Annotated in this window: 113 protein-coding genes, 1 tRNA gene and 2 pseudogenes (1 of these 116 running past the window's edge); 59 read left to right on the top strand and 57 right to left on the bottom strand. The window is 70.9% G+C overall.

Annotated features, from left to right (window positions below):
- From EOT10_RS35455 to mshD, 5 genes are all read right to left on the bottom strand, one after another.
- Positions 1 to 777: the 5' portion of an ABC transporter permease gene (locus EOT10_RS35455; protein ID WP_127832490.1), read on the bottom strand. 168 nt of this gene lie to the left of the window's left edge; the window shows 777 of its 945 coding nt (coding positions 1-777); the start codon lies at positions 775 to 777; its stop codon lies beyond the left edge, outside the window.
- Positions 774 to 1,778 (bottom strand): ABC-2 transporter permease, encoded by a 1,005-nt coding sequence (locus EOT10_RS35450; RefSeq protein WP_127832489.1) that lies wholly within the window; start codon positions 1,776 to 1,778, stop codon positions 774 to 776. The genes EOT10_RS35455 and EOT10_RS35450 overlap by 4 nt, the downstream gene beginning before the upstream one ends.
- The gene (locus EOT10_RS35445; protein ID WP_127832488.1) at positions 1,775 to 2,695 is read right to left on the bottom strand and encodes an ABC transporter ATP-binding protein; all 921 of its coding nucleotides are present in this window, start codon (positions 2,693 to 2,695) and stop codon (positions 1,775 to 1,777) included. Before EOT10_RS35445 ends, EOT10_RS35450 begins: the two co-directional genes overlap by 4 nt.
- Entirely contained in the window at positions 2,692 to 3,078 is a 387-nt protein-coding gene (locus tag EOT10_RS35440; RefSeq protein ID WP_127832524.1) for a GntR family transcriptional regulator, read from the bottom strand. The genes EOT10_RS35445 and EOT10_RS35440 overlap by 4 nt, the downstream gene beginning before the upstream one ends.
- 177 nt (positions 3,079 to 3,255) lie before the next feature.
- A complete protein-coding gene (mshD, locus tag EOT10_RS35435) occupies positions 3,256 to 4,188 on the bottom strand; it encodes a mycothiol synthase (RefSeq protein WP_127832487.1) in 933 nt (310 codons plus the stop codon).
- A gap of 210 nt (positions 4,189 to 4,398) precedes the next feature.
- Between mshD and EOT10_RS35430 the strand changes: the two genes are divergently transcribed.
- Positions 4,399 to 5,634 carry an LmeA family phospholipid-binding protein gene (locus EOT10_RS35430; RefSeq protein ID WP_127832486.1) on the top strand — a complete coding sequence of 412 codons (1,236 nt, stop codon included), beginning with the start codon at positions 4,399 to 4,401 and terminating at the stop codon, positions 5,632 to 5,634.
- A gap of 36 nt (positions 5,635 to 5,670) precedes the next feature.
- On the opposite strand, the gene EOT10_RS35425 is transcribed toward EOT10_RS35430, so the two are convergent.
- From EOT10_RS35425 to EOT10_RS35405, 5 genes are all read right to left on the bottom strand, one after another.
- Positions 5,671 to 7,095, bottom strand: a complete 1,425-nt coding sequence (locus EOT10_RS35425; RefSeq protein WP_127832485.1) for a HAMP domain-containing sensor histidine kinase — start codon at positions 7,093 to 7,095, stop codon at positions 5,671 to 5,673.
- Positions 7,092 to 7,832, bottom strand: coding sequence for a response regulator transcription factor (locus tag EOT10_RS35420; protein ID WP_127832484.1), 741 nt, complete (start codon positions 7,830 to 7,832; stop codon positions 7,092 to 7,094). Before EOT10_RS35420 ends, EOT10_RS35425 begins: the two co-directional genes overlap by 4 nt.
- A gap of 132 nt (positions 7,833 to 7,964) precedes the next feature.
- Positions 7,965 to 9,044 carry a S1C family serine protease gene (locus tag EOT10_RS35415; RefSeq protein WP_127832483.1) on the bottom strand — a complete coding sequence of 360 codons (1,080 nt, stop codon included), beginning with the start codon at positions 9,042 to 9,044 and terminating at the stop codon, positions 7,965 to 7,967.
- Between the two features lie 99 nt (positions 9,045 to 9,143).
- Entirely contained in the window at positions 9,144 to 10,166 is a 1,023-nt protein-coding gene (locus EOT10_RS35410; RefSeq protein ID WP_127832482.1) for a LacI family DNA-binding transcriptional regulator, read from the bottom strand.
- 23 nt (positions 10,167 to 10,189) lie between these two features.
- The gene (locus EOT10_RS35405) at positions 10,190 to 10,996 is read right to left on the bottom strand and encodes a response regulator transcription factor (RefSeq protein WP_127832481.1); all 807 of its coding nucleotides are present in this window, start codon (positions 10,994 to 10,996) and stop codon (positions 10,190 to 10,192) included.
- 270 nt (positions 10,997 to 11,266) lie between these two features.
- On the opposite strand from EOT10_RS35405, the gene EOT10_RS35400 reads away from it, so the two are divergent.
- The 10 genes from EOT10_RS35400 to EOT10_RS42305 all read left to right on the top strand — a co-directional run bounded on the left by EOT10_RS35400 (position 11,267) and on the right by EOT10_RS42305 (position 18,153).
- Entirely contained in the window at positions 11,267 to 12,100 is an 834-nt protein-coding gene (locus EOT10_RS35400; RefSeq protein WP_127832480.1) for an alpha/beta hydrolase, read from the top strand.
- A 23-nt stretch (positions 12,101 to 12,123) separates the two neighbouring features.
- The gene (locus EOT10_RS35395) at positions 12,124 to 12,378 is read left to right on the top strand and encodes a MoaD/ThiS family protein (RefSeq protein WP_127832479.1); all 255 of its coding nucleotides are present in this window, start codon (positions 12,124 to 12,126) and stop codon (positions 12,376 to 12,378) included.
- A gap of 5 nt (positions 12,379 to 12,383) precedes the next feature.
- Entirely contained in the window at positions 12,384 to 13,805 is a 1,422-nt protein-coding gene (locus tag EOT10_RS41505; protein WP_189492502.1) for a hypothetical protein, read from the top strand.
- Positions 13,806 to 13,932: 127 nt separating this feature from the next.
- Positions 13,933 to 14,685, top strand: coding sequence for an LmeA family phospholipid-binding protein (locus EOT10_RS35385; protein WP_127832478.1), 753 nt, complete (start codon positions 13,933 to 13,935; stop codon positions 14,683 to 14,685).
- 285 nt (positions 14,686 to 14,970) lie between these two features.
- A complete protein-coding gene (locus EOT10_RS43270; RefSeq protein ID WP_350203226.1) occupies positions 14,971 to 15,051 on the top strand; it encodes a putative leader peptide in 81 nt (26 codons plus the stop codon).
- Positions 15,052 to 15,197: 146 nt separating this feature from the next.
- Positions 15,198 to 16,043: a sulfurtransferase gene (locus EOT10_RS35380; RefSeq protein ID WP_127832477.1), complete on the top strand. Its 846-nt coding sequence runs from the start codon at positions 15,198 to 15,200 to the stop codon at positions 16,041 to 16,043.
- A gap of 42 nt (positions 16,044 to 16,085) precedes the next feature.
- On the top strand, positions 16,086 to 16,373 hold the full coding sequence (locus EOT10_RS35375) for a DUF1416 domain-containing protein (RefSeq protein ID WP_127832476.1): 288 nt from the start codon (positions 16,086 to 16,088) through the stop codon (positions 16,371 to 16,373).
- A 245-nt stretch (positions 16,374 to 16,618) separates the two neighbouring features.
- Positions 16,619 to 17,020: a hypothetical protein gene (locus EOT10_RS35370; protein WP_127832475.1), complete on the top strand. Its 402-nt coding sequence runs from the start codon at positions 16,619 to 16,621 to the stop codon at positions 17,018 to 17,020.
- A 199-nt stretch (positions 17,021 to 17,219) separates the two neighbouring features.
- Complete coding sequence (locus tag EOT10_RS35365; RefSeq protein ID WP_189492500.1) at positions 17,220 to 17,726, top strand: protease inhibitor I42 family protein; 507 nt, start codon at positions 17,220 to 17,222, stop codon at positions 17,724 to 17,726.
- Between the two features lie 211 nt (positions 17,727 to 17,937).
- Entirely contained in the window at positions 17,938 to 18,153 is a 216-nt protein-coding gene (locus EOT10_RS42305; protein ID WP_223281386.1) for a hypothetical protein, read from the top strand.
- Between the two features lie 86 nt (positions 18,154 to 18,239).
- Here EOT10_RS42305 and EOT10_RS35355 read toward each other — a convergent pair whose 3' ends face one another.
- Together EOT10_RS35355 and EOT10_RS35350 are read right to left on the bottom strand one after the other, a co-directional pair.
- Positions 18,240 to 18,506, bottom strand: a complete 267-nt coding sequence (locus EOT10_RS35355) for a DUF3099 domain-containing protein (RefSeq protein WP_127832473.1) — start codon at positions 18,504 to 18,506, stop codon at positions 18,240 to 18,242.
- Positions 18,507 to 18,548: 42 nt separating this feature from the next.
- A complete protein-coding gene (locus EOT10_RS35350) occupies positions 18,549 to 18,911 on the bottom strand; it encodes a DsrE family protein (RefSeq protein WP_127832472.1) in 363 nt (120 codons plus the stop codon).
- Between the two features lie 100 nt (positions 18,912 to 19,011).
- Here EOT10_RS35350 and EOT10_RS35345 point away from each other — a divergent pair, with 100 nt between their 5' ends.
- The 6 genes from EOT10_RS35345 to ygfZ all read left to right on the top strand — a co-directional run bounded on the left by EOT10_RS35345 (position 19,012) and on the right by ygfZ (position 23,722).
- The gene (locus EOT10_RS35345) at positions 19,012 to 19,815 is read left to right on the top strand and encodes a hypothetical protein (RefSeq protein ID WP_223281385.1); all 804 of its coding nucleotides are present in this window, start codon (positions 19,012 to 19,014) and stop codon (positions 19,813 to 19,815) included.
- A complete protein-coding gene (locus EOT10_RS35340; RefSeq protein ID WP_223281384.1) occupies positions 19,812 to 20,615 on the top strand; it encodes a hypothetical protein in 804 nt (267 codons plus the stop codon). Before EOT10_RS35345 ends, EOT10_RS35340 begins: the two co-directional genes overlap by 4 nt.
- Entirely contained in the window at positions 20,612 to 21,433 is an 822-nt protein-coding gene (locus EOT10_RS35335; RefSeq protein ID WP_127832471.1) for a hypothetical protein, read from the top strand. The genes EOT10_RS35340 and EOT10_RS35335 overlap by 4 nt, the downstream gene beginning before the upstream one ends.
- 247 nt (positions 21,434 to 21,680) lie before the next feature.
- Positions 21,681 to 22,253 (top strand): heme-binding beta-barrel domain-containing protein, encoded by a 573-nt coding sequence (locus EOT10_RS35325; protein ID WP_127832470.1) that lies wholly within the window; start codon positions 21,681 to 21,683, stop codon positions 22,251 to 22,253.
- 19 nt (positions 22,254 to 22,272) lie between these two features.
- Positions 22,273 to 22,722: a Fur family transcriptional regulator gene (locus EOT10_RS35320; protein ID WP_189492498.1), complete on the top strand. Its 450-nt coding sequence runs from the start codon at positions 22,273 to 22,275 to the stop codon at positions 22,720 to 22,722.
- 34 nt (positions 22,723 to 22,756) lie between these two features.
- Positions 22,757 to 23,722, top strand: a complete 966-nt coding sequence (gene ygfZ, locus EOT10_RS35315; RefSeq protein ID WP_127832469.1) for a CAF17-like 4Fe-4S cluster assembly/insertion protein YgfZ — start codon at positions 22,757 to 22,759, stop codon at positions 23,720 to 23,722.
- A gap of 12 nt (positions 23,723 to 23,734) precedes the next feature.
- Here ygfZ and dtd read toward each other — a convergent pair whose 3' ends face one another.
- A complete protein-coding gene (dtd, locus tag EOT10_RS35310; RefSeq protein ID WP_127832468.1) occupies positions 23,735 to 24,160 on the bottom strand; it encodes a D-aminoacyl-tRNA deacylase in 426 nt (141 codons plus the stop codon).
- 141 nt (positions 24,161 to 24,301) lie between these two features.
- Between dtd and EOT10_RS35305 the strand changes: the two genes are divergently transcribed.
- The 3 genes from EOT10_RS35305 to EOT10_RS35295 all read left to right on the top strand — a co-directional run bounded on the left by EOT10_RS35305 (position 24,302) and on the right by EOT10_RS35295 (position 27,544).
- On the top strand, positions 24,302 to 24,922 hold the full coding sequence (locus EOT10_RS35305) for an RsiG family protein (protein WP_189492495.1): 621 nt from the start codon (positions 24,302 to 24,304) through the stop codon (positions 24,920 to 24,922).
- An 87-nt stretch (positions 24,923 to 25,009) separates the two neighbouring features.
- Positions 25,010 to 25,972 (top strand): asparaginase, encoded by a 963-nt coding sequence (locus tag EOT10_RS35300; RefSeq protein WP_127832467.1) that lies wholly within the window; start codon positions 25,010 to 25,012, stop codon positions 25,970 to 25,972.
- A gap of 318 nt (positions 25,973 to 26,290) precedes the next feature.
- Positions 26,291 to 27,544 carry a GNAT family N-acetyltransferase gene (locus tag EOT10_RS35295; RefSeq protein ID WP_127832466.1) on the top strand — a complete coding sequence of 418 codons (1,254 nt, stop codon included), beginning with the start codon at positions 26,291 to 26,293 and terminating at the stop codon, positions 27,542 to 27,544.
- A gap of 74 nt (positions 27,545 to 27,618) precedes the next feature.
- Here EOT10_RS35295 and EOT10_RS35290 read toward each other — a convergent pair whose 3' ends face one another.
- Together EOT10_RS35290 and EOT10_RS35285 are read right to left on the bottom strand one after the other, a co-directional pair.
- Positions 27,619 to 27,804: a hypothetical protein gene (locus tag EOT10_RS35290; protein WP_127832465.1), complete on the bottom strand. Its 186-nt coding sequence runs from the start codon at positions 27,802 to 27,804 to the stop codon at positions 27,619 to 27,621.
- Between the two features lie 179 nt (positions 27,805 to 27,983).
- A complete protein-coding gene (locus tag EOT10_RS35285; RefSeq protein ID WP_127832464.1) occupies positions 27,984 to 28,172 on the bottom strand; it encodes a hypothetical protein in 189 nt (62 codons plus the stop codon).
- 126 nt (positions 28,173 to 28,298) lie between these two features.
- On the opposite strand from EOT10_RS35285, the gene EOT10_RS35280 reads away from it, so the two are divergent.
- From EOT10_RS35280 to EOT10_RS35260, 5 genes are all read left to right on the top strand, one after another.
- On the top strand, positions 28,299 to 29,177 hold the full coding sequence (locus tag EOT10_RS35280; protein WP_127832463.1) for a GntR family transcriptional regulator: 879 nt from the start codon (positions 28,299 to 28,301) through the stop codon (positions 29,175 to 29,177).
- The gene (locus EOT10_RS35275) at positions 29,177 to 29,917 is read left to right on the top strand and encodes an HAD family hydrolase (RefSeq protein ID WP_223281383.1); all 741 of its coding nucleotides are present in this window, start codon (positions 29,177 to 29,179) and stop codon (positions 29,915 to 29,917) included. Before EOT10_RS35280 ends, EOT10_RS35275 begins: the two co-directional genes overlap by 1 nt.
- A 105-nt stretch (positions 29,918 to 30,022) precedes the next feature.
- Positions 30,023 to 31,129: an aminoglycoside phosphotransferase family protein gene (locus EOT10_RS35270; RefSeq protein WP_223281382.1), complete on the top strand. Its 1,107-nt coding sequence runs from the start codon at positions 30,023 to 30,025 to the stop codon at positions 31,127 to 31,129.
- A 71-nt stretch (positions 31,130 to 31,200) separates the two neighbouring features.
- Positions 31,201 to 31,833: a TetR/AcrR family transcriptional regulator gene (locus EOT10_RS35265; RefSeq protein ID WP_127832461.1), complete on the top strand. Its 633-nt coding sequence runs from the start codon at positions 31,201 to 31,203 to the stop codon at positions 31,831 to 31,833.
- 131 nt (positions 31,834 to 31,964) lie between these two features.
- Positions 31,965 to 33,965, top strand: a complete 2,001-nt coding sequence (locus EOT10_RS35260; protein WP_127832518.1) for a HelD family protein — start codon at positions 31,965 to 31,967, stop codon at positions 33,963 to 33,965.
- 9 nt (positions 33,966 to 33,974) lie between these two features.
- Here EOT10_RS35260 and EOT10_RS35255 read toward each other — a convergent pair whose 3' ends face one another.
- The 4 genes from EOT10_RS35255 to EOT10_RS35240 all read right to left on the bottom strand — a co-directional run bounded on the left by EOT10_RS35255 (position 33,975) and on the right by EOT10_RS35240 (position 37,482).
- A complete protein-coding gene (locus tag EOT10_RS35255; protein ID WP_127832460.1) occupies positions 33,975 to 34,439 on the bottom strand; it encodes a TIGR03618 family F420-dependent PPOX class oxidoreductase in 465 nt (154 codons plus the stop codon).
- A gap of 62 nt (positions 34,440 to 34,501) precedes the next feature.
- Positions 34,502 to 35,971 (bottom strand): MFS transporter, encoded by a 1,470-nt coding sequence (locus EOT10_RS35250; RefSeq protein WP_127832459.1) that lies wholly within the window; start codon positions 35,969 to 35,971, stop codon positions 34,502 to 34,504.
- Between the two features lie 148 nt (positions 35,972 to 36,119).
- Positions 36,120 to 36,605 carry a MarR family winged helix-turn-helix transcriptional regulator gene (locus EOT10_RS35245; protein ID WP_127832458.1) on the bottom strand — a complete coding sequence of 162 codons (486 nt, stop codon included), beginning with the start codon at positions 36,603 to 36,605 and terminating at the stop codon, positions 36,120 to 36,122.
- Between the two features lie 88 nt (positions 36,606 to 36,693).
- Positions 36,694 to 37,482, bottom strand: coding sequence for an SDR family oxidoreductase (locus EOT10_RS35240; protein WP_127832457.1), 789 nt, complete (start codon positions 37,480 to 37,482; stop codon positions 36,694 to 36,696).
- Between the two features lie 198 nt (positions 37,483 to 37,680).
- On the opposite strand from EOT10_RS35240, the gene EOT10_RS35235 reads away from it, so the two are divergent.
- Entirely contained in the window at positions 37,681 to 38,097 is a 417-nt protein-coding gene (locus tag EOT10_RS35235) for a helix-turn-helix transcriptional regulator (protein ID WP_127832456.1), read from the top strand.
- 210 nt (positions 38,098 to 38,307) lie between these two features.
- Here EOT10_RS35235 and EOT10_RS35230 read toward each other — a convergent pair whose 3' ends face one another.
- From EOT10_RS35230 to EOT10_RS35210, 5 genes and pseudogenes are all read right to left on the bottom strand, one after another.
- Positions 38,308 to 39,288, bottom strand: coding sequence for a TniQ family protein (locus EOT10_RS35230; RefSeq protein ID WP_127832455.1), 981 nt, complete (start codon positions 39,286 to 39,288; stop codon positions 38,308 to 38,310).
- A gap of 3 nt (positions 39,289 to 39,291) precedes the next feature.
- Positions 39,292 to 40,345: pseudogene (locus EOT10_RS43265) on the bottom strand (AAA family ATPase).
- Positions 40,342 to 42,381, bottom strand: a complete 2,040-nt coding sequence (locus EOT10_RS35220) for a Mu transposase C-terminal domain-containing protein (RefSeq protein WP_223281378.1) — start codon at positions 42,379 to 42,381, stop codon at positions 40,342 to 40,344. Before EOT10_RS35220 ends, EOT10_RS43265 begins: the two are co-directional and overlap by 4 nt.
- Positions 42,378 to 43,130 carry a TnsA-like heteromeric transposase endonuclease subunit gene (locus EOT10_RS35215; RefSeq protein ID WP_223281377.1) on the bottom strand — a complete coding sequence of 251 codons (753 nt, stop codon included), beginning with the start codon at positions 43,128 to 43,130 and terminating at the stop codon, positions 42,378 to 42,380. The genes EOT10_RS35220 and EOT10_RS35215 overlap by 4 nt, the downstream gene beginning before the upstream one ends.
- An 82-nt stretch (positions 43,131 to 43,212) precedes the next feature.
- Positions 43,213 to 43,479: a hypothetical protein gene (locus EOT10_RS35210; RefSeq protein ID WP_127832453.1), complete on the bottom strand. Its 267-nt coding sequence runs from the start codon at positions 43,477 to 43,479 to the stop codon at positions 43,213 to 43,215.
- A 57-nt stretch (positions 43,480 to 43,536) separates the two neighbouring features.
- Between EOT10_RS35210 and EOT10_RS35205 the strand changes: the two genes are divergently transcribed.
- The gene (locus tag EOT10_RS35205; protein ID WP_127832452.1) at positions 43,537 to 44,130 is read left to right on the top strand and encodes a DUF4240 domain-containing protein; all 594 of its coding nucleotides are present in this window, start codon (positions 43,537 to 43,539) and stop codon (positions 44,128 to 44,130) included.
- Positions 44,131 to 44,148: 18 nt separating this feature from the next.
- On the opposite strand, the gene EOT10_RS35200 is transcribed toward EOT10_RS35205, so the two are convergent.
- The gene (locus EOT10_RS35200) at positions 44,149 to 44,562 is read right to left on the bottom strand and encodes a DUF5958 family protein (RefSeq protein WP_127832451.1); all 414 of its coding nucleotides are present in this window, start codon (positions 44,560 to 44,562) and stop codon (positions 44,149 to 44,151) included.
- Between the two features lie 40 nt (positions 44,563 to 44,602).
- Positions 44,603 to 45,388, bottom strand: a complete 786-nt coding sequence (locus EOT10_RS35195; protein ID WP_127832450.1) for an SMI1/KNR4 family protein — start codon at positions 45,386 to 45,388, stop codon at positions 44,603 to 44,605.
- A gap of 189 nt (positions 45,389 to 45,577) precedes the next feature.
- Between EOT10_RS35195 and EOT10_RS35190 the strand changes: the two genes are divergently transcribed.
- The 3 genes from EOT10_RS35190 to EOT10_RS35180 all read left to right on the top strand — a co-directional run bounded on the left by EOT10_RS35190 (position 45,578) and on the right by EOT10_RS35180 (position 47,126).
- Complete coding sequence (locus EOT10_RS35190; RefSeq protein WP_127832449.1) at positions 45,578 to 46,012, top strand: helix-turn-helix domain-containing protein; 435 nt, start codon at positions 45,578 to 45,580, stop codon at positions 46,010 to 46,012.
- 28 nt (positions 46,013 to 46,040) lie between these two features.
- Entirely contained in the window at positions 46,041 to 46,637 is a 597-nt protein-coding gene (locus EOT10_RS35185) for a hypothetical protein (RefSeq protein WP_127832448.1), read from the top strand.
- 147 nt (positions 46,638 to 46,784) lie between these two features.
- Positions 46,785 to 47,126 (top strand): DUF2516 family protein, encoded by a 342-nt coding sequence (locus EOT10_RS35180; RefSeq protein WP_127832516.1) that lies wholly within the window; start codon positions 46,785 to 46,787, stop codon positions 47,124 to 47,126.
- A 70-nt stretch (positions 47,127 to 47,196) separates the two neighbouring features.
- Here the strand turns inward: EOT10_RS35180 and EOT10_RS35175 are convergent, their stop codons facing one another.
- From EOT10_RS35175 to EOT10_RS35165, 3 genes are all read right to left on the bottom strand, one after another.
- Positions 47,197 to 48,495: a PP2C family protein-serine/threonine phosphatase gene (locus tag EOT10_RS35175; protein WP_127832447.1), complete on the bottom strand. Its 1,299-nt coding sequence runs from the start codon at positions 48,493 to 48,495 to the stop codon at positions 47,197 to 47,199.
- Positions 48,496 to 49,019: 524 nt separating this feature from the next.
- Entirely contained in the window at positions 49,020 to 50,078 is a 1,059-nt protein-coding gene (locus EOT10_RS35170; protein ID WP_127832446.1) for a C40 family peptidase, read from the bottom strand.
- A 236-nt stretch (positions 50,079 to 50,314) separates the two neighbouring features.
- Positions 50,315 to 51,109 carry a class I SAM-dependent methyltransferase gene (locus EOT10_RS35165; protein ID WP_127832445.1) on the bottom strand — a complete coding sequence of 265 codons (795 nt, stop codon included), beginning with the start codon at positions 51,107 to 51,109 and terminating at the stop codon, positions 50,315 to 50,317.
- A 162-nt stretch (positions 51,110 to 51,271) separates the two neighbouring features.
- On the opposite strand from EOT10_RS35165, the gene mshA reads away from it, so the two are divergent.
- The gene (gene mshA, locus EOT10_RS35160) at positions 51,272 to 52,621 is read left to right on the top strand and encodes a D-inositol-3-phosphate glycosyltransferase (RefSeq protein ID WP_127832444.1); all 1,350 of its coding nucleotides are present in this window, start codon (positions 51,272 to 51,274) and stop codon (positions 52,619 to 52,621) included.
- Positions 52,614 to 53,138: a type III secretion system chaperone family protein gene (locus EOT10_RS35155; RefSeq protein WP_127832443.1), complete on the top strand. Its 525-nt coding sequence runs from the start codon at positions 52,614 to 52,616 to the stop codon at positions 53,136 to 53,138. Before mshA ends, EOT10_RS35155 begins: the two co-directional genes overlap by 8 nt.
- On the opposite strand, the gene EOT10_RS35150 is transcribed toward EOT10_RS35155, so the two are convergent.
- Positions 53,135 to 54,430, bottom strand: a complete 1,296-nt coding sequence (locus tag EOT10_RS35150; RefSeq protein ID WP_127832442.1) for an MDR family MFS transporter — start codon at positions 54,428 to 54,430, stop codon at positions 53,135 to 53,137. The genes EOT10_RS35155 and EOT10_RS35150 overlap by 4 nt on opposite strands.
- Positions 54,431 to 54,676: 246 nt before the next feature.
- Here EOT10_RS35150 and EOT10_RS35145 point away from each other — a divergent pair, with 246 nt between their 5' ends.
- A complete protein-coding gene (locus tag EOT10_RS35145; RefSeq protein WP_127832441.1) occupies positions 54,677 to 55,438 on the top strand; it encodes a phosphoglyceromutase in 762 nt (253 codons plus the stop codon).
- A gap of 376 nt (positions 55,439 to 55,814) precedes the next feature.
- Complete coding sequence (ggt, locus tag EOT10_RS35140; RefSeq protein WP_127832440.1) at positions 55,815 to 57,668, top strand: gamma-glutamyltransferase; 1,854 nt, start codon at positions 55,815 to 55,817, stop codon at positions 57,666 to 57,668.
- 97 nt (positions 57,669 to 57,765) lie between these two features.
- Here the strand turns inward: ggt and EOT10_RS35135 are convergent.
- From EOT10_RS35135 to EOT10_RS35105, 9 genes and pseudogenes are all read right to left on the bottom strand, one after another.
- Positions 57,766 to 58,101 (bottom strand): annotated as a pseudogene (locus tag EOT10_RS35135) (ABC transporter permease); the annotation flags it as partial.
- 18 nt (positions 58,102 to 58,119) lie between these two features.
- On the bottom strand, positions 58,120 to 58,335 hold the full coding sequence (locus EOT10_RS35130; protein ID WP_127832439.1) for a hypothetical protein: 216 nt from the start codon (positions 58,333 to 58,335) through the stop codon (positions 58,120 to 58,122).
- A 206-nt stretch (positions 58,336 to 58,541) separates the two neighbouring features.
- Positions 58,542 to 59,801 (bottom strand): serine hydrolase domain-containing protein, encoded by a 1,260-nt coding sequence (locus EOT10_RS35125; protein ID WP_127832438.1) that lies wholly within the window; start codon positions 59,799 to 59,801, stop codon positions 58,542 to 58,544.
- Positions 59,802 to 59,976: 175 nt separating this feature from the next.
- Positions 59,977 to 60,327 carry a hypothetical protein gene (locus tag EOT10_RS35120; protein ID WP_127832437.1) on the bottom strand — a complete coding sequence of 117 codons (351 nt, stop codon included), beginning with the start codon at positions 60,325 to 60,327 and terminating at the stop codon, positions 59,977 to 59,979.
- 197 nt (positions 60,328 to 60,524) lie between these two features.
- Positions 60,525 to 61,037, bottom strand: coding sequence for a hypothetical protein (locus EOT10_RS42290; protein ID WP_223281376.1), 513 nt, complete (start codon positions 61,035 to 61,037; stop codon positions 60,525 to 60,527).
- A gap of 42 nt (positions 61,038 to 61,079) precedes the next feature.
- A complete protein-coding gene (locus EOT10_RS42285) occupies positions 61,080 to 61,589 on the bottom strand; it encodes a hypothetical protein (protein WP_223281375.1) in 510 nt (169 codons plus the stop codon).
- A gap of 8 nt (positions 61,590 to 61,597) precedes the next feature.
- The gene (locus EOT10_RS42280; protein WP_223281374.1) at positions 61,598 to 61,957 is read right to left on the bottom strand and encodes a hypothetical protein; all 360 of its coding nucleotides are present in this window, start codon (positions 61,955 to 61,957) and stop codon (positions 61,598 to 61,600) included.
- Between the two features lie 38 nt (positions 61,958 to 61,995).
- Positions 61,996 to 62,502, bottom strand: coding sequence for a hypothetical protein (locus tag EOT10_RS35110; protein WP_189492491.1), 507 nt, complete (start codon positions 62,500 to 62,502; stop codon positions 61,996 to 61,998).
- Between the two features lie 183 nt (positions 62,503 to 62,685).
- Positions 62,686 to 64,137, bottom strand: coding sequence for a purine-cytosine permease family protein (locus tag EOT10_RS35105; protein ID WP_127832436.1), 1,452 nt, complete (start codon positions 64,135 to 64,137; stop codon positions 62,686 to 62,688).
- A 249-nt stretch (positions 64,138 to 64,386) separates the two neighbouring features.
- Here EOT10_RS35105 and EOT10_RS35100 point away from each other — a divergent pair, with 249 nt between their 5' ends.
- Positions 64,387 to 65,295, top strand: coding sequence for a LysR family transcriptional regulator (locus tag EOT10_RS35100; RefSeq protein WP_127832435.1), 909 nt, complete (start codon positions 64,387 to 64,389; stop codon positions 65,293 to 65,295).
- A gap of 92 nt (positions 65,296 to 65,387) precedes the next feature.
- Here EOT10_RS35100 and EOT10_RS35095 read toward each other — a convergent pair whose 3' ends face one another.
- Entirely contained in the window at positions 65,388 to 66,002 is a 615-nt protein-coding gene (locus EOT10_RS35095; RefSeq protein ID WP_127832434.1) for a TetR/AcrR family transcriptional regulator, read from the bottom strand.
- Between the two features lie 316 nt (positions 66,003 to 66,318).
- Between EOT10_RS35095 and EOT10_RS35090 the strand changes: the two genes are divergently transcribed.
- The 5 genes from EOT10_RS35090 to EOT10_RS41500 all read left to right on the top strand — a co-directional run bounded on the left by EOT10_RS35090 (position 66,319) and on the right by EOT10_RS41500 (position 72,733).
- Positions 66,319 to 67,782, top strand: coding sequence for an aldehyde dehydrogenase (locus EOT10_RS35090; protein WP_127832433.1), 1,464 nt, complete (start codon positions 66,319 to 66,321; stop codon positions 67,780 to 67,782).
- The gene (locus EOT10_RS35085; RefSeq protein WP_127832432.1) at positions 67,779 to 69,131 is read left to right on the top strand and encodes an ArgE/DapE family deacylase; all 1,353 of its coding nucleotides are present in this window, start codon (positions 67,779 to 67,781) and stop codon (positions 69,129 to 69,131) included. Before EOT10_RS35090 ends, EOT10_RS35085 begins: the two co-directional genes overlap by 4 nt.
- A 118-nt stretch (positions 69,132 to 69,249) precedes the next feature.
- Positions 69,250 to 70,599, top strand: a complete 1,350-nt coding sequence (locus tag EOT10_RS35080; RefSeq protein WP_127832431.1) for an aminotransferase family protein — start codon at positions 69,250 to 69,252, stop codon at positions 70,597 to 70,599.
- 371 nt (positions 70,600 to 70,970) lie between these two features.
- A complete protein-coding gene (locus EOT10_RS35075; protein ID WP_223281373.1) occupies positions 70,971 to 72,509 on the top strand; it encodes an APC family permease in 1,539 nt (512 codons plus the stop codon).
- 62 nt (positions 72,510 to 72,571) lie between these two features.
- The gene (locus EOT10_RS41500) at positions 72,572 to 72,733 is read left to right on the top strand and encodes a hypothetical protein (RefSeq protein WP_189492488.1); all 162 of its coding nucleotides are present in this window, start codon (positions 72,572 to 72,574) and stop codon (positions 72,731 to 72,733) included.
- 86 nt (positions 72,734 to 72,819) lie between these two features.
- Here EOT10_RS41500 and phoU read toward each other — a convergent pair whose 3' ends face one another.
- Positions 72,820 to 73,503, bottom strand: a complete 684-nt coding sequence (gene phoU / locus EOT10_RS35070; protein WP_127832430.1) for a phosphate signaling complex protein PhoU — start codon at positions 73,501 to 73,503, stop codon at positions 72,820 to 72,822.
- A gap of 187 nt (positions 73,504 to 73,690) precedes the next feature.
- Here phoU and phoR point away from each other — a divergent pair, with 187 nt between their 5' ends.
- Both phoR and phoP read left to right on the top strand, forming a co-directional pair.
- Positions 73,691 to 74,968, top strand: coding sequence for a two-component system sensor histidine kinase PhoR (gene phoR / locus EOT10_RS35065; RefSeq protein WP_127832429.1), 1,278 nt, complete (start codon positions 73,691 to 73,693; stop codon positions 74,966 to 74,968).
- A 5-nt stretch (positions 74,969 to 74,973) separates the two neighbouring features.
- The gene (phoP, locus tag EOT10_RS35060) at positions 74,974 to 75,645 is read left to right on the top strand and encodes a two-component system response regulator PhoP (protein ID WP_468975769.1); all 672 of its coding nucleotides are present in this window, start codon (positions 74,974 to 74,976) and stop codon (positions 75,643 to 75,645) included.
- Positions 75,646 to 75,852: 207 nt separating this feature from the next.
- On the opposite strand, the gene EOT10_RS35055 is transcribed toward phoP, so the two are convergent.
- Positions 75,853 to 76,524, bottom strand: coding sequence for a copper chaperone PCu(A)C (locus EOT10_RS35055; protein ID WP_127832428.1), 672 nt, complete (start codon positions 76,522 to 76,524; stop codon positions 75,853 to 75,855).
- 652 nt (positions 76,525 to 77,176) lie between these two features.
- Here EOT10_RS35055 and EOT10_RS35045 point away from each other — a divergent pair.
- The 6 genes from EOT10_RS35045 (at position 77,177) to EOT10_RS35020 (ending at position 83,615) form a co-directional block, all read left to right on the top strand.
- Positions 77,177 to 77,659, top strand: a complete 483-nt coding sequence (locus EOT10_RS35045; protein ID WP_003953493.1) for a CarD family transcriptional regulator — start codon at positions 77,177 to 77,179, stop codon at positions 77,657 to 77,659.
- Positions 77,660 to 77,949: 290 nt separating this feature from the next.
- Positions 77,950 to 78,693, top strand: coding sequence for a 2-C-methyl-D-erythritol 4-phosphate cytidylyltransferase (gene ispD, locus EOT10_RS35040; protein WP_127832427.1), 744 nt, complete (start codon positions 77,950 to 77,952; stop codon positions 78,691 to 78,693).
- Entirely contained in the window at positions 78,683 to 79,183 is a 501-nt protein-coding gene (gene ispF / locus EOT10_RS35035) for a 2-C-methyl-D-erythritol 2,4-cyclodiphosphate synthase (protein WP_127832426.1), read from the top strand. Before ispD ends, ispF begins: the two co-directional genes overlap by 11 nt.
- A 215-nt stretch (positions 79,184 to 79,398) precedes the next feature.
- A complete protein-coding gene (gene cysS, locus EOT10_RS35030; RefSeq protein WP_127832425.1) occupies positions 79,399 to 80,799 on the top strand; it encodes a cysteine--tRNA ligase in 1,401 nt (466 codons plus the stop codon).
- 99 nt (positions 80,800 to 80,898) lie between these two features.
- Positions 80,899 to 81,843, top strand: coding sequence for a 23S rRNA (guanosine(2251)-2'-O)-methyltransferase RlmB (gene rlmB, locus EOT10_RS35025; protein WP_127832424.1), 945 nt, complete (start codon positions 80,899 to 80,901; stop codon positions 81,841 to 81,843).
- A gap of 92 nt (positions 81,844 to 81,935) precedes the next feature.
- Positions 81,936 to 83,615 (top strand): DoxX family protein, encoded by a 1,680-nt coding sequence (locus EOT10_RS35020; protein WP_127832513.1) that lies wholly within the window; start codon positions 81,936 to 81,938, stop codon positions 83,613 to 83,615.
- An 80-nt stretch (positions 83,616 to 83,695) separates the two neighbouring features.
- Here the strand turns inward: EOT10_RS35020 and EOT10_RS35015 are convergent, their stop codons facing one another.
- From EOT10_RS35015 to EOT10_RS35000, 4 genes are all read right to left on the bottom strand, one after another.
- The gene (locus EOT10_RS35015; RefSeq protein ID WP_127832423.1) at positions 83,696 to 84,460 is read right to left on the bottom strand and encodes a nucleotidyltransferase family protein; all 765 of its coding nucleotides are present in this window, start codon (positions 84,458 to 84,460) and stop codon (positions 83,696 to 83,698) included.
- 52 nt (positions 84,461 to 84,512) lie between these two features.
- Entirely contained in the window at positions 84,513 to 84,968 is a 456-nt protein-coding gene (locus tag EOT10_RS35010) for a hypothetical protein (protein ID WP_127832422.1), read from the bottom strand.
- A gap of 226 nt (positions 84,969 to 85,194) precedes the next feature.
- Entirely contained in the window at positions 85,195 to 86,334 is a 1,140-nt protein-coding gene (locus tag EOT10_RS35005; RefSeq protein ID WP_127832421.1) for an ABC transporter ATP-binding protein, read from the bottom strand.
- Positions 86,335 to 86,644: 310 nt separating this feature from the next.
- Positions 86,645 to 87,892, bottom strand: coding sequence for an RNA-guided endonuclease InsQ/TnpB family protein (locus EOT10_RS35000; RefSeq protein WP_223281372.1), 1,248 nt, complete (start codon positions 87,890 to 87,892; stop codon positions 86,645 to 86,647).
- A 132-nt stretch (positions 87,893 to 88,024) separates the two neighbouring features.
- Here EOT10_RS35000 and EOT10_RS34995 point away from each other — a divergent pair.
- Positions 88,025 to 88,102, top strand: a tRNA-Thr gene (locus tag EOT10_RS34995).
- 47 nt (positions 88,103 to 88,149) lie between these two features.
- Here EOT10_RS34995 and EOT10_RS34990 read toward each other — a convergent pair.
- The gene (locus tag EOT10_RS34990; RefSeq protein ID WP_127832420.1) at positions 88,150 to 89,571 is read right to left on the bottom strand and encodes an NAD(P)/FAD-dependent oxidoreductase; all 1,422 of its coding nucleotides are present in this window, start codon (positions 89,569 to 89,571) and stop codon (positions 88,150 to 88,152) included.
- 11 nt (positions 89,572 to 89,582) lie between these two features.
- The gene (locus EOT10_RS34985; RefSeq protein WP_317617383.1) at positions 89,583 to 90,263 is read right to left on the bottom strand and encodes a rhomboid-like protein; all 681 of its coding nucleotides are present in this window, start codon (positions 90,261 to 90,263) and stop codon (positions 89,583 to 89,585) included.
- A 114-nt stretch (positions 90,264 to 90,377) separates the two neighbouring features.
- Between EOT10_RS34985 and EOT10_RS34980 the strand changes: the two genes are divergently transcribed.
- Positions 90,378 to 90,851: a GNAT family N-acetyltransferase gene (locus tag EOT10_RS34980; RefSeq protein ID WP_127832419.1), complete on the top strand. Its 474-nt coding sequence runs from the start codon at positions 90,378 to 90,380 to the stop codon at positions 90,849 to 90,851.
- A gap of 41 nt (positions 90,852 to 90,892) precedes the next feature.
- A complete protein-coding gene (locus EOT10_RS34975; RefSeq protein WP_127832418.1) occupies positions 90,893 to 91,594 on the top strand; it encodes a pentapeptide repeat-containing protein in 702 nt (233 codons plus the stop codon).
- A 26-nt stretch (positions 91,595 to 91,620) separates the two neighbouring features.
- On the opposite strand, the gene EOT10_RS34970 is transcribed toward EOT10_RS34975, so the two are convergent.
- The 3 genes from EOT10_RS34970 to EOT10_RS34960 form a co-directional block, all read right to left on the bottom strand.
- On the bottom strand, positions 91,621 to 92,130 hold the full coding sequence (locus EOT10_RS34970) for a hypothetical protein (RefSeq protein WP_127832417.1): 510 nt from the start codon (positions 92,128 to 92,130) through the stop codon (positions 91,621 to 91,623).
- A 195-nt stretch (positions 92,131 to 92,325) separates the two neighbouring features.
- The gene (locus EOT10_RS34965; RefSeq protein WP_127832416.1) at positions 92,326 to 92,973 is read right to left on the bottom strand and encodes a response regulator; all 648 of its coding nucleotides are present in this window, start codon (positions 92,971 to 92,973) and stop codon (positions 92,326 to 92,328) included.
- Positions 92,970 to 94,121 (bottom strand): sensor histidine kinase, encoded by a 1,152-nt coding sequence (locus EOT10_RS34960; RefSeq protein ID WP_223281391.1) that lies wholly within the window; start codon positions 94,119 to 94,121, stop codon positions 92,970 to 92,972. The genes EOT10_RS34965 and EOT10_RS34960 overlap by 4 nt, the downstream gene beginning before the upstream one ends.
- A 470-nt stretch (positions 94,122 to 94,591) precedes the next feature.
- Between EOT10_RS34960 and EOT10_RS34955 the strand changes: the two genes are divergently transcribed.
- From EOT10_RS34955 to EOT10_RS34945, 3 genes are all read left to right on the top strand, one after another.
- Positions 94,592 to 95,143 (top strand): GlcG/HbpS family heme-binding protein, encoded by a 552-nt coding sequence (locus tag EOT10_RS34955; protein ID WP_127832414.1) that lies wholly within the window; start codon positions 94,592 to 94,594, stop codon positions 95,141 to 95,143.
- Between the two features lie 306 nt (positions 95,144 to 95,449).
- A complete protein-coding gene (locus EOT10_RS34950; protein ID WP_127832413.1) occupies positions 95,450 to 96,046 on the top strand; it encodes an ankyrin repeat domain-containing protein in 597 nt (198 codons plus the stop codon).
- Positions 96,047 to 96,120: 74 nt separating this feature from the next.
- The gene (locus EOT10_RS34945) at positions 96,121 to 97,500 is read left to right on the top strand and encodes a M1 family metallopeptidase (protein WP_127832412.1); all 1,380 of its coding nucleotides are present in this window, start codon (positions 96,121 to 96,123) and stop codon (positions 97,498 to 97,500) included.
- 37 nt (positions 97,501 to 97,537) lie between these two features.
- Here the strand turns inward: EOT10_RS34945 and EOT10_RS34940 are convergent, their stop codons facing one another.
- The gene (locus EOT10_RS34940) at positions 97,538 to 99,094 is read right to left on the bottom strand and encodes a M4 family metallopeptidase (protein ID WP_127832512.1); all 1,557 of its coding nucleotides are present in this window, start codon (positions 99,092 to 99,094) and stop codon (positions 97,538 to 97,540) included.
- A gap of 486 nt (positions 99,095 to 99,580) precedes the next feature.
- Positions 99,581 to 100,156: a TerD family protein gene (locus EOT10_RS34935; RefSeq protein ID WP_127832411.1), complete on the bottom strand. Its 576-nt coding sequence runs from the start codon at positions 100,154 to 100,156 to the stop codon at positions 99,581 to 99,583.
- Between the two features lie 192 nt (positions 100,157 to 100,348).
- Between EOT10_RS34935 and arfB the strand changes: the two genes are divergently transcribed.
- Positions 100,349 to 100,786, top strand: a complete 438-nt coding sequence (arfB, locus tag EOT10_RS34930) for an alternative ribosome rescue aminoacyl-tRNA hydrolase ArfB (protein ID WP_127832410.1) — start codon at positions 100,349 to 100,351, stop codon at positions 100,784 to 100,786.
- A gap of 124 nt (positions 100,787 to 100,910) precedes the next feature.
- Here arfB and EOT10_RS34925 read toward each other — a convergent pair whose 3' ends face one another.
- Entirely contained in the window at positions 100,911 to 101,402 is a 492-nt protein-coding gene (locus EOT10_RS34925) for a flavin reductase family protein (protein WP_189492505.1), read from the bottom strand.
- A 474-nt stretch (positions 101,403 to 101,876) separates the two neighbouring features.
- Between EOT10_RS34925 and cdgB the strand changes: the two genes are divergently transcribed.
- Together cdgB and EOT10_RS34915 are read left to right on the top strand one after the other, a co-directional pair.
- Complete coding sequence (gene cdgB / locus EOT10_RS34920; RefSeq protein ID WP_127832408.1) at positions 101,877 to 103,583, top strand: diguanylate cyclase CdgB; 1,707 nt, start codon at positions 101,877 to 101,879, stop codon at positions 103,581 to 103,583.
- A 100-nt stretch (positions 103,584 to 103,683) separates the two neighbouring features.
- The gene (locus tag EOT10_RS34915) at positions 103,684 to 104,667 is read left to right on the top strand and encodes a carbohydrate-binding protein (RefSeq protein ID WP_127832407.1); all 984 of its coding nucleotides are present in this window, start codon (positions 103,684 to 103,686) and stop codon (positions 104,665 to 104,667) included.
- Positions 104,668 to 104,837: 170 nt separating this feature from the next.
- On the opposite strand, the gene EOT10_RS34910 is transcribed toward EOT10_RS34915, so the two are convergent.
- The 3 genes from EOT10_RS34910 to EOT10_RS34900 all read right to left on the bottom strand — a co-directional run bounded on the left by EOT10_RS34910 (position 104,838) and on the right by EOT10_RS34900 (position 108,043).
- Entirely contained in the window at positions 104,838 to 105,770 is a 933-nt protein-coding gene (locus EOT10_RS34910; protein ID WP_127832406.1) for a 1-phosphofructokinase family hexose kinase, read from the bottom strand.
- Positions 105,771 to 105,854: 84 nt separating this feature from the next.
- Complete coding sequence (gene nagA, locus EOT10_RS34905; protein ID WP_127832405.1) at positions 105,855 to 107,000, bottom strand: N-acetylglucosamine-6-phosphate deacetylase; 1,146 nt, start codon at positions 106,998 to 107,000, stop codon at positions 105,855 to 105,857.
- Positions 107,000 to 108,043, bottom strand: a complete 1,044-nt coding sequence (locus EOT10_RS34900; protein WP_127832404.1) for an ROK family protein — start codon at positions 108,041 to 108,043, stop codon at positions 107,000 to 107,002. The genes nagA and EOT10_RS34900 overlap by 1 nt, the downstream gene beginning before the upstream one ends.
- Positions 108,044 to 108,301: 258 nt before the next feature.
- Between EOT10_RS34900 and EOT10_RS34895 the strand changes: the two genes are divergently transcribed.
- Together EOT10_RS34895 and EOT10_RS34890 are read left to right on the top strand one after the other, a co-directional pair.
- Positions 108,302 to 109,564: an extracellular solute-binding protein gene (locus EOT10_RS34895; RefSeq protein ID WP_488803556.1), complete on the top strand. Its 1,263-nt coding sequence runs from the start codon at positions 108,302 to 108,304 to the stop codon at positions 109,562 to 109,564.
- Positions 109,565 to 109,573: 9 nt separating this feature from the next.
- Entirely contained in the window at positions 109,574 to 109,801 is a 228-nt protein-coding gene (locus EOT10_RS34890) for a DUF3263 domain-containing protein (RefSeq protein WP_127832402.1), read from the top strand.
- Positions 109,802 to 109,946: the final 145 nt, after the last annotated feature.

Below are 109,946 nucleotides of genomic sequence, written 5' to 3'. Positions count from 1 at the left end.
GACACACAGGGGGTCGGAGACGCGGGCGCCGCTCCCGGTGACCGCTCCCTCGTCGAGGAGCAGGCCGGTGAAGCCACGGTAACCCTGGTGGATGTCGCCGGTGACGGTGGCGGTGGACCACAGGCGGCCGCGGATCGCGTCGAGCGCGGCGATCACGATGCCGGTGACGGCGAGCGAGACGCAGGCCGACGCGATCACGCGCCGGGCGATGAACGCCACGAGCGCGCCGAGCGCCAGACCGAGCAGGGGGAGCGCCACGGCGGTCGGGCCGAGGGCGCCGTAGACGCCGGTGGTGAACCACTGGTTGTCGGGGAGGCCGCTCGCCCCCGCGGCCACCAGGCGGCGCAGCGCCACGAGGATGCCTGTGCCGACGACGAGGAACGAGGCCGGCAGAGCGAGCTTCGCCGCCAGCCAGCGGGCCGGCGGGACGGACTGCGTCCAGGCGAGTGAGGCCGTGCCGCGCTCCAGCTCGCGCCCGAAGAGGACGCCGCCCGCGAAGACGGCGGCGATCGCGGGCACGATCGTGATCAGGCTGGTGGTGAGCGAGAGCAGGTAGGTGTACGTGCCCGCGCCCGGCCCGGTGGCGGTGCACGCGTTCATGACGCCCGCGACGCACTTGCCGGTGATGTGCCATCCGGAGCTGCCGGGCCCCCACAGCCACAGCAGCATCGTCGCGGTCACCGCGACGTACGCGGCCCACAGCCACAGGGCGAGCCGGTGCAGCCGCAGCACCGTCCGGGTCAGGCCGGTCGAGGGGGAGAGGACGGCGGCGCTCATGCGGTGGTCTCCTTCTTCGGCCGGCCGGTGCGCGGCTGGTACCGGCGCAGGACGAGGAACGCGGCGACCACGGCGAGCGCGGTCAGGCCGAGCAGGACGCCCGTCTCCGCGAGCTGGCGGGGCCAGTAGTCGGGAGAGGGGAGATAGGTGCGGGTGAAGCCGGTGATGTGGTGCCGGTCGAGGCACTTCTGGCTCAGGTAGCAGCCGGGGTCGGAGATCCGGGCGCCCGAGGACGTGATCGCCTTGCTGTACACGGGCAGTTCGGGCTGGAGACGCGAGAACGGCGAGTGCTGGAAGGGCCAGTTGTTCCCGCGCATCGCGCCGGCCAGGAACTGCACGGCACCGGCGGCAAGGATGGCGGGCAGCGTACGGCGCAGGACCAGGGCGGCGAGCACGCCGACGGCGAGACCGAACAGGGCGCTCGCGACGGTGGCCGGGCCGAGCGAGAAGGCGAACGAGCGGGGGCCGATGCCCGCGACCAGCAGATGGTTGTGCGCGTTCCACACCAGCCGGTACAGGACGACGAGCAGACCCGTACCGACGGCGACGAGCACCGCGGGAACGGCCAGCTTCGTGGTGAGCCAGCGGGCGGGGGACACCGACTGGGTCCAGGCCAACGTGACTGTCCCCCGCTCCAGTTCGCGCGCGATCAGGGGTCCGGCGGCGAACACGGCGATGGCGCACGAGGCGAGGCTGATCAGCGAGGACGGGCCGTAGAAGCGGGCGTCGAACGAGCCGCCGAAACCGAGAAACGAGAACCCGTCGTGGTACGAGTTCTCCTGCGCCCCGCTGTAGCCGAACGTGTCGAACGCCTTCTGTGCCGCGTCCGCGCCCGGCCCCCACAGCCACAGCAGCAGGCCCGCGGTGATGACGATGTAGGCGGTCCACACCCACAGTGCGGTGCGGTGCAGGCGCAGCACGGTCCAGACGAGTCCGTCGGGGCCGGGGAGGGTGCGCCGGGCGGTGGGGTGGTCCGTGGAGGGGTCGATGAGCGTCGTCATGCCGTCACCGCCGCGGCGGACGCGGTCGTGCCCGGGGTGATCAGGGCGGGGGCGCCGGGGTTGCGCAGATGGGCGAGGATCAGTTCCTCCAGGGACGGTTCCTGCGACTCCCAGGCGCTGTCGAGCGGCCCGTCGCGGCGGATCAGGGCGGTCAGGCCGCGCCCCGCGGCGCGGGACTCGACCACGGTGTGCGGGGCGAGGGCGTCGGCCGTGCCGCGCCCGGTGACCAGGCTGTGGGCGGCCGTCAGGTCGTCGATGCCACCGCCGAGCCGGATACGGCCGCCGCCCAGGAGCAGCAAGTGGTCGCAGGCGTCGGCCAGTTCGGCGACGATGTGCGACGACATGAGGACCGTCGTGCCGTGTTCGGCGGCGTCCGCCATCAGCGTGCCCATCAGCTCGTGACGGGCCAGCGGGTCGAGGTCGGCCATCGGCTCGTCGAGCAGCATCAGCTCGGGCCGCTTGCCGAGCGCGAGGGCGAGGGCGACGCGGGTGCGCTGCCCGCCGGACAGCGAGCGGACGCGGGTCTTGGGGGCGAGGTCGCCCTGCTCGACGATCCGGGAGGCGTACGCGGCGTCCCAGCGGCCCGGGTTCAGCTCGGCGCCCATGCGCAGGGTGTCCGCGATGGAGAGCTGCGGGTAGAGCGGCTTGTCCTGCGAGAGGTAGGCGACGCGGTCGCGGTTCTCGCCGGGGGCGGCGCCGAGGACGGTGACGCTTCCGGAGGTGGGCCGCAGGAGCCCGGCGGCGATGGCGAGGAGGGTGGACTTCCCGGCGCCGTTGGGCCCGACCAGGGCGCTGATCCGGCCGGCGGGCAGCCGGAACGAGCAGGCGTCGAGGGCGGCGTGGCCGTGCCGGCCGTACCGCTTGCCGAGCCCTGTGGCCTCGATGGCGACGGCCGGGGTGGTGCTGGTGGAACTCACTGGTCCCCCTTCGGGAAGTTTTCGTCCAGTACGGCGCCGAACAGGGCGGCGACGTCCTCGCGGTCGAGGCCGGCGGTGTGTGCGCGCCGGGCCCAGTCCGCGAGCTCGGCGCGCAGCGGGGAGTCGGCCGGGGCCGCGCCGAGCGTCCTGCGCACGAACGTGCCCAGACCTCTGCGGGCCTCGACCAGGCCTTCGCGCTCCAGCTCGCGGTACGCCTTGAGCACGGTGTTCGGGTTGATCGCGGTGGCTTCCACGACCTCGCGGGCCGTGGGCAGCTTGTCGCCGGGCTCCAGCAGACCGAGGCGCAGGGCCTGCTGGGTCTGCTGGACGATCTGGAGGTAGGTGGCGACGCCGCTGCGCCGGTCGATCCGGTACTCGACCACGTTCTCCAACACCACCCTTTCACTAATCAAGTAGTGAAAGGGTGGTGCAAAGGAGGGGCAGTGTCAAATGACCACTGCCCCTCGCGTGCGTGCGTGTGCGCTGACCTGCGCCTTTGTCGCCTACGTCGCCGTCACGTCTCCGCCTGCGTCGCCGTCACGTCTCCGCCTGCGTATCCGTCACGTCTCCGTGCGGTACATCAGGTCCGTCTCGTGCGTGACGAAGCCGAGCCGCTCGTAGACCGTGACCGCCGGCTTGTTGTCGGCGTCCACGTAGAGCATCGCCGTCGGCAGCCCCGACGCCGCCAGATGCCGCAGGCCCACCGCCGTGAGCGCCTTGCCGAGGCCGCCGCCCTGGCTGCCCGGCGCGACCCCGACGACGTACACCTCGCCGATCTGCTCCTCGGCGTGGACCTTGGTCCAGTGGAAGCCGACGACCTCGCCGTCGCTCTCCCGTACGGCGAGGAAGAAGCCGGCCGGGTCGAACCAGGGCTCCGCCTTGCGGTCGTCCAGGTCGCGCTGGGTCAGGGAGCCCTGTTCGGGGTGGTGCGCGAACGCCGCCGCGTTCACCGCGAGCCAGGCCGCGTCGTCCTCGCCTGGCACGAAGGTCCTGATCCGTACGCCCTCGGGGAGCACCGGCTCGGGCAGCGCCGGGCCCTCGCCCAACGGGCGCCGCATCTGCCGCAGTTCACGGAACAGGGTCAGGCCGAGGACCTGTGAGAGGTGCCGGGCCGCCGAGTGGCCGCCGTGCGCCCAGACCCGCAGCCGCTTGCCGGACGCGGCGAGCAGCGCCGAGCCGAGCGCCCGCCCGTGCCCGTGTCCGCGGTGCGCGGGGTCCACGACGAGCTCGGCCGCCGGCGCCTCGATCGGGTCGGTGTCCTCCAGCTGGCCGTACCCGACCAGTTCGCCGCCGACGGTCAGCAGGAAGTGGCGCACCCCTTCCCTGGGGCCGCCGCGCAGTTGCAGCCGGCCCTGCTCCGACACCGCCTGCTGCCCGTCGGTACGGGCGGCGTCCGAAAGGATCGTGGAGACGGCTTCCGCCTGGTCGGGCGTGAGGGCCGTGAGCGTTTCGATCTGGCGGTCTGGGGTGGCGGGCGCGGCATCGCTGGTCATGCCAAGAGGGTACGGCGACGGGCCGTGCCCGGTCCCGGGAAACCAGCCCGCCGGGCGGGCGACGCGGGGACGGTGACCAGCGCAACTACTTCCGCTGCTTCCACGCGACGGCCGAAGTGACCTATCGCACGGCCCAGTTGAGGACCGAAACCTGCCCTTACTGGGAGTAAGGTCCAGCGGTGAGGTCGGGACGTATGGTGAAATCACACGATGCGTTCCCCCCACCGCATAGCCACGCCCACCGACCCTTCTGATGAGTGGACGGAGGAATCCGTTCCCTCGCGCGCCGTGCCGCTCAATCCCTACGAGGAGCTGGGCGCCCTCGCGGACGATCCGCTCGACGAGTTCCCGCGCGAGACCGGCCCCGACGAGGCGGTGTGGGCGCCGCCCAACCACCGGCGCGGCAGCCGCCGCCGGAACCGGTTCGCCGGACTCCCGCTCGCCACGAAGGCCGTCGTCGGGATCCTCGTCCTCGCCGCGTTCCTCACCCTGGCCGACCGCTGGGCCCTCCTCTACGCCGAGCACCGCGCCGCCGGCCGGCTCAAGGACCAGCTGCACCTGACCGCCGCGCCCGAGGTCGACATCCAGGGCTTCCCGTTCCTCACCCAGCTAGCCGGCCGGCGCCTCGACGAGGTCAGGGTCACCGTCCCCGACGTCGCCGCGAGCCGCGTCTCGCTCGCCAAGGTCTCCGCGACCATCCGTGACGTACGCATCGAGGGCGAGGGCACCGACGTGCGCGGCGCCCGTATCGGTGACATGACCGGCGAGGTGCTGCTCTCCTTCGACGACCTGAACCGTGAACTCGGCGCCTCTCAGGTCACGTTCACCGGACAGGGCCGCGACCGGGTCCTCGCGCGCGGCACGCTGCCCGTCGCCGGACATGACCTGAGGCTGCGCGCCGCCGCGACGATCCGGCGCATCGGCGACACCGGCATCGCCACCGAGATCGGCGGCATGCGGCTCGACATCGGCGACCTCGCCACGTACCGGCCCGGCACGCGCCCGTCCGAAGGACTCCACCTCAGCCGCCGCTCCGTGGCGCGGCTCGCCACCGAGACCGCGAAGGCGAAGGCCCTGCTGTCGGTGCCGTCGCTCGTGCACCGGCTCGGCGTGCCCGACGCGGCCGTCCGTGAGGCGCTGCGCAGCGACACCCGGCTCAGCGAACTCACCGGGTCACCGCGCTTCGTGCACCGCCTGATGTCCCTGAACCTCGTCGACCTCGCGCTCGCGCACCCGGCGCTCCTGAAGAGGTTCGGCCTCGACCCGGCGCTCCTCCAGGGCCTCACCCGCCTCACCCGCCCCGCACTCGCCGACCGGCTCTCCCTCGCCTTCCGGCTGCCGAAACTGCCGGGGAACGCGGGCGACGTGCGGCTCAGCGACGTACGGGTGGAGAAGGACGGGATCCGCGTCGGACTCACCGGCCAGGGACTGGGCTTCGGAGGCTAGGGGCTTTCGGCTTCGGAAGGGGGTGTCGGACACCCCCTAGGCCCCTTCGGGTACCTCCGGCGGAGGTGTCGGCGCGCCCGGGAGCTGGACCGTCGCGACCGTGCCGCAGCCCTCCGCCGCTCCGAGCGCGACCGTGCCGCCGCAGCTCTCCACCGTGCGGGCCACGATCGACAGGCCGAGGCCCGAACCGGGCAGCGCCCGCGCGGTCTGCGAGCGCCAGAACCGGTCGAAGACGTACGGGAGTTCGTCGTCGGGGATGCCGGGCCCGTGGTCGCGCACGGTGAGGCGGCCGCGCATGAGGCCGACCTCGATGGTCCCTCCGGGCGGGCTGAACTTGACCGCGTTGTCGAGCAGGTTCATGATCGCCCGCTCCAGGGACGCGGGCTCGGCCCGCACGTACCAGGGCGCGAGGTCAGACGTGATCGTCAGCTCGGGCCCGCGCAGCCGGGCCCGCTCCAGGGCGGTGCGGACCGTGTCGTGCAGCGCGACGACCCTGACCGGCCCGTCACTGCCGGTGAGTCCCGTACGGGACAGCTCCTGGAGGTCCCCGATGAGCGCGGCCAGCTCGGTCATCTGTGCCTTGAGCGAGGCCATGAGCGCCTTGCGGTCGTCCGGGGGGATCGCGCGGCCCGTCTCCTCGCTGCGGGTGAGCAGCTCGATGTTGGTGCGCATGGAGGTGAGCGGCGTGCGCAGCTCGTGCCCCGCGTCGGCGATGAGCTGCTGTTGCAGCTCGCGGGAGGAGGCGAGCGAGGCGGTCATGGAGTTGAAGGAGGCGGAGAGGCGGGCGATCTCGTCGTCGCCCTCCACGGGGATGCGGACGGTGAGGTCTTCCGTACGGGCCACGTGCTCGACGGTGTCGGTGAGTTCGTCGACGGGGCGGAGCCCGGAGCGGGCCACCCAGAGGCCGGCCGCCCCGGCGCCGACGACGCCGATCCCGGCGACGAGGGCCAGGACGAGGCCGAGCTTGCTGAGCGTGTCGTCGACCTCGCTGAGCGGCCGGGCCACCGACACCGCGACGGGGTAGTCGTTCATCGGGTACGTGTAGACCCGGTACTTGGAGCCGTTGCCGGCGATCGCGTCATGGGTGGCGTCCGGAGCCTTGCCGTTGGCGACGCCGACGTCCATGGAGGTCACCCCGACGGACTGCTTGCCGTAGATGACGCAGCTGGCGCCGTTCCGGTCGACGATCTGGATGACCTGCTTGAAGAGCCCGGGGTCGTCCGGGTTCAGGACGACGCGGCTGCAGTTTCCGTCGGGGGTGATGAGGCGGGCGACGACGTCGGAGGGCAGCCGGGCCGTGCCCTTCAGGGCGTCGTCCAGCGAGTTGATCAGCGTGCTCTGCACGACGAACCAGCACACCGTCGCCGCGGTGGCCACCGCCACGGCCACCGCCGTGGTCACGAGCAGCGCGAGGCGCGACCGCAGGGGCAGCCCCCGCAGTCGCCGCACGAACCGGGTCACTCCCCACCGCCCCCGGCCCGCAGCACGTACCCCACCCCGCGCACCGTGTGCACGAGACGCGGCTCGCCGCCCGCCTCCGTCTTCCTGCGCAGATACATCACGTACACGTCCAGCGAGTTGCTGCTCGGTTCGAAGTCGAAGCCCCAGACCGACTTGAGGATCTGCTCGCGGGTGAGGACCTGGCGCGGGTGGGCGAGGAACATCTCCAGGAGCGTGAACTCGGTGCGGGTCAGCTCCACGGTGCGCTCGCCGCGCGTGACCTCGCGGGTCGCCAGGTCCATCCGCAGGTCCGCGAAGGACAGCACGTCGCCGGCCGCGTCGTCCGCCGGCCCCGCCGCCGAGGCGTACGCGCTGCGCCGCAGCAGCGCCCGTACGCGTGCGAACAGCTCGTCGAGCTCGAACGGCTTGACCAGGTAGTCGTCGGCGCCCGCGTCGAGCCCGGTCACGCGGTCGCCCACCGTGTCGCGCGCCGTGAGCATCAGGATCGGGGTCCGCGACCCGCCGGACCGCAGCCGGCGGGCGGCCGTCAGGCCGTCCATGCGCGGCATCTGGATGTCGAGGACGACCAGGTCGGGCCCGTACGCGGCCGCCTTGTCGAGCGCGTCCGCGCCGTCGACGGCGACCTCCGTGCCGTAGCCCTCGAAGGCGAGGCTGCGCCGGAGCGCCTCGCGGACGGCGGGTTCGTCGTCGACGATGAGAATGCGCTGGGGTTCGCGGTCGCCTTCGGCGGGGCTCATGTGCGGGCTTCCTCGGGGTGCGGGCGGGGGCGGACGGGGGCTCACGGGGGGCCGGTATCAGCCTCGCACGGTGACGTGGATCGGTGTGGCGTGGCGGGTGCGTGCGGCACGGCGGGCCGCCTCGGGAAGCGGTCAGCCGCCGGAGGGACCTCCGTTGCGCAGCGAGTGGAGGTCGGCCTTGACGGTGTTGACCGGGATGGCGAAGCCGAGGCCCACACTGCCCGCGCTCGACGAGCCGGATCCGCTGTCCGATCCGGACGAGTACATCGCCGAGTTGATGCCGATGATGTTGCCGTTCATGTCGATGAGGGCGCCGCCGGAGTTGCCGGGGTTGAGGGACGCGTCGGTCTGGATGGCCTTGTACGTCGTCTTCGACGAGCCGGTGTCCCCGTTGAACTGCTGCCCGCCGAACTCGAACGGCCACCGGCCGTCGCCGCCTCCGCCCTGTTGCTGCTGCTGTCCCTCGTCCGTGGAGACGGTGACGTCGCGGTGGAGCGCGGAGACGATGCCGCTGGTGACCGTGCCGGTCAGGCCCTCGGGGGAGCCGATGGCGACGACCTCGTCGCCGACCTTCACGTTGTCGGAGTTGCCGAGGGACGCGGGCTTGAGGCCGGACGCGCCGCGCACCTTGATGAGGGCGAGGTCCTTCTTGGCGTCCGTGCCGACGACATCGGCGGTGTAGGTCTTGCCGTCACTCGTCCGCACCTTGACCGCCGAGGCGCCCGAGACGACGTGGTTGTTGGTGACGATCTCGCCGCCGCTCGTGATGATGACGCCGGAGCCGGTGGAACTGCCCGCGTTCGACGTCGCGCTGATCTCCACGATGCTGGGGCTGACTGCCGCGGCGACACCGGAGACGGTGCCCTTCTGGCTGGCCGGCACGACGTTCGCCGAGGCGCCGGCGGACGATGTGGAGTTCTTGTCGGTCAGCTGCTGGAACGCGTACGAGGTGGCGCCGCCCACGGCCGCCGCCGCGACGGCCACGGCGGCGAGGAGCCCGAGCGGGCCCTTCATACGCCGACGGGGCGCGGGGGACGTGGCATAACCGGGGGCCGGGGCCGGGGCGGGCCACGCGGGGTCGACCGGCTGCGGGGGGTCGTACGCCGGCGGGGGCGGAAAGGCGCCGCCCGCCTCGGGGGTCCCCGGATACGAGGACTGCGACTGCTGCTGGCCCTGGGGGTACTCGCCGTCCCGGCGGAAGCTTTCGGTCATGTACGTAAGCCTGTGCCGCGTTCATGAGAGCACCCTGAGTGTGCGCTGAGAAGCCCGACAGAACCCCGTATGCCCGATATAAAGATCTCTGGCAGGCGGTCAGGGGCAGCCGCACGACTGGCGGACCACCAGGCGCGAGGGGAACACCTTCAGGCGTTCGCGCCGCGAACCGGCGACGCGGAGCGAGTCGTCGAGGACGAGGTCGACGGCGGAGCGCGCCATCGCCGAGCGGTCCGAGGCGACCGTCGTCAGCGGCGGATCCGTCAGACCCGCCTCCTTCACGTCGTCGAAGCCCGCGACGGCCAGCTCGCCCGGCACGTCGATCCGCAGCTCACGCGCGGCCCGCAGGATGCCGAAGGCCTGGTCGTCCGTGGAGCAGAAGATCGCCGGCGGCCGGTCGGGCCCGGAGAGCAGCGCGAGCCCGATCTTGTACGCGTCGTAGCGGTTGTACGGTGCCTCGAAGAGCCGGCCCTCCGTGGAGCGCCCCGCCTCCTGCATGGCCCGGCGCCAGCCCTCGACGTGGTCGGAGACCGGGTCGCCGACGGACGGGGTCTCCGCGGTGCCGCCGAGACAGGCGACGTACTCGTGGCCGTGTTCGAGGAGGTGCCGGGTGGCGAGCTGGGCGCCGCCGATGTCGTCGATGACGACCGCGACGTCGTCGATGGCCTCGGGCCGCTCGTGCAGCAGGACCACACGGGCGTCCCACGCCTCGATCTCGGCGGCGGCCAGATCGTTGAGGCCGTGGCTGACGAGGATGAGCCCGGACACCCGCATGCCGAGGAAGGCCCGCAGATAGTGGACCTCGCGCTCCTCGACGTAGTCGGAGTTGCCGACGAGGACCATTTTTCCGCGCTCGGACGCCGCCTGTTCGACGGCGTGCGCCATCTCCGCGAAGAACGGCTGGCGCGCGTCCGGCACGATCATGCCTATGAGGTCGGTCCGCCGCGACGCCATGGCCTGGGCGACCCGGTCGGGCCGGTACCCCAGCTCCTTGATCGCGGCGAGGACACGCTCGCGCGTGGCCGGGGCGACCGGCCGGGGTCCGTTGTTGATCACGTAGCTCACGACCGCGGTCGAAGTCCCCGCAAGTCGTGCCACGTCATCCCGAGTCACCTTGGCCACGCGCGGAGTCTACGCGGATGGACCTACCGCTGGGCAGGTCGTCCGGCGGCTTCCCGAGGGGTGGACACCGCCGGGCGCTCCGCGGGCTTCGGCGCGTCCGCCTTGGCATCCGCCTTGGCGTCCGCCTTGGCCTTCGCCTCGGCCGCCGCGCGCTCGACCTTTTCGGGGACCACGAAGCGGTAGCCGACGTTCCGGACGGTCCCGATCAGCGACTCGTGCTCGGGGCCGAGCTTCGCGCGCAGGCGCCGCACGTGGACGTCCACCGTACGTGTGCCGCCGAAGTAGTCATAGCCCCAGACCTCCTGGAGCAGCTGGGCGCGCGTGAAGACGCGGCCCGGGTGCTGCGCGAGGTACTTGAGGAGTTCGAACTCCTTGAAGGTCAGGTCGAGGACCCGCCCCTTGAGTTTCGCGCTGTACGTGGCCTCGTCCACCGACAGGTCGCCGTTGCGGATCTCCATGGGGGAGTCGTCGGAGACGATCTGCTGGCGGCCCATCGCGAGGCGAAGGCGTGCCTCGACCTCGGCCGGACCGGCGGTGTCGAGGAGTACGTCGTCGATGCCCCAGTCGGCGGTGACCGCCGCGAGGCCGCCCTCCGTCACGACGAGGACCAGCGGACAGCCGGGCCCGGTGGAGCGCAGGAGCTGACAGAGGCTGCGTACCTGAGGGAGGTCGCGGCGCCCGTCGATGAGGATGACGTCGGCACCGGGGGTGTCGACGAGTGCGGGCCCTTCGGCCGGGGCCACCCGCACGTTGTGCAGCAGCAGGCCGAGAGCGGGGAGCACCTCCGTCGACGGCTGAAGGGCATTGGTGAGGAGCAGCAATGAACTCATCGCGGCTCACCTGCCTGGGTCGTCCTGCGGTCGTGCACGGTTCGCTCGCCCATAACGTCTGGTTCCTCCTCGGTCCCTGCGAGGACGTTTGCGGCACTGCTTCGTACTGCAACTTCGTACTGCTCGTACTGCTTCGTACTGCGATTCGGGCCCCGCGCCCTGAGGCCCTGTGTGCCTGGCCGACGGCGTTCGTATACAACGCCGTCCGAAAGCACAAAAGGACCCGGGGGCTTCGCTGCCCGGATCCTCTGACTAGAGAGAATAACCCACATGGGTTCCGGTCCGGCAGGTCAAGACGCATGGTCTTCTGTGCAGCCGATCACTGCGCGATCACGGCGCGTGATGCTACGCACGCGCGACGGCGTACCGGTCGAGGCCGCGTACGACCCCGGGCCGGGCCCCGCGAACGGCCCGGTGATCGTGCTCGCGCACGGGTTCACCGGCGATCTGGAGCGGCCGCACGTACGGCGGGCGGCGGGGGTGTTCGCGCAGGGTGCCGCCGTGGTCACGTTCTCGTTCCGCGGGCACGGGCGGTCCGGAGGACGGTCCACCGTCGGCGACCGCGAGGTGCTCGATCTGGTGGCCGCCGTGGAGTGGGCGAGGTCACTCGGGCATGAACACGTGGTGACGGTCGGCTTCTCGATGGGCGGTTCCGTCGTGCTGCGCCATGCCGCGCTGCACAGGGGGCGCACGGAAGCGCGCTCCGACGCAGTCGTCGCGGTGAGTGCCCCGGCCCGCTGGTACTACCGGGGGACCGCGCCGATGCGGCGGCTGCACTGGCTGGTCACGCGGCCCGCCGGGCGGATCGTGGGCCGTGTCGGGCTCCGCACCCGTATTCACCCGCACGAGTGGGACCCGGTGCCGCTCTCGCCGGTCGAGTCGGTGCCTCTCATCGCGCCGACGCCGCTCCTGATCGTGCACGGCGACCGGGATCCGTACTTCCCGCTCGACCACCCGCGGATGCTCGCCGCGGCGGCCGGCGGCGGGGCCGAGCTGTGGCTGGAGCAGGGCATGGGGCACGCCGAGCACGCGGCGGACGACGGACTCCTCGCGCGGGTCCGCGACTGGGCCACGGCATCATGGACGACGGCAACCGCCGAATAGCCCCCATGGGAGGAGCGCCGCACATGGCCAACGGGACCATTCGCTACTGGGCCGCGGCCAAGGCGGCCGCCGGTGTCGCCGAGGAGCCGTACGACGCGGAGACGCTGGCCGACGCCCTGGCGGGCGCGCGCACGCGACACCCCGGGGACCTGGTGCGCGTCCTGCAGCGTTCCTCGTTCCTGGTCGACGGTGACCCAGTCGGCAAGCGCGGGCATGAGACGGTACGGCTTGCCGAGGGCGGCACGGTCGAGGTGCTCCCGCCGTTCGCAGGAGGGTGACCGCGATGAGTGACGAGCCGTACGAGGATCAGTACGGGCAGCTGCCCCCGCACCGGCAGCATCCGCAGCATCCGCAGCAGCAATACCAGCAGCCACAGCCACAGCCTCAGCAGAGCCAGCAGCCGCAGCAGACCCAGCAGTGGCAGGGGCAGACGTGGGACACGCAGGTCCAGAGCACGTATCTGCCGCCGCAGGGGCCCGCCCAGGGATACGGGCAGGCGTACGGGCAGCAGCCCTACGGGGAGCCCCATGGGCAGCGCTACGCGCAGGACCCGTCGGGCCAGGGCATGTACGGGCAGGGACCGCAGTCGCAGGCCGGTCACGCGGCCCAGGCGCCGGCCGACCCCTCGGCGTACCCCCAGCAGCACGCGCAGCAGCAGCAGCAGCACGCGCCCGCGCAGGCCCCGCCCGCGCAGGCCGGTCACGCGGCCCAGGCGCCGGCCGACCCCTCGGCGTACCCCCAGCAGCACGCGCAGCAGCACACGCACCAGCAGCAGCACGCGCCCGTGCAGGCCCCGCCCGTGCAGGCCGCATACCCGCAGGCCGCTCACCCGCAGGCCGCTTACGCGCACCCGATGCCGGCGGAAAGCACCGCCCCCGCCCCCGCCCCCGCCCCCGCCCCCGCCTCCGCCCCCGATCCCACCCCACCCGCCGCCACCGGCACCGCCCCCCTCACCGCGGCGGAGAAGGCGCGGGCCGAGGGGCGGGCGCAGGTCATCGAGCCGGGGATACAGCCCGCCGCCCTGACCGCGCTGCTCGGGCTGCTGCTCGCGGGCGGCGCCGCCGTCGGCCCGTACGCGCTGCTCGTGCCGCTCGTCCTGCTCCAGGCGGTCACGGCCGCCGGCTGGTTCCGGCTCAACGGGATGTGGCCCGCCCGGCAGGGCATCGCGCTCGCCTTCGCGGGCGGCGTCGCCGTCGACGTCGCGCTGCTCGCCGTGGGCCGCGAGAACGCGCCCGCCGCGATCCTCGGCACCCTCGGCGTCTGGGTCCTGCTCACCCTCGTCCTCCAGCTGCGCAGCCACGCGGGGCCCGACGAGCGCATGTACGGCCTGATGGTGAGCGTCGTCTCGGCGGCGCTCGCCATCGTCGCGGCGGGGCATCTGGCGGCCGGCCCGGACGCCGTGACCGTCGGCGCCGTGGCCGTCGCCGTCGCCGTTCTCGCGCGGGCGCTCCCGCTCCCGACGCCCGCCTCCGTGGTCGTCGCGCTGCTCGCCGCCGCGGGCGCCGGCATCGCGGTCGGCGGGGTGACGGGCACGGGTTCCGACGGCGCGCTCCTCGGCCTCGGCGCGGGCGTGTGCGCGCTGATCGGCCACCGGGTCGCCAGCTACGACTACCCGTCGCGGTTCGTGCACATGACCGCGGGCGTGGCCCTGCCGCTGGCCGCCGCGGCCCCGGCCGTCTACCTGCTCGGGCGGGTCGTCGGCTGAGCGTCCGGCGGGCGTCCGCCCTGTCACAGCTGATCGACAACTCTGCCGTCGGGCCCTCTTCGCGGGGGCCCGGCCGCGTACGCTCGCGAGCAGGAAATGTCGTCCAGGCGGGGGGAAACACCGGGTCATGCGTGCTCTGCGGGTACTTCTGATCGTCGTCGTGATCCTGGGCGGCCTGTTCGTCATCGCCGACAGGGTCGCGCTGAACTTCGCCGAGAACGAGGCGGCCGACCGCGTACGCACGAGCGAGGGCCTCCACGAGAACCCCGACGTGTCGATCAAGGGCTTCCCCTTCCTGACCCAGCTCGCGGGCGGCAGGTTCGACGACATCGCGATCCGCATCGACGACTACGACCTCGCGCCGGGCGACGGCAACAGCTCGGCCAAGCGTTCGCAGCCCATGCGCATCGACCGGCTGACCGCCGAGATGCACGGGGTCGCGTTCTCCGGCGACTACAGCGCGGCCACCGCGGACCGCGCCGACGGCACCGCCCACATCAGCTACCCGGAGCTGCTGAAGGCCGCGCAGATCAAGCCGGTCGACGTGGCGCCCGGCCTCACGGCGAAGGTCGTCGGCCTGTCCGACGGCGGGAACGGCAAGGTCAAGGTCGACGTCGAGGCGACCGTGCTCGGCCGCACGCTGCCCCGGCCGATCGCCGTCATGTCGTCGGTGAAGGTGAGCGGCGAGACCCTCTCCGTGGTGGCCGAGGGCCTGCCCAGGCTGGCCGTTCCGGCGGGTGAGAAGGAGGTCCGCAGCGTCACGGACTTCAGCGAGCAGCTGGCGGGGCTGCCCGCGGGCCTGAAGCTCGACAAGATCGAGGCGGTGTCCGACGGCGTGGACATCTCGGTGAAGGGCACGCACGTACGCCTGGCCGGCTGAGGGCACGTACGCCTGACCCGGCTGAGCGCGCGTACGCGTGGCCGGCTGAGCGCGGCGCATCGACCGGGCTCTGTATCGGTCTCTGTAATAGGGCTCTGTAACAGCGGGGTGTGTCCGCACTGCGAGACGACCCCGTCCGCCCTGCAGATACGCGGGCGGGACACCGGCCCGGGGGCTCGGCGGGAGCGGCCCCGAGGGCGCGTTCGTCCCACATTTCGGACGATCTCGTCTCACGATACGACACGCCGGTGACACGGCCGCCCGTGCCTACCTACGATCGGTGGCATGAAGCGACAGGCGGATCTCACGAAGCGGCGGGCAGTAGACCTGTGCCGCGTCGCCGCCATGCTCTGTCGCACCGTCTGAGCGGGACGGTAACTCCCGCTTCACCAGGCCCCTTTCGGTGGCCTGCCCCTAGCGCGCGTCGACGACGCCTCCCCTCGCATGCCGAGCCGCGTCCGCGCCGCACCCGCACTTCCGCACCCCGCCGCAACTGCCCCGGAGGAGAAAACATGAGCCGCAGCGACGTCCTGGTAGACGCCGACTGGGTCGAGGCCCACATCGACGACCCGAAGGTCGCCATCGTCGAGGTCGACGAGGACACCTCGGCCTACGAGAAGAACCACATCAAGAACGCGATCCGGATCGACTGGACGAAGGACCTGCAGGACCCGGTCCGCCGTGACTTCGTCGACCAGGAGGGCTTCGAGAAGCTCCTCTCCGGCAAGGGCATCGCGAACGACACGACCGTGGTCCTCTACGGCGGCAACAACAACTGGTTCGCGTCCTACGCGTTCTGGTACTTCAAGCTCTACGGCCACCAGGACGTGAAGCTCCTCGACGGCGGCCGCAAGAAGTGGGAGCTCGACTCCCGCGACCTGGTCGACGGCTCCGAGGTCCCGAACCGTCCGGTCACCGAGTACAAGGCGAAGGCCCAGGACACCTCGATCCGCGCCTTCCGTGACGACGTCGTCGCCGCGATCGGCAGCCTGAACCTCGTCGACGTGCGCTCGCCCGACGAGTTCTCCGGCAAGCTCCTCGCCCCGGCCCACCTCCCGCAGGAGCAGTCGCAGCGTCCGGGCCACGTCCCGTCCGCGCGCAACATCCCGTGGTCGAAGAACGCCAACGACGACGGCACGTTCAAGTCGGACGACGAGCTCAAGGCCCTCTACGAGGACGAGCAGGTCGACCTGGCCAAGGACACCATCGCGTACTGCCGCATCGGTGAGCGCTCGGCCCTGACGTGGTTCGTCCTGCACGAGCTGCTCGGCCAGGCCAACGTCAAGAACTACGACGGCTCGTGGACCGAGTACGGCTCCCTCGTCGGCGTGCCGATCGAGCTCGGCGCCAACAAGTAACCCCTCAGCGAACCTTCCTGACCGACCTTTTTGGAGAATCACATGTGTGGAGCGAAGGCCGGCGGCCCCGACGCCTCGACGATCAAGCCCGGTGAGACCACCATCCAGGGCCAGGTGACCCGCGACGGTGAGCCCGTCACCGGTTACGTGCGCCTCCTGGACTCGACCGGCGAGTTCACCGCCGAGGTCCCCACCTCGGCGACGGGCCAGTTCCGTTTCTACGCGGCCGAGGGCACGTGGACGCTGCGCGCCCTGGTCCCGGGTGGCACGGCGGACCGCACGGTCGTCGCCCAGACCGGTGGTCTCGCTGAGGTCGCCATCGCCGTGTGACGGCGGCGCACGAAACGGCCGAGGGGCCGCACCTCCGGGGGTTGGACGCCTACGGAATCGAGGTGCGGTCCCTCGGCTTTCCCGTGCCGGGAACCGGGACGCGGCGCCCTGCGTGTTCATGGCAGCCGGCTGCTGGTTTCCTGACTGCTGTGATCCGGCTCAACTTCCTTGTACGGATGGGGAGTCGGGGACGCGCATACGGAGCCGTGCCTACGGGGCCGTGCCTACGGGATCGGGGGAAGGTCATGACCTCTCCGGAGGGGTACCACGTCGCGCACAAGGGCATGTCGGACCAGGCCGGTGAACTCGACGGCTCGGGTGACGACGTGGGCAAGATCGGCAAGGCCGTCGCCGCCACGATGTGCTACTCGGAGGACGTGCTCGGCGGCTCCGACACCGCGCCCGCGTTCAACTTGTTCGCGGCCGCGTGGGAGGCCGAGACCAAGGTCCTCGAAGCGGCCCTGCACGAGCTCGCGGACAAGGTCAGGCTGTCCAGTCACGCGTACCGCGGCAAGGACCTCGACGTCCGTAAGGGCGTTCACGGCGTCCACGGTGTCCATGGCGTACCCGTCGGCCCGCAGCCCGACGCCGGCGTCAGCACCCAGCCCGCCCACGCCGCGCGCCCGTCCGCGCTCGCCGACTACTGACGGGGCCGCGCTCTCCATGACGGAATCCACGAACGACCGCAGCCAGAAGCTCAACGGCCTGCGCGGGCGCATCTCCTCGGCCGGCGGCAAGCTCGGCCACCGACGACCGTTACTCGAAGGCCCATGAGGGCGACGTCAGCACTGTGTACATCCAGCAGAACTGATGCGACCGATGCAACCGAAGCAACTGACGGTGGGAATGCGATCTAGATCCGCGGGCACGCGGTCCACGGGCATGCGGTCCGCGCTGCGTACGGCGCCCGCCCTGGCCGCCCTGGCCGCCCTGCTCCTCGTCCTCGGCGGCTGCGGCGACTCCGGGCCGACCGCGTACGGCCCCGGCGACCGGGCCATCACCGTCGACGCCGGCGAGAAGTTCACGCTGGAGGTCCCGGCCAACCCCGCCCTCGGCCAGAACTGGTACCTGGCGAGCCCGCACCCCGACAAGGGCGTCGTCACGTGCCAGGGCAGGCGCGAGGAGGAGGACGGGGGCGACGAGGACGTCGTCGGCAGTGGCGGCGGTGCCCAGTTCTTCGACCTGACGGCGCGCGCGCACGGGAAGACGACGGTGAAGCTGCTGTTCTGCCCGTACGGCCGGTGCCACAGCGCTGACGAGGCCGCGGCGGGGCGGGTCCCGACGGCCACGGCCCCGCCGAAGGACTCGGACCAGGAAGCAGCCGTCTACCTCTATACGATCACCGTCCGCTGACCCGGACCGGTACGGAACGGAACGGAGCGACGATGGTCCACGACCCCTTCCCACGCACCGACGACGAGGTGCTCGCCGCCACCGACGTCGGGACGCTCCTGCGTCACGGCCTCGCCCGCGACACCTCTGCACCGCGCTCTTCGGCGACGGTGCGATCGCGGCCGCCGTCACCCTCGACCGGCTCGGTGTGCTGCCGCGCTCGGTGACGTACGTGGCGAAGATCGTCCGGGCTGGTGGCCTCGCGTACGCGGCCGCTCTGCCCGAGCCCCTGCCGTCACGTGAGGCGTCGGAGTGCCTGCGGGACTGGCTGGAGACGGCTGCGCAGGCCGCCCAGGCGCCGGACGAGGAGGCACTGGCGGCGCGCTGGCTGGAGACGGTCGCTGAGATCGTGGGATTGCGGCGCGCCGACCGGGGCGAGGGGGCCTAGGGGGTCTGGCGGCCCTAGGGGTTCTGGGGCCCCTAAGGGTTCTGCGGGCCCTAAGAGCCCTGGTGGCCCTAAGGGCCCTGGGGGCCTTAAGGGCCCTGGGATCGCTTCTTGCCGTCCAGCTCGTCCCACCACTCGTCGGACTTCGCGTCCCCGGAGGGGTCGTCCCACCAGCGGTCCTCGGGGCCGCGGCGGTTCGCGACGATCGCGGCGACGGGCGGGATCACCATCGCGACGACGCACATCGCCACCGCGGCGGGCACGGACCAGAGGCGCACGACGGCCCACGCCAGGACGAAGAGGCCGATGCAGAAGCCCATCATGGCGAAGTACAGGTGACGACGCCGCGTGTACATGCTTCAAGCGTAGGTCCGCGCCGATCAATAGACGAGCGCCTGTCAATAGACGAGCGCCTGCGTCCCGTCCGCCATTGCCTCCTGCACGAAGACCTGCGCGCCGGCGATCCGGACCCCTTCGAGGACGTCCTTCTCCGTGATCTCACGGCGGGCCGCGCACTGGGTGCACAGCGTGATCCGCCCGGCCGCCAGGATCGAGTCGATCAGGTCGGGCAGCGGCGCGGCGTGCGGCAGCTCGAACTCGGCTGCACGGCCCGGCAGCGCGAACCACGACGACTCGCCGGTCAGCCAGAGCGAGACCTCGACCCCGCTGGCCACGGCCACCGCCGCCACCGTGAAGGCCTGCGAGCAGCGTTCGGGGGCGTCGGCCCCTGCGGTCACCTTGATCACGAGCTTGTTCGCCATGGCTGAATCGTAATCAACTCCCGTACAACCAGGGACATTGGCCGGGGGTCTCCTGTGCGCGCGGATACGGAATCCGCGCTTCGAGTTCCATGGGGGACCGTTGGCAGAGACCGAAGAGCCGGAAAGAGCCGCAGAGCCCGAAGAGCCGGAAAGAGCCGCAGAGCCCGAAGGAGCCGCAGAGCCCGAAAGGCCCCGCCGCCGACGCGGCCGCACCACCCTCCTGATCGCCTGTGCCGCCGTACTCGGCGTCGTCGCGGGCACGTGCACCGGTTACGTCATCCAGGCCGGACGCGCCCCGGACCCGCTGCCGCCGCTGAACCAGCCCGCCATGGCGCAGGCCGGGGGCAAGGGCCCGGCGCCGCTCTCCGCCGCCCGCGACCGGCAGGTCCGGATGGACGGTGACCTGCGCAAACTGCTGCTCAACCGGCCCAAGGGCGCCACGAGCCTGCCGAAGGCACGGACCTCGGACCGCTGGGTGAGCTTCATAGACATCGCGGAGCGGTACAACCGGCCCCAGGACGCGTTCACCGACCTGGTGGACGCGCAGTTCCGGCGCGCGGCGATCGACCAGTGGCGCGAGGGCGGCACGATGGTCTCCGTCAGCCTCACGCAGTACCGCGACGAGGAGATCGTGGCGTCCGCCGACGCCGTCGTGAACCACCAGAGCCGGGCCGACGACTCAGACCCGACCACGTACAGCCGGGATATCCCCGGCTCGGGCAACGGCATGGTCTACGTCTACGCACAGCCCGACCGGGAGCCGGGCTATGTGCCGCTCTACCAGGCCAGGGCGTTCGCGTCCCGCGGCGACACCATGATGGAGGTCTACCTGGTGAGCCCCCGCCCGATCGACAAGAAGCGCGCGGCCCAGGTGGCCCGGCAGCAGTGGGAGCGACTGGGATGACCGAGACGGAGAGGATGCCCGAGCGGGACGACGAGACGGTGCCGGCCCCCGGCGCCGCCACGCGGCAGCGCCTGGGGCGGCTACTCGGCCTCGTCGCCGTGCCCGTGCTGCTGCTCGGGGTGGTCGGCACAGGGATCGGCTGCACCGCCGTCACGGTGGCCCACGCCGACCATGACGCCGGGGCCGCCCGCTGGAAGTTCCCGGCCGCGCCGCGCGAAAAGGACACGCCGGAGAAGGGGACGGGCCTGAAAGCCTCGCTGCTCCCGCTGCCCGACGGCTACGGTCCCGGCCCGGACATCATCGGGTTCGGCGCCGACGTCGAACTCAGCGGCCGGCGGGCGACCGCCGTGAGCAAGGACGGGCTGCGCTCCCTGCCGCTCCGGGAGCGCCGCACGCTGGAGAAGGAGATCGACCGCCAGCAGATCCAGGGCATGGCCGTGCGCAGCTATGCCTCCGGGGACCGGGCCGACGGCGGCATCGTCGTCCACATCACCCTGTCCCGCCTGGGGAACCGGCAGGCCGTGAGGCAGATCAGCCGGTTCCAGTCGCGGTTCGCCGAGGCGATGGCCGTCTTCCGCAAGGGCCCGAAGATCAAGGACCACAAGGACGCCAGCTGCTTCCTGCCGCCCGCGGACAAGGGCGAGAAGCTCGACATGATGGTCTGTTCCGGCCACATCGGCGACGTCCTCGTGACGTTCAGCGCCTACGGCACCAAGGCGGGCCTCGTCTCCTCCGGAGAACCGGCCGAGCTGATGCGCGAACAGCTCGACATCATCAAGTCGCCCGGGGAGGCGGTATGAGCACCGAGACGACGACCCAGGCCGCACCCGAGGCCGGCGTCCCGCACGCCCCCGCCCCCAAGGACCGGCGCGTGGCGCGCGCCGTGCTGCGCTGGACCGCCGCCGTTGTCGTCTTCGGCGCGCTCGCCGGGGCGACGGCGTACGGGGTGACCGAGCAGCGGCGTACCGACCTGCCGGGCCTGGCCACGGCGTCGGACGGGCGCTGGACCTACCCCGAGCTCGTCCGGCCCCCGCTGCCGGAGGGCAGCCCGGCCCCGTTCGCCCGGGCCAACCGCACGCAGGCCCACTACGCGGACCCGCGCGCCCTCGTGATCAAGGCGCCCGACGGTGCGAGGCCCGATCCAGGCCTGAAGACGGACGACGGCTGGGTGCCCACGTCCGCGTATCTCGCCCAGTACGCGAAGGACGAACGCGAGGGCCTCGGCGAAGACCTGGCCGACAGCGGGGTGCGGCACATCGCCGGGCGCGGCTGGACCATGCCCGACGGCACCACCACCCGCGTGTTCCTGCTGCACTTCGGCACGGGCGCGGAGGCCACCGGGTTCTGCGACCGGCTGACCGGCGGGTACGCGCCCTCACGGCCGCTGGCGGAGGCTCCCGACGCCGAGCTCGACGAGTCCTACCCCGAGGAAGCGCGGGTCGAGCACGTGTCGTCGAACGTCTACGACGAGACGCGGCCGCGCGGTGCCGTGCACGTGCGCAGTGCGTATCTGGTCGCGGGCGACACGGTCGGTCTGATCACGCAGTCCCGCAGGGGCACGGCGCACGCGGTGCCGTTCCGGCAGACGGTCACGCTGCAGAGCCAGCTCCTCGGCTGACCGTTCGCGCCCCCCGGCACCACGCTCGGGCGACCTCATCGAGAGAGCCGGGCCCCACCCGACTAAAGTGGGGCCCGGCTCTGTACCCGCCCACCACCGCTCACCGAGGAGCACCCCGTGCTTGAGGCCTTCTTCTCCGCTCTGCTCGTCCTGGTCTGCGTCGGCGTTCTCGCGTTCGCCGGGCTGACCGTGAAGAAGCTGTACCAGGGCCAGCGCTGACCCCCATCAGAGAGACGCTTCGCAGATCATGATCGAGATTCCGTCCGACCTGCACCCCGACCTTGTCCCCCTGGTGTTCCTCCTCGGTAACTGGGCGGGCGCGGGTGTCACCGACTTCCCCGGCGCCGAGAAGGCGAACTTCGGGCAGGAGGTCTCCTTCACCCACGACGGGAGGGACTTCCTCGAGTACCACTCGCACACCTGGATCCTCGACTCCGAGGGCAACAAGGTGAAGCCCCTGGACTCCGAGTCGGGCTACTGGCGGATCGACAAGGACCGCAAGGTCGAGGTCGTCATGGTCCGCGACGACGGTGTCGTCGAGATCTGGTACGGCGAGCTCGCCGACCAGAAGCCGCAGATCGACCTGGTCACGGACGCCGTCGCGCGCACCGCGGCCTCGGCCCCGTACACCGGCGGCAAGCGGCTCTACGGCTACGTGAAGAGCGACCTCATGTGGGTCAGCGAGAAGCAGACCCCCGAGGTCGAGCTGCGCCCCTACATGTCGGCCCAGCTGAAGAAGGTCGTCTCGCCCGACGACGTCGCCGCGATGGCCCGCAACCTGCCGGACCTGCCGGACGACGGCATCGCTTTCTTCAAGTAGAGCGGCCTAAACTCGGCGTGTGGTGAGCACCGAAAGCACCGACTGGAAGAGCGATCTGCGGCAGCGCGGCTACCGGCTGACGCCGCAGCGTCAGCTGGTCCTCGAAGCCGTGGACACCCTCGAGCACGCGACCCCCGACGACATCCTGAGCGAAGTGCGCAAGACGGCGTCGGGGATCAACATCTCCACCGTCTACCGCACGCTGGAACTGCTCGAGGAGCTCGGGCTCGTCAGCCACGCCCACCTCGGGCACGGCGCGCCGACGTACCACCTCGCGGACCGGCACCACCACATCCACCTGGTGTGCCGGGACTGTACGAACGTGATCGAGGCCGACGTGAGCGTCGCCGCCGAGTTCACGGCGAAGCTGCGCGACACCTTCGGTTTCGACACGGACCTCAAGCATTTCGCCATCTTCGGGCGCTGCAAGGACTGCTTGGCGAAAGACGAGGGCCGGCCGCAGGAATAAGCCGGTCCGCCGGCTCGTCGTAGTGTCTGTGACCATGAAGAGCCCCCTCCTGTCCCTGCCCGGCGCCGTCCCCGCCGAGGGCGTGGACGAAGGCGTCGCCGCGCACTACGGCGACCTGTTCCGCGAGCAGCGCACTCTCGCCGACGGCAACGGCCTCGTCGACCTCTCCCACCGCGGCGTCATCACCGTCACCGGCGACGACCGGCTCGCGTGGCTGCACCTGCTCCTGACCCAGCACGTCAGCGACCTGCCGCCCGGCCAGGCCACCGAGGCCCTGATCCTCTCGGCGCACGGCCACATCGAGCACGCCCTGTACCTCGTCGACGACGGCACGACCGTGTGGGCGCACGTCGAGCCCGGCACACAGGAGGCGCTGATCGCCTACCTGGAGTCGATGAAGTTCTTCTACCGGGTCGAAGTCGCCGACCGCACGGAGGAGTTCGCGGTCGTCCACCTGCCGGCCGGTTCGATCGCGCCGGTCCCGGACGGCGTCGCGGTGCGCGAGACGCCGTACGGCCGTGACGTGTTCCTGCCGCGCGCCGACCTGGAGGCGTACGCGGAGCAGAACGGGCCCGCGATCGGACTCCTCGCCCACGAGGCGCTGCGCGTGGAGAACCACCGGCCGCGCCTCGGCTTCGAGACCGACCACCGCACCATCCCGCACGAGCTCGGCTGGATCGGCAGCGCCGTCCACCTCCAGAAGGGCTGCTACCGCGGCCAGGAGACCGTCGCCCGCGTGCAGAACCTCGGAAAGCCCCCGCGCCGCCTGGTCTTCCTGCACCTGGACGGCAGCGATGTGCACCTGCCCCCGCACGGCGCCCCGGTCCGCCTCGCGTCCGACGGCCCCGAGGGCCGGCAGCTGGGCTTCGTCACGACGTCCGTACGCCACCACGAGCTCGGCCCGATCGCCCTCGCCCTGGTGAAGCGGAACGTGCCGGTGGACGCGGACCTCATCGTGGACACGACGGCGGCCTCGCAGGAGACGGTAGTCGAGCCGTAATTCCCGCGGTGGCTACATCTCCAGCAGCACCGTGAACGGGCCGTCGTTCGTCAGGGACACCCGCATCTTCGCCCCGAACCTGCCCGTCGCCACGGTCGCCCCCAGGGCCCGCAGCTGCGCCACGACCTCGTCGACCAGCGGCTCGGCCACCGGTCCCGGGGCCGCCGCGTTCCACGTGGGGCGGCGGCCCTTACGGGCGTCCCCGTAGAGCGTGAACTGGCTGATCACGAGGAGCGGGGCGTCGATGTCGCTGCACGACTTCTCGTCGGCGAGCATGCGGACGGACCAGAGTTTGCGGGCGAGCTGGGCCGCCTTCTCCTCGGTGTCCTCGTGCGTGACCCCCACGAGGACGCACAGCCCCTCGCCCTTGATCTCGCCGACGACTTCCTCGTCCACCACGACGCTCGCGCCGTCCACCCTCTGCACCACTGCTCGCATACGGACCATCATGCCGTGCTCCCGAACCGCCCATCCGGGGCGGATTAGGGGCACTCATGCACAGAGCGACCACTCGGAGTGGCACGATTGCTCCCACGCGGTGCACCGCGTCGGTCCGGTCGAGGGGACGGTAGGGACGCAATGAGCCACACATCGAGCATCGGGCAGCCCCCAGGGGCGCCCATTTCGTTGACGCACGCCAGTCGCATCACCGGTACGAACCGCCTGAGCACGCCCCGCCCGCCCACGCAGCGGGTCGGCAGCCCCGAGCTGCCCGAGGCGCCCGCCCACGACCTGTCCGCGCTGCGGCTTCCCGAGCTGCGCACGCTGCGCCGCGACGCCCAGCAGGACGAGGCCGACCTGAGCTACGTACGGCGGCTGCTCCAGGGCCGTATCGACATCCTGCGGGCCGAGGTGGCCCGGCGCAGGGACCCCGAGGCGCCCGTCGTGGACCGGCTCTCCGAGATCCTCACCGACAAGGCCACCCGCCACCGCTCCTCCGCCCGCCACGTCACCCTCGGCACGCCGCGCAGCGAGGAGATCCGGGGGCTGGCCGCCGAGATGCTCGCGGAGGTCGAGCTCTCCGACCTGGACGCCCGGACGGACGACGAGCTGCACACGGCGATGGGCCGCCTCGTCCGCTACGAGCAGCAGGTCTCCCGGCGCCGTCACCTGCTCCAGACGACGGCCGACGATTGCAGCGCCGAGATCGCCCGCAGGTACCGTGAAGGAGAAGCACAAGTAGACGACCTGCTCGCGTGACGCGGCCGCACCGGTGATCCCGGTGGCCCGTGCCGGGGCGGGTCTGTCCATGGCCCGCCATGGACCCGCCCCGGAAGGCCACCACCCATGTCCCGTTCCTCCGCCGCAGCCATACCCCCGGTCCTCGCCGAGGTCGTCCGTTCCGGCTTCGTCGAGGGCCACCATCGTGGCAGCCTGGTGGTGCTCGCCGCGGACGGCAGTGTGGAACACGCGCTCGGGGACGTGACCGCGCCGGTCTTCCCGCGCTCCTCGAACAAGCCGATGCAGGCGGCGGGCGTGCTGCGCGCCGGCCTCGACCTCTCGGGCGAGCGCCTGGCCCTCGCGGCGGCCAGCCACTCCGGTGAGACCTTCCACCTCGACCTCGTCCAGAAGATGCTGGCCGAGCACGAGCTGACCGCGTCCGAGCTCCAGTGCCCGCCCGACCTGCCGCTCGACCCGGTCGAGACCGAGAGCTACCTGGCGTCGGGCGCCGGCCGGGAGCGGATCACGATGAACTGCTCCGGCAAGCACACGGCGATGCTGGCCGCCTGTGACCTGAACGGCTGGCCCAAGGACTCGTACCTCGCCCCGGAGCACCCGCTCCAGCGCCTCATCCACGAGGTGGTCGAGGAGGCCGCCGGCGAGCCCGTCGCGGCGGTCGGTACGGACGGTTGCGGGGCGCCCCTGATGGCCATCAGCCTCACCGGCCTCGCCCGCGCCTTCCGGCACTTCGTGCTCGCCCCCGAGGGCTCGCCGGAGCGCCGGGTCGCCGACGCGATGCGGGCGCACCCCGAGTACGTCGCCGGTACGCGCCGCCCCGACACGTGGCTGATGCGCGCGGTGCCGGGCGCCCTGTCGAAGATGGGCGCGGAGGCGGTCCAGGCCGTGGCGCTCCCGGACGGACGCGCCCTCGCCTTCAAGATCGACGACGGCGCGACGCGCGCCCTCGGCCCGGTCCTGGCCCGCGCGCTGGCCATGCTGGGCGTCGACGGCGACATAGTCCCCCGCATCGGCGAGGCCCCGCTGCACGGGGGCGGCGGAGTGGTGGGCGAGATCAGGGCGACGTTCTAGCCCTGCACGCTGCGCTCGCTGTGCCTGCCTGCACGCTGCGCGCGCGGCATTCGCTCCGCGCGCTGTGCCCGCCCAGGCGCGCCTGCACTCACTGTGCCCACCTGCGCCCGCCCGTGGCTGCCTCTGCCTGCTCGCTCCCTCTGTGGGCAGCTGGGCCGCCAGGGGCGATGGGGGTCCCCCGGCTCGAGCGAAGCCGAGAGCTGGGGGAGGGTGGGCACAGCCCGCGCGCAGGGTGCCATTGCGGTGGCGCCGACCACGCCTCCCGCGGGCCCGCCAAATCCAGGTGACACCCCACCCCCACACGCTTAGCGTGACCAGATGAACCGTGACGACATCGACGTACGTCCGATCACAGACGACGAGCTCGCCGACTGGTCCCGCGCCCTGAACACCGGTTTCCTGCGAAGCACCCCCGTGTCGCCCGAAACCCTGGAAAAGCGCCGGGAGGAGAACCGCGTCTCCCGGGTGCGGGGCGCGTTCGACGCCGGCCGCTGCGTCGCCACGTTCCGCTCGTTCCCGCAGGAACTGACCGTGCCGGGCGGCGCCCCCGTCCCCGCCGACGCGATCTCGAACGTCACGGTCAGCGCCACACACCGCAGGCGCGGCCTGCTGAGCCGGATGATGACCGCCGACCTGGCGGAGGCGAAGGCCCGCGGTGATGTCGTCGCGACGCTCATCGCGGCCGAGTACCCGATCTACGGCCGCTACGGCTTCGGCCCCGCCACCTCCCTCACCGAGTGGGCCGTGGACGTCCCGCGCACCGGTCTCGACCCGCGCCGGGCGGGCCCGGACGACGGGGGCCGGGTCGATCTCGTCGACGGTGAGGACGTCCGCAAGACGGGCCCGGAGCTGCACGAGCGGCTACGGGCCACCCGGCACGGTGTCGTCGACCGCGACGAGCTGTGGTGGCGCCGCAACACGGGCCTCGCGGCGACCCCCGAGGAACCCTGGAAGGAGCCGTTCTACGCGGTCTACCGCGCGGCGAACGGCGAGCCCGAGGGCCTGATCGTCTACGCCACCGACGACGCCTGGGGCGACAGCAAGCAGCCGCGGAACACGGCGACCGTCCGGGACCTGATCGCCGTCACCCCGGCCGCCGAGCGCGCGCTGTGGCACTACGTCTGCTCCGTCGACTGGGTCACGACCGTCCGCACGGGCTACCGGGCCCCGGACGACCTGCTCCCGCATCTGCTGCCCGACCCGCGGGCGGCCGGCGTCGTCACGCAGGCCGACTGGCTGTGGGTGCGGATCCTCGACGTCGTACGGGCCCTGGAGGCGCGCACGTACGCGGTACCGGGATCGCTGGTCATCGAGGTCGACGACGCGGCCGGCCTCTCCGGGGGCCGCTACCGCCTGGACGCGGAGCCCGGGGGTGCGGTGTGCGCGCCGACCTCAGAGGAAGCCGAACTCACGTTGGACGTGAGCGAGTTGGGGACGTTGTGGCTGGGTGACGAGTCCGCGGTGCGGCTCGCCGCGCTCGGCCGCGTCCGGGAGGAGAAGGCGGGCGCCGCCGCCGTCGCCGACGCCCTGCTGCGTACGTCCAGGCGACCTTGGTGCCCGGACATCTTCTGAGGCGCACTTCCTGAGGCGTGCTGTGACACCGAGGCGTGACCGGGCTCCCGGCTCCCCTCCGGAAGGGAGCCCGGTCAGCCGCTCTGGGAGAGCAGCATCACGAGGATCACCGCTCCGATTCCGCTGATGACGTTGTTCCTGGCCTTGAGGCCGATGGAGAGCGCGACGAACGCGATGATGCCCAGCGGCCCGTACTTCCACTGGATGAGCTGCTCGAATCCGATGGCGAGGGCTGCTACGGCGATGGCGATGAACGGCATGTCTGTCCCCCTTCAGTCCGGGAGCTGGTAGCCAACCTTCCGGGCTGCTGACCATGTCGTCCAAGTGGCCCAAGTTGGCGACCAACTCCAAGGTACTTATCTCCGCCGAACACCGACTCCTAACCACCTTTTCCTCAACTCCCGTAAGATGGCGGGAAGTTGTGGGGTCATAATCAGCGTCAGAGTGCGGGGCGGGCGAGCATCAGGGCCAGCAGCACGGCCCCGACGGAACTGCACGTGGGGCTCTTCGTCCTGGCGCCGATCGTGAGGAGCAGGAGGCCGGCGATCCCGGCGGGCCCGTACTGCCACTGGACCAGCTGCTCGAACGTGACGACGCACACCGCGGACAGCAAGGTGAGGACGGGCATGGCGGTTCCTCCTTAGGCCATCTTGCTCCAAGTTGGCAACCAACTACACTGAAGTTGTCCCCACTTGGCCGGAGGGAATAAACAACTCCTCAACAACTCCCGCCAAATAGCGGTTAGTTGTAGCGTTTGGTTGTGACCCAGGAGAACGTTGCAGTGAACGGCAGCAGAAGGTCCTCCCCCCAGGCGATCGCCGACGTCCTGCGGGCGCGCATCAAGGCGGGTGAACTCCGGCCGGGCGAGCGGCTGCCCACGCAGGCGGAGCTGGCCGGGGAGTTCGGCGTGGAGCGCGGCACCGTACGGCAGGCCCTGCGCTCACTTCAGGAGGACGGCCTCCTCAGCAACGTGAGCAAGGGCAGCCCCCCGAGGATCGCCGCACAGGCCCCGGCCCGCGACGAACCGCAGCCCACGATGGTCGGCCTGGCCCCGCGCCTGTCCGAGGCGTTCGCGGCCCCCCACGTGCGGATCGACGCCGTCTGCCTCACCGCCGAGACCCTGATGATGGCGCTCGGCGAGCCGGTGCGCCTCATCCACGAGGGCCGCGTGCACCCCGACTCGGTCGACGTCCGCATCCTGCTGCCCAGCCGCGACATCTCCCTCGCCTTCCCCGTCCCCGTCGAGGGCGCGGGCCACGACGACGTCGTGCACCGGCGCTGGCTCGACCAGCGCAACGCGCAGGGCCTGGTGCTGCGCCACAACCTGCGCGCGCTGCGGTCCTCGCACGGCATCGACGTGAAGGTCACGTTCCGCGCGCTGCCCTTCACCCCGCCGGTCAAGCTCTACGTGCTGAACGGGAGCGAGGCGCTGCTCTCGTACTACCTGGTCACGCGGCGCGAGGAGGAGGTCGAGAGCGGCACGCTCGACCTGTACGACACGCTCGGCACGGAGTCGCTGCTGTTCTCGTTCGAGAAGCGGAGCGGGCAGCGGGACACCGCGTTCGTGGAGGAATCGCAGAAGTGGTTCGACGCCCTCTGGGAAACCATCACCACGGACCTGACACTCTCCTAGTGACTTCTGATGCAACGAAGCAGACTGATCCGGTGGCTGAAGCGACGGAATCACTGCGGGAATTGATCAAAAGGGCGCGCTTCGTGCTCTTCGACTTCGACGGGCCGATCTGCCGGCTCTTCGCCGGGCACTCCGCGGAACGGGTGGCCGTCGATCAGGTGCGCTGGCTGGAGGAGCGCGGCCTGCACGGACTGCTCACCGAGGAGGAGCGCGCGGAACCCGACCCGCACGCCGTCCTGCGCGCGGTCGACCGCAGGAGCCCCGGCAGCGACCTCGTCGTCGAGCTGGAGGAACGCCTCACCCAGCAGGAGCTGACGGCGGTGGCCTCGGCCTGGCCCACGCAGTACGCCGACCCGCTGATCAGGACCTGGTTCGCGGTGGGCGCGCACCTGGCCGTCACCACCAACAACTCCCCGGCGGTGGCCTCCCGTTACCTGGCCACACGCGGCCTCACGACCTGCTTCGCCCCGCACGTCTACGGCCGCACCCAGGACCTCCACCTCCTCAAACCCCACCCGCACTGCGTCCAACGAGCGCTCGGCGCCCTGGGCGCGACCCCCGAAGCGTCCCTGATGATCGGCGACACTCCGTCGGACTTCGAGGCGGCAACCGCGGCCGGCATCGCGTTCCTCGGCTACGCCCGCAACGAACGCAAGGCGAAGGTGCTGAGGGAAGCGGGCGCGGAGGCGGTGGTGTCCTCCCTGGAGCCGGTGCTTCAGGTGGTGCGGGAGCGGGGGTGACGGTTCCGCCCGCACACCGTTGATTCTGGGACGCAGCGGCGTGGCGGAGTACCGTACTCCTCCACTTCGAAAACGCTGGTGCTACTCCTGGCGAAAGAATGGGCGATGAAAACCGACCCGACGACGAAGACGGCGGCCTGGCGGCGTGCTGTCGCATTGAGTGGTGACGAACAGTCGATCGAGGGGCCGCTCAAAGGTCATCACCACGAGACCTATGTCCTCCCTTTTCTTCGTACGGACGACCCGTCCCTGGCAGGCCGCTGGAAGTGCCGGGAGCCGCGCAGCGGGCTCCTCTGGTTCGACCGGCGCTGCTTCACAGCGGAAGAGCCGCTGCTCAGAGCCCTGAAGGGCCGAGTGTCGCGCATTCCCGAGGTGGTTGAGGTCGAGGGCACCCCGCTGCAGCGGTTTATCGAGGGGAGCACGCTCGGCTCCCTCCACGAACAGGGCCGCCCGGCCCCCGCGGATATCAGCGGCCAACTGGGCGCGGTGTTCCATGAAATGGCCGTAGTGCGCCCTGAATCGCTCTCCATTGCCAGAAATTGCACCAAGGAGGACCAGGCGCCCGAAGGGGACTCGGCGGAATTCCTGGAGCGGTTGATCAGGTTCACCGAAAAGCAGGTGTACCAAAAGAACCAGGAGCGGTTCGGCGGGCTCTTCACGAGCCTGGGACTGGACGGCGAGGCTTTCACGCGCCTGCGGAAGCATGTCCTGGGCATGGTGGAGCGCCCCTTCTGCCTGCTGCACGCGGATCTCCACCGGGAGAACCTCATCGTGGACCCGGCCGCCCGGCTCTGGGTGATCGACTGGGAACTCGCGATGTTCGGCGACCCCCTGTACGACCTGGCGACCCACCTGTACCTCATGCGCTACCCGCAGGAGCAGGTCCAAGAGGTCGTCGACGCGTGGCGCGACAGCGTCGAGGACGTCAGGAAGGGCAGCTCCCGGGGCTGGGAGAAGGACCTTCCGCTCCTGATCGACTACAAGTCCGCGCAGTCGGTGTACACCGATGTGATCAGGTCCGCGACGAAGCTCGGCGCCTCCCCGGTCCGGGACGGATCGCTGCTCCGGCTGACTGCCGTCAAGCTGCACGACATCGTGTCCGCGGCGACCGTCCCCCTCGGCCTGGAGTCGGTCCCCTCGGCGGACCGGATCGCCGACGAGCTGGCCCGCTGGCTGGCGGGGCAGGCGACTGCCCCCGTCGCAGGCGTGTGACACCGGCGGCCTGCGTACGTTCCCCGCATGAGCGGCGAGACGGGCGCGCCCGGGCCCGTACGCTTCCCGGCATGAGTGGCGACACCGGTGAGATGGGCCTCCGTGAGCGGAAGAAGCGGCGGATGTATCAGGCGATCTCCGAGGCGGCCATCGGGCTGTTTCTGGAGAAGGGGTTCGACAACGTGTCGGTCGCCGAGGTCGCGGCCGCCGTCGAGATCTCCAAGCCGACCCTCTTCCGGTACTTCCCGACCAAGGAGGACCTGGTCCTGCACCGGTTCGCCGACCACGAGGACGAGGCCGCGCGGGTCGTGTCCGGGCGGGGCGACGGGGTGACGCCGCTCGCCGCGCTGCGGGCGCACTTTCTCGACGGGCTTGAGCGGCGCGACCCGGTGACCGGCCTGAACGACCATCCCGCGGTGCTCGCCTTCCACCGGCTGCTCTACGGGACGCCCTCGCTGGTCGCGCGGGCCTACGGGTATCAGGAGCGGTCGGAGAAAAGGCTTGCCGACGCGCTGGGAGAAGGGGTCGAGGCGGCGCTCGGGGCCGGGCAGATCTTTGCCGTGCAGCGCGTTCTCGCCATGGAGAACTGGCGGCGGATCGCCGCGGGGGAGAGCGCGGATGACGTGGCGCCGGATGCCGTGGCCGCCGCCGAGCTGGGGTTCCGGCAGTTGGAGGGCGGGCTCGGGGCGATCGGCCCCTCGTGAGGCTGTCATGAGTCTGGGTTAAAAATGTTACTCGGTTACGTTATCGTCGTGGGGTGACTGACACCGCCGACCTCCGCACCCTCGCCCAGGAACGCGACCACCACGACACCTGCCGGGCCGCCCTCGCCGCGATGATCGAAGGCGCCGACGAACAGGTCGTCGTCGGCGAGGACGTCTCCGCCTCCGGGGCCGACGCCGAAGTGCTCGGCCACCAACTGCGCAGCAAAGCCAAGGAACTTCACGAACTGCCCGACGTTCCGCTCTTCTTCGGGCGTCTCGACTTCGCGGCCAGGGAGAGCGCGGGCGACCACGCCGGGCAGAGCTACCACGTGGGCCGTCGCCGTATCAGCGAGCACCCGGCCGCCCCGCCCCTCGTCGTCGACTGGCGCGCCCCCGTCTCGCGCGCCTTCTACCAGGCTGGCCCCCAGGAGCCGCAGGGCGTCGCGGTCCGTCGCCGCTTCGGCTGGGCCCCCGGCAGCAAGGGCGACTCCGCCGACCTGACCGGCCTGGAGGACGAGTGGCTCGAGGCGGAGGGCGGCGTGTCCGTGGGGGAGAGCCGCATCGTCGCCCGCGAGATCGAGCGGCCCCGCGTCGGCCCCATGCGGGACATCGCCGCCACCATCCAGCCCGAACAGGACGACCTCGTCCGCGCCGGCCTCGCCGCCTCCGTCTGCGTACAGGGCGCCCCCGGCACCGGAAAGACGGCGGTCGGCCTGCACCGGGCCGCGTACCTCCTCTACACCCACCCCCAGCGCGTCCAGCGTGGCGGACTGCTCATCCTCGGGCCCAACCGCACCTTCCTCACCTACATCTCCGAGGTGCTGCCCGCGCTAGGCGAGAGCGGCGTGCGCCAGTCCACGGTCGAGGAGATCCTCGTCGAGGAGTGCGGTGCGGCGGTGAGCAAGGCGCGGATGTACGAGGACACCGATTCCGCCGCCGCCGTGAAGCACGACGCCCGGATGGCCGCCGTCCTGCGCCGCGCCCTCTACGCGCGCGTGCGGCCCGACGCGGCCCCCGACTCCTTCGCCGTACCCGACGGTTCGTACCGCTGGCGGGTGCCGTCCGCCGTGCTCACGCGGATCGTGGAGGCCGTACGGGAGGAGGAACCGCCGTACGCGACCGGGCGCGAGCGCGTGCGCAGCCGGGCCCTGCGGCATCTTCAGGAGCAGGCCGAACGCAGGTCGGGCCCGGTGAACAACCTCTGGCTGCACAAGACCGGCCGGTCCCGGCCGATGAGCGCGTACGTCGACGCGGTGTGGCCCCGGGTGCGGCCCGAGGAGGTCGTGGCCGCGCTCCTCGGCGACGCGGACGCGCTCGCCGCCGCGGCCGACGGGATCCTCGACGTCGGCGAGCAGCAGGCGATCCTGTGGGCGAAGCCCCCGCGCTCCTACCGGTCGGCCGCGTGGTCGGCGGCGGACCTGGTCCTCCTCGACGAGGTCGCCGGGCTCCTCGAACACCCTGCCGGCTACGGGCACATCGTCATCGACGAGGCCCAGGACCTCTCCCCGATGCAGGCCCGCTCGATCGCCCGCCGCGCCGCGTTCGGATCGCTGACCGTGCTCGGCGACCTCGCGCAGGGCACCACGCCGTGGGCGGCCCGCACCTGGCCCGAACTGCTCGGCCACCTGGGTAAACCCGACGCCCTGGTCGCGCCCCTGACCACCGGGTTCCGCGTCCCCGGCATGGTCGTCGCGCTCACCAACCGCCTCCTCGGCCTGCTCGACGTGGACGTGCCACCGGCCCGTTCCCTGCGCCAGGACGGGGAGTTGAGGATCCGCCGGGCGGACGACGTGCTCGCGGAGACCGTCGACGCCGTGCGCGGAGCACTGGCGCACGAGGGATCGGTGGGCGTCGTCGCGGCGGACGGCGAACCGGTGTCGGCGCTCCGGACCGCCCTGACGGCGGCGGGAATCGAGGTGGGCGGCCCCGATGACCCGCGCGCCCGCGTCACCGTCCTCGGCGCATCCGTCGCCAAGGGACTCGAGTACGACCATGTGGTCGCCGTCGAACCGGCCGCCGTCGCCGAGGCCGAGCGCCGCGGTCTGCACCGGCTGTACGTCGTCCTGACCCGCGCCGTGTCCCGCCTCGACATCGTGCACAGCCGCCCGCTGCCGTTCCCCGCGGCACCCTGAGCGGCCCGTTCACTTCGGGAAATCGAGGGCCGTTCCGTAGAGCCGGGAGACGTGGAGTCTGATCACCACGCGGCGCTCCTCGACCAGCTGGGCGAGAAACTCCGCCTCCTGCCCGGCGTCGTCGAACCCCGGTGTCATGGCGAGCAGTTCGCGGCCGACGGCGTCGCCGGGCGAGGCCGTCACCTCCGACACCTCGGCCTCGCCCTCGGCGACCGCGAAGGACCACACGTCGGGGCCGCTGACGTGCAGCGCGGCATGCGGGTCGCTCCGCAGCTGGCGGGCCTTGAGGCGGTCGGCCGTGGTGGAGACGCGCACGACGCGCTCCTCGGGGCTCCAGTGGTAGAGCACGGTGGACAGATGTGGATGCCCGGTGCGCCGGACACTCGCCAGCGTCCCGAACTGCCCTCGGGCGAGCAGCAGGTGGAGCTCTTCGTCGGTGAGGATCCGGGGTGCGGGGCCGCTCTTCGCTGTCATGACGCCTCCGTCGGCGGGGTGTGACGTGGTGGTGGGCGAGGGGGAGGGGAGGAGGGGGGCGATCAGTTCGTCGGCGTCTTGCGGGGGCTGCGCAGCACCACGTACGCGATCACGAACGCGCTGACGAGGAGACCCGTGCCGATCGTGAAGGCCAGGTGGTAGCCGCTGGTGAGGGCCTCGGCGCGGGTGGCGCCGTGTGCCGTGAGCTGCCGGGTGCGGGACGCGGCGAGCGTGGAGAGCACGGCGACGCCCACGGCCATGCCGATCTGCTGGGTGGTGTTGAAGAGGCCGGAGGCGAGCCCCGCGTCGGCCTCGCCGGCTCCGGACATGCCGAGCGAGGTCAGCGCGGGCAGGGCGAGGCCGAATCCGGCGGCGAGGAACATCACCGGGAGGATGTCGGTGGCGTAGTGCGCGTGTACGGGGACCCGGGCGAGGAGTCCGAGTGCGCCGACGAGGAGCACGATCCCGGTGAGCAGCACGGTGCGTTCGCCGAAGCGGGCGTTGAGGCGGGCCGATACGCCGAGGGAGACCGCGCCGATGACCGCGGCGGCGGGGAGCATCGCGAGGCCGGTCGCCGCGGCGCCGTAGCCGAGCACCTTCTGAAGGTAGAGCGCGACCAGGATCTGGAAGGAGAACAGGGCGGCCACCATCAGCATCTGGACCAGGTTGGCCCCGGCGACGCTGCGCGAGCGCAGGATCCGCAGCGGCATGAGCGGCGTACGGGCCCTGGCCTGCCGGACGAAGAACCCGGCGAGCAGGACGGCGGCGAGGGCGCCGAACCCGAGCGTGTGCGCCGAAGCCCAGCCGTACTCCTCGACCTTGACGACGGAGTAGATCCCCAGCATCAGCCCGGCGGTGACGAGCAGCGCGCCGGCCGTGTCGGCACCGGCCCTGAGCCCGAGGCCGCGGTCACGGGGCAGGGCGGGCACGGCGACCGCGAGGGTCGCGAGTCCGATCGGCAGGTTGATGAAGAAGATCCAGTGCCAGCTGAGCGCGTCGGTGAGTACGCCGCCCAGGACCTGCCCGACCGAGGCTCCGGCGGCGCCGGTGAAGCTGAACACGGCGATGGCCCTTGCTCGTTCGCGGGGTTCGGTGAACAGCGTGACGAGGATGCCGAGGCTGACGGCGGACGCCAGCGCGCTGCCGACGCCCTGGAGGAACCTCGCGGCGATCAGGAGCCCGGGGCTCGTGGCCACGCCCGCCAGGAGCGAGGCCGCGGTGAAGACCGCCGTACCCACCAGGAACAGGCGCTTGCGTCCGAGGAGGTCACCGAGCCGCCCGGCGAGCAGCAGCAGGCTGCCGAACGCGATCAGGTAGGCGTTGACGACCCAGCTGAGGCCGACCGGGGTGAACCCCAGGTCGCTCTGGATGGCCGGCATCGCGACGGTCACGATGCTGCCGTCGAGAACCGTCATCAGCATTCCCGTGGCCAGAACACCGAGGGCCGCCCGGCGGGAGCGGCCGGGGGTGCGGGGTGCCGGACGGGTGCGGGGGGCCGAACGGGTGTGGGGTGGTGCGGAAACGGCTGGCATCTCGGGCATCTCCTGAGAAAAGGCCGCGGCGGGAGCCGCTGCGGGCCGACAGGAATGACCGTAGCAGATGGTTTCGTTGCAGACTATCTAGTTCGGATTCGTCGTCAGGCTTCAGGCTTCAGGCCTCAGGCTTGAGGGCTTGAGGCTTCTAGCTCTCGCGGCGTGCCCTCCGGGCCGGGCGTGGGCTCTCCGCCGGGGTGGCGAGATGGCCCTCGGCCAGGAGGTTCAGGGCGCGCAGCAGTGCCTCGCGCTCCGCCTCGGGGAGGGCCCCGAGCGCCTCCTCGTGGACGCGGTCGGCGATCGCCTGGCTCTGCGCGGCGACCTGCGCGCCCTTCTCGGTGACCGCGATGATCCGTGCGCGCCGGTCCCGCGCGGACGTGCGGCGCTCGGCGAGGCCCGCCTTCTCCAGGGCGTCGACCGTCACCACCATCGTGGTCTTGTCCATGTCGCCGATCTCGGCGAGCCGCGCCTGGGTGCGCTCATCCTCCAGGGCGTGCACCAGTACGCAGTGCATCCGGGCCGTGAGGCCGATCTCGGAGAGGGCCGCCGCCATCTGCGTGCGCAGCACGTGGCTGGTGTGGTCGAGCAGGAAGGAGAGGTCCGGTTCGGTGCGGGTGGTCGCCGAGGAGGTCATGCCTGCCAGGGTAGCGAATTTGATCCGTTGCGGATTATCTGCGACTTTCCGCATCGGCCATCAGCCATCAGCCATCAGCCATCAGCCATCAGTCATCGGTCTGGGGGCCGGTGACGCGCTCGGCGAGGAAGGACTCCCACGTGCGGCCGCCCCTCGTGGCCCCCGCGCCGGCCAGGTTCTCGCCCGCCCGGTACGCGCGGCCCGCCTTCCCGGGGATGCGGACCGGCAGCTTCGGGCGGCGCCTGCCGCGTGCCGCGAGGTAGCCGCCGCCCAGCTCTGCCATCCCGTACACCCGGGGACCGGCCAGGTCCGGAACCGGGCCGGCCGGCTCGCCGAGCGCCAGTTCCACCAGGTGGGCCGCCACGTCGCGCGCGTCGACCGGCTCGAAGCGGAGGCCGCCCGGCACTGGGAGCACCGGCAGCTTCGCCATCTTCTCCACCACCGTCAGGACGAGGTCGTGGAACTGGGCGGCCCGCAGCGTCGTGAACGGGATGCCGGACCCGGCGACGGCCTGCTCGGCGGCCAGCTTGTTCCGCAGCCAGGCGACCGGGACCGTGTCCGCGCCGATGACCGAGATGTACACGAGGTGCTTCACGCTCCCGGCCCGCTGCGCCGCCCGCACCAGGTTCCGGGTCGCCACGTCGTCGCCCTTGGGGCCGCCCGCGAGATGCAGGACGATCTCCGTTCCGTCCAGCGCGTCGCACAGCCCTTCGCCGTTGTCATTCAGCAGGTCGGCGCTCACGTACTCGACTCCGTCGGCGGCCTCGCGCCCGTGTCGGCTGAGGACGCGCACGGTGCGGCCGGCCTCGCGCAGCAGGGGGACGACATGGCGGCCCAGCGTGCCGGTGCCACCGGTGACCAGGATGGGTGCGGTCATGGCTGCTCCTGTGGGTTCAGGGATTTCAGGGATCTTCGAGATCTTCGGGACCGTCGGGATTTCCGAGGTCTGCTTCTCTGACCCCTGCCGGGCGGGAAATGTGACCGAGGGCCGGGAAAAAGTCGCTGACCAGGCGCGACGGGGGCGCGACGGGCGCGAACGCCTGCGCGGGCCGGGCGGCGCCCGTAGGCTGGCGGCGTGACGCTTGAGGACCTCGTACGACTGCGCCGGGCCAGGGACACGATGGACCGCGACTACGCGGAGCCTCTCGACGTGACGGCGCTCGCGCGCGGCGCCCACATGTCGCCCGGACACTTCTCGCGCAGCTTCCGCGCGGCCTTCGGCGAGACCCCGTACAGCTACCTCATGACCCGCCGTGTCGAGCGGGCCAAGGCGCTGCTGCGGCGGGGCGACCTGAGTGTGACGGAGGTCTGCTTCGCGGTGGGTTGTACGTCGCTCGGGTCGTTCAGCTCGCGCTTCACCGAACTGGTCGGCGAGAGCCCGAGCGCGTACCGGGCCGGCCCCCACGACGACAGCGCGGTCATGCCGGCTTGCGTCGCCAAGATCCACACACGTCCGGTCAGGAACCGCCCCGCCGACGACGCGCGGTCGTAGGGCGCGTCCTCGGCTTTCCGGGGGTTCGGCTGTCCGTTCCCAAAAGATCTGGATCGAGGAGGTGTCTCTGACCTGGGCCTTGTCAGTTCTGCTGGGACGGGTTGGAAGCCGGGCGGCCCAGTGGATCTGCGCAGTGATGCGCCTGCTTGAGCGAGAGCTGGGACGGTCCCATTTGTTCTGTCGGACGGCACGGCCGTGGCCTGGTGCTTTTCAGTTCTGGTGGGACTCTTCCCGCAGGGCGTCGTGGTCGTCCGGCGTCGTCACCAGCATCAGTGATCGTCCCAGGGAGTCAGTCCAGCGAAAGAGGGCGTCGTTGTAGAAGGTGTGGGAGTGTCGATTCTCCCGGAGAGATGGGACGTTGAGCCGGTGCTCGGCTTCTGCGTAGACGGCGTCGATCGTGCGCCGGTGCTGGCTTAGGTTCCCCCATTGGCGAGGTGCCCGTCGTGCTCGCCAAGCAGGGTCGGCCACCATGCCGAGCATGGTGACGAACTCCGGGTAGGTGGCGATGAACTCCCGCTCGTCGACGCGTCGCCTGATGATGTTCTCGTAGATGGCCTCCCTGGGCGGGAGTTGCGCGAGACGGTCGTTCCAGCGTGAGAGCAGATGGGGCTGCTTCTTGTTCAGAAGCCAGGATCGGACCATGTGCTGCGCTTCCTTCGTCGCTGCTTCCAGGGTGTCGGGGAAGCGGCGGGCGATTCGCCGGTGCCGGTGTTGAGCGGTGACAAGTTCTGGAAGGTGGCCGACGCGGTATTGGCGGTTGCCGTCGAGCCAGATGCCGTGTCGGCGGCAGAGCTGAAGATCGGCGGGGCGATGCGCGAGGACTGGTTCGGTGATTCCACGGCGATGCATGCAGTGCGAGCACGCGACGTAGAGACGCCGCCGGTAGCGGATCACCTCGCCTCCGGTACGCGCCTCAATCCGGGAGACCGCTGGCAATAGCATCCGAAGGGTCTCGTGAGGGAGACCCGTCAGGAGTGCCAGCCGCGGCAGAACCATCGGAGTCCAGCGCCATAACGTGTCCGTCCGCTTGCCGATCAGCGCATTTTTGAAAGGGGTCAGGGTTTTCGCCAGTTGGCCCGACGTCACGTGGTTGGCGGCGGCGAGGCGGTGCAGATACCAGCCGAAGACCTCCCCGTGAACAGGCGGCAGAGGAAGGGGCAGGAGCCTGACCGGGGCTTCCCAGGGCTCCATTGCTCAGGCCGCCTTCGGCCTGCGGGCGTATTTGGCTCGGGGGCGATCGGCCCGGGTCTTCTGGACAGCGTGGTCGAGCTCGATCTCGTCGAGCATGCGCTTGGTGATCTTTTCCGTTCCGCTGTCGATGGCGTCGACTGCGGCTTCTCGGATGAGCTGGGAAAGACTGCCGATCAGCCCGCCAGTGCGCTCGTGAAGGTAATCGGCCATGGCGACCAAGGTGCCGGGACGATGGGCGTGTAGTCGCAGGGAGTCCTCCATCGTCACCACCAGGGCCTGCCAGCTCTCCTTGTCCGCGCGGTTCTTGTGGCCGAAGGGTCGGGAGGGGATGACCGTGTAGCGGCCGGCGATCTGCTGTCCGCGAGTGCCCTGGAACAGGCTGCTGGTCTCGACGTCGAGACCAGCAAGCACGAAGGTGGCCGCGATCCGTTCCGAGAGGTACTTCAGCTGATCGGATGCCTCGGCTCCGTTGCGGGTGGTCAGGTCGAGGTTGTGGATCTCGTCGACCAGGACGAGTGTGGTGCCGAGCTTTCCGAGCAGGTCACAGACGGCGTTGGTGATCTGGACCTGGCTCATGCGGTGCTCCAGCGGGATGCCAAGGAATCGGGCGAACTCGCCTGCGAGCATCTTCGGGGTAGCCGCTGGGGGGGACGGTGACGAAGACGACCGGCAGTCCGCCGACGGCGTTGGGGCTGCGCCGCCGGGTGATCTGTTCGACGTTCTTGCCCAGCTGGGTGATCGCTGTGGTCTTGCCGGTGCCGGCCGAACCGGACACGATCAGGCCGCGACGGGCGGAGATTTGGTGCCGGTTGAGCACGATGCGTTTGCGACCCGTAGTGACTACGCCGCGGATCGTCGGAGTGTTCACGATGACGGATCGTGTGTGGTAGTCGACCCGCGCTTCCCTGTAGGACTCCAGCTCGCCCTCATCCAGGACGGTGCCGGACGGGAGTGACGGCGGGGGCTCAGGGTTCTCGTCGACGAACGCCCGCCAGCCTTCCTTCGTGGTCAGTGACATCTGCGGGTTGGCGATGTCCTGTGGTGGAGCCTCGCTCACAGGCGGCTCCCGTCGGTGAAGGCGTCGAAGACGCCGAAGGGAATGACGTTCGACGGCTGCTCCAGGACGGTGGTCTCGTCCTCGGCGTCTTCCGGAGCTGAAGCCTGCGGCAGAGCAGGGACGGACCGGGCGGGCTCCAGGGCGGCGCGGGTACGGGCCGCGATACGGCGGTCCGGCCCGGTTTCCGCCCGCGTCAGCAACTGGTCGACTGCTGCGGCCACGGCGGCTTGGTTGGTGTCGTCCTGGCCCCGCATCGCAAGCAGGTCCCGGGCTCGGCGCCAGGTGAAGTCCGCGAACGGTGTCGAGACCAGGTGCCGGTGTGTCCACGGAACCGTGATCCACTCTCCGGTGCGCGCGTTGCGTACCCAGACCTGAGACAGGTCGTAGGGGTCGTAGTGGACCTCCCAGAGACCGCCTTTCGCGGCCAATCCCGAAGGTTGGCGCCGTAGCGGAGCCAACTCCGGGCAGTTGTAGGTGCGATGGTCGATACGGATTCCGTAGTCGTTCACCGACCGCCAGACCGCCGGCAGCAGTTCGAGGTAGTCGAGACCGCTCAGCGGCAGCGGGACGTAGCCGGTGCGGGCCACAAGCAGCGCGTACGCGTCGTTGGGTGACATCGACCGGCCGGGTAGGAACGGACTACGAAGCCCGTCGTGCGGCCGCTGCTGCCAGCAGGCCACGATCCATTCCTGAAGAAGGTCATCGAGTTCGGCGAGCGTCCATACCGCCTCGACACCCGCGCCGCGGCGGTCCGTGTTGGAGCCTGTGTAGCCGGAAACGTGCTGGCAGAACAGGGTGTTGATGGAGGAGAACGTCCGCTCCACGATGGCCTTGTCCGTCGGAGTGGCGGGCCGCGAGGGCTGCACGGAGACGCCCAGCGACCGACAGGCGGCGATGAACGCGTCGGAGACGAACACCTTGCCGTGATCGATGCCGATGGTTTCCGGGACGATCACCGGTTTCGCGGCGGCCTGCTCCAGCCGGGCGTCGATGTCCAGCAGCCGGGCGTGCGGAATCAGCGTCGCCGACAGGGCCAGGGCCTCCGGCCAGCCCGGCCGCAGCGGCTCGGGGACCAGCATCTTCGCCAGCAGCAGCGACGCATCGACCGCCTTGGTGCCCGCCGGCCGCAGCACCGCCGCGCAGATTGTCCGGGTCGCCACGTCAACGGCGATAGTCAGTTCCGGACGACCGCTCACCCCGTCCTCCAGGATCACCAGCACATCCAGTGGAGTCGTGTCGATCTGTACCAGCTCGCCCGGTCGGCAGGCCGCGGACGGCGTGAACATTCCCTCGGGCCGACGAGCTTGGGAGCGGCGGGAAGCAGCCGAACCGAAGGCGTGCGTGCCCGCGCTCACTGCCTCGACAAGCCGGTAGAACGTCGTCTTCGACGGCATCGGCACCACCCCGGCCCCGTGCTGCTCGGCAAGCAGGGCCTCGACCCGGCGCCGCACCCGGTTTCGTGTCCCAGTCGACTCGTTCAGCTGGCAGGCCAGCACCTCCGCGACGGCTGCCACCACCCGCTCATCAGCCCGGCCCGTCGGCGAGGACAGACGGGTCTTGCGGTGATCGACCAGCCCCCAGACCCCTTGATCCCGGTAGCGGGTCCGCATCCTCTCGACCGTCCGCGCGCTCACCGTCCAGCCCAGGGCACGCAACTCGGTGGCCTTCGCGGCGATCCGCTCCTCCAAGGTATGCCGGGCCGGGTCGTACTCCGGCCGCGGCCCCGCCCCGGCTCCGATACCGCTTTGCCGCCCGGACTCCAGCTCCAGTAGATGCTGTTCCCAGGCGGTGGCCTTCTCTGCCTCCAGTGGCGGAACGGTGTCCAGCAACGCGAAGGGCGCCACTACCGGTGACCCGTCCCGCTGACCAAGGAACTCGAAGCCTTCGGCGGCCAGTAGGTGAGGCAGTAGCACAAGACTCGCCCGCCCAGCCTCGTCGGACAGCCGCACCAGCGTCCCTGACAATCCGACCACGGTGTGCAGCCGCTCGTCGAGCCGGACCTGGTCGCCGACTCGCAGCGCCGCCCGTCCGCTCACCACGACTCTGTCCGCGACACCAGCGTCGTGTCCGTCAGTGGCTTGGCCAGGTCCGCCCGGAGCCGCCCCGCCCAGAGCAGGTGGAACACCGCTGGTAGCACCGCAATCGGGTCACCCAACAGTGACGCCTGCCCCACCAGCGGTGAGGGCACCGAGAACACCGCCATCAGCCGCTCGGCCATCCCCGCGGTGGTCGCATGCCGAGGGTGTCGATACCCCGCCAGCCAGCGGACATTGGCCATCCGGACCGGGTCCACCATCCCGACCACCCGGTAGCCCCAGCCCACCGCTTCACAAGCCAGCCGCGTCACGGCGAACTTGGCCGCCGACCGCTCGTCGACCCGGTCCAGAGGCCGGCAGTCCACCAGCAATCCCCGGCCGTCCTCGAACCGTGCGAAGTAGTCCGGCGCGTGCGAGACCACCCGGCCCTTGTCGTTCTGCCAGAACAGCCACAGCGGCTGCGACAGCAGACCAGTCACCTCGGGTGTGAAGTCCAGCAGCATCGCGTGATCCCGCTCCAGCCACGACTCGAACCCCACATGCCCGCCTGTTGTGGCCGACCAGTACAGGCCCGGGAAGTTCCGCTGGCCGCGGTATGAAGGGAAACCACGTACTGGCAGTCCCGTCTCGAACTCGACCTCCTCCGCCTCACTCAGCGGTCGGCGGTGTTCACCTTTGGCATCCCGCCAACCGACCTCGAATCCGCCCACGTCCAGCGGTGCCGTATCACTCGTCCCGCCCAACCCCATGGACTTCACTGTCCAGAATCAATGGGAATCCACCAGAAGTTTTGGGCTGAAACCCCTCATGTGAGTGATGCTGCGAGCCAGCTCAGTCAGAGTCTTCATGATCACTGGCGAGATCGTCTGAGGCGGGTCGAAGCCTGCGACGCGCCGCGTCCAGGCGTTCGCCATAGTCCGCTGCGAAGATCCCAGGCAGGGACTTGTCGAGCGTTCCGGCCAGCCTATGAATGGGCGCCCAGACGGCCTCGTCGTCGACGAGACGGCTGAGGTCCGTCATCTGCACTCGCTCCAGCCAGTCCGACAGGACCAGCGCTTCATCAGAGGTGAGCTTGATGATGATCTCCGTGTTCTCCACTGCTCGAACATAGTTCGCCGACCCTGAGGTGTCAGAGGTGTCTGGCACAGTGCCGCCGTGGACATCGATTCCTTCTGGAAGCTCATCGAAGAGTGCCGACGGCAGACGCGGGGCCGGGACGAACGGCTGACGTGGTTGCGTGACGAGTTGTCGCGGAGGCCGCTGACAGAGATCGTGCAGTTCCAGGTTCGCCTGGACGAAGTGACGCACGAAGCCTTCACCTGGGATCTATGGGCTGCTGCGGAGCGGATCTTCGGCGGCTGGTGTTCGGACGACGGATTCTGCTACTTCGGCCTGTGGATGGTGGGGATCGGTCGGGAAGCCTTCGCGCGGGCAGTGATCGATCCCGACGCTCTGGCCGACACTCCAGAGGTTCAGTGCCTGGTGGGTCGCCCTCGGGAGCTCTGGAACGACGGCTGGCCGGAGTGGGAGTCTCTCGACTACGTCGCCATGGAGGCGTATGGACTACTCACCCGCGCGGATGACGACTGCGGCGACGCATTTTATGAAGCCGTCGAAGCCGAGCAGGGCGCTGTAGGCGGCAATCCAGGGCCGCGCGGCGAGCAGTGGGACGTGCGATGCGAAGACGAAGCGATGCGCAAACTGCCGAGGCTGAGCGCGATGTTTCCCCTCCGGCCACTGGCCCGGTAGGCGCGAAAGCGCGAGGGATCAGGCTGAGGCTTCGGGGGTGTCGACAGACAGGCGATGCCACGCGTGGCCGCAACCGTCGGAGCAGAAGCGCTCTCGTCGGCGTTCGTCGGCGACGGCCAGCACCGCGATCAGTAGCCGGAATGACTTGAGTCGCTCGTCGTGCGGGGTGAGACTGGCGATCTTCCCGAGTTGCTGGTCGATCCGCCCTCGTGTGATCAGAACTGCCGGTGTGTGCGTGGCGCGGAGCCCGGCGCGTCGGATACTTTCCGGGCCGTCCTCGGCGGTGGCGCGGGCCTGAATGCAGAAATGTGACAGGAGGCGCAGGGTGTTGGACTGCTCCTCAGTCGAGAGGCCCTCGAACCACTCGATTCCCTGTGGCATCGGCCGAAGCTCCTGGGCGAGTTCGTTGAGAATGATGTACGGATCAGCCATCCACACGCCCCCGTTGCGCTCGGTTCACAGACTTTCCCGGTCATCCAAGCAGACCCTCGGATGCCTCGAAAGGCAGTTCGTCGGCTTCCAACGGCTCTGAGTACCCACGTACCCAGTGGCCGGGGAGGGCGGCGCAGAGCGACTCCAGGTCGGCGAACGTACTTCCCCGAACGTGCAGCCAGCTGTGGTCACTCAGTCCGTCGAGCCGCAAGAGCTTCCCCGGCGCGGAAAACCAGCACACGGGTGACTCTTCCTTCCCCGTCCACATCGGGTACTCGGGAAACTCCACCGGCGCGAACCGACTCGGTAGCTCTCGAATCAGGCTGGCGGGAAGTTCGCAGGCGTTGTAGAGCCGTCCTCCGCCGCCAAGCAGTGTCTCGCTGAGTACGAGCTCGATACAGGCCAAGGAGACCCGCTCCAGGTAGCGGACCCAACCATCCCGTGACTGGACGAACACCGGCGGATCGTCCTGACCGAGGTCCCGCAGCCGCACTCCCCAGAAAGCGCATCCCTGGTTCTCGCTGCGGAAGACGAGCACTCCACCGAACTCGTCGTGCACGAACAGCTCGGAAGGGCGCAGCAGCGGGTCCTGGTTGCCGGTGAGGTCGTGACGCGTACCGAGAAGCGAGTACGCCTCGCGCAGCGCGGTCGGCAGCGTGAGCCCCAGCATCTCCTCGGCTCGCTCCAGCTCCTCCGCTCGCGTACCCGCGCCGTCGGCGAGCGGCTCCGCCCACGCTGCGGCAAAGTCCCGAACGAAGGCCCAGGCTCGCGCCCTGTCTGGTATCCCACCGCGCAGAGCTTGAGCCACATCGAACTCGTCAACCATGCGGTGGACCGTACAGGCCGGCCAGCTTCGCCGGGACTCCGCCAGGTCGTTTGCCAGAACCACTGGAACTCGCCACATCTACTGAGAACGGACATCGGCCCTCTGGGGGGTTCGGCCTTCCGGGTGGTCTGGAACACTTTTGCAAGCGGCTGCTTGCAAAAGTTAGCGCGGTCGGGGCAGTATCGGAGCATGGCATCGCTCAACGTCGGCAATCTCGGTGACTACCTGCGGGAGCAGCGCCGCAGCGCGCAGCTCTCGCTCAGGCAGCTCGCCGATGCCGCCGGGGTGTCCAATCCGTATCTGAGCCAGATCGAGCGCGGGCTTCGCAAGCCGAGCGCGGAGGTCCTTCAGCAGGTCGCCAAGGCCCTGCGGATCTCCGCGGAGACGCTGTACGTGAGGGCCGGGATCCTCGATGCGGAGCGGGAGCGGGACGAAGTGGAGACGCGCGCCGTCATCCTCGCCGACCCCTCGCTCAACGAGCGCCAGAAACAAGTGCTGTTGCAGATCTACGAGTCCTTCAGGAAAGAGAACGGGACCGAGGTCCAGCACGGCGCGGACGAAGTAGGAAGCCCCGACGACGGCCCCCGCACGGCCGACCTGGGCGACGCCGAACCCTCAAGCTGAAGCCGATGTGATCCGGGAGGACCACGCCATGGCCATCACCGAAGACCTGCGCAAGACCCTCAGCAACCCGACCCCCCTGTACTTCGCCGCCGGCACCGCCGAGCTGGCCTACCAGCAGGCGAAGAAGGTGCCCGGCCTCGTGGAGCAGCTGCGTGCCGAGGCCCCGGCCCGGTTCGAGGCCGTGCGCAACACCGACCCGAAGGAAGTCCAGGAGAAGGCGGCCGGCCGCGCCAAGGAGGCCCAGGCCGCCATCCAGGCCAAGGTCACCGAGGTGCTCGGCAACCTCGACACCGACCTGAAGAAGTTCGGCGAGACCGCTCAGGACCTCGCGCTGCGCGGTGTCGGCGTCGCCGCCGAGTACGCCGTCAAGGCGCGGGAGACGTACGAGAAGGTCGCCGAGCACGGCGAGGAGACCGTGCGGGCGTGGCGCGGCGAGGCGGCCGAGGAGATCCTCGAGGTCGCCGAGGCCGTCGAGCCCGACGCGGAGCCCGTCGTAGTCGCCGACGAGCCGGCTGCCGCGAAGCCCGCGCCGGCCGACGCGTCCGCGAAGAAGCCGGTGGCGGCGAAGAAGGCCCCGGCCAAGAAGACGACGACCGCGAAGAAGACCTCGCCCTCCGCGAAGTAAGCGGCAGCGGTTGAGGTTGAGGTTGCGGTTGCTGTTGCGATAGCGGCGCGACGTACCTCGGGGCGGGCCGGGCACTTACCGGGTGTCCGGTCCGTTCTCCGGGTACGGTGACCGCGTAGGACTGACCTGACTCGGGTGGTGGGCGTTGTGCTGATGTCGGCTTTCGGCGGCTTGATGTGGCTGATCTACACCGCCATGCTCGTGCTCGCGGTGGTCGCTCTGGTGATGGCCGCTGTCGCCCGTGAGGACGCGTACCGGGCGGCGGACAAGCAGAACAAGATGTTCTGGCTGATCATCCTCGGGATCACGGTCGCGGTGAATCTGCTCGTCCCCATGCTGTTCCTGCAGCTCGCGGGGCTCGTCGCGACGATCGTGTTCTTCGTGGACGTGCGGCCCGCGCTCCATCAGGTGTCGGGCGGCGGCCGGGGCCGCCGTGGTGGCGGCTCCAGCAGCGACGGTCCGTACGGGCCGTACAACGGCGGGCGCTGAGCCCGCACCCCCGCACCCTCGGATCGCTGGGCGGGTCAGCCCCGGGTCCAGCCCTGGTTCAGACCCGGTTTCAGCCCCGGTCCAGGAGGACGACGGCGACGTCGTCCGTGAGGTCGCCGCCGTTGAGGTCGCGGGCCTCGTTCACCGCCGCGTCGATGAGTTCCTCGCCGCGCAGCCCCTCCGCGAGCCTGCGGCGCACGATCTCCACCATGCCGTCCTGGCCCAGGCGGTACTTCCCGCCGGGCACGCGCCCCTCGATCAGGCCGTCCGTGTAGAGCATCAGGCTCCACGTCGGGCCGAGGTCCACCTGCCGGCGCGGCCAGCGGGCGCGCGGCAGCAGTCCGAGCGCCGGGCCGTTGTCCTCGTAGGGAAGCAGCCGCGCGAGCCGTCCAGGGCGTGAGATCAGCGGCGACGGGTGGCCCGCCAGGCACAGGCCTGCGCTGCGGCCGTCGGGCGCGATGTCGACCGTGCACAGCGTCGCGAAGATCTCGTCGTCCTCCCGCTCGTGTTCGAGGACCTGCTGGAGCGTGGAGAGCAGTTCGTCGCCGCACAGGCCCGCGAACGTCAACGCCCGCCAGGCGATGCGCAGTTCGACACCGAGCGCCGCCTCGTCCGGGCCGTGCCCGCAGACGTCGCCGATCATGGCGTGCACCGTGCCGTCGGGCGTGCGGACGGCGTCGTAGAAGTCGCCGCCGAGCAGCGCGCGGGAGCGGCCGGGGCGGTAGCGGGCCGCGAAACGCAGCGGGGAACCGCCGAGGAGCGGCGTCGGGAGCAGGCCGCGCTCCAGGCGGGCGTTCTCCTCCGCGCGCAGCCGGGACTCCGCGAGCCCCCGCTGTGCGATGTCGGCGCGCTTGCGCTCCACGGCGTAGCGGACGGCGCGGCCGAGGAGGCGGCCGTCCAGCTCGTCGCGGAACAGGTAGTCCTGGGCGCCGACGCGCACGGCCTCGGCGCCGCGCTCGGCGTCGCCGGAGGCGGTGAGGGCGAGGACGGCGTGCCGCGGCGCGAGGCGCAGGACGTGCCGCAGGGTCGCCAGCTCGTCGGCGTCCGCGGCGGCGGCGCCCGGCGCGGGCAGGGCGAGGTCGAGCAGGATGCAGTGGACGTCGTCGGTGAGCAGCCGCTCGGCCTCGGTGAGGTTGCGCGCGGTGCGGATACGGATCGGCTTGCCCGCCGAGTCGGTCAGCTCGGGCACGCTGAGGGAGGCCGTGGGGTCGTCCTCGATGACGAGGAGCGTCAGGGGGCCGCCTTTGCCGCTGTGGGCGCCGGAGGCCGTCTGCTGCGCGGGCAGCACGACAGGAGGCGACGGCACAGCCGGAGCCTGACCAGCTTCCACGGCTGGGATCGCTCTTTGCCGCGGTACGGGTACGGGCATCGCTCGGTTTCCTTCCCTCCCCCCGAGGGCGTGGTGGAGCGAAGGTCGTCGCACCACCGACGGTGGACCTTAGCGGTACGCGGCCCGGCAACGGAATGCTGAGAGGCGAACCGCCACTGTCATATGCCGCATCAGGTAACGGAATTGGGCACGTCAGCGGCTTCGGCGGGGGTTCCGGGGATGACGAAGGTCACGTGGGAGGGGTGCAACCGGAGCCGTTCCAGTGCCCTGGGTCACGTGGCGCAGGTCACCGGAGGGCGTCTGGGCCGCGTGTGGCTGGCGCCATGTGTCCGGCCCTCATGTGGCCGGTGCCATGTGTTCGGCGCCATGTGCCCGGCGCGGGGCATATCGCCCTTCGGGCTCGTCCTCAATCGCCGGACGGGCTCAATAGGTCCGGCCGCCCCCTGTGAGACGTGAGACGCGGCACGCAGCCCCCGGCACGCAGCCCCCGCCGGCACGCAGTACCCAGCGCGCGGCACCCAGCACCCAGCACCCCGCACCCCGCACGCGTCACCCCGCGCGCGTCACGCGTCCGGGCGGACCACCCCGAGGATCGCCATCGAGCCCGCGCCCGCGATCGTCACGTTCCGTCCGGGCCGGGGCGCGTGCACGATGGCGCCGTCCCCTATGTACATCCCGACGTGGCTGGCGTCGTCGTGGTAGATGATCAGGTCGCCGGGGCGCATGTCCTTGATGTCGACGTGTCTGAGCTGCTTCCACTGCTCCTGCGAGGTCCGCGGGATCGGCCGCCCGGCCGCCGACCAGGCCTGCGAGGTCAGCCCCGAGCAGTCGTACGAGCCCGGCCCCTCGGCGCCCCACACGTACGGCTTGCCGATCTGCGCGGTGGCAAACGCGACCGCCTTCTTGCCCCGCGCCGACGCGCTGCCGCTGACGTCCTTGAGGGCGCCTGAGCTGAGCCAGGCCGTCTGCCGCTTGTACTCGGCCTGCAGCTCCAGCTCCTTCAGGCGCTCCCGCTCCTTCTTCTCCAGCCGTGACTCGAGCTTCTCGGCGGCGGCGATCTTGCTCTTGATCTTCTTCTTCGCCCTGGCCTTCGCGACCCGGCCCGCTTCGAGCTTCTGCCAGTTCCGCTCGGCGTCCTGGGCGTAGGTCTGCAGGTCCTGCTGGGTCCGGGTGAGCTCGCCCATGAGTCCCTTGGTGGCGTGCTGGCCCTGCCGCAGGCGGTCGGCGCCGTCGAGGAACCGGGAGGGGTCGTCCGAGAGCATCAGCTGCGCCCCGGGAGGAATCCCGCCGTCGCGGTACTGCTGGCGGGCCGCCGCGCCCGCGCGGGCCTTGAGGCGGTCCAGCTTCTGCTGGCCCTTCACGATGTCCTTGGCCAGCTCGACGATCTGGCCGGACTGCTTCTGGGCCTTCTCCTCCGCCGCGTTGTACGCCTCCGTGGCGACGGCCGCGTCGTGGTAGAGCCGGTCGAGCTGTGCGCGGACCTGCTCCAGGTCCGCGCCCCGGTCGGCCGTCGTCGGTGGCGCCGGCTGCGTGGGCGCGGCGTACGCGGCCCCCGGTGTCAGCACGCCCATCGCGCACACCAGCGCCACGGCCGCCATGACCGTCGTGCTCCGCTTGCCCATCGCGCCCGCCCCCAAAGCGAATCTGATTTACCGTCAGTAACTTACGGATGTCCAGGGGATGGTGCCACGCGGACGTCGAATGCGACAGAGCCGGGCAACAACTACCTATCCGCTCCCGGCGCGTCCCCCCAGTCCCCCTGGTCCCTGCCCCCACCCCCGTCCCCGTTCCGTCTGACGAACGGCCCCCGGAGATCGTTCCCCGGCCCCCGGCCCCCGGCCCCCGGCCCCGTCACCCGTCACCCTCGCGGCGCCAACGCCCCCCACGCGACCGTCAGTTCCCCCTGCCGCCACCGCGAGGCCCGGTCCGTCACCGGCCAGTCCGCGCTCAGCGCCCGCGCCGTCCGGATCCACCGCTGCCGCGCCCCGTACGAGGCGTAGGGCGCGGCCGCCGCCCAGGCACGGTCGAAGTCGCGCAGGAACGCGTGGACCGGCTCGCCCGGCACATTGCGGTGGATCAGCGCCTTGGGCAGGCGCTCGGCGAGGTCGGAGGGGCGGTCCAGGGAGCCGAGGCGGGTCGCGAAGGTGACCGTGCGCGGGCCCTCGGGTCCGAGCGCGACCCACACGTGGCGGCGGCCGATCTCGTCGCAGGTCCCCTCGACCAGGAGCCCGCCGGGCGCGAGCCGCGCGGTGAGCCGGTCCCAGACCTCGGCGACCTGGTCCTCGTCGTACTGGCGCAGCACGTTCGCCGCCCTGATCAGGAGCGGGTCGTGGGGGAGCGGCAGCTCGAAGCCGCCGTGCCGGAAGGTGAGGCCGTCCCGTTCGTAGGGGAGAGCGGCGGCGACCCGCGCGGGCTCGATCTCGATCCCGACCACGCGCGTGTGCGGCGCGACGGTGCGCAGGCGGTGCAGGAGTTCGACCGCGGTCCAGGGCGCTGCCCCGTAGCCGAGGTCGACGGCGACGGGGTGCGGGTCGTGGCGCAGGGCGGCGCCGTGCGTGGCCGCGATCCACCGGTCCATGCGGCGCAGGCGATTGGGGTTCGTGGTCCCGCGTGTGACCGTTCCCACGGGGCGGGACGGGGTGCGCGGTCTCATGGGTACGAGGGTATGCGGTGGGGCGGATACCTCCGGGGTTGAGTCCCCGGGGGTAATGATTTGGCAAAGCGGAAATGGAGCGGAGGTCGCCGGTGTTGGACGGCGTGCAGGAGGGACGGTGTCCCCCCTCGTAGTCGTGCCCGCAGCAAGGAGGACCGCCACGTGAGCCAGTACGTGTCCAGGCTCCGCCGTTCCGGGGCCTCGTCCCCGCGGCTCAGGTTCCCCGGCGCGCACCGCCGGCCACGCCGAGTCGCCATGCTGAGCGTGCACACGTCACCGCTGCACCAGCCCGGCACGGGTGACGCCGGCGGCATGAACGTCTACATCGTCGAGCTCGCCAAGCGGCTCGCCGCCATCAACATCGAGGTCGAGATCTTCACGCGCGCGACGACCGGCGCGCTGCCCCCCTCGGTCGAGCTGGCGCCCGGCGTCCTGGTCCGGCACGTGGACGCGGGCCCGTACGAGGGCCTGGCCAAGGAGGAGCTGCCGGCCCAGCTGTGCGCCTTCACGCACGGCGTGATGCAGGCGTGGGCGGGCCACCGGCCGGGGCACTACGACCTCGTCCACTCGCACTACTGGCTCTCCGGGCACGTCGGCTGGCTGGCCGCCGAGCGCTGGGGCGTCCCCCTCGTGCACGCCATGCACACCATGGCCAAGGTCAAGAACGCCTCGCTCGCCCAGGGCGACACCCCCGAGCCCGCCGCGCGCGTCATCGGCGAGACCCAGATCGTGCGCGCCGCCGACCGCCTCATCGCGAACACCGCGGAGGAGGCCGACGAGCTCGTACGCCACTACGAGGCCGACCCCGGCAAGGTCGCGGTCGTCCACCCCGGCGTGAACCTGGACCGCTTCCGCCCCGCCGACGGGCGCGCCGCCGCCCGGCAGCGCCTCGGCCTGCCGCAGGACGCCCTCATACCGCTCTTCGCGGGCCGCATCCAGCCCCTCAAGGCGCCCGACATCCTCCTCAAGGCCGTCGCCGTCCTGCTCGACGAGCGGCCTGAGCTGCGCTCGCGCATGGTCGTACCCGTCGTCGGCGGGCCCAGCGGCAGCGGCCTCGCCAAGCCCGAGGGGCTGCAGAAGCTCGCCGCCAAGCTGGGCATCGCGGACGTCGTGCGCTTCCGCCCGCCGGTCGGCCAGGACCAGCTCGCGGACTGGTTCCGCGCGGCCTCGGTCCTCGTCATGCCGTCCTACAGCGAGTCCTTCGGCCTGGTCGCCATCGAGGCCCAGGCGGCCGGTACGCCGGTCATCGCGGCCGCGGTCGGCGGGCTGCCCGTCGCCGTGCGCGACGAGACGACGGGCTTCCTGGTCCCGGGACACGACCCGGCCGCCTACGCGCGCGTGCTGCGCGAGTTCGCCGACCGTCCACAGCTTGTGGACAGCATGGGTGACGCCGCGGCCCGGCACGCGCAGGGCTTCGGCTGGGACACGGCGGCCTCCGCCACGGCCGACGTGTACACGGCGGCCACCTACGAGCACCGGCACCCCCGTCACGTACCCTCGCTGCATGGCTGACAGCACCACGACCGGCGCGGCGGCGGTCATCGAGCGGGTCCTCACCGAGGCCGAACTCGACTGGGAGAGCCCCGAACCCGGCTCGTCGTACGTCGTGAAGCTGCCCGGCACGCGCAAGCTGTGGACGACGCTCTCGCTGATCGTCGGCAAGCACTCGCTCTCGCTCAACGCGTTCGTGATCCGCCACCCCGACGAGAACGAGCAGGGCGTCCACCGCTGGCTCCTGGAGCGCAACCTCCGTCTGTACGGCGTGAGTTACGCGGTGGACCGGCTCGGCGACATCTACCTCACGGCCAAGCTGCCCCTCGCGGCGGTCACCCCCGACGAGGTCGACCGCCTCCTCGGCTCCGTCCTGGAGGCCGCGGACGGCGCGTTCAACACGCTCCTCGAACTCGGCTTCGCGAGCGCGATCCGCCGCGAGTACGCCTGGCGGATCTCGCGCGGGGAGTCCACACGCAACCTGGACGCGTTCGCGCATCTGACCCAGCCGTCGGCTGAGCCGTCTGCCAAGTCTTAGGCAGGGCTGGCAACGGCCGTCTCGGCAGCAGCAGTCGCCGCCTCCTCCTCCGCCCCCTTCTCCGTGTGGTCCCCGGCCGCCGGCAGCCCCCGCATCAGCACCCAGTACCCGAGCGCCGCGACCGTCCCGAGCGCCGCGCAGCCCGCCCACAGCCAGCCCGCGCCGTACCGGTCGATCGTGATGCCCGACAGGAGCGGCGCGACCAGGGCCGCCACCGACCACGACATCGCGTACATGCCCTGGTAGCGGCCGCGCCCGTGCGCCGGGGCGAGCCGGGCCACCAGGCCGGACTGCGTGGGCGCGTTGACCATCTCGCCGAGCGTCCACACGACGACGATCAGGGCGTACGAGGCCATCGACCCGGCGAACGCGGTGAGCGCGAAGCCGTAGCCGATCAGGAGCGACGACACGGTCAGCAGGCGGCCCGCGTCGCGCTTCTCGATGAACCGGGTCAGCGGGATCTGGAGGGCGACGATGACGACGCCGTTGACGGCGGCGACGAGCCCGACGTCCGAACTGCTCAGCCCCGCCTGCCCCATGACGATGGGAAGCCCGGACGAGGACTGGGTGAAGACGACGGAGATCAGGAAGGAAAGCCCCACCATCAGCATGAACCGGCCGTCGCGCAGGACCGTCAGCATCGTCACGTCGGCGACCGGCGCCGCGTCGGACCCGTCCGGCTTCGGCTCGGGCCGCTCGGGCCGCGACTCGGGCACCTTCACGAACACCAGGACCGCGCAGGCCAGGGTCATCGCGGCCTCGACGAGGAAGCCCGCGGTGTAGCTGGTGGCGACGAGGAAACCGGCGTAGACGGAGGAGACGGCGAAGCCGAGGTTGATGGCCCAGTAGTTGAGTGAGAAGGCCCTGACACGGTCCTTCGGCGCGACGAGGTCGGCCATCATCGCCTGCACGGCGGGCCGCGACGCGTTCGAGGCGACACCGAGCAGGAAACCGGTCACCGCGATCCCGGCGGGGTCGCGCACGAAGCCGAGGACGGCGACGGTCACGGCCGTCGCGAGCTGCGCGGCGAGGAGGGTGGGCCGCCGCCCGAGCCGGTCCGCGAGCACCCCGCCGAGCAGCGACGCGATCATGCCGCCGAGCCCGATGAGGGCGGCGACGAGACCCGCGTACGAGGCGGAGAAGTGGCGCTCGGTGGTGAGGTACAGCGCCATGAAAGTGAGGACGAAGGCGCCGAGGCGGTTGATCAGGGTGCTGGCCCACAGCCACCAGAACTGACGCGGCAGGCCGGACACGCTTTCGCGTGCGGCCCGTCTGAGGGTGGTGACGGACATCGGGCGGATCCCCCCTGGGACATTCGGTGCCATATGAGCTGCGGTAAGCAGCTGTAAGCGGCGCTGGCGGTACGCGTAACTTACGGGGGGTGGGGTGCGGGCAGCCACTCAATTGACGGCGAACGTCAATCGACGGCGGCGCCCCGGCCTCGTACGGGCTCGTCCCGCGCTCGTCCGGCGGCCCCGTACCGTCCGGCCCGTGGCCTCACGCACGAGGCTCCATTGGCTTGGATTAGGCTCAAAGGCATGGCCGACGCACCGTACAAGCTGATCCTCCTCCGCCACGGCGAGAGCGAATGGAACGCGAAGAACCTGTTCACCGGCTGGGTGGACGTCAACCTCACCGAGAAGGGCGAGAAGGAGGCGGTCCGCGGCGGTGAGCTGCTCAAGGACGCCGGCCTGCTCCCCGATGTGCTGCACACCTCCGTCCAGAAGCGGGCGATCCGCACGGCCCAGCTCGCGCTGGAGGCCGCGGACCGCCACTGGATCCCCGTCCACCGCACGTGGCGCCTGAACGAGCGCCACTACGGTGCGCTCCAGGGCAAGGACAAGGCGCAGACGCTCGCCGAGTTCGGCGAGGAGCAGTTCATGCTCTGGCGCCGCTCGTACGACACCCCGCCGCCGGCCCTGCCCCGCGACGACGAGTACTCGCAGTTCGACGACCCGCGCTACGCGGCGCTCCCCCCGGAGCTGCGCCCGCAGACGGAGTGCCTCAAGGACGTCGTCGTCCGCATGCTCCCGTACTGGTTCGACGGCATCGTCCCCGACCTCCTGGCCGGCAAGACGGTCCTGGTCGCGGCCCACGGAAACTCGCTCCGCGCCCTGGTCAAGCACCTCGACGGCATCTCCGACGCCGACATCGCGGGCCTGAACATCCCGACGGGCATCCCGCTGTCCTACGAGCTCGACGCCGACTTCAAGCCGCTGAACCCGGGCGGCACCTACCTCGACCCGGAAGCGGCCGCGGCGGCGATCGAGGCGGTCAAGAACCAGGGCAAGAAGAAGTAACAGCCCACGAAGAAGCCCCTCACCAGCAGGTTCGTTGCCGGTGAGGGGCTTTTTGTTGCCCTGGGGCCGTCGCTGGGGCCGTCGGGCTAGACGAGACGGAAGCGGGCCCGGACGGTACCGCGCGGCGATCCAGACACATCCCTTCGACGTGGTGCCCCGGACACCGTCGTACCGTCTGGTGATCAGCCGGCCAGCGGACACCCTGATCCGAACCGATGCCCCCGCCTGGAGCAACTCCCCCGGAGGCGGCACCCCTCGCGAGCTACTCGCCGGAAACCTCAGCTTTCCCGCAAATCTTCCGGCGTCTCATTGCTGACCTGCTCAAACGCTGCCAGGGTTTCCGCCAATCCCCTCGTTCCAGGTCACCGGAGGCTCCATGGCTGTCCGTCGTACCGTTGTCGTGGCTGCGTCAGCGGCCGCGCTTCTGTTCCCCGTCCTGACTCCCTCCGGCGCCGTCGGAGCTCCCGCCTCCGCGCCGCACGCCGACGGTTCCGGGCTCCAGCCGCCCGCCAAGCAGGCCGTCGCCGTCGGCAGTGGTGGTGCGGTCTCCAGCGTGAATCCGTACGCCACCCAGGCCGGGTTGGACGTCTTGCGGCACGGTGGCAACGCCGTGGACGCGGCCGTGGCCACCGCTGCCGCGCTCGGTGTGGTCGAGCCGTACTCGGCGGGCATCGGGGGCGGCGGGTACTTCGTGTACTACGACGCCGCGACCGGGAAGGTGCGCACCATCGACGGGCGCGAGACCGGGCCCGCCCGGATGGGACCCGACGCGTTCCTCGACCCGTCGACCGGCAAGCCGATCCCGTTCGACGAAGCCGTCAACTCGGGCCTGGCCGTGGGCGTTCCGGGCACCCCGGCCACCTGGCAGAAGGCCCTGGACGACTGGGGCACCATCCCCCTGAAGCAGGCCCTGCGCCCGGCGACGCGCATCGCGGACGACGGGTTCGTCGTCAACGACGAGTTCCGCGCCCAGACCAAGATGAACGAGGCGCGGTTCCGCGACTTCAGCTCGACGGCCGAACTCTTCCTCCCGCACGGCCAGTTGCCCGTCGTCGGCTCCCGCTTCCGCAACCCGGATCTGGCCCGCACCTACCGGCAGCTCGCCGACGAGGGCGCCGGCGCCATGAACGGCGGGTCCATCGGACGCGACGTCGTGCGTACCGTGCAGCACCCGCCGGTGGCCGAGGGCTCGACGCGGAACGTGCGCCCCGGGTCCATGGAGAACTCCGATCTCGCCGGCTACAAAGCGATCGCCCGCACCCCCACGCACACCACGTACCGCGGCTCGGACGTGTACTCCATGGCCCCGTCGTCCTCCGGTGGCACCACCGTCGGTGAGGCGCTGAACATCCTGGAGAACTTCCACCTGTCGTCCGACGACCGGACCCAGGCGCTCCACCACTACCTGGAGGCCAGCCGGATCGCGTTCGCGGACCGCAACCGCTGGGTGGGCGACCCGGCGTTCTCCGACGTGCCGGCCAAGGAGCTGCTGTCCAAGGAATTCGCCAAGGACCGCGCCTGCCTGATCCGGCCCGACAAGGCGCTCACCAGCCCGCTCGCTCCTGGCGACCCGCGCAACCCCGGGCAGGGCTGTGCGCAGGGGACCGGCAGCCTGGAGCCGCATGAGGGGCCGTCGACCACGCACCTGGTCGCCTCGGACCGCTGGGGCAACGTCGTCTCGTACACGCTGACCATCGAGCAGACCGGCGGCTCCGCGATCACCGTCCCGGGCCGCGGGTTCCTGCTCAACAACGAACTCACGGACTTCGACTTCACGCCGCTGACGCCGGGCGTTCCCGACCCGAACCTGCCGGGCCCGGGCAAGCGACCGCGCAGCAGCATGTCGCCGACGATCGTGCTGCGTGACGGCAAGCCGCAGATCGCGGTGGGCTCGCCGGGCGGCGCGACCATCATCACCACGGTGCTGCAGACCCTCGTCAACCGCCTCGACCTCGGGATGTCCCTGCCCGAGGCGGTCGCCGCGCCGCGCATCTCGCAGCGCAACCGCACCCAGACCGACGCCGAACCGGCCTTCCTCGACTCGTCCGAGCGCCCCGCGCTCGAAGCCCTCGGCCACCAGTTCGTACTGGCGCCGCAGGCCTTCACCCCGTCACCCGAGATCGGCGCCGCCGCGGCGCTGGAGTTCGGGCGCGACGGCAAGGTGACGGCGGTCGCCGAGCCGAAGCGCCGCGGCGGCGGCTCGGCCATGGTGGTCGACGAGACCCGCTGACACCGGTCACCCGTCGCGTAGGGGCCCACCTCCGGTTTTCCGGAGGTGGGCCCCTACTGACGACCTGCGCGGGATGCGCGGAATACCCGGATCGATATCAGCGCTTCGTCGTGCTGTTGAAGAGCGAGCGCGACCAGAAGTAGCCGACGAGGGCGATTCCCGCGCACCAGGCGAGCGAGATCCAGCCGTTGTTGCCGATCTCGGAGCCGGTGAGCAGGCCGCGCAGCGTCTCCGTCATCGGCGTGAACGGCTGGTTCTCGGCGAACCAGCGCAGGCCCGGCGCCATCGAACCGGCCGGCACGAACGCCGAGCCGAGGAACGGCAGGAACTGGATCAGCAGCGGCTTGTTGCTCGCCGACTCGACCGTCTTGGAGATCAGCCCGAGCGCCGCCGACAGCCAGGCCACGGCGAACGCGATCGCCGCGACGAGTCCCGGAACCAGCGCGCGAGATTAGGGGGTGCCCGACCGCGTGACGCCCTGCGCGAGTTGACCCACCACGTCGAGGACGCCCTGGCCGAAGGCGGTCGGGGCGATGAGTATCCCGAACACGAGCACCACGGCCACGGTCAGCTTCTCGTCGGACCGGCTTCGGGCCTGCGTGCGACGGCGTAATCGCAGGAGGATCACGACCGCCAGCAGAACCGCCACGTCGATCGTCAGCACCATCGGGCCAGCCCCTTCGTCAGGCAGGAACGGCAGGCAGGAATGTCGTCGGCCGCCTTCCTGTGTAGCCCGAGCCCGGTGGTGTGGTCACGGAGTTGACGTCGGTTGGCGGCAATCCGCTCATCCGGGGCCGGATTTGGGGCCGGGGATGGCGCCGGATCGGCTCATGAGCAGTGCGTACGCCGGGTGGAACCGGCGGAGCCCCGTCATCACCGCGTCGTCGGCTGAGGGATGTCGAAGACGTTCGCCGGAGTGACGATCTGGGTGATGGCCTTGCCGAAGAGGGTGCTGGGTTCGGTGCCCTTGTGGGTGATGTCCGTGTTCAGGAGCACCACGAGGGTGGCCTTCGCCGACGGCAGGTAGATCGTCAGGGACTCGTAGCCAGGCAGGGAGCCGTTGTGGCCGATCCAGCCCTGGATGTCGAAGATGCCGAGGCCGTAACCCGCGCCGGGGATGGTCGTCTTCGGGGTGAGCAGGCGCTGCTTCTGGGTGGCGGGGCTGATCATCGCGGCGCCGTTGGGGAACGTGCCCGTGGCGACCGTGGGTGCCCACGTGCGCAGGTCGTTCAGGGTGGAGATCATCGCGCCCGCGGCCCACGCCCAGGACGGGTCCCAGTCCGTGGAGACCTCGGTCTTCCCGGTCGCGGTCTGGTTCGTGTAGCCCTGCGCGTGCGGTTTCGGGAACTTCTTGCCGGTCGGGAACAGCGTGTGGTGCATGCCGGCCGGTGTCAGGACGTGGTCCCGGATGTACTTACCGAGCGGCTGCCCGCTCTCCTTCTCGACGACCAGGCCGAGCAGGATGAGGTTGGTGTTGCAGTAGTAGAACTTCTCGCCCGGCGCGAACATCACCGGGTGCTTGAACGAGTACGCGAGGAGCTGCCGTGGGGTGAACGGGCGCTGCGGATCGGACGTCAGCGCCTTGAAGAACCCGGGATCCTCCGAGTAGTTGAACAGTCCGCTGCGCATCTCGGCCAGCTGCCGGACGGTGATCCTGTCGCCGCCCGGCACCCCGTCGATGTACCGGCCGATCGGGTCGTCGAGGCCGACCTTGTGCTGGTCGACCAGTTGCAGCAGCGCCGTCACGGTGAACGTCTTCGTCTCGCTGCCGATACGCATGTACAGGCCGGGCGCCATCTTCTGGCCGTTGCTCTTGTCCGCGACCCCGAACGACCGTACGTACTGGCCCTTGTCGGGTGTCCACAGGCCCACGGTCACGCCCGGCACATGCGCCTCACGCATGACCTTATGGACGGCGGCGTCGATCTCCTTCTCCACGGACGGAGTGAGTTGCTGGAACTCACCGGACGGTGAGGACGGCGAGGGTGGATAGGGCGGGTGGGTGGCGGTTACCTGGGCGGGTGTCGTCGCCGACGCTCCGAAGGCGGCCCCGCCCGCGGCCGGTACCGCCAGCATCCCGACCGCCGTCACGGCGATCGCTCCCCTGCGCAGTCGCGTGCCTGAGTGCGTCATGGGCCGGCTCCAACCATGAGGAAGACCAGAGCAAGGCCTGAGGAAGACCTGGTGAAGAAGCCCCACGCCCATCGTAGGTCGATCCGGCCGCCCGGTCGCGTCGAGAGGACGGCAGCGAGGGCGCGCGGGAGGGCGACGCAGGGTGGGGACGGGACGCCGGTGGGCGGGGGCCCGGTCAGTCGACCCCACGCAGGTAGACACGGCTGCTTCGCGCATCGAGCGGATGCACCGTCACATCGAGGGAGTTCAACTCGCTCGCGCAGGGAGCACACACAGGTCCGGAGCGTACGTCCGCCAGCGTCTCAGGCTCCTTGAGCCCGAGATGCGCGAACGGCGTCATGGGCTTCACCGACTTCTGAAGGGGCTCGGCGCGACGAGTGAGTTCATGCTCGGGGGCGAGCTCGGCGAGGAACGCGTCCACGCGGGAGTTCGGCAGTGTGAAGGCGAGCAGTAGGCCGTCGTCCTGGAAGCCCTTCTGGTGGGCGGCGCGCCGGTCCGTGGCCTCGGTGGGAAGGTGTACGTGCATCTGCCGACCGACCTCCTCGGGAGTCGTCCCCGCTTCCCAGTACGGGACTTGCCTCCGCGAATCCGCACTCGCACCGGAACTCTCACCGGTGCGGGTTCCGGTGCTGCCCGAACAGCCGGTGAGCACGAAGCAGGCCACGAGACCCAGCGCTCCCGCGGACACCGCTCGAGCCGTGAACATCGAGTGCCGGCCCACCCTCACCGTGCGTCCCCGTTGCGTCCGAGGTCAGTACGGGTCCCGTCCCGCCCAGGTTCTGCCGGGTCAGGAAGTTTCGCGGGGGACGACCCCAGGTCGTAGTGCTGCACTGAACCGCTGCCTCGCATGTCGAACTCCCTGGCCAGACCGGTTGTGTGGAGGCGCGCCATGTCCGCGTCGGTCACTTCGGTCGGGCCGATCGGGGTGGATTTTCCTGGGTCCCAGTTGTACCGGTCCCAGACGTTGACCTGGTAGTCGAGCGACACCTTGGGCTTTCCGTCCGTGCCCGGGGTGACGGTGACGACTCCGGTGGTGTTGGTCGTCGCGCTGCCCACTGCCAGATACCAGTTGCGGTCGCTGTGGGTGTAACCCTGGGGAGGGGATTCCACCGGAATGGAGACGGGCTTCCCGCCGGACTTCTCGAAGGCCGCCAGAGCCTGTTGCTTCCACTGTTCCTGCTGTCCTGTGATCGTGCCTTGCGAGGCCAGGCGCAGGGACTCGTCGTCGGTGAGCATCCGGTCGACATCCAGGTCGAGAGTGGTGCCGAGGCCCCGCAGTTAGTGATCCAGGTTCCGTGCGGCATCGGTGTTCCCGATGAAGTCGCCTGCGTTTGCCATGCCCTCGGCCTGAAGCTGGATCCAGTAGTCGCGCATGCCGGGGTCCTCGACGTCGTACGGACCCGCTCCGTCGTCGGACGCACCGCGCTTGACCGTGGGGGTCAGCAAACCGGCGGACAGCAGGTTGTCCTTGTGGCGGGCCCACAACTGCGCCCGTGCTTCGGGGCTCAGTGATTCCCAGAGTCGCCGGAGTTCCGCGCGCTGCTTCGGATCTGCGTTATCACCCAGTTCGGCGAGCTTCTCCGCGCGCGGCATCATGTCCTCGTCGAGCGAGGTGTATGTGGCATGGCCCGCGTTGAAGGCGTCGGTGCCGTGACTCTTCTGCAAGGCGCGCACCAGGGCGGCGTCGACCTCGGAGGCGTGTGCGACGAGGCCGGTGATGGTGTCGGCGTACCACTGCATGATGTCGGTCTTCTTCTGGCCGGCCGGCTTCTCGTCGACCTTGCACATGGCCTCCATCACCTTGACCGTGCCGTTCTTCTCGTCGATGACGATATGAACTCCTCCTTGCGCGCCGCCTCAGTCAGACGCTTGGCACGGTTCTGGAGCGATTCCAGTTCACTGTGGGCGTCCTCGATGACGCTCCAGATGCTCTTGGCCTCCGCGTGCAGGTCTGAGAACTCCTTCGTGGTCTTGTCCACGAATTCCCGGGTCACATCGGCGTTGAGCCCGGCCCAGTGCGCCTTGTCGGACTTGGCCTTGAGGCCGTCACGGGCGTCGCCGACGAGGGTCTGGAGGCGGTCCGTCGCCTGCTTCCAATCGGTGACCGCAACCCCTAATTTGCTGAGGTCCACCTCGATCAGGTCTGTGTAGTTCACGTGCCGCACGCTCCCGTCCCGTACATGGCATGAGCCTTCTATTTGAAGTATTCGTTGAGGCTGGAGACGGAGACGGAGACGGAGACGGAGACGGAGACGGAGACGGAGATGGCGGTGCCGGCCCGGTTGCGTACCTCTGCGGCGATCTTCACGTCGTCGTGACTGTGCAACTTCTTCGAGTAGTCGAGGTGGTTGGAGATGTGGGCACACGCCTGGAGTACGGCCTTCACCTGGCTCGTCCACAGCTCCACGGTGGTCTCGAGCTCCCCGCCGGCGCCGAAGTGGTGGCTCTTCAGCTCGGCCGCGGCCTGCATGGTCGAACCGGACCCGTGCTCGTCCGCGCCCGCGCCCGCGCCCGCGATGTCGACCTGCTCGCGCAGCCGAGTGTGCAGCGAGAACGCCTCGTGTCCGACGCCCCCGAGATCGTCCTGGTTCACGACGAGCCCGTCGTTGCCGCCTGCAGGGGGTGCCTGGTTGAGCTGCATGCGGGCCCCCCTTCTCTGGGCGGCCTCACCCTTGAGATGCTCCCACTCGTCCCATGCCATGAATGGACCTGCCTTTCCCCGTGACCTCTTGGCCGGACAAGCGGCCTCATCGTCTCGGACACGGACCGGACCTTCGGTGGTTGCGTGACGGGCGAGGTCCGGGAACAGCGGATGGGCCCCGCCAACCGGCGGGGCCCATCAAACTGGTGTGTCACTGTTCGAAGTTGAGGCGGCAGGCCTCCGTCACACCGCCGGTGACGTCGGCGTGGCGGATTCGGGAGCGATTTCCGTCGTGGGCTCCGGCGTGGCGTGTGCCGCCACCCGGCGGGCCCACACGTAGTACACCGGTGCCGTCACCACCAGGCCGACGAGCCAGGAGAGGTCGGCTCCGCCGAGGGGGGCCACCAGGGGGCCCGTGTACAACGACGTGGCCACGAAGGGGAGTTGGACCAGGATGCCGAGGGCGTACGACGTCAGGGCCACCGGGTTGAAGCGGCCGTAGCGGCCTCCGTCGGGGGCGAAGAGGTCGGCCAGCGCGTAGTTGCCCCGGTGAACCAGGTAGAAGTCGATGAGGTTGATCGCGGTCCAGGGGACGAGGACGACGAGCAGGACCAGTACGAGGTTCACGAAGCTGGAGACGAAGTCGCTGGACAGGGCCGTCGCGATGACGAGCGCGCCGATCAGGACCAGCGCCGAGACGATGCCGCGGGCCGTCTGGCGCGGGGTCCACGAGGGGCGGAACGTCTGGACGACGGTGATCAGGGACAGCACCGCACCGTAGAGGTTGAGCGCGTTGTGGTTGATCACGGAGAAGAGGAAGAGCAGCAGGACGACCGGGCCGAACGAGCCGGCCGCGCTGTCGAAGCCCGCCACCGTGTCGTCCGTGCCGGGCGACGCGAGACCGATCACCGTGCCCGCGAGGAACGGCAGCGTCGAGCCGAGGCACGAACCCCAGTACGTGGCCCAGAACGTCGACGCCGTGCGGACCGTGCGCGGCAGGTAGCGCGAGTAGTCGGAGACGTACGGCGCGAAGGCCAGCTGCCACAGGGCGCTCAGCGACACCGTCGCCAGCCAGCCCGCGAAGGTGAAGGAGCCCGCGGAGAAGAAGTTGTCCGGCAGACCGCGGGTGATCACGACGGCGAGGCCGACCAGGATGCCGATGCCGAGCACCCACGTCGCGATCTTGTTGAGGGTGTGGATGAGGCGGTAGCCGACCCAGCAGATCAGGGCCGAGCCGAGCGCCCCGAGCACGATGCCCGCGTCGACCGGCACCGCGGGCGCGAGCCCGTGCAGGGACTTGCCCGCCAGGATGATGTTCGAGGCGAAGAAGCCTATGTACATCGCGGCCGCCACGACCACGATGAGCAGCGCGCCGACACTGCCGAACTGCGCCCGGCTCTGGATCATCTGCGGGACGCCCAGCTGCGGGCCCTGCGCCGAGTGCAGCGCCATGAACACGGCGCCGACCAGCTGGCCCACCAGGATCGCGAGAACGCTCGACCAGAACGACTGGTGGAAGACCTGGACGCCCATCGCGCCGGTGACCAGCGGCAGGGGCGCGATGTTCGTGCCGAACCACATGGTGAACAGGTCACGGACGCGGCCGTGACGCTCGGTCTCGGGCACGTGGTCGATGGTGTGCTGCTCGACGGCCGGGGCGCCGGCCGTCGCGGGGGCGGCGGGGGTGTCTGGCATGCGGAATCCCTGTCCTGGGAGAGCGGGAAGAGCGGGGGAAGAGCCTGGGAGAGCCTTGGAGAGAGGGGTGGGCCGGGGAGCCCTTGGTGGGAACGGGTGGGGCGGGTGTAGGGGCGGCGTAAAGGCCGTTTGGTTCTGGTTCGGGAGTCTCGCCGCCCTCGTAATCCCCGGTCAAACATTGATTTCCCTTGTGTTACATCTGTTTTCCAGATGCAGACAGCTCGGGGGGCCCGGGGGCACAATCCAGCCATGGCCAAGGACGCGAACTTCACCCTCGTGCAGCTGCGGTACTTCCTCGCCGCCGCCGAGCTCGGCAGCATGACCGCCGCCGCGCAGCGCATCAACGTCTCGCAGTCCGCCGTGTCCACCGCCGTGCACCATCTGGAGCGCGAGCTGGGCGTGCAGCTCCTGATCCGCCGGCACGCGAAGGGCCTGGCGCTGACGGCCGCGGGGGAGCGCTTCCTGCACGAGCTGCGCGGCTTCCTCACGCACGCCGACGAGCTGGCCGAATCGGCCAGGAGTCTGGGCGCCGACCTGGTCGGCGAGCTGAGCGTGGGCTGTTTTCAGACACTCGCGCCGTTCTACCTGCCCCGCCTGCTGCGCGAGTTCGGCGAGCGCCAGCCCGCCGTGCGCGTCGAGGTCGTCGAGGGCGACATCCCGGGCGTGCAGGACAGCCTGCGGACCGGCGTCTGCGAGCTGGCGCTGCTCTACGAGATGGATCTCGACCCCGACATCGAGTGCGAGGTCCTGGCGATGTCCCCGCCGTACGCCCTGGTCCCGGAGGGGCACCGGCTCGCGGAGGCCGGCCGGGCCCGCCTCGCCGACCTCGCGGACGAGCCGATGATCCTGCTCGACCTGCCGGCCAGCCGTGACTACTTCCGCGCCGTCGCCGCCAAGGCCGGCGTCGAGCCCCGCATCAGCCACCGCACCCGGAGCTACGAGACCGTGCGCGCCCTGGTCGCCGCAGGGTACGGCTGGTCGATGCTCAACCAGCGGCCCGCGCACGACCGCACGTACGACGGGTCGAGCGTCGTCGCGCTGCCGCTCACCGACCCGCTGCCCGCGCTCCCTGTCGTCCTCGCGAAGCTGCGCGGGGTGCGCCTGACGGGCCGGGCGCAGGCGTTCGCGACGGCGTGCCGGGAGGCGCTCAGGTCGTAAGAGGCCGACAGGGCGCCCGGCCCTCAGAATCCATCACTGGAGCAGAAGCTTCCGCTCGAAAAGATCTGCTCTGCGGATGGTTCCCGCCGGTGTCACAGCTCCGGGCACCCCGTGACCGTCCGCGCGTAGCCGAGCAGCAGGCGGCGGGCGACGTCCGGGGTCAGCTCGGTGTTGCGGCTGACGATGTGCAGTCCGTAGCCGTCCTCCAGCGCGACGAGGTTGCGCGCGACGTCGGCGACGGGCTCCGTCAGTGTGAACTCCCCTACGGCCACGCCGACTTCGAGGATCGTCGAGTACAGGGCGACCTCGCGGGCGAAGAGCGAGGCCATCAGGGTCGCGTGCCCGGAGCTGCGGTCGGCGCGCCGGTGCAGCTCGAACAGCAGCCCGTGCACGGCGTCCCCCGAGCCGCCCGGCAGCCCGCTCCCCAGCAGGGCCCGCAGTCGCGCCGCCGCCCCGATCACGCCGTCGACCGAAGCCTGGCGGGCGGTGAGATAGCGCTCCACGGCGCCCTGGTGCACCTCGACCACCAGCTCGTCCAGCTCGGGGTAGTAGTACAGGACCGACCCCGCCGACACCCCCGCCTCCGCGGCGATGTCCTTGATGCGCAGCCCGTCGAGCCCGCGCTCGGCGATGGCGCGCCCGGCCGCGTCGACGAGCGCCTCGCGTCGCGCGGTCTGGTTCTTCGGTCGCCCAGGCTTGTTCCCCATGGCCTAATTCTCTGTCACCAGATTCAAATAAATCAAGTTCCTGGCAGGTAAGGCATTGACGACCCGGCGATCCATTGTTTGAATCTCGCCACAAAGAAGTCGAGGTGGGAGTCGAAGCTGTAGGGGCGGCGGCTTCCCGACGGCACCGCGCCAGGCGCGGGGCACGCGGCCGGGCGGGCCGCAGACGATCCACCGCCACGGCCGGTCCTGGCGCGCCGGGGCACCGCGATCGTCCCCCGCACCCCGCACCCCGCGCACCCCGTGCCCCGGCCGCCGAACGCCACAAGGCCACACCCGCACCTGAAGGAGTCGCCGCATGAACACCCACGCAGACTGGCAGCGCCGAGCAGCCGAACTGACCCCGCGCACCCAGGCGTTCATCGGCGGCGCATGGACCCAGGCGCGGTCGGGAGCCACGTTCGACACCGTCGACCCGGCCACTGGAAAGGTCACCGCGCAGGTCACCCGGGGCGAGGGCCACGAGATCGACGCGGCCGTCCGCGCCGCCCGCGAGTCCTTCGACGACGGACGCTGGTCCCGCACGGACCCGGCAACCCGCAAGCGCACCCTCCTCCGCCTCGCCGACCTGATCACGGCCAACGCCGAGGAGCTGGCCCTCCTCGACACCCTCGACATGGGCAAGCCGATCGCCGAGTCGTACGGCGTGGACGTGCCCGGCGCGGCCGGTGTCTTCGCCTGGTACGCGGAGGCCGCGGACAAGCTGTACGACGAGATCGCGCCGGCGCCCCCGGGCAACCTGGCGACGGTCCGCCGCACCCCGCTCGGTGTCGTGGGCGCCGTCGTCCCGTGGAACTTCCCCCTGGACCTGGCGAGCTGGAAGCTGGCCCCGGCCCTCGCCGCGGGCAACAGCGTCGTGCTCAAGCCGGCCGAGCAGTCCCCGCTCTCCGCCCTGCGCCTGGCCGAACTCGCCGCCGAGGCGGGCCTGCCCGACGGCGTCCTCAACGTCGTCCCCGGCATGGGCGACACCGCGGGCCGCGCCCTCGGCCTGCACCCGGACGTCGACACCCTCGTCTTCACCGGCTCGACCGCGGTCGCGAAGCTCTTCCTGTCCTACGCGGCCGAGTCGAACATGAAGCAGGTCTGGCCCGAGGCGGGCGGCAAGAGCCCGAACGTCGTCTTCGCGGACGCGGACCTGGAGGCGGCGGCGGAGCGCGCGGCCTGGGGATTCGCGTACAACGCCGGACAGGTCTGCTCGGCCAACACCCGCCTCCTGGTGGAGAGTTCGGTCGCCGACGAGTTCACGGCCAAGGTCGCCGAGCACGCGGCACGCTTCGTGCCGGGCGACACGCTGGACCCCGCCACGAACCTCGGCCCCCTCGTCGACGAGGCCCAGGCGATCCGCGTCCACCGGGCGATCGAGGAGACGGACGGCCAGGTGATCGTGGGCGGCACGCGCGACGGCGCCTACCTGACGCCCACGATCGTCACCGGCCTGCGCCCCGACGCACCGCTCGCCCGCGAGGAGCTCTTCGGCCCGGTCCTCACGGTCCACCCCTTCACCACGGAGGCCGAGGCGATCGCCACGGCCAACGACTCGCCGTACGGCCTCGCGGCCTCGCTGTGGACGCGTGACCTGGGCCGCGCCCACCGCGTCGCGGACGCCCTGCAGGCCGGCACCGTCTCGGTGAACACGGTGGACGCGCTGAGCCCGATGACCCCCTTCGGCGGCTTCAAGCAGTCGGGCCACGGCCGGGACCTCTCGCTGCACTCCCTCGACAAGTACACGGGCCTCAAGACGACTTGGATCACGTACGCATGAGCCACGTACCCATGAACCACGCACCCACGGACACCGAAGCGCTCCTCGCGGCGATCGACAGCCGTACCGACGACCTGATCGCCCTCACCTGCGACCTGGTGGGCTTCGACACGACGGTCCGCGGCGACGCGTCGGAACCGGCCCGCGACGAGGCCGACCTCCAGGAGTACCTGGCGGCCCGGCTGCGCGCGGCGGGTGCGACCGCGGACGTCTTCACCCCGAAGCCGTCCGACCTGCCGCCCTCACCCCAGACGCCACCGGGCCTCGGCTTCGACGGCCGCCCCCAGCTGATCGCGCGCTTCCCGGGCACGGGAAACGGCAGAAGCCTGCTCTTCAACGGCCACATCGACGTCGTGTCCGCGGAGCCGCGCAGGGAATGGACCTCGGACCCCTTCGAGGGCACCGTCCGCGACGGCCGCCTCTACGGCCGCGGCACCTGCGACATGAAGGGCGGCATCGCGGCAGCCGTCATCGCGGCCGAGACCCTGGCCGCGCTCGGCATCCGCCTCCCCGGCGACCTCCTCATCAACACGGCGACCGACGAGGAGTGGAACGGCGCCGGCACCCTGGCGTCCGTGGGGTACGGCGTACGGGCGGACGCCGCGATCGTGCCCGAGCCCACCGACCTCGACGTAGTGACAGCCCAGCGGGGCATCCTCGGCGGCACGGTCACGGTCGCCGGCCGGCCGGGCCACGCCGAGCACCCGCCGGGGGACTGGCGCAAGGGCGGCGCGGTCAACGCGATCGAGAAGACGCTCCCGGTCCTCGCCGCGCTCCAGAACCTCCGGGCGGGCTGGTCCGCGGACCCGGCCCACCGCCACCCTCTCCTCCCGCCCCCTTCCATCGTCCCGACGATGATCAAGGGCGGGGAGTGGTGGGTGACATACCCGGCGTCCTGCGAGGTGTCCCTGGACGTCACGTACCTGCCCGTCCAGGCGGACGCCGGCGGCTGGGCGAGCCGGGTCCGCGAGGACATCGAGACGGCCGTGGCGAAGGCGGTGTCGGCCGACCCCTGGCTGGCCGCGTACCCCCCGGCCTTCGCCTGGGACACGGAACTCCCGCCCGCGGAGGTCGACGGCGGACACCCGCTGGTCGCGTCGGTCCTGGCCTCGGCGACGAGCATCGGCCACAGCCCGCGCATCCTCGGCGAACCGTCCTGGACGGACGCGGCGACCCTGACGCGCCTCGCGAACACCCCGGCCGTCTGCCTGGGCCCCACGGCCACGCGCCCCGACGGCTCCCCGACGCTCCACACCATCGACGAGTACATCGAGGTCAGCGACCTGGTGGCCACGGCGAAGACCCTGGCGCTGGCCGCGCTGGCAATGACGACACGAGCAGCCGCCTGAACCCCCAAAACCTCAAAACCCTCAAGCCCCAAAAACCCTCAAACCCTGAAGCCCCTGAAGCCCCTGAAGCCCCTCACACCCCCGAAGCCCCTCACGCCCTCGAAGGGACGAACACACCATGACCCTCACCCCCGCACAGCAGCTCGCCGCGACGGACCGGGCCCACATCATCCACCCCTACCTCCCCGGCTCGGCCGAGGAGCGCGTGATCATGACGGAGGGCAAGGGCTGCCGTCTCACGGACGCGGAGGGCCGCAGCTACCTGGACGCGACGGGCGGCCTCTGGCTGGCGCAGATCGGCCACGGCCGCGAGGAGGTCGCGGACGTCGCGCACGCCCAGATGAAGCAGCTCGAGTACTTCACGAGCTTCTGGGAGTTCTCGAACGAGCCGGCGATCAAGCTGTCGCAGCGCCTGGCGAGCCTGGCCCCCGAGAACCTCAACCACGTGTACTTCACGTCGGGCGGCTCCGAGGGCAACGAGGCGGCCATCAAGATGGCCCGCTACTACCACCACCGCAGGGGCGAGGGCTCGCGGACCTGGATCCTGGCCCGCAACAAGGCCTACCACGGCATCGGTTACGGCGGCGGCTCGGCCACCGGCTTCCCCGTCTACCACGAGGGCTTCGCCCCGATGATGCCGCACGTCAGCCACCTGACGCCGCCGTGGCCGTACCGCACCGAGCTCTACAACGGTGAGGACCCCACCGACTTCCTGATCGCCGAACTCGAGGCGCGCATCGCGGACATCGGCGCGAGCAACATCGCGGCCATGATCGGCGAGCCCATCATGGGTGTCGGCGGCATGCTCGTCCCGCCGGCCGACTACTGGCCGCGCGTCCGTGAGGTCCTCGACCGCCACGGCATCCTCCTCATCTTCGACGAGGTCGTCACCGCGTACGGCCGCGTCGGCGAGTGGTTCGCGGCCCAGCACTTCGGCATCCAGCCGGACATCATCGTCACGGCCAAGGGCATCACCTCGGGCTACATCCCGCTGGGCGCCCTGATGGTCTCGGACGACGTGGCCGAGGTCCTGCTCCGCGACCACGGCTTCCCGATGGGCTACACGTACAACGGCCACCCGGTGGCGGCCGCCGTCGCGCTCGCCAACCTCGACATCATCGAGCGGGAGGGCCTCCTGGCCCGCGCGGTCACGATGGGCGAACACCTCCACAACCAGCTCGAGGCCGAACTGGGCCACCTGCCGATAGTGGGCGAGATCCGCTCGGTCGGCATGATGCTGGCGGTCGAACTGGTCGCGGACCGCGAGACCCGCACCCCTCTCCCCCTGAACCCGGCGCGCATGCCGCACGACGTGATCCGGCAGGAGACGGGCGTCATCGTCCGCGACTCGGCCCACAGCCTGGTCCTGTCCCCGCCGCTGATCATGACGGAGCAGGAGGCCAAGGAGGCCGCGACGGCGATCCGCTCGGTCCTGGAGCGCACGACGCCGACGGGCGAGATCAAGTAACAGCCCCACCGGCCGGCAGCCGCGTTCCGACGGGAGGGGACGTGGCGGGATGTGCGCGCGGAGCCACGTGGGGGAGCGCTCGGGCTTCATGTGCTCGCGCCGGAACCCATAGAACAGCGAGCACGTACATCCCGCCGCGTCCCCGCACTGGAGCGCACCCCGCGCCGAGCCGCACCCACCCGTGGCGAGCCCCACCGAACACCCTCGCCCCCGCCCCACCGAGCCAAGCCGAGCCGAGCCGCACCCACCCGCGGCGAGCCGCACCAAACGCCCCCGCCCCGCCCCACCGAGCCGGCACCCCCCACACCCCCCGCCCCCGCACGGGTATTCGCACCGTCCCACCCCTCCGCAGCCCCCGAGGACCGACCGTCGTGCCCAAGACACCCACACCCACAGACCAGAGCCCGCACCCAGAGGCGCCGGCACCCACCCCCGACGCCACCCCCAACCTGCACCGGAGCCTCCGCCGCTTCGACATCACCGCGATGGCGGTGGCCGCGGTCATCTCCTTCGACACGGTCGGCCAGATCGCGACGGGCGGCGGCGAGGCGGTCACCTGGACGGCGGTCATCGCCGTCGCCTTCCTCATCCCGTACGCGCTGCTCTTCGCGGAGACGGGCGCGGCCTTCCCCCAGGAGGGCGGCCCCTACGTCTGGGTCAAGCTCGCCTTCGGCCGTCTGACGGCCGCGATCACGACCCTCTTCTACTGGGTGACGAACCCGATCTGGCTCGGCGGCTCCCTCGTGTTCATCGCGGCGGAGACCTGGGACGGCTTCGTGTTCAAGCTCGGCCAGGGCACGTTCGCCGACTACACGTTCAAGATCCTCTTCATCTGGATCGCGATCCTCACGGCGGTGGTCTCGCTGCGCAAGGGCAAGTGGATCACCACGGCGGGCGCGGGGGCGAAGGTCCTGGCTCTGGCCGTCTTCACGGGTACGGCGGTGGCGTACGGCCTGGAGCACGGCTTCCAGGGCCTGACCGGAACGGGTGCCACCGGCGCGCACGCGGCGACGTTCAGCCCCACCACGGCCGGCTTCCTGGCCCTGGTCCCGGTCCTCCTCTTCGCCTACGTCGGTTTCGAGGCCCCGAACGCGGCGGGCGAGGAGATGCACAACCCGCAGCGCGACGTCCCCGTGGCCCTCGGCCGCTCCGCGGCGATCGCGGCGGCCTGCTACCTGCTGCCGGTCCTCGCGATCCTCTCCGTGGTCCCGGCCGGCAAGGTGACCGGCATCGGCGGCTTCATGGACGGCGCCGCGACGATCTTCACCGTCTACGGGGGCGCGAGCGGCGCACTCCTGAAGACGACCGCGCTCCTCTTCGTGTTCGCGCTCCTCACCCAGGGCAGCGCGTGGATGATCGTCAGCGACCGGATGCAGGCGATGGCGGCGGCGGACGGCGGCTTCTTCAGCCGCAAGCTCGGCGCGTTCCACCCGACGCTCGGCACACCGGTGCGCACCAACCTCCTGTCGGGCGCGATCGCGACGATCTTCATGGTGGCGGCGATGCGCCTGGCGGACGGCGACGCGGCGGCCGTGTTCTCCGTCGTCCTGACCGTCGCGGTGACGACGCTCCTGCTCTCGTACCTGACGGTGATCCCGGCCCTGGTGGTGCTGCGCCTGCGCCACAGGGACGTACCGCGCCCCTACCAGGTCCCGTTCGGCAGCAAGGGCTTCATGGTCTGCGCGGTCCTGGTGTACGTGTGGATCCTCATCGGCTCCTGGGCGGCCCTGTTCCCCGGCACGCTGGAGGCGCTGCTCGGCATCACGTACGACTTCCACGGCACGTGGGGGGTGTCGCGGACGGCGTTCGAGGCATTCACGCTGGGCACGGTCGTCGCTCTGCTTCTCCTCGGCACCATCGGCCACACAGTGGCCAACGCGCTGAACTCCCGCGCGCGCGTGCGCCGTTGACGCGCCCGCAGGCCTGGGCATGAACTGAGTGTCAGGCAGTTCGCCCCCGAGGAGGGAACCCCATGGCCGAGTCCCCCACCCCCGAAGCCGTCACCGAGCAGCCGACGGACGTCGTCGCGCACCCGCACCGGCTGGTTCTGCTAGGTGCCTGCGGCTGCGGCTCGGGCTGCGGCTGCGGCTGCCAGTCGGGCGCACCGTGCCAGTGCGGCGGCTGCTGCGGCTGAGTTGCTACGCGCAAGACATGGGGCCCCGCACCTGACACCAGGTGCGGGGCCCCGTCGTACGACCATCACCCCGAGCGGGGCGCGGCTCAGCTCCCGTCGACCGGCTGCGGCTGCGGCGGCTGGATCTCGTCGGCGTGCTCGCCGGTCACGAGATACACGACCCGCTTGGCCACGGACACCGCGTGATCGGCGAACCGCTCGTAGTAACGCCCGAGGAGCGTCACGTCCACGGCGGTCTCGATGCCGTGCTTCCACCGGTCGTCCATCAGGTGCTGGAACAGCGTCCGGTGCAGCTGGTCCATCTCGTCGTCGTCCTGCTCCAGCTGCAGGGCGAGGTCGACGTCCTTGGTGATGATGACCTCTGCGGCCTTCGCCATCAGCCGCTGCGCGAGCTGCCCCATCTCCAGGACGGTCGCGTGCAGGTCGTGCGGAACGGCCTTGTCCGGGAACCGCAGCCGCGCCAGCTTCGCGACGTGCTGCGCCAGGTCACCGCTGCGCTCCAGGTCGGCGCTCATCCGCAGCGACGTCACGACGATCCGCAGATCGGTGGCCACGGGCTGCTGCCGCGCCAGCAGGGCGATCGCCCGCGCCTCCAGGTCGTGCTGAAGATCGTCGACCTTCTGGTCCGCCGCGATGACACTCTCGGCCAGCTTCAGATCGGCGTCGAGCATGGCCGTGGTGGCGCGCCCGATCGCCGACCCGACAAGGCGGGCCATCTCGACCAGGCCCTCGCCGATCGAGTCAAGTTCCTCGTGGTACGCGTCACGCATACAACTGTCCCTCTCACTCACTTCGGGGCTTTCGTGCCCCACGCTCCCACGTTCGGCCCAGTACGCGTCCGTTTCCGTCACCCCAAATGAATCACCCCCGTACCCAAGGTGAACTCTGGGCGACGAGCGTTCGAAACGGCACCTTGACGGCTGTGGGCACCACTCAAGAGGCGCATAACCTGAATGCATGGACGTGAACGCGGCGGTCGCCGCAGCGGCAGCGATCGCCGGGGTGTGCACCGGCGTGATCGCCATGCTGGCGTTCCGCTGGAGCGAACGCGACCAGAAACGCCCCACCCGTACCTCCCTGCACACAGAAGCGGTTCTTCCACCCGGCGTCGACACCGTCCTCTCCGTACTGCGCTCCTCCGCCGTCGTCCTCGACGAGGCGGACAGCGTGGTCAAGGCCAGCTCGGCGGCGTACGCCCTCGGCCTGGTCCGGGGAGGCAAGCTGGCCGTGGAGCCGATGCTCCTGATGGCCAGGGACACTCGTAGAGACGGCGAGATACGCCAGGTCGAGCTGGACCTGCCACGGCGCGGCACCGGCCGCGGAGACGCACTCGCCGTCTCCGCCCGCGTGGCCCCGCTCGGCTCCCGCCTGGTCCTGCTCCTCGTCGAGGACCTGACCGAGGCCCGCCGCATCGAAGCGGTACGACGCGACTTCGTCGCGAACGTCAGCCACGAACTCAAGACCCCCGTCGGCGCGCTCAGCCTCCTCTCCGAGGCGGTCATGGACGCGTCCGACGACCCGGAGGCGGTGGAGCGCTTCGCCGGCCGCATGCAGATCGAGGCGACCCGCCTGACCAACCTGGTCCAGGAGCTCATCGACCTCTCCCGCGTCCAGAACGACGACCCCCTCGAAGACGCCGAGCCCGTCCGCGTGGACGAACTCGTCGCCGAGGCGATCGACCGCTGCCGCCACCAGGCCGGCACGAAGCAGATCACCATGGCCGCGGGAGGCACCGCGGACCTCCAGATCTGGGGCAACCGCGGACAGCTCGCCGCCGCCCTCGGCAACCTCGTCGAGAACGCGGTCAACTACAGCCCGGCACGGACCCGCGTGGGCATCGCCGCCCGCCGCGTCAGCGCGCCCGGCGGAGACCTCATAGAAATGGCGGTCACCGATCAGGGTCTCGGCATCTCCGACAAGGACAAGGAGCGCATCTTCGAGCGCTTCTACCGCGTCGACCCGGCCCGCTCCCGGGCCACCGGCGGCACCGGCCTCGGCCTCGCCATCGTCAAGCACGTGGCTGCCTCGCACGGCGGGGAAGTCACCGTATGGAGCTCCGAAGGCCAGGGCTCCACGTTCACCCTGCGGCTGCCGGAGGCAGGCGCGACCCGCGACCGCGGCCCAGGACACGTAGGCGGCGACGCATACGGACACCACGACGGCAACGACGCCGCCGGGCCCGACGAGACAACCGCATACGACCCCATTCCTGCCGCCCCGGAGGTCCTTCCGTGACCCGAGTGCTCGTCGTCGAGGACGAGGAATCCTTCTCCGACGCCCTGTCGTACATGCTTCGCAAGGAGGGTTTCGAGGTCGCCATCGCGGCCACCGGCCCCGACGGACTCGACGAGTTCGAGCGCAACGGCGCCGACCTCGTCCTGCTCGACCTGATGCTGCCCGGCCTGCCCGGCACCGAGGTCTGCCGCCAGCTGCGCGGCCGCTCCAACGTCCCGGTCATCATGGTGACCGCCAAGGACAGCGAGATCGACAAGGTCGTGGGCCTCGAAATAGGAGCCGACGACTACGTCACCAAGCCCTTCTCGTCCCGTGAGCTGGTCGCCCGCATCCGCGCGGTGCTCCGCCGCAGGGGCGAGCCCGAGGAGGTCACCCCGCAGGCCCTGGAGGCCGGCCCGGTCCGCATGGACGTGGACCGCCACGTCGTCACGGTCTCCGGCTCCAAGGTCGACCTCCCCCTCAAGGAGTTCGACCTCCTGGAGATGCTCCTGCGCAACGCGGGCCGCGTCCTCACCCGCATGCAGCTGATCGACCGCGTCTGGGGCGCCGACTACGTGGGCGACACCAAGACCCTCGACGTCCACGTCAAGCGCCTCCGCGCCAAGATCGAGCCGGACCCGGGCGCCCCGCGCTACCTGGTGACGGTGCGAGGCCTGGGCTACAAGTTCGAGCCGTAGACGACCCGGGCCCGCGGAGGCCGGACGGAGTCCGGCACAGCGCCCGAAGCCTGCGAGGCCCCTGGGGCCGAGCAGTGCGAGGGCCGCACGCGGGATGAGGCTCGAGCCGTGAACAGTGGCCTGGGCACGTGCCGGACATGAAAGGGCGGGACCCCCATCAGGGTCCCGCCCTTTCATGTCATGCACGTCATGCGCGTACGTACGCGATCAGTGCCCGGCGGCCTTGTGCGAGGCGGACGCGCCGGCGGCCGGGGTGCCCGAGGCCGAACCGGACGGCGAGACGGACCCGGAGGGGGTCGCCGAGCCGGACGGCTTCACCGAGCCGGACGCGGACTGCGTCGGCGTCGCGGTCGGCACGGCCGGGACCTCGCTCGGCCCCCACTGCTTGAAGTAGGACTCGGCCGGCACGACGAACGCCGTGATCTTGACCGCGCCCGTGGTGCTGAACGTGAACGTGATGTTCTGCGCGTTGCCGTCGAGCACGGCGGTGCGGCTGTTGGGCAGCTGCGCGGACGCGTTGCCCTTGCCGCCGAGGACGAGGGAGCCCCCGGCCGGGATCGTCACGGTCTTCTTGCCGTCGGCGGCCGTGAGGGCGGCCGCCTTGCCGACGCCGTCGACCACGACGGAGTCGAGGGTCTGCGCCTTGCGGCCGTTGTTGAAGAGCGTCGCGGTGATGACCGCCGGACCCTTGGACTTCAGGTCGGGCTGCGTGATCACGGTGGCGTTCTGGATCCGGACGTCACCGACCGAGGTCTCGGCGTTGTCCGGCTTGATCTCCAGCGTCTGTGCGTTGCTGCCGGCGCCGCACGCGGCGAGCGAGGCGATCGAGAACGCGATGGCGGCGGCGGCGAGGGCGCCGCGTCGAAGGCTGCTGCTCACGGCGGCGGCAACTCCTAAACGTGGGCGGTACGGGTCTGGACACCTGGACGGGTGTAAAGCCGCCCTAAGGGTCTGTCAGCGGGCTCAGGTTACCGAGCCGTTGTCGCACCGCTGCACCCGACCCGCCCCAAGAGCATGTCCGGCGGATCAGGGCCGGTGTCCGGCACCCCTCGGCCCACCCGTCACCCGGACCTCTCCGGCCCCCGTCGGCCCCTCTCACCTCACCAAACGTGACCGGTCGCATTGGCCTCCCGTTCACCATTCACATAACTCCGCGGAGCCGCCCCTGCGGATTTCCCGTAAGGAATGCATGGCGGTACGGAAAATCGATCACCCGCCACGGTGATCAATTCCGGATTCTGGTCGCACGCGCCTCCGGGTCACCGAACGGAGTAGCGGAAGTTCCGTGACTTGAACCACGCAAACCAGGACGTTCAACCTCCTGCGCGGGCCTCCGGGTAGGTGTACGGTGCGCGTTTCATCTCCGCCGAAGAGCCGCTCCGACCTGCGAATACCGCCTTCCGTGAGGTCTCCGCAGCACGTTCCGGTTGTTGTTGTCAAGCCCCGAGATATGCCCTGACCTGCGAAAACGCCATTCAGAAGACGCCGTATCCGTGTTACCCTGGATAGCCACGGAAGGGGTACCTGTCACATGACGTTCAAGGTTGGCGACACCGTGGTCTATCCCCATCACGGGGCCGCGCTGATCGAGGCTATCGAAACTCGCCAGATCAAAGGCGTGGACAAGACCTACTTGGTGCTGAAGGTCGCGCAGGGTGACCTGACGGTGCGTGTGCCAGCGGACAATGCGGAGTTCGTCGGCGTGCGTGATGTGGTCGGTCAGGACGGTCTCGACCGGGTCTTCGAGGTGCTTCGCGCGCCGTACGCCGAAGAGCCCACGAACTGGTCGCGCCGCTACAAGGCAAATCTCGAGAAGCTCGCCTCCGGCGATGTCATCAAGGTCGCGGAAGTCGTGCGTGACCTGTGGCGCCGGGAGCGCGAGCGCGGACTGTCCGCAGGTGAGAAGCGCATGCTCGCCAAGGCGCGGCAGATCCTGGTGAGCGAGCTCGCGCTCGCGGAGAACACGAACGAGGACAAGGCCGAGGCCCTGCTCGACGAGGTTCTCGCGTCCTGACGTGTGCCCTGACCGGCACGCGGCTGCGCAATCAAGTCCCGGGTGAAAGCCCAGGCGCATGAATAATGCCGCGGTGCCCGCTGACCCTCCATGGTGTCGCCGGGCGCTGCGGCATGTTCGTACCCGCACTCTGTACCGAAGCGCGGTCTGCTCGCGCCTACTCCTTGGTGTGCCGGGCCCGGGCAGCTGGCTCGACCAGATGTCACGGAAGGGTCTGGTCGAGGCGTCGCGCCCGGCACTGGTGTTGGCCATACCCACCTCGGTCGAGCACACAAACCTGAACGGAAGCGATGTCTGACGAAACGCGGCCCCCGCGCACAGCGGCCGTGATTCCGGCGGCCGGCCGGGGCGTGCGCCTCGGCCCGGGCGCCCCCAAAGCGCTCCGCGCGCTCAACGGCACCCCCATGCTCATCCACGCCGTCAGGGCCATGGCCGCCTCGCGGTCCGTCTCCCTCGTCGTCGTGGTCGCCCCGCCCGACGAGGCGTCAGCCGCGGAGGTGAAGCACCTCCTCGCCGACCACGCGCTGCCCGAGAGGACCGACTTCGTCGTCGTCCCCGGCGGCGAGACCCGCCAGGAGTCGGTGAAGCTCGGTCTCGACGCGCTGCCGCCCGGCATCGACGTCGTCCTCGTCCACGACGCGGCCCGCCCCCTCGTGCCCGTCGACACGGTCGACGGCGTCATCGAGGCCGTACGCGAAGGCGCCCCGGCCGTCGTCCCGGCGCTGCCCCTCGCGGACACCGTCAAGCGGGTCGACCCGCGCACCGACGGCGGCCCCGAGCTCGTCGTCGCGACGCCCGAACGGGCCCGGCTGCGCGCCGTGCAGACCCCGCAGGGCTTCGACCGCGCCACGCTCCAGCGCGCCCACGAGACCGTCACCGACGACGTCACCGACGACGCCAGCATGGTCGAGCAGCTCGGCCTGCCCGTCGTCGTCGTGCCGGGCCACGAAGAGGCCTTCAAGGTGACCCGCCCCCTCGACCTCGTGCTCGCCGAAGCGGTACTCGCCCGGAGGAGGGCCAACGATGGGTTCTGAACCGCCGGTCATGCCGGTCCTGCCCCTCGTCGGCATCGGCACCGACATCCACGCCTTCGAAGAGGGCCGCGAACTGTGGTGCGCCGGCCTCAAGTGGGAGGGCGAGGGCCCCGGTCTCGCCGGGCACTCCGACGCCGACGTCGTCGCGCACGCCGCGTGCAACGCGCTGTTCTCCGCGGCGGGTCTCGGTGACCTGGGCGCCCACTTCGGTACGGGGCGGCCCGAGTGGTCCGGCGCGTCCGGACTCACGCTGCTCGCGGAGGCGGCACGCATCGTGCGCGACGCGGGCTTCGTCATCGGCAACGTCGCCGTACAGGTCGTCGGCCCGCGGCCGAAGATCGGGAAGCGGCGGGACGAGGCGCAGAAGGTCCTCTCGGAGGCGGCGGGTGCGCCCGTCTCCGTGTCCGGCGCCACGACCGACGGCCTGGGTTTCCCCGGCCGCGACGAGGGGTTGATGGCCGTGGCGACGGCGCTGGTCGCTCGCGTCTAGGGCGGGTGCGGGTGCGTCGTGGCTGATCGCGCAGTTCCCCGCGCCCCTGAGGTGCACCGCACTTCGTGCGACACCTCATCGGGGAAATGCGGCGCGCAGCGCCTGCATTTCAGGGGCGCGGGGAACTGCGCGACCAGCCCCCACCAACCCGCACCCGTACCACCCCCCACCCCCGGAGGGAACCGGCACCCCTTGGCGCCCACTACCCTGGAGGGGTGACTATTCGCCTGCACGACACCAGCGCCCGGAAGATCCGTGACTTCGTCCCGCTGACACCGGGTTGTGTCTCGATCTACCTCTGTGGTGCGACCGTGCAGGCCGCCCCGCACATCGGGCACATCCGGTCCGGCCTCAACTTCGACATCATGCGCCGCTGGTTCACGTACCGCGGCTACGAAGTGACGTTCGTGCGGAACGTGACCGACATCGACGACAAGATCATCAAGAAGGCCGCCGAACAGGGCAGGCCCTGGTGGTCGATCGGGTACGAGAACGAGCGCGCGTTCAACGACGGTTACAGCGCCCTCGGCTGCCTGCCGCCCACGTACGAACCGCGCGCCACCGGGCACGTCACCGAGATGGTCGAGATGATGCGCGGCCTCATCGAGCGCGGCCACGCCTACGAGTCCGAGGGCAACGTCTACTTCGACGTGCGCTCCTTCCCCGGCTACCTGGAGCTGTCCAACCAGGAACTGGACAACCTGCTCCAGCCGGAGAGCGACGGCGAGACCGGCAAGCGCGACCCCCGCGACTTCGCGATGTGGAAGGCCGCCAAGCCTGGCGAGCCCAGTTGGGAGACCCCCTGGGGCCGCGGCCGGCCCGGCTGGCACCTGGAGTGCTCAGCCATGGCCCACAAGTACCTGGGCACCGCCTTCGACATCCACGGCGGCGGCATCGACCTGATCTTCCCGCACCACGAGAACGAGATCGCTCAGGCCAAGGCCTTCGGCGACGAGTTCGCCACGTACTGGGTGCACAACTCGTGGGTCACCATGAGCGGCGAGAAGATGTCGAAGTCCCTGGGCAACTCGGTCCTCGTGTCCGAGATGGTCAAGGAGTGGCGCCCGATCGTGCTGCGCTACTACCTCGGCACCCCGCACTACCGCTCGACCATCGAGTACAGCGAGGAGGCCCTGCGCGAGGCCGAGTCCGCGTTCGCGCGGATCGAGGGCTTCGTGCAGCGGGTCACCGAAATGGCAGGGAAGGCCGTCAACCCCGCCGACGAGGTACCGCCCGCCTTCGCCGAGGCCATGGACGACGACCTCGGGGTGCCGCAGGCCCTCGCGATCGTCCACACCACGGTCCGGCAGGGCAACAGCGCCCTCGCCGCCGACGACAAGGACGCCGCCATCGCCCGCCTCGCCGAGGTGCGCGCCATGCTCGGCGTCCTCGGCCTGGACCCGCTCGACCCGCACTGGGCCGGCGAGAGCGACCGCGGCGAAGAGCTGCACGGCGCCGTCGACACCCTCGTACGGCTCGTCCTCGAGCAGCGCGAGTCCGCCCGCGCCCGCAAGGACTGGGCCACCGCCGACGCCATCCGCGACCAGCTCGGCCAGTCCGGGCTCGTCATCGAGGACAGCCCGACCGGGCCGCGCTGGACGCTCGGCCCGCGCTGAGGACCTGCGCGAATGTGCTGCCCGGGCCTCCGGGCGGCACACTTCATAGACGTACACACGTACATAGACGCCCACACGCATCACACAGACAGGTAGATCATGGCCGCGAACAACCGCCGCATGTCCGGCAAGAAGGGCGCGCAGGTCGGCAGTGGCGGCCAGCGACGCAAGGGCCTCGAAGGCAAGGGTCCCACGCCGCCCGCCGAGATGCGCAAGAAGCACAAGAAGAACCGCATCGCGAACGCCAAGGCCAAGCAGGCCGCCCGCCGTCCCGCGACGCTGAAGAGCCGCGGCGGCAAGGGGACGTCCGAGATGGTCGTCGGGCGCAACTCCGTCGTCGAGGCGCTGCGCGAGGGCGTGCCCGCGTCGATGCTCTACGTCCAGCAGTTCATCGACAACGACGAGCGGGTGCGCGAGGCGCTCCAGCTCGCTGGTGAGCGCGGCGGCATCCACCTGATGGAGGCCCCCCGCCCCGAGCTCGACCGCATGACGAACGGCCTGAACCACCAGGGCCTCGTCCTCCAGGTCCCGCCGTACGAGTACGCGCACGCGGAGGACCTCGCCGCGGCCGCCTACGACCAGGGCGAGGACCCGCTCATCGTCGCGCTCGACGGTGTCACCGACCCGCGCAACCTCGGCGCCGTCGTCCGCTCCGTCTCCGCCTTCGGCGGCCACGGCGTCGTCGTGCCCGAGCGCCGCGCGGCCGGCATGACCGCCGGCGCGTGGAAGACGTCCGCGGGCGCCGCCGCCCGTACGCCCGTCGCCCGCTGCACCAACCTGACGCGCGCACTGGAGGCGTACAAGAAGGCGGGCATCGCCGTCGTCGGCCTCGCGGCGGACGGCGAGCACACCGTCGGTGACCTCGAAGCCCTCGGCGGGCCCGTCGTCATCGTCGTCGGCAGCGAGGGCAAGGGCCTGTCCCGCCTCGTCGGCGAGACCTGCGACTACCGCGTACGGATCCCGATGCCGGGCGGCACGGAATCCCTCAACGCCGGTGTGGCCGCGGGCGTCGTGCTGTACGAGGCGTCGCGCCGCAGGGCCTGAGCAGGCGGTCCGGGCCGCGATCTTGACGCGGTCCGGACATTTGCACACGGTCAAGGCAGTGTCCTAAACACACATCACTCGGTTAGATGAGTGTGGACACCAGAACACCCCGCACATCTACGGGGGACCGCTCGCCCGGATTCGGCCCCGGATTCGATTCCGGATTCGACGACGGCCCCGCGCTGAGCATGGTGAAGGTGCCGTGCGATCCCGCGCAGGTCGTCGTGAGCCACGCGAGTTTCCGCGTGCAGCTCCCGAGGGAGCAGCAGGCGCAGTCCCCCCGCATCTCACGGCACCTGGGCTCCCTCGACCAGACCGCCCGCATCCCCGTCGTCGGCGCCGCCGCCGCACGCCGGCGCGCCCCGGTCGTCTGGAGCGGCAGGTCCGCGCCCGGCGACCCCGGGGCCACCGGCCTCCTCCAGGCGGCCCGCAGAGCCGGCGAAAGCACGCTGCCCCGCCGTGACTTCGAGGGCGGGGACGGCGGCGCCACCCAGGTCATCCCGCGCATCGACCTCGACACCGACCTCGCGGACGACGTCACCGGCGAACTGCCCACCGTCACCGACCGGGGCACCCGGCTCCTCCCGCAGCAGATGCGCCAGGCGGGCAGCGCCTTCGAAGAGGCCCCCTACCAGCAACCCCCGTACGGCAACGACGAGTTGACCGGCGACGGGTTCGGCGACGGGTTCGATGACGGTTTCGACGACGGTTTCGACGACGGGGACAAGGGCGCTGCCGCCCGGCGGCACGGCGCCGACCCGGTGCGCCACGCCTACTACCCCGGCCGCCGCATGAACCTCGGCGTCGTCCTCCTCCCCCTCCGCGTCTTCCTCGGCTTCATCTCCATCTACGCCGGCATGGGCAAGCTCTGCGACCCCGTCTACTTCGACGGCGGCGACCGCGGCTCCATGGTCAAGTGGCTCAACTCGCTGCACCCGTGGGCCCTCGCCGAACCCCTGCGCGACTTCGCCCTCCAGCATCCCGTCGGTGCCGGACTCTGCATCGCCTTCCTCCAGGTCGTCGTCGGCGTGCTCACCGTCCTCGGCCTCTGGCAGCGCGTCGCGGCCGTCTTCGGCGTACTCCTGTCGGCCGCCCTCATCGTCACCGTCAGCTGGAAGACGGTGCCCGCCTACGACGCGCCCGACATCATCTACCTCGCCGCCTGGTCCCCGCTGATCATCGCCGGCGCGCCCGTCTACTCCGTCGACGGCCGCCTCGCGGGCGGCGCCTGGCGCCGCCTCGGCCCGCGCGCCGAACTGTGGGAGCTGCGCCGGTACGTGCTCCGCCGCGGCGCCGTCGTCACGACCGTCGTCGTCGGCCTCACCCTGCTCATCGGCTCGCTGCTCGGCGGCGCCGTACGGGACGCGGGCCGGGTCACGGCCCCCGGCCCCGGCGAGGCCCCGCGCAACGAACTGCCCGGCTCCCCGCTCCCGTCCGAGCCCGGCCACAAGCAACACCGCCCGACTCACTCGGCTGCGCCCAACACGCCGACGCAGGGCGCTACTTCGGCCAAGCCGTCCGGCGCTGCCAGCTCCCCCGGCGCCGCCCCCACGACGAGCGGCGCGGGCCAGCCCAGCCAGACGCAGGGCACCGGCCAGGCGCCCCCGCGGTCCGCCCCGCCGGCCCAGCAGCCCCCGGCGACCAGCAGCGGGCCCAGCTCGGGCGGCGGCACGGGCGCCGGTGGCGGCACCGGCGGCTCGGACAGCAGCAGCGGCGGCTCCGGCGGAGGCGACAAGAACTCGGGCCTCCTCGGCGGAGTCCTCGGCGGCTGATCCGCTCTCCGTACGCGCAAGGGGCCCGCACACCACGTGTGCGGGCCCCTTCCACGTACTCGGATGGACTCGGACGGACCTCAACGGCCCGGCGCGGACAGCTCCTTCGCGGCCTCGGTGAGGTCCTTCGCCGTGTCGATGGCCCGCCAGTACGCGCCCTGCGGGATCGGGAAGCCGGCCAGGCGCTTGGCGCGGGCCAGACGCGGGAACGTGGTGCGCTCGTGGTCACCGCGGTCCGGGAGCAGGCCCGTGAAGGCGGGGGAGAAGACGTAGACACCCGCATTGATCAGATACGGGGACGGCGGCGCCTCGACGAAGTCCGTGATGTGGCCGAACGCGTCCGTCTCGACGGCGCCCCACGGGATGCGGGGGCGGGCCAGGGCGAGGGTCGCGGTGGCGTCGCGCTCGGCGTGGAAGTCGGCCATCTCGCGCAGCGAGAACCGGGTCCAGATGTCGCCGTTCGTCGCGTACCAGGGGCGGTCGGGGTGCGGCAGGTGGGCGGCGGCGTACTTGAGGCCGCCGCCACGGCCGAGGGGTTCCTTCTCGACCACCGTGGTGACGCGCAGGGGGAGTTCGGCCCCGTCGAGCCACTCCTGGAGCACCTCGGCGAGATGCCCGCAGGAGACGACCGCGTCGGTCACGCCCTCGCGCGCCAGCCAGGCAAGCTGATGGCCGATGATCGGGGTCCCGGTGCCGGGGATCTCGACCATCGGCTTGGGCCGGTCGTCGGTGTAGGGCCGCAGACGCGAACCCTGGCCGCCGGCCAGGACGACGGCCTGTGTGGGGTGGTGCGGGCTGTGCGCGTGCGGATCAGGGGCCTGGTCTGGGGCCTGGGCGCTCGTCATGCCCGCACTGTACGTCGGCCCCTTCCCGGCCGGCCGTGAAGGGCGTGAGGCGTCAGCCGCGCGCTGCCGTGGCGACACCCGTGGCGAACGCGGTGTCGCAGACGGGGCGGGCGAAGGACTGGGCGCGGGAGGGACCGTAGGCCTGCACGGCGGCGCGGCCCAGGGCGCGCGCGAGGGAGACGCAGTGCTTGGCGAGGGACGGCCGCTCGTGCATCTCCTGCTGGAGGTGGGTGAGCGCGATACCGGGGTCCTTCTCCTGGAGTTCGAGCAGCAGCTTGTCGCGCAGGACGTCCTGCGGGGCGCGCGACTTGGCGCGGGCCGAGACGTTCTGCGAGGAAGCGGTGAGGATCGAGTCCGAGGAGCTGCCGGACCAGTTCACTCGGGTGACCGCGAGTGTGCCGGAGAGCACCAGCATCACCGGCAGGACGAACGCGAGCGTGCGGGCGGCGCGGCGGGCGGGGCCCTGGCCTCGGCGCGGCTTCTGGGTGTAGTTGGCGGAGTGCGTCACGCGAGTGAGCGTAGCGGTCGGTGATGATTTGGCGACATTTAGTCACTCGGTCGAGGGATGGGTAATCCGGTTTTGTTTAACGCGTGTTGACGTACGGGGGTCGAACGGGGCTCGAAATGGCCGGTCTGCCGGGGTATTTGTCGACAACGTCGCCTCCCGTACCGCCCAGGACGCGGTGGAGCCCCGCACCGAAGCGCGGGGCTCCACAACGGAAACGGACGGGGCGTCAGTCGGTGAGACGCTCGCCGGTCGAGGAGGAGAAGACGTGGGTCTCGCCCGGGCGCGGCACGACGTGCAGCTCGGTGCCCTTCGCCGGGACCTGGCGGCCGTTGACCCGGACGACGAGGTCCTTGGCCTCGCCACCGACCTGCGCGGTGCCGTAGACGTAGCCGTCGGCGCCGAGTTCCTCGACGACGTTCACCGAGACGGCCAGGCCCGCGGGGGCGTCCGCGCTGTCCTTCGTGAGGGCCTTCGCGGCCTCGCCGCCGCCCTGCTCGACGATGTCGAAGTGCTCCGGGCGGACGCCGACCGTGACGGTCCGGTCGCCCCTGTCCGAGGCGGCCTTGAGGGCCTCACGGTTCACCGGCACGACCGAGTTGCCGAACTTCACGCCGCCGTCGGTGATCGGGACCTCGACGAGGTTCATCGCCGGGGAGCCGATGAACCCGGCGACGAAGAGGTTCGCCGGCCGGTCGTACATGTTCCGCGGCGAGTCCACCTGCTGCAGCAGCCCGTCCTTCAGCACTGCCACCCGGTCGCCCATCGTCATGGCCTCGACCTGGTCGTGCGTGACGTACACGGTGGTGATGCCGAGACGGCGCTGCAGCGAAGCGATCTGCGTACGCGTGGACACACGCAGCTTGGCGTCGAGGTTCGACAGCGGCTCGTCCATGAGGAACACCTGGGGCTCACGCACGATGGCGCGGCCCATCGCGACGCGCTGACGCTGACCACCGGAGAGGGCCTTCGGCTTCCGGTCCAGGTATTCGGTCAGGTCGAGGATCTTGGCGGCCTCCTCGACCTTCTGGCGGATCTCGCTCTTGTTCACGCCGGCGATCTTGAGCGCGAAGCCCATGTTGTCGGCGACGGACATGTGCGGGTAGAGCGCGTAGTTCTGGAACACCATGGCGATGTCCCGGTCCTTGGGCGGCAGGTGGGTCACGTCGCGGTCGCCGATGCGGATCGCTCCGCCGTTCACGTCCTCGAGACCCGCGAGCATGCGCAGGGAGGTCGACTTGCCGCAGCCGGACGGACCGACCAGGACGAGGAACTCGCCGTCCTCGATCTCGATCTCCAGGCCGTCGACGGCGGGCTTGGTGGAGCCCGGGTAGATCCGGGTCGCCTTGTCGAACGAAACAGTAGCCATGGCTGTGAAGCCCCCTTCACCGGCAGGAACGTGCCGGACGATCCGTTGTGGAAGGAAGGATGAGGTCTAGTCCACGTAGTGAACTGCCGTGACGCTACCGCTCGGATCCGGGTTTGTCAGTAGCAGGCGAGTTCGAATTCTCTGATGACGTGCGGACGATCCGATTGACCCTGCCGCCTTGGCGAGCGACGTTTCCTGCTTCACGGTTCACAGCCGTGGAGCGGCAGGTTTCCCACTGCCCGCACGGTCTCATGTGAACTCCACAGGCATTCCGGCCGACGGCCCATCGGTCCGTACCGCTGTCGCCGCCCTACGCGGCCAGTCGAATCTCCTTCGACAACTCGGACGCCTTGATCAACGCCGGGGCCTTGCTGCCGGGCGGCAACGAAATCGAGACCTGCCAGTACAGGCGCATCCCCTCGTCGCGAAGGTTCACCGCCGCGTTCTCATCCCGGTCATGCTGCGCCCCGCACTCGGTACACGCCCACTGCCGCACCGACACATCCAGCTTCGGCCCCACGGCATGACACCCGGAACACCGCCGCGTCGAGGGGAAGAACCGGTCCACGACCACCAGCGTCCGCCCGTACCACTCGCACTTGTACGTGAGCATGCGCAACAACGTGCCCCACGACGCATCTCTGATCGCCTCGTTCAACCGGGCCTTACGCCGCCGGCCCTTTCCCTTCCCCGCAGCCATCAGGGACGCCACAGACAGATCCTCCACCACGAGCACTTGGTTCTCGCGCACGAGGCGGGTGGTGAGCTGATCCAGCATGTCCCTGCGCACATCACTGATCAGCGCGTACAGCCGCGCGATCTTCAGGCGCACCTTCTCCCGGTTCCGTGACCGTAGCTTCTTCCGGTGCAGCTCCTGCTGCAAGCGCTTCAGCCTGGCCTGGTACCGCCGCAGCAGACGCGGATGATCCACCTTCGTACCGTCATCGAGCGTCACCAACGACGCCAACCCCAGATCAAGCCCCACCGCCTGCGGCTCCCGCGTCCCCGCGACGAACACCGCAGGCAGTGCGGGGACCACTTCCTCGACCAGAAACGACACGAAGAAACGCCCCGCCCGATCCCGCGACATCGTCAACCGCAACGGCGTGTCACCGGCTGGCAGCGGCCGCGACCACCGCACATCCAACGGCTCGCGCTGCAGAGCAAGCTTCACCGCCCTCGTCCCCGGCCGCTCCGGATCCTCCCTCCAGCTGAAACCCGTACGCATATACGTCGCCGAATCGGGCGAACGCCCCTTCTTCTTCCGCTTCGGATACTTCGCCGAGCCGTCGAAGAACCCCTGGAACGCCGCCTGCAGATGCCGCAACGGCTGCTGCAGCACCGTCGACGACACCGCACGCAACCACGACATCTCCACCGACTGCCGCCACCCCGTCAACGCCCGGCACGTCTCCGCGAAACCCACCGACACCCGATACTCACGCCACGCCTTCTGCCGCAGCGCCAGCCCCTCGTTGTAGACCCAACGGCACGCACCGAACGTCTTCGACAACTGCGCCGCCTGCTCCTCGGTCGGATAGCAGCGGTAGCGGTACACGCGGTGCTGGGCGCCCAGAGCTTTGACGTGGCTCTTCAGGGGTGTGGCCTTGCGAGTCTGGTGCTTGCGACGGCGGGTTCAGAGGCTGTGTACAGTGGTGCCGCCTTCGTGTGCGGCTTTGTAGCGCGCGATGCCCCCTTAGCTCAGTTGGTTTAGAGCGCGTGATTTGTAATCTCGAGGTCGTCGGTTCGAATCCGACAGGGGGCTCCATGAGGAGAAAGGCCCAGGTCACGGGTGTGACCTGGGCCTTTTCGATGCTAGGCGCGGCCCGCGATTCGGTTCGCCGCCTTGGCCAGGCGGGAGTCCGTGGTGGTGTGGGTGGTGAGTTCTCGGTGGTCGGCTGCGTTGTAGGTGGCGTACATGCCGTGGACGCCGAGCCAGCGGAAGGGTTCGGGTTCCCACTTGCGGACCTTGTGGTTGACCCAGGGGAGGGTGGTGAGGTCCGTGGGGCCTGACTGGCCGGAGTCCTGTTGGACCAGGTCGCGCAGGGTGCGGGCGGCGAGGTTGGTGGTGGCGACGCCCGAGCCGACGTAGCCGCCCGCCCAGCCGAGGCCCGTGGCGCGGTCGAGGGTGACCGTGGCGCACCAGTCGCGGGGGACGCCGAGGACGCCGGACCAGGCGTGGGTGACGGCGACGGAGGCGAGCTGGGGGAAGAAGCGGGTGAGGATGGCGCGCAGGGCCTCGATGGTGGCGGGCTGGGTGCGGCCGTCGTTGTCGGTGCGGGAGCCGTAGCGGTAGGGGATGCCCCGGCCGCCGAGGGCGATGCGGCCGTCAGCGGTGCGCTGGGCGTACATGTAGGCGTGGGCCATGTCGCCGAGGGTTTCGCGGCCTTCCCAGCCGATGGACTCCCATTGGGCGGGGGAGAGGGGCTCCGTCGCGATCATGGAGGAGTTCATGGGGAGCCAGGTGCGGCGCTGGCCTTTGAGGGAGGCGGTGAAGCCCTCGGTGCAGCGCAGGATGTAGGGGGCGCGGACCGTGCCGTAGGGGGTGACGGCGTGCTTCGGTTTGATCTCGGTGACGGGGGTCGACTCGTGGATCGTGACGCCGAGTTCCTCGACGGCGGCTGCGAGGCCCTTGAGGAGTTTGACGGGGTGCAGGCGGGCGCCGTGGGGGGTCCAGGTGGAGCCGACGGCGCCGAAGACGCGGACGCGTTCGGCGGTCTCGCGGGCGCCGTGCAGGGTGCGGTCCTTCTCGCCGTAGGCGACCTCTGCCGCGTGGAAGGCCTTGAGGCGGGCCAACTGGGCGGGTGTGTAGGCGATTTCGAGTACGCCGCCGTGGTGGATGTCGGCGTCGATGTCTTCTTCGGCGGCGGCGCGGATCACCTCGGTGACCGTGTCGTTCATGGCTTCCTGGAGGCGGACGGCCGCGTCGTGGCCGTGGAGTTTCGCGTAGCGGTCGCGGCCCGCGATGCCGTTGTAGAGCCAGCCGCCGTTGCGTCCGGACGCGCCATAGCCGCAGAACTTCTGTTCGAGGACGGTGATGCGGAGGAAGGGTGCGGCCTTCTTCAGGTAGTACGCGGTCCACAGGCCCGTGTAGCCGCCGCCGACGATGACGACGTCGGCGGACGCGTCGCCCGGCAGGGGTTCGCGGGCGGTGGGGATGCCGTCGTCCGCGTACCAGAACGATATGCCGCCGTTGACGGTGGCCTGGGCGCCGTGGGTGCCGTTCTCGCTGCTCATGGCCCCGGACGTTAGCGCTCCGACAGGGGGTTCGGGGAGTCCTTGCGTGGGTGCAGGAGGGTCAGGGGGTTCACGGGGGCGCCCCGGTCGCGGGTGAGGGGGTGGCAGGCGAGGCCGATGAGGACGGCGGTGAAGTGGCCGAGGTCGGTGAAGGTGCGGCCGGTGATGAGCGGCGCGCCGTAGATGACCAGGACGGCGGCGAGGTAGAGGTGGCGCCAGGGCGGGGCGAGCCGGTACGTGAGGATGCCGACGACGCCGGCGAGCGCGTAACTCACGCCGACGTCGAGGGTGTTGACGGACGAGGCGGGTACGTGGGCGTGGCGGATGGCCCAGAGGAGCGCGCCCTCGCTGATGAACGTGGCCAGGACGTGGGAGAGCGCGACGACGGCGAGCCAGCGCCAGGTGTCGAGCCAGCGTTCGGCTTGTGCGTGGAACACCGTGTAGAGGGCGGCGTACGGCCACCAGTGGCTGCCGTCGATCCAGAAGGCCGAGGTGACGAGGACGCGGGCCGGGTTCCGTGACAGTTCGTGGAGGTTGGTGGAGCGCTGCCGCAGGAACTCCTGCTCGAAGTGGGGGCTCATGTGGTGCAGGGCGACTGTCGTGACGAACAGGGCGGCGAGCCAGATGTAGGTGCCGGGGGCGTGGCGCACGTAGGACCAAACGGCTCGGCGGAATCGGCTGAATCGGCGCATGTATGGCATTCAGGCATGCGCGTAGGGTCGTCCGGGTGATCGACATTCCGGTCGGCCTGGTCGAGTACCGGTACCGGTACTCGGGTGCGGGGCCGCACTGGTTAGCCTGCGGTCATGATTCGTACCGCCACTCCCGCCGACGTCCCCGTCATCCACGCCATGGTCCGTGAGCTGGCCGACTACGAGAAGGCGCTGCACGAGGCGCGGGCCACCGAGGAGCAGTTGCGGGAGGCGCTGTTCGGGGAGCGGCCGGCCGCGTTCGCGCACATCGCGGAGGACGACACGACGGGCGAGCCCGTCGGCTTCTGCCTCTGGTTCCTGAACTTCTCCACGTGGCGCGGGGTGCACGGCATCTACCTGGAGGACCTGTACGTACGGCCGGAGGCCCGCGGCGGCGGCCACGGCAAGGCACTGCTGACCGAGCTGGCGCGGATCTGCGTGGAGCGCGGGTACGAGCGCCTGGAGTGGTCGGTCCTCGACTGGAACGAGCCGTCGATCAACTTCTACAAGGCCCTCGGCGCCGCGCCGCAGGACGAGTGGACGGTGTACCGGCTGACGGACGAGGCGCTGGCCCGGCTCGGTTCGTAGGCGGTGCCCCGATTGTCAGTGGGGGCGGGCAGCATGGGGGCATGGCGGAGAAGCGAGTGGTGAGGCCGGTGAAGTCGTCGTCGGCGAAACCGGCGGCGGTGAAGAAGGCGCGGAGGCCCGAGGTGCGGCTGCCTCCGTTGGCGCCCTGGACGGGCGGCGAGCTGGAGCCGGACGGGGACTACGACGGGGTGGAGTTCACGGCGGCGGACTTCACCGGGCAGGACGGGGGCGGCGCCACCTTCATGGACTGCGCGCTGGAGGGGTGCGGGTTCGACGAGGCGCGGCTGACGCGGGCCCGGGTCCTCGACTCCGTGCTGACGGGCATCCGGGGGGTGGGCACGGACCTCGCGGAGGCGACGCTGCGGGACGTCGAGGTGGTGGACGCCCGGCTCGGCGGGGTCCAGCTGCACGGGAGCGTGCTCGAACGGGTCGTGGTGCGCGGCGGCAAGATCGAGTATCTGAACCTGCGCAAGGCGCGCCTGAAGGACGTCGTCTTCGACGGGTGTGTGCTGGTGGAGCCGGACTTCGGGGGTGCGCGCCTGGACCGGGTCGAGTTCCAGGGCTGTGTGGTGCGGGGCGCGGATCTGACCGGCGCCGTGCTGACGGATGTGGACCTGCGGGGCGTGGCCGAGCTGAGCATCGCGCGCGGGGTGGACCGGCTGGCGGGGGCGGTGATCAGCCCGGCCCAGCTCTTCGACCTGGCGCCGGCGTTCGCGGCGGAGATCGGGGTGCGGGTGGAGTAGGGGTTTCCCGTGGGGGGGCTGGGGTGTCAGCGGTCGTTCGGGACGCGGGGGAAGCGGGACTGGAGGTCCCAGATCGCCGGGTTGTCCGCCAGGTCCTCGTGCAGGTCGGTGAGGTCCGCGATCAGGTCGTGCAGGAAGTCGCGGGCCTCGCGGCGCAGTTCGGTGTGGGAGAACGTCAGGGGCGGCTCGTCGGCCTCCATCCAGTCGGCCTCGATGTCGACCCACCCGAAGCGGCGTTCGAAGAGCATGCGGTCCGTCGACTCGGTGAAGTCGAGTTCGGCGTACTGCGGCTTCGAGGCGCGGCTGCCGCGCGGGTCGCGGTCCAGCTGCTCGACGATGTCGCACAGCGCCCATGCGAAGTCCAGGACCGGTACCCATCCCCAGGCCGTGGCCAGCTCGCGGTCGGCCTTGGTGTCGGCGAGGTAGACGTCGCCGCAGAAGAGGTCGTGGCGCAGCATGTGGACGTCCGCGCGGCGGTAGTCCAGCTGGATGGGGTCGGGGAAGCGGCGGGAGAGGGCGTAGCCGATGTCGAGCACGTAGCCGATGGTGTCACGGGCCGGGGGCGTGGGGCCGGGGGGTGTCGGTCAGGGGCGTGGGTCTGGGGGCGTGGGTCCGTCGGCCGGTGCGTGCTGGGCAACGCCCCCGGTGGAGGTCGCTCCCCGTCATCCCAGCAGGCGCTGGTCCTTCACCCCAGCAGTCGCTGGTCCTTCACCCCAGCAGGCGCTGGTCCTTCACCCCAGCAGTCGCTGTTCCTTGGCCACCGCGACCGCGCCCGCCCGCGTGTCCACGCCGAGCTTGTCGTAGATCCGGCCCAGGTGGGTCTTCACCGTGGCCTCGCTGATGAACAGGGCGCGGGCGATGTCCCGGTTGCCCAGGCCCTGGGCGAGCTGGGCGAGGATGTCGCGCTCGCGGTCGGTGAGGGACGGGCGGGGGCTGCGCATGCGGGCCATGACGCGGCTCGCGACCGGCGGGGACAGCGTCGTACGGCCCTGGGCGGCGGCCTGGATCGCGGCGAACAGTTCCTCGGGGCGCTCCGCCTTGAGGAGGTAGCCCGTGGCGCCCGCCTCGATGGCCCGGGTGATGTCGGCGTCCGTGTCGTACGTGGTGAGGACGAGGACATGCGGGGCGTCGCCGGGGCCCGCGGTGAGGCGGCGCGTGGTCTCCACGCCGTCGATTCCCTCGCCGAGCTGCAGGTCCATGAGGACGACGTCCGGCGCCAGTTTCGAGGCCAGGGCCAGGGCTTCCTCGCCGGTGCCCGCCTCGCCCACCACCTCGATGTCCGGCGCGCTGTCGAGCAGGGCGAGCAGTCCGGCGCGTACGACGACGTGGTCGTCGCAGACGAGGATGCGGACGGGGCGGGGTGCGGCCGGGCCGGTCATGGTGGCGTCTCCAGGGGGATGGCGGCGGACAGTACGGCACCCTCGCCGGGCACCGACTCGATGGTCAGTGTGCCGCCGAGCTGGCCCACGCGTGCACGCATCGCGGGCAGTCCGTGGCCGCGGACCCCGGCCGCCGTGCCGGGCAGGACGGACGGGTCGAAGCCGTGGCCGTCGTCCGCGACGTCCAGGACGACCTGGTCGTCGAGGAGCGTGAGCGTGAGGGCGGCGGTGGTGGCGTCCGCGTGCTCGCGGACGTTGGCGAGGGCGCCCTGCGCGATCCTGAGCAGGGCCGACTGCACCCGGTCGGGCAGGTCGGGGCGGCGGCCGCCGTCGTCGATGTGGACCCGCACGGTGAGCCGGTCGCCGGACTCGCGGGCGGCCAGCGCGTGCAGCGCCTCGCCGAGGCCGCCGCCGGCCGCGAGGTCGGCGGGCGCCAGGTCGTGCACGAAGCGGCGCGCCTCGGTGAGGTTGTGTTCCGCGATGGACTCGGCGGTTCTGACGTGGGCGCGGGCCTTGTCCGGGTCGGCGCCCCACATCCGTTCCGCGGCCTGCAGCAGCATCTGCTGGCTGGACAGGCCCTGGGCGAGCGTGTCGTGGATCTCCATGGACAGACGCTGGCGCTCGGCCAGCATTCCCTCGCGGCGCTCGGACGCGGCGAGTTCACGGCGGGTGCGGATCAGGTCGTCGATGAGACGGCGCTGGCGGGCCGACTGGCGTTCCATCTGGATGAAGACCGCCGAGGCGATCGCGGCGACGGCCGGCGGCGCGAGCACCAGGTCCGGGTCGAAGCGGCCCGACAGCTCCAGCTGGGCCAGGACCACGAGGAGGACGAGCAGCGTGAGCAGGACGATCGCCGCGCGCGGGCGCAGGGTGCGCAGGCCCGTGTAGAAGAGCGGCACCGCGCACCAGGCGAAGCTCGGCGCGAGCACGACGAGTACCGCCCACACGGTGACGACCGCGAACAGCCAGGCGTAGCGCGGCAGCCGCGTCCGTGGTGTCAGGCGCAGGCCGCGGCCGGGGCCGAGGACGTACAGCACGGCCAGTACGACGCTGAGCGCGATGATCCAGGGGACGCGCTCCTCGTTGTTGTGGCGTATCAGGAAGCGGGCCAGGGATGAGCCGAGGAGCAGGAAGAACGCTCCGTGCATCACTGCCTTGAGCCAGCGCGCGTCGGGATCGACGACGGCCTCTTCGAGCAGGGCGTCGTCGGAGGTCTCACCAGAGATCTCGGTTACGTCGCCTCGGCCGCCGGCCGGGCGTTCGTGTGCGGGCATGTCCGCTTCCACACCTCCTCGTAGCTGCGAAAACCCCGAATGAACTGGGCAAACACTCCCATTCTCCGGTACCCGCCGGAAGCGGGGGTCATCCGATCGGCTGACCCCCGCGTCCACCGCTCGGGACGCAGGGGCCAGCCGGTACGCCGACGGTCCGGACCCGGTTCCGGACCCAGGATGGATACCAGAGCGGGACGGCGACGAGAACGAGAAGCCGCCCGGTCGACGGGACCCGGACAGCAGGGTCCGCACCGGACCCGGCGCCCGAAGCCCGGAACGCCGGACACCCGCGACGGACGTCGGTCCATGCGACGCCGCCCACGATTCTCAGGAGTTGCCGAGCCATGAAGAAGATCTCCCAGTTCTCCAAGCGTGCCCGCATCGCCACCGGTGGCGCCGTCCTCGCGGCCGTGGCCGCCGGTACCTTCGGCACCGTCTCGGCGAGCGCCGCCCCGGCCGCCGCGCCCATGGCGAACGTCCAGGAGAGCAGCACCACGACGTCGACCCACCTGACCATCGACGCCGCCACCAAGGCCGCGCAGGCCGCTCTCGACGCCGCGAAGAAGGACAACCAGCGCGTCTCCGTGGCCGTCGTGGACCGCAACGGCAACACCATCGTGACCCTGCGCGGCGACGGCGCCGGCCCGCAGTCGTACGAGTCGGCCGTGAAGAAGGCGTACACCGCCGTCTCCTGGAACGCCCCGACGTCCGAGCTGGCCAAGCGCCTCACGAACGCGCCGACCCTGAAGGACATCCCGGGCACCCTGTTCCTCGCGGGCGGCGCCCCGGTCACCGCCAAGAACGCGCCGATCGCCGGCGTCGGTGTCGCGGGTGCGCCCTCCGGCGACCTGGACGAGAAGTTCGCGCAGGCCGGCGTGGCCGCCCTCAACAAGTAAGGCCCACGCGTAAGACCCACGCGTAAGGCCCACGCGTGGTCCTGCCTCTTGGACCCCGGCGGTATCCGGCTTCCCCCCCGTGCCCGGTACCGCCGGTCTCGTCCCACTCCACGTCCCACCCCCACCCAGAACCGCCGCCCCTGGACCCTGGAAGGAAGGAGCCCGGTCATGCCGTTGCCGCTGCCGTTGCCGACCGCTGTCCGGATCTCCGTCACCAGGTTCGGCGCCGCCCGGATCTCCGCCGGCCGGTTCGCGTCGGCCATGATCTCCACGACGGGGAGAACCGCTGCGCAGAGGAGAGCCGCCATGACCACCGAAGACCGCGCCCTGCTCGGTGCCGCCGAACTAGGCGACGCCGACGCCGTGCGGGCCGCCCTCGCCGCCGGCGCCCGCACCGAGGCCCGCGACCGGCACCGCCGCACCCCGCTCCTGCTCGCCGCGCTCGGCGATCACGTGGCCGCCGCCGAGGCGCTCGTCGCCGCCGGCGCCGACCCGGACGCGCAGGACGACCGGGACGACAGCCCCTGGCTGGTCACCGGCGTCACCGGCAGCGTCCGCATGATGCGCGCCCTGCTTCCCGCGCGTCCCGACCTCAAGCTGTGCAACCGCTTCGGCGGCATCTCCCTCATCCCGGCCTCCGAGCGCGGCCACGTCGACTACGTACGCGCCCTGCTGCGCGAGACCGACATCGACGTCGACCACGTCAACCGGCTCGGCTGGACCGCCCTCCTGGAAGCCGTGATCCTCGGCGACGGCGGCCGCGCCCACCAGGAGATCGTGGAACTGCTCATCACCGCCGGGGCCACGCCCGGTCTTCCCGACGGCGACGGCGTCACCGCCCTGGAGCACGCCGAGCGACGCGGCTTCACGGAGATCGCCGGGCTGCTGAGGGCCGTGCGGTGAGAAGGGCCGGTGGCCGTGCCGTAAACCGGCCGCAACAGGGAGCGGTTCGCCGCATACGCCCATAAGATCGCCGGGTGCGCAGCCCTCGCCTGACCGCAGCCCTGGCCGGTCCCGTCGCCCTCGCCCTCGCGCTCACCGCCTGCTCCGCAGCCGGCGTGCCCGGCGCGTCGGGGGTGCGTGATCCGTACTTCCCGAAGATGGGCAACGGCGGCTACGACGCCACGCACTACTCCCTCACCCTCGACTACGATCCGCACCGCCTGACGGGCACCGCCGAGATCACCGCGCGGGCCACTCAGGACCTCAGCGCGTTCAACCTCGACCTCAAGGGCATGACCGTCGGCCGCGTCACCGTCGACGGGCGAAAGGCCCGGGTCGAGCGGGCCGGGCACAAGCTGACGGTCCGTCCGGACGGGCCTCTGCGGAAGGGCGCCACGTTCCGCACGGTCGTGCCGTACTCCGGGAGCCCCGAGACGATCACCGACCCGGACGGCTCCGAGGAGGGATGGCTCCCGACGAAGGACGGGGTCCTCGCGCTCGGCGAACCCACCGGGTCCATGGCCTGGTTCCCCGGGAACCACCACCCGTCCGACAAGGCGACGTACGACATCCACGTCACCGTCCCCCAGGGCCTCGAGGCCGTGTCCAACGGGGAGTTGGCGCGGCGGCGGACGGTGGACGGGCGGACGACGTTCGACTGGCACACCGCGCAGCCGATGGCGAGTTACGTGGCGATGGTGGCGATCGGGAGGTTCGACATCAAGGCGTACAAGACGCCCGACGGGCTTCCCGTCTACACCGCCGTGAACCCGGACGTGGCGGACGCGAGCGCCGCTGTCATGGCCAGGATCCCTGACGTCATCGCGTGGGAGACGAAGACCTTCGGGCCGTACCCCTTCTCCTCGACCGGCGCCGTGATCGACCGGGACGGCGACTCCGGGTACGCCCTGGAGACCCAGAACCGGCCGGTCTTCCCCGGCACCCCCGAGCTCCCCACCCTCGTCCACGAGCTGGCGCACGAGTGGTACGGGGACTCGGTCACGCCGAAGTCGTGGCGCGACATGTGGCTCAACGAGGGCTTCGCCACGTACGGCGAATGGCTCTGGGAGGAGCAGCACGACGGCGACAGCGCCCAGGAGTCCTTCGACCACTACTACGCGAAGGACGCCGACGACCCGATCTGGGCGTTCCCGCCCGGGAAGCCGTCGGGCGCCGCGCACATCTCGGACCCGCCCGTCTACCAGCGCGGGGCGATGGTGCTGCACAAGATCCGCGAGACGATCGGGGACGCCCGGTTCTTCGCCCTGCTGAAGAGCTGGCCCGCCGCGCACCGCTACGGCAACGCGGACACGGCCGACTTCACCGCGTACGTGGAGAAGCAGAACCCGGGCAAGGATCTGCGGCCCGTCTGGGACGACTGGCTGTACGGCAACGGAAAGCCGGACCACCCGTAGTGACGGGCGGCCCGGCCGAACTTCCCTGTAGCTGCCGTTACTTCACGTTCACCGCGGTCCAGGTCGCCGCGACGGCGTTCTGCTCGGCGCTGTTCGCCCCGTACAGGTCGGCCGCCGCCTGGAGCGTGGCGGTGCGCGCCCCCGCGTAGTTCGTCGTCGACGTCATGTACGTGGAGAGGGCCTTGTACCAGATCTGTTGGGCCTTGTCCCGGCCGATGCCCGTGAGCGTGGAGTTGTCGGAGGTCGGGGAGTTGTAGGTGACCCCGTTGATGGTCTTGGTGCCGCTGCCCTCGCTCAGGAGGTAGAAGAAGTGGTTGGCGACGCCTGACGAGTAGTGCACGTCGAGGCTGCCGACCCGCTTGTTCCAGTAGTCGGCGGAGGAGCCGTCCTTGCTGGGCTGGTCCATGTAGCGCAGCGGGGTGCCGTTGCCGCGGATGTCGATCTTCTCGCCGATGAGGTAGTCGCCGACGTCGCTGCTGTTGTTGGCGAAGAACTCGACCGACGTGCCGAAGATGTCGGAGGTGGCCTCGTTCAGGCCGCCCGACTCACGGCTGTAGTTGAGCTTCGCGGTGGCCGCGGTGAGGCCGTGGCTCATCTCGTGGCCGGCCACGTCGAGGGACGTCAGCGGGTGGGTGTTGTTCGTCCCGTCGCCGTACGTCATGCAGAAGCAGCTGTCGTCCCAGAAGGCGTTGACGTACGCGCTGCCGTAGTGGACGCGCGAGTAGGCGGCCTTGCCGTCGCCCGCGATGCCGTTCCGGTTGAACGCGGTCTTGTAGAAGTCCCACGTCTCGGCGGCGCCGTACGCGGCGTCGACGGCGGCGGTCTGGCGGTTCGCCGGCGTGCCGTCGCCCCACGCGTCGGTGGCGTTGTGGAAGAGCGTGCCGGTGCCGGTGCTGCCGCCGTTCAGGTCGTACGTCTTGTGGCCGCCGCGCCCGCCGTCGACGAGGTCGAAGCCGCCGCCGGCTGCCGGGGTGGTGCCGACCGTGACGGTGCCGCTGTACTCGCTGGTGCCGGTGCCGTTCTCGATGCCCTCGTACGAGTACAGCTTCTTGCCGGTGGCGGCGTCGGTGATGACGTGCAGCTGGCTCGGGGTGCCGTCGGCCTGAGTGCCCGTCACGACCGTCTCGTAGGCGAGGACCGGCTTGCTGCCGGAGGCCCAGACGACCTTGCGGATGTTCTTCGCGGTGGCCTTCTTGGCGTCCGAGGCCGAGAGCGCCGACTTCTTGGCGGCTGAGGGGGCGAGTCCGGCGTCCGTCGACGCCACGGATATCGCGCCCTTGTGCGCCTTGGAGATGCCCTTGAGGTCGCCGTTCTTGGCGACGTGGGTGACGAGGTCGCCGCCGAGCACGGGGAGTCCGTCGTAGGTGCGCTCGTAGCGGGTGTGGGTCGTGCCGTTCGCGTCCTTGACGACGTCGCGGACGACGAGCTTCTCCCCGCTGCCGAGCCCGAGGCGGCGGGCGGCCGCCGGGGCGTCGGCCTGCGCGTCGTGCAGGGCAGTGGCTCGCTGCGACGCGCTGAGCGGTACGGCGGTGGCGCCTGCGGTGCGGTTGGCGGCGGTCGCCGCGGTGCCGCTCTGCAGGGCCAGGACGACCATCGCGGCCGAGGCGGCGAACGCGGTGGCGCGGGCGGCTGTCTTGCGGCCGGAGGTGCGGGGAGCAGGGGACTGGTGCGTCACTCGGACTCCTTCAGTGTCCAACGACCCGTGGGAGGTGACCCGTCGGGTGGGGGCGGGGAGAGAGTGACACCGGACACGCGATCTTTGACAGAGATCCGTCAAAGATTTGCCAGTTCGTGTCCGAATGCGGGTGGCGCCTGTCCGTTATTCGCTGCTTGACAGGGAAGCGCCGGGCTGCGGGGAAAGCGGGGGCAGGCCGTGGGGAGAGCAGGGGAGGCAGGCCGTGGGGAAAGGGAAAGGGGGGCAGGCCGTGGGGAAAGCGGGAGTGGTCCCGTGGGAAAAGCCGGGGTGGGAGCGCGGGGTGCGAGAGGATGACGGTGAGCGCACGCGGAAGGGCCCCGGCCGGATGTCCTCCGGCCGGGGCCCTTCACACTGGCCCGAAAAGGGTCAACTGAGCCTTTCGGCTCAGACGTTCACCCCGAAGTCCTGCGCGATGCCGACGAGGCCCGACGCGTAACCCTGGCCCACCGCGCGGAACTTCCACTCCGCGCCGTTGCGGTACAGCTCGCCGAAGACCATGGCCGTCTCGGTGGCCGCGTCCTCGGAGAGGTCGTAACGGGCGACCTCGGCCCCGCCCGCCTGGTTCACGATGCGGATGTACGCGTTGCGCACCTGGCCGAAGTTCTGCGAGCGGGTCTCCGCGTCGTAGATGGAGACCGGGAAGACGATCTTGTCGATGTCGGCGGGGAGGCCCGCCAGGTTGACGTTGATCGCCTCGTCGTCGCCGGCGCCCTCGCCCGTGCGGTTGTCCCCGGTGTGGACGATGGTCTGGTCCGGGGTCTGCTTGTTGTTGAAGAAGACGAAGTGGCCGTCCGAGTAGACCTTGCCCTGCGTGTTCACCGCGATGGCGGAGGCGTCGAGGTCGAAGTCGGTGCCGGTGGTGGTGCGGACGTCCCAGCCGAGGCCCACGGTGACGGCGGTCAGGCCCGGAGCCTCCTTGGTGAGCGAGACGTTGCCACCCTTGGACAGGCTTACAGCCATTGTGGGGAGTCCTTCCCTCGTGAGTGATGCGAAGTGATGCGGGGTCATGCGGGGTGATGCGGTGCGGTGCGCTTCGCGGACGAAGCTACTCGTACCCCTATGAACGCCGACGGCGGATCCAGGGTTCCAGATGCCTTTACTTTCTTTACCTGATCTAAAAGGGGGTGACGTCATCCCCGCTCAGGCGCGACCATGGAACGCATGTCCGGTCCTTATTGCATCCGCGGCTCGGTGGTCCTTCCGGAGGCCGAGCTCCAGTGGCGATTCTCGCGGTCGTCCGGGCCGGGCGGCCAGCACGTGAACACCAGCGACTCCCAGGTCGAGCTCCGCTTCGACCTCGCGAACACGGAGGCGCTGCCCGAGGTGTGGAAGGCGCGGGCCCTGGAGCGGCTCGCCTCCCGCCTCGTCGACGGCGTCGTCTCCGTACGCTCCTCGGAGCACCGGTCCCAGTGGCGCAACCGCGAGACCGCCGCCGTACGCCTCGCGTCCCTCCTCGCCGAGGCCACCGCCCCGCCGCCCAAGCCCCGCCGCGCGACCCGGATCCCCCGGGGCATCAACGAGCGCCGCCTGCGCAACAAGAAGGCGCGGTCGGACACCAAGCGGGGACGGTCGGGGCGGGGCTGGGACTGAGTGGCGCTGGGGCTGATCGGGGCCGGGACCCAACTCCCGGCCGGTCACCCCGACGCGCGGCCGGTCACCCGAACTCCCGGCCGGTCACCCCGACGCGCGGCCGGTCAGCCGAACTCCCGGCCGGTCACCCCAACTGCCGGTACTTCCCGCGGAAGTAGGTCAGCGGCCCGCCGTCGCCGCTGGGCAGCGAGGCCGTGAGGACCCGGCCGATCACCAGCGTGTGGTCACCGGCCACCACCCGCTGCTCCGTCCGGCACTCCAGCGTCGCGAGCGCGCCGCCCACCAGGGGCGCGCCGCAGACCTCGCCGCGCACGTACGGGATGTCCTCGAAGAGCAGGCGGTCGCTGATGCGGCCCTTCATCGCGAAGCGGCCCGCGACGTGGCGCTGGCTCTCGGAGAGCACGGAGACCGCCCACAGGGGCTGCTCGTCGAGCAGGTCGTCCATGCGGGAGCCGTTGCGCAGGCTGACGAGGACGAGGGGCGGGTCGAGGGAGACCGACAGGAACGCCGTCGCCGTCATGCCGACGTCCTCGCCCAGGGGTGACGACGGGTCGTCCGGGTCGAGCGGCAGCTCACGCGCGGTCACCAGGACCACGCCCGCGGCGAGTCGGGACATGGCCGCGCGGAACTCGTCGTTGCTCACCCCTTCAGCATGCCCGGCGGAGGCGGGTGAGGGGGCGGGCGCGGGTGAGGGGACGAGCGGGAGGGGGTTCAGCGGGGGTGAAGTCTTCAGCACACGTCGACGCTAACCGGGGGCGCGCGCCGCCACATCGGGCCAGGGGCCGAGGCAGGTCCTAGGACCTCTGATGGATTTCGCCCCGATTTATTCGGGATCGGGTGACTTGCGGGGGCGCCAGGCGTGGGTCCTGTGTTCAGGAAATGCACCGTCGGCGCGCGGGAGCGCTCCCCAATGCTTCATCTTCCCTTGTGACTTGAGTCACAGGAGGCAGATATTGTTGACCCTGTGTACCGAGTGGACAGCTCGCTGTGATTCAGTGGCGGAGACACTGCAACAAGAGCGTGCATCCGCACGTGCGGAATCGGCGATCAGAATTCTGGAGTGCTGTCGAGGTCTCGGGGAGAGCTGAGCATGGAGACCGAGTCGGAGCCGTACGTCCGTCTTGCGACCCTGCGGCAGCTTCACCAGGTGATGGCGGACATGAACACCGCCCGCAGCCTGGCCGACACCCTGCAGACCGTCTCCGACGGCGTCGTGAACGGTCTGGGATACGAGCTGGCCTGCGTCAATCTCGTGGGCCCCGACGGTGATCTCGTCGTCGCCGCCTTCTCCGGCGACTCCTCCGCCGAAGCCCTCATCACCGGACGCATCGGCTCCCGCGCCTCCTGGGACCGCCGCCTCTCGATGGGCGAGGCCTGGGGCGACCTGCGGTTCATCCCGCACACCGAGGGCTGGGTCCTCGACGAGGACGACGTGCCGCAGTGGCACACTGCCGGGCCGCAGCCCCGCTTCGAGGACGAGTGGCACCCCTCGGACCGCCTCTTCGCCCCCATGTACGCGGCCGGGGGCTCCCACGGCGAGCTGCTCGGCGTGATCTCCGTGGACCGCCCGCGCAACGGCAGGCGCCCCGGCGCCTGGGGCCGCGAGGCCCTGCAGATGTACGCGTTCCAGGCCGCCATCGCCATCACGAACGCCCGCCTGCGCGCCAACATGCAGCGCGCCCTCGTCCGCCTGGAGCGCGAGCAGCAGGCCCTGCGCGCCAGCGAGGAGTCGTTCCGGCAGGCCTTCGAGTACGCGCCCAGCGGCATGGCCATCGCCGAGATGGGCGGCGACCAGCAGGGGCGCATCCTGCGGACGAACGACGCCCTGTGCCGGCTGCTCAGCCGCCCCGCCTCGGCCATGCGCCGCTACTCCTTCTCCGACCTCGTCCACCCCGAGGACATCGGCACCCTGCTGCGCACCTCCGCCGAGGGCGGGCGGGCCGAGCTGCGGCTCGGGCGGCGCGACGGCACCTACGTATGGGTGTCGCTGCGCAACTCCGTGGTGGCCGACGCCGCCGACGGGCCGCGCTTCCTGCTCACGCACGTCGAGGACATCGAGGAGCGCAAGCGCCGCGAGCTGCACCTCGCGCACCGCGCGTCCCACGACTCCCTCACCGGCCTGCCGAACTCGGCGGAGCTGCGCTCACGCCTGTCCGCCCGTCTGTGCCGCCGCCCGCAGCTGCCCGAGCCGAGCGCCGTGGACTCCCTGGACGCCGCGTACGGGGACCGCAGGAGCGGCTCCTACGACCCGCACGGGCACGGCTTCGACTTCGCGGGCGCCGCCGCCGCGGCGGCCGGCCAGAGCGGTGGTCCTGGCCGGTCCGGGATCTACGACGACTTCGGCTTCGACCACCACGTCCACATCGTCGCGCCCGAGGGGGAGGGCGACGACGACGGCACGAAGGGTCTCGCGGTCCTCTTCTGCGACCTGGACGGCTTCAAGTCGATCAACGACCGGTTCGGGCACCACACCGGTGACGCCGTCCTGATCGAGGTCGCACGCCGTCTGACCAGCGGCGTCCGCGACGGTGACACGGTCGCCCGGCTGGGCGGCGACGAGTTCGTCGTACTCGCCGACGGGCTCGGCCGGGCCGATGCCCAGGACCTCGCGGTCCGCCTGCGGAACGCGATCATCCCGCCGATCCGGGTCGACGGGAGAGCGGTCCGGGTGGGAGCCAGTTTCGGCATCGGCTGGGCCCACTGCGGGATGACGGCGGACGAGGTCCTGAAATCAGCTGACCAGCGGATGTACATCGAGAAACGATCGCGTGCCAAGCAGCACCGACGGGCCGGATGATCTCGTTCCGCAGGTATCGGTGAGGTCAACGCCACCCCTTAGGACTACTCCCAGCGGGTACGCTCGCCACGGTAAAGCGATACGTAGGGAGTGATCAGGGATGGCGCCCGCTGACAACGGCGCGAGCACGCCCGAGGACGACGACCCGTTCGGCTATCTGTACGCCGACGGGCAGGCGGCCGGGGCGACACCGCCCAGCGGGGGCGGCGGCTACGGCTATCCGGGTCCCCGGTCCTACCACCAGGTCAGGCCGGTCGGCGAGCGCCAGTACGGGCAGCAGCCGCAGTACGGGCAGCAGCCCGCGCCGACCGCCGCGTACGGGCAGGCGCCCGCGCAGCAGACCCAGGCCTACGGGCAGCCGAACGCCCACTACTCCGCGCCCGAGACACTGCCCGGCGGCGCGCCCACCACGGTGACGCCCTCGATGCGGGGCGGCGACGGCGGTGGCGGCCGGGGCCGCGGGCCCAACACCAAGGGCCTGCTGATCGGCGCGCTCGCGGTCGTGGCGGCCGTGGTCATCGGCATCGGTGTCGCGGTCCTCGGCGGCGACAACAAGGGTGACAACAAGGGCGCCGACGCGGGCGCCACGCCGTCCGGCGGCTCCCAGTCGGTCCAGCCGAGCCAGACGGCCACCAAGAAGGCCGACGAGCCGGTCGACCTGCCGAAGACGGACGCGAAGACCCTGAAGCTGGACGGCGGCACGTCGACCGCGTCGACGGTCCCGGGCGCGAAGGCCGACGGCGGCGTCTACGTGCAGGGCTTCAACCAGGTGGGCGCCACGCTCACCTGGACGGTCAACGGCATCCCGAAGGACGGCACGTACAGCCTGCGCGTGAACTACGGCGTGCCCGGCAAGGACGCGAACGCGACCATCACGGTCAACGGCAAGGCGCAGACCCGTCCGCTGAACATGACCAACTTCGCCGGCGCCAAGGAAGGCGACTGGGAGAAGGGCTGGACCAACACCTGGGCGGCCGTCCAGCTCAGCAAGGGCACGAACGCGATCACGATCTCGTGCGGGCAGGACAACCAGTGCGACGCCAACTTCGACCAGATGTGGCTGGTCAAGGGCGGCAACGGCTGAGCCGGTAATGCTCGACCGACAGCGGCCGGGGCGGGAACGCCCTAGGCCGCTGTCTGCGTCTGGTGGGTCATGGCCGGGGTCGCGACTCCCCCAGCTACCGCTGGGAGGTGCCCCCCTTCGCACGGCGCCAGACGCCGTGACCTGTCCGGCCCTGATCCGCCGGACACGCCCTAGGCCGCTGTCTGCGTCTGGTGGGTCACCGTGACCCGGCCGAGCAGGTCCTCGTACGCCGCTCGGTCGAACTCGCCCGCGACCGGGGCGAGGACCGTCGCCGCGGACAGGGCGACCGCGCGGGCCAGGCGGTCCGGCCACGGCAGGTTCTCCACGTAGCCCGAGAGCAGGCCCGCGACCGCCGAGTCGCCGGCGCCCGTCGGGTTGCCCTTGACGCGGTCGGGGGCGGGGGCGCGCCAGCTGCCGTCCGGGGTGACCGCGAGGAGGCCCTCCGCGCCGAGCGAGGCGACGACGGCGTGCGCGCCGCGGCGGCGGGCGTCGCGGGTGGCGCGCAGCGGCTCGTGGGAGCCGGTGAGCTCGGCGAGTTCGTCGGCGTTCGGCTTGATGACGTCGGGGCGGGCCGCGAGACCCCGGCGCAGGGGCTCCCCGGAGGAGTCGAGGAGTACGGGGACGCCGGCGGCGCGCGCGGCGCGGACCAGCTGGGCGTAGGCGCCGACCGGGACGCCGGGCGGGAGGCTGCCGCACAGGGCGACCGCGGACGCCGGTTTCAGGAGCTCGTCGTAGGCCTCGGTGAACGCGGACCATTCCCCGGGGGTGATGAGGGGGCCCGGCTCGTTGAGCTGCGTCGTGTCGCCGGTCATGGCGTCGACGACGGCGATGGTGCGGCGGGTGGCGCCGGCGACCGGGACGAGGGCGTCCCGGACGCCGGGGGTGTCCGCGAGCTGTTCCCGCAGGGTGCGGCCGGTGGCGCCACCCGCGAAGCCGGTGACGGTCACGTCATGGCCGAGAGCGGCAAGGACGCGCGCGACGTTGAGGCCCTTGCCGCCGGGGCGTTCGGTGACCTCGGTGACGCGGTGCGACGTGTGCGGGCGCAGTGCCGGCACGTCGTACGTGATGTCGAGCGCGGCGTTCAGTGTGACCGTGAGGATCACGAGACCCCAGCCCACCCCTCAGTTCGGGACTACCTTCAGTAACGCGGCCTGATCATGCCAAAGACCCGGCGGTAGGCCCAGACCTCAATCGAGCCGGGGTGCCACGACCCACTCGCCCTTGCGCATCACGCCCTTGAGCTCGAAGGCCTCGTCCAGGACGACGAGGTCGGCGTCCTTGCCGGGTTCGAGGGAGCCGACCCGGTCGTCCACGCCGAGGAGGCGCGCGGGGTTGGCGGAGATGGCGCGGACGATGTCCTCGACGGGCACCTTGTCGATGGTGGCGGCCCGCTTGAAGGCGCGGTCGAGGGTGAGCGTCGAGCCGGCGATGGAGTCGCCCTCGACGAGCCGCGCGACGCTGTCCTTCACCTCGACCTCCAGGGTGCCGAGCATGTAGCGGCCGTCGCCGAAGCCCGCCGCGTCCATGGCGTCGGTGATGAACGCGACGCGCCCGCCGCCCACGTGACGGAACGCCAGCTCCAGGGCGGCCGGGTGCAGATGCGTGCCGTCGTTGATGAGCTCGACGGTGATCCGCTCGTCCTCCAGGAGCGCCGCGATCGGCCCGGGTGCGCGGTGGCCGAGGCCCGGCATCGCGTTGAAGAGGTGCGTGGCGACGGTGGCGCCCGCGTCGATGGCCTCCACGGTCTGCTCGTACGTGGCGTCGGTGTGGCCGATCGCCGCGATCACGCCGTGCTCGGCGAGGAGGCGTACGGAGTCGGTGCCGCCGGGGAGTTCGGGGGCGAGGGTGACCATCTTGGCCCGGCCGCGGGCCGCGTCGATCAGCTTGCGGACCTCGGCGGGGTCGGGGTCGCGCAGGAGCGTTTCGTCGTGGGCGCCCTTGCGGCACGGGGAGATGAACGGGCCCTCGAAGTGGATGCCGGCGATCTCGCCCTGCTCCGCCAGCTCGGACAGCAGGCCCGCCCGCTGTACGAGGAAGTCCGTCTCGCCGGTGACGAAGGACGCGGCCGTCGTCGTGGTGCCGTGCCGGCGGTGCGTGCGGACGCCCTTGAGGATGTCGTCGATCGAGCCGGAGGTGAAGGAGGCCCCGCCGCCGCCGTGGTTGTGCATGTCGACGAAGCCGGGGACGACCCAGTGGCCGGTGAGATCGGTGGAGGGGGCACCGGCCGGCGCGCCGCCGGCGATCCGGGCGCCGTCCACGATCACGCGTCCGTCCTCGACGACGCCGGTCGGCAGGACGACGCGGGCGCCGGAGAGAACATGCAGAGCGGCCATCAGGCGGTTACCTCCGTGGAGTCGGTGGGCTTCGGGCCGGTGGGCGTGGCATCGGCGGTGGGCGTGGCACCGGCGGGCTTCGGGTCGGTGGGCACGGTGCCGGTGGTGGGCGTGGAGCCGGTGGAACGGTCGAGCAGGTCCCAGGCGAGCAGGCCCGCGCCCAGGCAGCCGGCGGTGTCCCCGAGGGCCGCCGGGACGATCGTGGGGAGCTTCTGGAACGTCACGCGTTCCCCGACGGCGGCCCGCAGGGGTGTGAACAAGGTTTCCCCCGCCTCGGCGAGTCCGCCACCGATGATCAGGGTGCGCGGGTCCAGCAGAGTGAGCGCGGTGACGAGCCCGTCGGCGAGCGCGTCCACGGCGTTCTGCCAGACCTGCCGCGCCCGGGGGTCCCCCGACTCGACGGCCTTGGCACAGTCCGCCGCGTCGGCGTCCGGGTCGCCGGTGGCCTCGGCCCAGGCGAGCGAGACCGCCGACGCGGACGCGTAGCGCTCCAGGCAGCCGCGCTGCCCGCAGCTGCAGTCCGTGCCGCCGGGGCGTACGACGATGTGTCCGATCTCGCCGGCGGAGCCGTGCGCGCCGGGTTCGATGCGGCCCGCGATGCCGATGGCGCCCGCGATGCCGGTGCCGAGCGGCACGAACAGGAAGCGGTCCGCGCCCTTGCCCGCGCCGAGCCGCCCCTCGCCGAGGCCGCCGGTGCGCACGTCGTGGCCGAGGGCGACGGGGATGCCGCCGAGCCGCTCGCTGAGCAGGCGGCGCATCGGCACGTCGCGCCAGCCGAGATTCGACGCGTACAGGGCGATGCCGTGCTCGTCGTCGACGATGCCGGGCACGGCGACGCCGGCCGCGGCGGCCGGCTCCCCGAAGTGCTCCTCGCCGTACGCCCGCAGGTCGGCGGCGAAGGCGAGGATGGTCTCGACGACCGCGTCGGGACCGCGCTCCCGGCCGGTGGCGCGCCGCGCCTGGTGGAGAAGGGTGCCGTCGGCCCCGACCAGGGCGGCCTTCATTCCGGTGCCGCCCACATCGAGGGCGATGACATGTCTCACGGGGGACAGTCTCGCGCCTGAACCCAATAGAGGTCTAGTCCACTTGCATGGATCTTGCGTCGATGTGTGCCGATCATTCGTTTCCGGGTGCTGTGGCGGAGGCCCGTTGCGGGCCGGGTGGCCGAGTGGTGTAGACCTGGTGTCCGGACCTTGATGCTCTTGGTCCGATATCCGAACGATCGGTGTCGACGACCGGTGTCTACGACCAGTGTCGAGACCGGTGTCGAGACCGGTGTCCAAGAGGGTGGGAAACGGGCTGTGCAGCGGCGCATGACAGGTCTGACGGCGGCGGTGACCGCGCTCGGCATGGCGGCGGCACTGGCCGCCTGCACAGGCCCGGGATCCGACGACGTGACCCTGAAGCTGGTCGCCGCCGACTACGGCGACTCCCCGGCGAACAGCTCCCAGAAGTACTGGGACCGGCTGGCCGCCGCCTTCGAGAAGAAGAACCCCGGCATCAAGGTCGACGTCAGCGTCTACTCCTGGAGCGACGTCGATGCCAAGGTCAAGAAGCTGGTCGCCGACGGCCACGCGCCGGACATGGCGCAGATCGGCGCGTACTCCGACTACGCCGCGCGCGGCAAGCTCTACAGCGCGGACGACCTGCTCTCCATCCCCGTGCAGTCCGACTTCCTGCCGCAGCTCGCCGACGCCGGTGACGTCGCCCGGGTCCAGTACGGCATGCCCTTCGCGGCCTCCACGCGGCTGCTGTTCTACAACAAGGCCCTCTTCGCCAAGGCGGCTCTGACCCCTCCCCGGACGTGGGCCGAGCTCCAGGCCGACGCCAAGGTCCTCAAGGCGCGCGGCGTGAAGATCCCGTACGCGCTGCCGCTGGGCAAGGAGGAGGCGCAGGCCGAGACCATGATGTGGATGCTGAGCGGCGGCTCCGGGTACACGGACGACGTCGGCGACTACAGCCTCGACTCCCCGCAGAACGTCAAGACCTTCGACTGGCTGAAGAACGACCTGGTCGGCGAGGGTCTCACCGGTCCGACCCCGCCCGGCGAGCTCGACCGCGCGGCGGCCTTCGCGGCGTTCACGCGCGGCGACGTCGGCATGCTCAACGGCCACCCGACGCTGATGCGGATGGCGGCCAAGAAGGGCGTCAGCTTCGGCATGGTGCCGATGCCCGGCGTCGACGGCCCGGCCAGGTCGACGATGGGCGTCGCCGACTGGATGACGGCGTTCCGGCAGAACGGCCACAAGGAGCAGGTAGGCAAGTTCCTCGACTTCGTCTACAGCGAGAAGAACGTCCTCGACTTCTCCCGCGAGTACGACCTCCTGCCGGTCACCCACTCCGCGTCCGACGCGATGTCCGGCGACCCGCGCGACCAGAAGCTCTCGAAGTTCCTGGACGCGCTGCCGAACTCGCAGCTCTACCCAGTCGGCAAGACGTCCTGGGCCCAGGTCAGCGCGGGCATCAAGCGCGAGATCGGCACGGCCGTCGGCCCCCACGGCAACCCGGGCGCCACCCTCGGCAGCCTCCAGCGCGCCGCCGACAGGGCGGAGAACGCGGAGTAGCGTCGCCGTATGAGCGAACTTTCGGAGCGGGAGAAGGGCGTTCTCGCCCTGGAGCGGCGCGGATGGGCGTCGGCCGGAGCCAAGGAGCGGGCCGTGCGCGAGGAGCTCGGCCTCGCCCCGGTCCGCTACTACCAGCTGCTCAACGCGCTCCTCGACGACCCGAGGGCCCTCGCCCACGACCCCGTCACCGTGAACCGGCTGCGCCGCGTACGGGACGCCCGGCGCGCGGAACGCTGACCCGGCCGAGGCCCACGACTAGGGCCTCTCGTTTGGATCATGCCGGGCTCGCGGGGCCTGGCACCGCACCTCGCGGCGTTGTCGTCAGTCGCCTACTCCCCCAGCTACCGCTGGGAGGTGCCCCCACCGCGTGGGCTCCTTCCTC

Origin of the sequence: Streptomyces antnestii (assembly GCF_004005495.1) — a bacterium.
GTDB classification, from domain to species: Bacteria; Actinomycetota; Actinomycetes; order Streptomycetales; family Streptomycetaceae; genus Streptomyces; species Streptomyces antnestii.
The sequence above is the reverse complement of the archived record's forward strand: the minus strand, read 5'-3'. Positions and strand labels throughout refer to the sequence as shown.

What these genes read in the sequence shown, in the direction of transcription:
- EOT10_RS35450 (WP_127832489.1), bottom strand. Translation starts at nt 1,778, where the DNA reads ATGACGACGCTCATCGACCCCTCCACGGACCACCCCACCGCCCGGCGC.
- mshD (WP_127832487.1), bottom strand. Translation starts at nt 4,188, where the DNA reads ATGACCAGCGATGCCGCGCCCGCCACCCCAGACCGCCAGATCGAAACG.
- EOT10_RS35430 (WP_127832486.1), top strand. Translation starts at nt 4,399, where the DNA reads ATGCGTTCCCCCCACCGCATAGCCACGCCCACCGACCCTTCTGATGAG.
- EOT10_RS35420 (WP_127832484.1), bottom strand. Translation starts at nt 7,832, where the DNA reads ATGAGCCCCGCCGAAGGCGACCGCGAACCCCAGCGCATTCTCATCGTC.
- EOT10_RS35415 (WP_127832483.1), bottom strand. Translation starts at nt 9,044, where the DNA reads ATGACCGAAAGCTTCCGCCGGGACGGCGAGTACCCCCAGGGCCAGCAG.
- EOT10_RS35405 (WP_127832481.1), bottom strand. Translation starts at nt 10,996, where the DNA reads ATGAGTTCATTGCTGCTCCTCACCAATGCCCTTCAGCCGTCGACGGAG.
- EOT10_RS35400 (WP_127832480.1), top strand. Translation starts at nt 11,267, where the DNA reads ATGGGTTCCGGTCCGGCAGGTCAAGACGCATGGTCTTCTGTGCAGCCG.
- EOT10_RS35395 (WP_127832479.1), top strand. Translation starts at nt 12,124, where the DNA reads ATGGCCAACGGGACCATTCGCTACTGGGCCGCGGCCAAGGCGGCCGCC.
- EOT10_RS41505 (WP_189492502.1), top strand. Translation starts at nt 12,384, where the DNA reads ATGAGTGACGAGCCGTACGAGGATCAGTACGGGCAGCTGCCCCCGCAC.
- EOT10_RS35385 (WP_127832478.1), top strand. Translation starts at nt 13,933, where the DNA reads ATGCGTGCTCTGCGGGTACTTCTGATCGTCGTCGTGATCCTGGGCGGC.
- EOT10_RS43270 (WP_350203226.1), top strand. Translation starts at nt 14,971, where the DNA reads ATGAAGCGACAGGCGGATCTCACGAAGCGGCGGGCAGTAGACCTGTGC.
- EOT10_RS35380 (WP_127832477.1), top strand. Translation starts at nt 15,198, where the DNA reads ATGAGCCGCAGCGACGTCCTGGTAGACGCCGACTGGGTCGAGGCCCAC.
- EOT10_RS35375 (WP_127832476.1), top strand. Translation starts at nt 16,086, where the DNA reads ATGTGTGGAGCGAAGGCCGGCGGCCCCGACGCCTCGACGATCAAGCCC.
- EOT10_RS35370 (WP_127832475.1), top strand. Translation starts at nt 16,619, where the DNA reads ATGACCTCTCCGGAGGGGTACCACGTCGCGCACAAGGGCATGTCGGAC.
- EOT10_RS35365 (WP_189492500.1), top strand. Translation starts at nt 17,220, where the DNA reads ATGCGATCTAGATCCGCGGGCACGCGGTCCACGGGCATGCGGTCCGCG.
- EOT10_RS35355 (WP_127832473.1), bottom strand. Translation starts at nt 18,506, where the DNA reads ATGTACACGCGGCGTCGTCACCTGTACTTCGCCATGATGGGCTTCTGC.
- EOT10_RS35350 (WP_127832472.1), bottom strand. Translation starts at nt 18,911, where the DNA reads ATGGCGAACAAGCTCGTGATCAAGGTGACCGCAGGGGCCGACGCCCCC.
- EOT10_RS35340 (WP_223281384.1), top strand. Translation starts at nt 19,812, where the DNA reads ATGACCGAGACGGAGAGGATGCCCGAGCGGGACGACGAGACGGTGCCG.
- EOT10_RS35335 (WP_127832471.1), top strand. Translation starts at nt 20,612, where the DNA reads ATGAGCACCGAGACGACGACCCAGGCCGCACCCGAGGCCGGCGTCCCG.
- EOT10_RS35325 (WP_127832470.1), top strand. Translation starts at nt 21,681, where the DNA reads ATGATCGAGATTCCGTCCGACCTGCACCCCGACCTTGTCCCCCTGGTG.
- ygfZ (WP_127832469.1), top strand. Translation starts at nt 22,757, where the DNA reads ATGAAGAGCCCCCTCCTGTCCCTGCCCGGCGCCGTCCCCGCCGAGGGC.
- dtd (WP_127832468.1), bottom strand. Translation starts at nt 24,160, where the DNA reads ATGCGAGCAGTGGTGCAGAGGGTGGACGGCGCGAGCGTCGTGGTGGAC.
- EOT10_RS35305 (WP_189492495.1), top strand. Translation starts at nt 24,302, where the DNA reads ATGAGCCACACATCGAGCATCGGGCAGCCCCCAGGGGCGCCCATTTCG.
- EOT10_RS35300 (WP_127832467.1), top strand. Translation starts at nt 25,010, where the DNA reads ATGTCCCGTTCCTCCGCCGCAGCCATACCCCCGGTCCTCGCCGAGGTC.
- EOT10_RS35295 (WP_127832466.1), top strand. Translation starts at nt 26,291, where the DNA reads ATGAACCGTGACGACATCGACGTACGTCCGATCACAGACGACGAGCTC.
- EOT10_RS35290 (WP_127832465.1), bottom strand. Translation starts at nt 27,804, where the DNA reads ATGCCGTTCATCGCCATCGCCGTAGCAGCCCTCGCCATCGGATTCGAG.
- EOT10_RS35285 (WP_127832464.1), bottom strand. Translation starts at nt 28,172, where the DNA reads ATGCCCGTCCTCACCTTGCTGTCCGCGGTGTGCGTCGTCACGTTCGAG.
- EOT10_RS35270 (WP_223281382.1), top strand. Translation starts at nt 30,023, where the DNA reads ATGAAAACCGACCCGACGACGAAGACGGCGGCCTGGCGGCGTGCTGTC.
- EOT10_RS35265 (WP_127832461.1), top strand. Translation starts at nt 31,201, where the DNA reads ATGAGTGGCGACACCGGTGAGATGGGCCTCCGTGAGCGGAAGAAGCGG.
- EOT10_RS35260 (WP_127832518.1), top strand. Translation starts at nt 31,965, where the DNA reads ATGATCGAAGGCGCCGACGAACAGGTCGTCGTCGGCGAGGACGTCTCC.
- EOT10_RS35255 (WP_127832460.1), bottom strand. Translation starts at nt 34,439, where the DNA reads ATGACAGCGAAGAGCGGCCCCGCACCCCGGATCCTCACCGACGAAGAG.
- EOT10_RS35250 (WP_127832459.1), bottom strand. Translation starts at nt 35,971, where the DNA reads ATGCCAGCCGTTTCCGCACCACCCCACACCCGTTCGGCCCCCCGCACC.
- EOT10_RS35245 (WP_127832458.1), bottom strand. Translation starts at nt 36,605, where the DNA reads ATGACCTCCTCGGCGACCACCCGCACCGAACCGGACCTCTCCTTCCTG.
- EOT10_RS35240 (WP_127832457.1), bottom strand. Translation starts at nt 37,482, where the DNA reads ATGACCGCACCCATCCTGGTCACCGGTGGCACCGGCACGCTGGGCCGC.
- EOT10_RS35230 (WP_127832455.1), bottom strand. Translation starts at nt 39,288, where the DNA reads ATGGAGCCCTGGGAAGCCCCGGTCAGGCTCCTGCCCCTTCCTCTGCCG.
- EOT10_RS35215 (WP_223281377.1), bottom strand. Translation starts at nt 43,130, where the DNA reads ATGGGGTTGGGCGGGACGAGTGATACGGCACCGCTGGACGTGGGCGGA.
- EOT10_RS35200 (WP_127832451.1), bottom strand. Translation starts at nt 44,562, where the DNA reads ATGGCTGATCCGTACATCATTCTCAACGAACTCGCCCAGGAGCTTCGG.
- EOT10_RS35195 (WP_127832450.1), bottom strand. Translation starts at nt 45,388, where the DNA reads ATGGTTGACGAGTTCGATGTGGCTCAAGCTCTGCGCGGTGGGATACCA.
- EOT10_RS35190 (WP_127832449.1), top strand. Translation starts at nt 45,578, where the DNA reads ATGGCATCGCTCAACGTCGGCAATCTCGGTGACTACCTGCGGGAGCAG.
- EOT10_RS35185 (WP_127832448.1), top strand. Translation starts at nt 46,041, where the DNA reads ATGGCCATCACCGAAGACCTGCGCAAGACCCTCAGCAACCCGACCCCC.
- EOT10_RS35175 (WP_127832447.1), bottom strand. Translation starts at nt 48,495, where the DNA reads ATGCCCGTACCCGTACCGCGGCAAAGAGCGATCCCAGCCGTGGAAGCT.
- EOT10_RS35170 (WP_127832446.1), bottom strand. Translation starts at nt 50,078, where the DNA reads ATGGGCAAGCGGAGCACGACGGTCATGGCGGCCGTGGCGCTGGTGTGC.
- EOT10_RS35165 (WP_127832445.1), bottom strand. Translation starts at nt 51,109, where the DNA reads ATGAGACCGCGCACCCCGTCCCGCCCCGTGGGAACGGTCACACGCGGG.
- EOT10_RS35155 (WP_127832443.1), top strand. Translation starts at nt 52,614, where the DNA reads ATGGCTGACAGCACCACGACCGGCGCGGCGGCGGTCATCGAGCGGGTC.
- EOT10_RS35150 (WP_127832442.1), bottom strand. Translation starts at nt 54,430, where the DNA reads ATGTCCGTCACCACCCTCAGACGGGCCGCACGCGAAAGCGTGTCCGGC.
- EOT10_RS35145 (WP_127832441.1), top strand. Translation starts at nt 54,677, where the DNA reads ATGGCCGACGCACCGTACAAGCTGATCCTCCTCCGCCACGGCGAGAGC.
- ggt (WP_127832440.1), top strand. Translation starts at nt 55,815, where the DNA reads ATGGCTGTCCGTCGTACCGTTGTCGTGGCTGCGTCAGCGGCCGCGCTT.
- EOT10_RS35130 (WP_127832439.1), bottom strand. Translation starts at nt 58,335, where the DNA reads ATGGTGCTGACGATCGACGTGGCGGTTCTGCTGGCGGTCGTGATCCTC.
- EOT10_RS35125 (WP_127832438.1), bottom strand. Translation starts at nt 59,801, where the DNA reads ATGACGCACTCAGGCACGCGACTGCGCAGGGGAGCGATCGCCGTGACG.
- EOT10_RS35120 (WP_127832437.1), bottom strand. Translation starts at nt 60,327, where the DNA reads ATGCACGTACACCTTCCCACCGAGGCCACGGACCGGCGCGCCGCCCAC.
- EOT10_RS42290 (WP_223281376.1), bottom strand. Translation starts at nt 61,037, where the DNA reads ATGCTCACCGACGACGAGTCCCTGCGCCTGGCCTCGCAAGGCACGATC.
- EOT10_RS42285 (WP_223281375.1), bottom strand. Translation starts at nt 61,589, where the DNA reads ATGTGCAAGGTCGACGAGAAGCCGGCCGGCCAGAAGAAGACCGACATC.
- EOT10_RS35110 (WP_189492491.1), bottom strand. Translation starts at nt 62,502, where the DNA reads ATGGCATGGGACGAGTGGGAGCATCTCAAGGGTGAGGCCGCCCAGAGA.
- EOT10_RS35105 (WP_127832436.1), bottom strand. Translation starts at nt 64,137, where the DNA reads ATGCCAGACACCCCCGCCGCCCCCGCGACGGCCGGCGCCCCGGCCGTC.
- EOT10_RS35100 (WP_127832435.1), top strand. Translation starts at nt 64,387, where the DNA reads ATGGCCAAGGACGCGAACTTCACCCTCGTGCAGCTGCGGTACTTCCTC.
- EOT10_RS35095 (WP_127832434.1), bottom strand. Translation starts at nt 66,002, where the DNA reads ATGGGGAACAAGCCTGGGCGACCGAAGAACCAGACCGCGCGACGCGAG.
- EOT10_RS35090 (WP_127832433.1), top strand. Translation starts at nt 66,319, where the DNA reads ATGAACACCCACGCAGACTGGCAGCGCCGAGCAGCCGAACTGACCCCG.
- EOT10_RS35085 (WP_127832432.1), top strand. Translation starts at nt 67,779, where the DNA reads ATGAGCCACGTACCCATGAACCACGCACCCACGGACACCGAAGCGCTC.
- EOT10_RS35080 (WP_127832431.1), top strand. Translation starts at nt 69,250, where the DNA reads ATGACCCTCACCCCCGCACAGCAGCTCGCCGCGACGGACCGGGCCCAC.
- EOT10_RS41500 (WP_189492488.1), top strand. Translation starts at nt 72,572, where the DNA reads ATGGCCGAGTCCCCCACCCCCGAAGCCGTCACCGAGCAGCCGACGGAC.
- phoU (WP_127832430.1), bottom strand. Translation starts at nt 73,503, where the DNA reads ATGCGTGACGCGTACCACGAGGAACTTGACTCGATCGGCGAGGGCCTG.
- phoR (WP_127832429.1), top strand. Translation starts at nt 73,691, where the DNA reads ATGGACGTGAACGCGGCGGTCGCCGCAGCGGCAGCGATCGCCGGGGTG.
- EOT10_RS35045 (WP_003953493.1), top strand. Translation starts at nt 77,177, where the DNA reads ATGACGTTCAAGGTTGGCGACACCGTGGTCTATCCCCATCACGGGGCC.
- ispD (WP_127832427.1), top strand. Translation starts at nt 77,950, where the DNA reads ATGTCTGACGAAACGCGGCCCCCGCGCACAGCGGCCGTGATTCCGGCG.
- ispF (WP_127832426.1), top strand. Translation starts at nt 78,683, where the DNA reads ATGGGTTCTGAACCGCCGGTCATGCCGGTCCTGCCCCTCGTCGGCATC.
- rlmB (WP_127832424.1), top strand. Translation starts at nt 80,899, where the DNA reads ATGGCCGCGAACAACCGCCGCATGTCCGGCAAGAAGGGCGCGCAGGTC.
- EOT10_RS35015 (WP_127832423.1), bottom strand. Translation starts at nt 84,460, where the DNA reads ATGACGAGCGCCCAGGCCCCAGACCAGGCCCCTGATCCGCACGCGCAC.
- EOT10_RS35005 (WP_127832421.1), bottom strand. Translation starts at nt 86,334, where the DNA reads ATGGCTACTGTTTCGTTCGACAAGGCGACCCGGATCTACCCGGGCTCC.
- EOT10_RS34990 (WP_127832420.1), bottom strand. Translation starts at nt 89,571, where the DNA reads ATGAGCAGCGAGAACGGCACCCACGGCGCCCAGGCCACCGTCAACGGC.
- EOT10_RS34985 (WP_317617383.1), bottom strand. Translation starts at nt 90,263, where the DNA reads ATGCGCCGATTCAGCCGATTCCGCCGAGCCGTTTGGTCCTACGTGCGC.
- EOT10_RS34980 (WP_127832419.1), top strand. Translation starts at nt 90,378, where the DNA reads ATGATTCGTACCGCCACTCCCGCCGACGTCCCCGTCATCCACGCCATG.
- EOT10_RS34975 (WP_127832418.1), top strand. Translation starts at nt 90,893, where the DNA reads ATGGCGGAGAAGCGAGTGGTGAGGCCGGTGAAGTCGTCGTCGGCGAAA.
- EOT10_RS34965 (WP_127832416.1), bottom strand. Translation starts at nt 92,973, where the DNA reads ATGACCGGCCCGGCCGCACCCCGCCCCGTCCGCATCCTCGTCTGCGAC.
- EOT10_RS34960 (WP_223281391.1), bottom strand. Translation starts at nt 94,121, where the DNA reads ATGCACGGAGCGTTCTTCCTGCTCCTCGGCTCATCCCTGGCCCGCTTC.
- EOT10_RS34955 (WP_127832414.1), top strand. Translation starts at nt 94,592, where the DNA reads ATGAAGAAGATCTCCCAGTTCTCCAAGCGTGCCCGCATCGCCACCGGT.
- EOT10_RS34950 (WP_127832413.1), top strand. Translation starts at nt 95,450, where the DNA reads ATGACCACCGAAGACCGCGCCCTGCTCGGTGCCGCCGAACTAGGCGAC.
- EOT10_RS34940 (WP_127832512.1), bottom strand. Translation starts at nt 99,094, where the DNA reads ATGGTCGTCCTGGCCCTGCAGAGCGGCACCGCGGCGACCGCCGCCAAC.
- EOT10_RS34935 (WP_127832411.1), bottom strand. Translation starts at nt 100,156, where the DNA reads ATGGCTGTAAGCCTGTCCAAGGGTGGCAACGTCTCGCTCACCAAGGAG.
- arfB (WP_127832410.1), top strand. Translation starts at nt 100,349, where the DNA reads ATGGAACGCATGTCCGGTCCTTATTGCATCCGCGGCTCGGTGGTCCTT.
- EOT10_RS34925 (WP_189492505.1), bottom strand. Translation starts at nt 101,402, where the DNA reads ATGTCCCGACTCGCCGCGGGCGTGGTCCTGGTGACCGCGCGTGAGCTG.
- cdgB (WP_127832408.1), top strand. Translation starts at nt 101,877, where the DNA reads ATGGAGACCGAGTCGGAGCCGTACGTCCGTCTTGCGACCCTGCGGCAG.
- EOT10_RS34915 (WP_127832407.1), top strand. Translation starts at nt 103,684, where the DNA reads ATGGCGCCCGCTGACAACGGCGCGAGCACGCCCGAGGACGACGACCCG.
- nagA (WP_127832405.1), bottom strand. Translation starts at nt 107,000, where the DNA reads ATGGCCGCTCTGCATGTTCTCTCCGGCGCCCGCGTCGTCCTGCCGACC.
- EOT10_RS34890 (WP_127832402.1), top strand. Translation starts at nt 109,574, where the DNA reads ATGAGCGAACTTTCGGAGCGGGAGAAGGGCGTTCTCGCCCTGGAGCGG.